Genomic DNA, 115,343 nt, shown 5'->3' on the forward strand with positions numbered 1-115,343 from the left:
TGATGGACATGCCAGCAAACGTTTTGTTGATAATCTCATTAATGGTTTCAAAGATCCAGATGATCAAAACAATCAGCAAACCCCTGACGATGTTACACCAGACGGAAAGACAATTCCTCAATGGGGTAAATTGAAATAACTGCTTTAAATAGCTAAAAAGAACGACGAGATACCTGCTAGGAAATTATCTAGTAAGTTGTCTCGTCACTTTTTTTGTTATCTAAAAACGACGCTCCATGATGACTGGAGTTGTCATCATGAAGCGTCGTTTATATCCTATGGTTATTCATTTGATCCATAACTATGTTTAGTCGGGAACAACGAGAACCGCTCTGCTCGATAAACATAGCCACCACTGCCAAGGTTCGTTAATTTGACATTAAAGATCTGTTTATTCGTCTTACTGTCGTACTCAATGACATTGGCCGCATCGCCGTTATCCAACCACCCAAAATCGATTAAACGATTCGTCGCATTTAAGTAGCGATTAGATCCGATGATATTGGCAAAATTCTTGCTGCCAAGTGATTTCCCGAAACTATCAACTTGCTTGATGGTCATCGTCTTTTCATTAATCTTGTACTCAACCCCTTCAGAGTACTTTCCAGATGAACTCTTAAGTGATTTTTTTGTATCACCTACAGCCACATTATTATTAAATATCAAGACATTCAGAGAATTTTTATTTCCAAGTGTACTTGGATTTACAATCGCCGCATGTTGTCCACCGGGCCAAGAAATCTTACCAGAAGCTTTCAACAAGTACTTACGATAACTCTTCGGCCAGGCTGAACGTTTCTTCCCAGAGAGAATCCATTTAATTTTCTGGGTCTTGTAATCAATTTTCATGACCAGATTTTGATTTCGACTAGAAATTATCAGACTGTCATCCGTTTTATCGTAATACACCGAGTTTTCGTGGAACCAATCGCGTTTACCCATATACTTATTCGATTTTGTTGCGGTATATTTCTGATAAAATTTACTTGGCAAAATATTCTTCATATTGATAACTTTCGTAATTTTACCTGTCTTATGCGAAATCACGATCATGGTATCTTCCACGTAAGTCCGCCCACCATCAGAAACGGTTGCAATCAAATCTTGATTAGGCAACTCTGTGACATCATGGTGAATCTGGTTATTATTTTGCTTTTTAGAGCCTTTAGCTTTGCCTAACGCTTTATGATTAAGACGGTAGGTTCGCGTAATTTTTCCTTCATAATTCATCTCAACCAACTCATTGAAATAGGAATTTGAAGCTTTTGATTTGGTCCAAATCAACAAATTGCCGTTACTAAGTTGTTTGAAAATATGTGACGTTGGCCGGGTGGTATACCAACGAATCGCGCCATCGGCATCAATTCCAAAGGAGAAGTTTTTTGCTTCCTTACTACCTGAAATCGTTGTCCGGACCATGAAGGTCAATTTAGCATTTCCCTTACCGGTTTCCATTTTCTTCTTATTCGCTTTGGTTACCTTAATCTTAATTGAAGATAAGGAGCTTGGAACTTTTGCCGTTTTTATATGAATTGTCTTTGTAACCGACTGGCCATTTTTATAAGTAACTTTGATTTTCACGGTATTATTGTAATCGGCATATAACCCTAGTATTTGTAGCGAGTGTGACTTACTATATTTTGAAACTGAGTTGGTGATCGACGTTTTGGCTGTCTTCCCCACCACTGTATAACTAACCTTGGCCGCTTTATCTGTTTTAAAAATGGCCATTGCAGTTAACGGTGAAACTCCGTAAGGATTCAGTTTAGTGTAGATATTGTTAATTGTGTATTTACCACTGCTAGCCTTGTTTTTCAGACTCTTCGTCGTACTTTTTTGAGCGTTAATTTCGCCATATACTAAACGAGAATTGATATCTTTTTTTACAGCACTAGCTGAACGAACCTTACTGGTAGTGACTTTACTAGTAGAACTCGTTTTCGAAGTTTCATAAAAATAAGCTGATCCGGCTACCAAAGCAACCACAATAATTGCGATGAGCCTTTTTATTTTTTTGTGCATTTTTTATCATTCCTCCACTACAATTTGATAAGTAAAAATTCCGAACAAATCTCCTTAAAAATGTTCGGAAACTCCACTACTTATTAAGTTCACTAATTGGTTTACCAACAAGGGTTTGATACGTTGCTTGAATCAACGCTTCGATTTCTTCTAAGCTATCAACGTATGTGCCACTCGCCAATGGATGGCCACCACCGTTAAACTGACGGGCAATGCCATCAATCGGAATTTTTTTAGATCGAATGTGAACCCGATAATTACCCTCCGGACTTTCGATAAACATCAACCACATTTCAACCTCTTCAAGCTTGCCCGGTAAAGAAACAACTGCATCCTCTTCACCCCAGGCTATCGCATAACTTTTCAAAACCCCTTGGGGAATGATTATACATGCCAGTCCATTTTGATCTACTTCAAGATTGTTCAGCACAAACCCAAACAAGCGGCTCGTCCGCAAATTAATAGCCGTCACTTGATGACTAATAGTAGCTACATCTACGCCCAACCGCCGTAAAGCAGCCGCCGTCGTGAATGTTTCACTCGTTGTGTCAGCCGTAGAAAAATCTACTGTATCACCAACAATTCCTGCATATAAATCATTAGCGACTTGTAAATCAAAAACAAGTTCGGAGCTATCCGTTTGATATAACTTATAAATCAGTTCCGCACAACTAGAAACATCGTCTTCGACCCAGTTAACTTCTTTGCCATAAGGATCCAGGTTCGGGTGATGATCAATCTTAATAGTTGGTGCAACTGGCAATGGCCCATTAATCCGCGCCTGATTCGCACAATCCACCACGATTACTAAATCGTTCACCGTAGGCAAGTTGGTTACGCTCATTTCTTCGCTTATCCATGCCAGAGATGAACTGGGCGAACCAACCGAAAAAATTTGCTTTTCTGGAAACGAAAGCCGCAACATTCTCACCAATCCAGCTTGCGTTCCAATCGCATCGGGATCTGGATTGACATGACGATATATATAAATTCGCTGATGCGCCTTAATTAATGCCATAATTTTCGAAAGCATTTGCCTAATTCATCTCCTTAATTTTTAACCAGCAGTGCAGATGTAGCCATGACTGGTTAGATAATCAATAATTTGTTGAACAGAAGCCTCCAGTGACTGTGTGGAGGTATCAATAGTTATTTCAGGGTTGTTTGGCGTCTCATAGGGAGCGTCAATTCCCGTAAAGCCCTTAATTTCGCCACGACGCGCCTTTTCATAAAGATGTTTCACATCACGATCCTCACAAACCTCAATGGGTGTATCAACAAAAACTTCAATAAACTCCTCATCCCCTAAAATCTCTCGAACATGATCACGGTCTGCCCGATACGGAGAAATAAATGCCGTCAATGTAATTGTGCCTGCGTCAACAAAGAGTTTGGAAACCTCACCGATTCGCCGAATATTTTCAGTGCGATCTTCGGCAGAAAAGCCGAGATTACGATTAAGCCCAAAACGAACGTTATCACCATCTAAAACATAGCTATTAATATTGCGTTCGAAAAGCTGTTTTTCAAGTTCAACTGCAATGGTTGATTTTCCAGAACCAGACAAGCCTGTAAACCAAAGCACAGCACTTTTATGTCCAAACCGCGTTTGTCGTTGTTGCTTATCAACTTTTGTTGCTTGCCAAGTAATATTTTCTGATTTTTCCATCCAGACCCCCTACTTTCTCATACCTTCAATCAAGACTCGCGCCACTTCCGGACGAGAAACTTCCTTTGGCGGAACAATGCCATCCCTTAACATGCCACGGACTTTCGTTCCACTTAAAGAAATATGATCCTCTTCACCATGAGGACAAGTTTTGGCCGTGGCCATTGACCCACATTTTTTACAATAGAAAGAATTTTCAAACTTGAAGAACTGCATGCCCATTTCACTTTCAACTGAAGAAATTAATTCTTGTGCTTCATAGGTGCCATAGTAATCACCAACACCGGCATGGTCACGACCCACAATGAAATGAGTACAGCCATAATTTTTACGGACAATGGCATGTAAGATTGCCTCACGTGGTCCGGCATAGCGCATTGCAGCTGGATAAATTACTAACCGAACCCGATCCTTTGGATAATAGTAACGCAGAATTTCTTGATAACTCTTCATTCGCACATCCGCAGGAATATCATCTGCTTTGGTTTCACCAACCAGTGGATTTAATAATAAACCATCGACACTTTCAAGCGCCGTTTTTTGAATATATTCATGCGCCCGATGAATGGGATTTCGGGTTTGAAAACCAACAATTGTTTTCCAACCCAAATCATGAAACATTTTACGAGTATCGATTGGTTCCATATAGAAATCATTGAACTCACCATGATCTGGCATTTTCAATAATTTAACAGGTCCGCCTAGGTACACAGCCCCCGTGTCATACATTTTTTTGACCCCCGGATGAGCTGCTTCAGTAGTCCCATAAACTTTGGCCGCTTCTAATAATTTATCTGGTTTGAATTTATCAGTCACGGTCATCGTGCCATAGACAGTCCCGTCAGCATCAACCAAAGCAATTTTTTCGCCAACATCGATCAGCAAAGCTCTTTCTTCAGAAACTGGCAACGTAATCGGAATGCTCCAGACCACACCACTAGGCAAATGCATCGTTTTAACAACTGATTTATATTCAGCCTCGGACATAAAGCCAGTTAAGGGACTAAACCCGCCAATTGCCAGCAATTCTAAATCAGAAATGTTCCAATTGTTGATTGTTAGTTTAGGAAGCTTTTCTGCTGTAACAGCAGTTTTTTCTGACAAATCCTTCAAGTTAACTAGTTTCCCACCATGTGGGGTGATTCCATATATTTTATCCATATTATTCTCCATTTCTCTTTTTACTAAACTGATCGTTTATACTGTGCCAATTTTGCGCAATTCAGTCACTTCTTCAGTAGTTTCATGCTGATAACCAGCAAGTTGTTCAGATTCATTATCAGCATCAACAAAATCAATAATCTGCTGGGCTATTTCTGGTTTAGTTAAAGATGATGCTAAAACTACTAAATGGGGATGGTCACTGATTCGATTTAAAACACGGTTATATCTTTTCAGCAGATCTGCTTTGTTTGTACTATCTTTGACCATCGCTTGATCGTCAACTATCAAAATGTTGCGCGTGTCCAACGCCATTTCTTCATTAATGGTCATCAACATTTCAACGATTTCACTGGTTAACGCATCCCCAATTCCCCAAACAGGCTTATATTTGGCAGATTTACGAATATAATTATTTAAGTCTTCTTTAGCCTCAAGATACGCCATACTTTTGTCATAAGTCGCAATAGCTTCCGGTTGCGCAGCTACTCGATCACTAACCGCTTTTTGTAATTTATGAATGCGTCCCGAATTCTTATCATCCATCTGAACGCCATGCTTACTCAACAGCGTATTCACTTGTTTAATTTGATCGGCATTAGATCCATAAACATACGTTGTTTTGCTGTCAATTTTTACATTAAAATCACGATATAAAGACCCATACTTTTCGACGTAACGATCTATTAACTCATTAATCTGCTTATCAAATTTATCCGATGCTAGAAACTCATCATCATTGGCCGCCTGAACGCCTAATAAATACAGTTCTTTTACATCATCTTCCAAATTTTTTTCAGCTTTAAAATCTTCCATACTTTCGCCACTGTCACTTTTTTGCAGATTGGGATCAATAAATCCATCAATTTTATCTTGTAAAACCTGTTCATCTTTTGGCCACGGCAATGTCAGCTGATCTGCAAGGCGATGTAAAGTGGGTAACGTCTTGTGAAAGAGATCTTCGTAACTAACTACAATCCGGGGATATCCTTTTGTATCGCGCAATGAAAGTAAAGTTCGAACTTGCCACTGACGTAAGGCTAAAATCTTATCTCGGTGCCAAGCCCTTGAATTGGAAGCTACCACATCAAGCGGATTACGAATCAAAATAATCTCGGCCGACTCAACAGAAATATCATCTAAAACATGTTGCCACAACTCGATATAATCGTTCATCCGAGGGTCTTTAATGACCAAATATTCTTCTTTTTGAAACTTATCGGAAAGGTACTTAGTCAGATCGGTGCGATCCTTTTTTATTTTGGAACTGTCATAGTACCCTTTAAAGGCTGGACGGTAGCGAATCTTGCTGCCCAACAATTTATGAATTTTAATAACATCTTTATTTTCAAAATAACCTTTGGGATTAATTCGTTTGCTTGGTGCCAACAGATTATCAGTTCCAAGCGAGATACCCATGAAATTAATGCATTTTGTCAAAACTGACGTTCCTGAGCGCCCACTTCCTAAAACTAAAACAGCGCGTTTGGTTCGTAATCCCGGGAATAATTTCTGTAAAATTCGAATAGCCATTTGCATCTTCCTATCTATTTTTATTTTTTTAGGTCATCAATTCTCTAAAAAATAACGTACACATAATATGTGACAAAAACACAAATCACCATACAAATCAGATTTAGTGGCACCCCTACTTTAAAGTAATCCGTAAACTTGTAATGCCCCGGTCCGTATACAATTAGGTTTGTCTGATACCCAATTGGCGTGGAAAAATCCGCCGTTGCAGCAATGGTAATTAACATAGCTAACATCATCACCGGTAGATTCATGTACTTAGCTGCTGAAACAATAATCGGAAACATGATTGATAAGGATGCCGCGTTGGATAAAATGGCTGTTAAAAAATTAGTTATAAAATATAATAAAAACATATAAATAATTGGATTAGCCGAGCCAGTAATATTTGTGAGAGATTTAGCAATAAACTTATCGGCTCCCACATTCGACATTGCCAGTCCCAATCCATAACTGCTGGCCACCAACAACAGCACATTCATATCAACTGCCCGGGTAACATCCTTAATATTGATACATTTTGTAAAAAATAAGATCACACAGACAACCGATAAGGCAACGAAGAGGTCTACAATGCCCATTGTTGACACTGCAATGGCAGCAACAAGCAGCAATACGGGCAAGAAATCTTTATAGCCCTTCTTGTTAACTTTTGTTAATTGCTCATTAAAAACGTGTAAATCTTTCATCGTGTCCAATTGTTCCGGTTCGTTGGTCGTAATTGCGACTAAGTCATCACCAGCTTTTAAATTAATTTTGCCAATTTGGCCGCTTAATTTTGCAGAATCTCGATGGATCGCCATAATGACGCCACCATAAACATCACGAAAATTAGCTGATTTAACCGTTTGATTAATCAAGGCCGAGCTATCTGGAATGGACAGCTCCACAATGTGGGCATGTTCATTTGTGACGTCTTCCATATCGATATGTCCGGTACTTGGAAGCAATCCCGGAATCTGTAGTAAGTCGTTCACCTCGTTCACTGACCCAGTAAAATAAAGTTTGTCAGCCCGTTTAAGCGTCATATCCTCATTAACTGGCACAAGGGGCTGCCCTTCACGATTAATTGCGGCTAGAAAGACGTGGTCCAAGTTACGAAGCCCGGCAGCGCTAATTGTTTGGTTTATATAAGGAAAGTCATCACTAACCGACATTTCAATTAAGTACTCATTTGGTGATTCTATGACACTGTCCACATTGTTATTTTTGTAATTTGGTAACATACGATAACCAAAAGTTACTAAATATAAAATACCAACGATGGTAATCGGAATCCCAATCACCGCAAAGTCAAAAAATCCAAATTGTTGTAAATGATATTTTGAAAGGAGCCCTTGAGCAACCAGGTTAGTGGATGTTCCGATCACTGTGATAAGACCGCTGAGAATCGTCACATAAGACAAAGGAATTAAAAATTTGGAGATCGATAAGTTCTTTTTTTTACACCATTTTTGAACCATGGGCGTTAAAGTCGATACAATTGGCGTATTATTCATAAAGGGTGAAAATAGACTCACCGTAGTCAGTAACCGTAATAAGGAACGTTTTTCAGATTTGCCATTTCCCAACACCCGATCAAAAAATCTTGTAATTACGTTACTTTTCGCAATTGAGTAGGCGATAATATACATTAAGGCAATTGTGGCCAGTCCATCATTAGCAAAACCTTCTAAAGCGTCCGCCGGAGACAAAATACCAATCAACATGAGAAAAGCAAGTGCACACAAGATGACGGCATTCGGAGTGGTCACTTCCATGGCCATTAGCACAAAAGTAACGACTAGCGTTACCAGAACAATCGCAATTTGCAAAGTCGTTTTAAATCACTCCAATTTCAGGATTTCGTAATGGTAAGTAAAATAAGAACTAGTCAAGTCATGCTTTTAAGTGGTTCTTAGGATGCTAACAGTTAAATGCTCAGTCTTGCTAACTGAAAATTGTTATATTGATACGCATCACTTACTAATAACGTTGTAAAGAATTGTAATCCACGCATATGAACTAACGGGGTAGAATAATTGAGGATTGCTTGAGGATTTAGCGTATTTTTGAATCAAATTCGAATACTTTGCGAACCTCTAATCTTATTCATTAGTTCAATTCTATTAAAAAAGCCCGCCAATCCACTGCTTCCAGCTTGAATTCAAAAAAACATCATATGTTAATTTTCTCTAAACTAAAAAAGCAGTAGTTAGTTTAACCGCAATCTCGCGATCAAACTAACTACTGCTTATTATTTTTTATTAACTATTATTAATCCGTTTTAACTTTACCAAAACCATAATAAGACAACGCGCCAAACGGTGGTAATACAAATACCAACGCACTCCAGATCAATTTATTTCCTCGTTTGAATTCATGGCTTTTTAGAATATCTATGAATGCAAATAATTGAATAAATCCTCCTAATACAACAATTGGCCAGTACTCTTTTTTAAATTCATGCTTCTTTCCCATTACGACCACACTCCTTTTATAATAAATACTAGTAACTTAACGCTAGTATGAACTAATAGGGAACCGTTTGCAATCCTGATACTCTAGTCTAAATACTTTTGTTGAAACGCTGCAATCTTAGCGTATTCTGGTTCAACCAAGCGACTCGTTTCCGACCAAATTTTCATAAATTCTTGATACCGTTTGGCGCGCGTTTGATCTGGGAGCCATTGTTTCGCACTTGATAATAACTGATGCACTTCCGTCAAATCAGATACTAATCCCAGACTATGCATCCCCATTACGGCGGCACCCAGGGCTGAGCCTTCATGATTATCTAAAACCGTTACCGGCTGGTCAAAACAGTCCGTTAAGATTTGAAGCCACAGATCGGCTTGCGAAAAGCCACCGGTTGCTTGAATACTCGTAATCGGCCCGGCAACTTGCTTGATTCTTTGAGCCACTTCATACAAATTCAAGACGATCCCTTCGAGGACGGCCCGAATCATATCTGCTTGCGTGTGCTGACGCGTCAATCCAAAAAACGTCCCACGAGCATTCGCGTCCCAAATTGGGGCCCGTTCACCGCCCAAGTATGGCAAGAAAATCAGCCCATGTGCCGCTGGGACTGATTGAGCTGCCAACTGCATTAACTCTGGATAGGTAGGTTTCTCAGCTTTAGAAAACCATTGGTCTCGAACCCAACGTAAAATAATGCCACCATTGTTTACCGGTCCGCCAACTAACCAACGCCCTTTTCCTAACACATAACAAAATAATTTTCCTTGTGGATCAAACACTGGATGATCAACTACCATCCGGACCGCACCGCTGGTTCCAATACTTACGGCTAATTTACCCGAAGAAATCGCATCAACCCCTAAATTAGCTAAAGCCCCATCACTGCTCCCGATGATGAATGGTACATCTGCTTTTAGCCCCATCCGTTGGGCGTTCAATTCGCTTAAACCTGTGAGCTGTGTTTCAGTATCCACCAGCCTAGGCAATTGTTCTTTAGAAATTCCGGCAGTTTCTAACGCCTGTGGATCCCAATCTAGCGTATGTAAATTAAGTAATCCCGTCGCCGAAGCCAGTCCATAGTCCATCACGTAACGACCAAATAACTTGAACAACACGTAATCTTTAATACCAATAAACTTTGCTGCTTTCGCAAATAAATTTGGTTGTTCCTGACGAAACCACATAATTTTAGTTAAGGGGGTCATCGGATGATTTGGCGTTCCTGTTTTCATATACAATGATTGCGCCACACCATTCTCTTGCAATGCCGCACTGGCTTTTTCTGACCGATTATCTGCCCAGGTCATCACCCGCGTTAAAGGCCGGTTGTTCTGATCCATTAAAATCAGACTGTGCATAGCAGCCGATAAGGAAACACCAACTAGCACAAATTTTTCTGTTTTGGTTGATTTCAAGACATCGTGAATTCCTTGAATAACAGCCGAAAAAATCTGTTCAGGGTCTTCTTCTGCCATTCCTGGTTGATCCTGATGTAACGGATAACCAATATTTTGACTAGCCAAGACATTGCCCTGCAGATCAAATAAAATTGTTTTTGTGCTTGTTGTCCCAATATCAACGCCAATGATTGCTTTCATTAACTTTCTCCTATGTATTTCAATCTAAATCCGATCAAATTTTTATAAACTATTTACTAACATTCGGTTATGATTTGCTTTATAATTTTAATTATAGATGTTCAACAAAATTTTACCAACTATTGAAGGGACGTTTTTAATATGAAAATTGGAATTATTGGTGCCACAGGAAAAGCCGGGTCAAAGATTACACAGGAAGCCTTAAATCGAGGCCATCAAGTTACTGTGCTTGTACGAAATGCTGACAAAGCTAAAAAAATGTTTGCCGATACCGTCACAGTTATTGAAAAAAACGCCTTCGATCTTACCAAACAAGATTTCGCCGGACTAGATGTGATCGTTAACGCTTTTAGTGTGCCAGTAGGAAAGCACCTTGCTTATCGGCATATTGATTTGGCCGCCCAGCTCATTCAACTCTTTCGCGAAACTGATTCCCCACGCTTAGTCTTTATTCTTGGTGGTGGCAGTCTCCAAACAAAGGACGGTTTATTGGTCGATCAATTACAAAAGATGCCTAACTCTGAAGGCTGGATTGATACTCCCCAATCTCAATTACATGAGCTCAACTTTTTACGCACCGTTACCAATGTCAACTGGGTAGGTGTTTCCCCTTCTGCAAATTTTGTAGATGGACCCAAGACTGCTTATGTACGCGGATCTGATGAACTATTGTTTGATGAAAATAATAAATCAGAAGTTTCCTCTGGCACAATGGCAGCCGCAATTTTAGATGAGCTCGAAAAACCAAGTATCCACCAAGCACGTTTCACTGTTCGCAATAAATAAACAAACTAAAGGAGAACTTCAATGCAACCCAAATCCGTATACCTAGCTGGACCATTTTTTAGTGAAGGCCAAAATTACCGTGTAAATACAGTTAAAAGCCTGCTTGAAAACAATCAAACAATCAACTCAGAAGCAATATTTCTTCCTGGTAAGGATGAATATACTGCCGCAGAGGTAGGTTCCTTTGAATGGCAAATTGCCACTTTCAACGCCGATATTCGCCAAATTGATCAAGCTGATCTCGTGGTCGCTATTTTAGATTATGAATTAGAGGAAGATAAACATGTTCCCGATTCTGGCACCATTTGGGAATGTGGCTATGCTCATGGGCAACACAAACCGGTCATCTTGGTTCGTTTCGATAAAAATGAGAAACAAGCCATCAATTTAATGCTTGCCGGCAGTTATACGGCGATGTTTAATGGTGAAACGGATATTGCTAATTTAGCAACCTACGATTTTTACAATCTCCAGAATAAATATGTGCCTTTAGATGTAGTTTAAATATAAGTTTTTAACAAAAAAAGGAATTCCAAGTTGGAATTCCTTTTTTCTAATTAGAATTTTTAAAGAAATCAGTCACTGCCTGTAAGGCTTGCTTACGAGCTTTATACTCAAATCGATGTGAGCCACCTTCAACAATATGCAGTTCACTATTTTGATAAACCTGGTGATACCGCTCCGAAGCTTTTTTATTCACCACAGTATCTGCGTCCCCATGAATTAAACAAACCGGTCCAGTATACTGCTTTGCAACTTCATAAATTGGTAACGTTTGGGCCGTTCTCAGATAACATCCGCCCACCATTAAGCCCTTTTTAATTGGTAATGTATCTGGAATTTGGTTTGGATTATACGCTGTTCCTTGTAAATCACCTTTTTGAGCATCTTCTTTTAGAGTCGCTGCAGGTGCCAGTAGCGCAAGTTTAGAAATATATTCCGGATAATAACCTGCCAGCATGCTGGCAACCACGCCACCCTGTGAATGACCAATTAAATAGATCTTTCGAACGTGCGGTAAATTCCTGGTAAAAGTTAAAATGGCACTTCCATCAGCAATTTCATTTAAAACTGTCATATCTTGAAATTGACCATCGCTCTTGCCGTGCCCATTAAAATCAAAACGAATGGTGGTAATTCCTTGCTCATGCAATTTTTTTGCGACTTGTTCCAACAAATCGGTCTTTTGATAACCTAAGTTACCAGTAAAACCATGCATCAGAATTGCGATATCGTATTCATCAGTATCTGGTGTTTCTAATAACCCCCGTAAGATTAACCCATCTCGTTTAACTTCAACGTTCATTCTAAAGACTTCCCTTTCTAATGACATCAAATATTCATACAAGCACATCTTAGCAGGATTTTCATTCTTTTTCAGTTTCTAGCTCTTAGAAAACTATTAAATTAGTCAGCGTATAATGCTTCGACCTGTTTTTGAATATCCTTATGGTCCATAAATTCTTCATAACTTGTCTCAGAACGATCGACAGCCCCTTTATCGGAAATTTCGATAATGTGGTCAGCAATTGTTTGAATAACCTGACGATCATGAGAAGTTAAAATGATGGAACCTGTAAAATTAATCAACCCGTCATTTAACGAGGTAATTGATTCCAAATCTAGATGATTAGTTGGATCATCCATTAAGAGAACGTTAGATTTACTTAACATCATCTTGGACAACATACAACGAACTTTTTCACCACCAGAGAGCTTTGTAATCGATTTGTTGACATCTTCACCGGAGAACAACATCTTGCCTAAGAAGCCACGTAAGAATGTGTTATCACTCTCTTCTTTAGAGGCAAACTGACGTAACCACTCGATGATATCTAAACTTTCGTCTTCAAAATAGGCATTAATGTCTCGGGGTAAATAACTTCTAGAAGCTGTCTGTCCCCAAGTTACCGTTCCAGTATCTGGTTCCATTTCACCTGCAATAATTTGTAGCAAAGTGGTTGTCGCAACATCATTACGACTTAACAAAGCAGCTTTTTCGCCAGGTTTTACAGTGAAAGTAATATTATCTAAAATCTTCACACCATCAATTGACTTTGAAAGCTTGTCCACACGAAGCAAGTCATTTCCCAATTCACGTTCTGGCGTGAAACTGATAAATGGATATTTACGCGTAGATGGCTGGATGTCGTCCAACGTGATTTTCTCCAATTGCTTCTTTCGTGAAGTAGCTTGTTTTGATTTCGAGGCATTGGCACTGAAACGCGCCACGAATTCTTGTAACTCCTTCATTTTTTCTTCTTTTTTGGCATTTGCATTTTCTGTTAACTTAGCTGCCAATTGGCTGGATTCCATCCAAAAGTCATAATTTCCTACATATAATTTGATCTTACCGAAATCCACATCACACATCATGGTACAAACTTCATTTAAGAAATGACGGTCATGAGACACGACAATAACAGTATTTTGGAAATCACCCAAGAAGTTTTCCAACCAAGTAATCGATTGGGCGTCCAAACCATTGGTAGGTTCATCCAAAACCAAAATATCAGGTTCACCGAATAATGCCTGGCCCAAAAGGACTTTCACTTTTTCACTTTCGGTTAACTCGCTCATTTTCTGGTTCTGCATGGTTTCGTCAATGCCGAGTTGTTGCAGTAATTGAGCTGCATCAGATTCGGCATTCCAGCCATCCATTTCAGCAAATTCACCTTCAAGTTCACCGGCCCGGATTCCGTCCGCATCAGTGAAATCAGCTTTTGCGTACAAAGCATCTTTTTCCTGCATAATTTTGTAGAGCTTTTTATGGCCCATAATGACAGTATCCAGCACTTTTTCTGTCTCGAATGCATAATGATCCTGTTCCAAACTGGACATCCGTTCGTTGTCAGAAATAGAAATATGACCTGACGTTGGCTGTAATTTACCTTCTAATATTTTTAAGAAGGTTGATTTTCCGGCCCCGTTAGCACCAATAATGCCGTAGCAATTTCCAGGTGTAAACTTCAAATTAACATTTTCATAGAGCTTGCGATCTGAAAATTGCATACTCATATCGGTAACTGTTATCATTTATTTTCCTCACTTTATTTCTTTTTCAAGTTAATTCACAATTCCTAAAATGTATCACAAAACAGCCTATGAAAGCAAGCCATTCGGGCTATTCGGGCAATTTTAACTCAAGTAAACGTTTCATTTCACTAGTCTGCACTTTCATGCTATTCTTTAGGTACTTAAATCTATGAACGAGGTCACATCATGCAAAAATCTGAACACGATTGTATCAAATTAGTTCCCCTCTTTGATCACTTACCAGATGAAGATGTCGCAAAAATCGAAGCAATCATCAATCATAAACATTACGCAGCCGGCGAATCCCTCTTTCTTGACGGCGATGATTTAGATACCTTAATGATCGTCGCGAACGGTCAAGTTAAGGTTTCTAAAGTTGCTGCCAACGGACGTGAACAACTTCTCTACCTATTACAAACTGGTGATTTTGATGGTGAAGGAGCCCTTTTCCAAGACAAAACCCGCACTTCATCTGCAGTTGCTTTAATTCCAACCGCAGTTTGCCAAATCAGTCGGAAAAACTTTCAAAAATTACTATCCCAATCACCAAGCATCAGTATGAATTTGATTAACGAATTCGGCCAGCGCATCTCATCGCTCGAAAAAAGGACTACCGAGGCCACAACAGAAAGTGTTGAAGCGCGCATTGGCAGTTACCTAGTTGAAACAGGAGCTAGCTTAGAACAAGATACGTTTAAATTACCTATCAAAAAAAAGGACCTTGCCATTTATCTCGGCACTACTCCCGAAACAGTTAGTCGAAAACTAACCGATTTCGAGAATAGAGGCTGGATTGCACAAGGTCCTCAAAAACAAATTAAATTGTTGGATAAGGATTCACTAGTTTTGTTAGACTAATTAACCTTTTCTAATCTTCGTCGTCATCATCGTCTTCTTCTAGTCCATCGCCAGCAGCATTGCCGACCATGGCTTGAAGCAACCGAATTGACCGATTATCGTCCCCACGTAATTGTTCCATATAATTACGTAATGCGGGACGATTTTCATTTTCTGCTAGTTTAATAGCGCGATCAACAAACAAATTTTGCGTGACAAAGTCTTGAACGTTTTCGCTTACCATTTCTTCAGCAGAAAAATATTTATTTTTGCCATTTTCACCAATCATAGAATATTCACTATATTCTGCGGTTGTTGAAGATGGTTTTTCATTTTCATCTAGTAATAGTTCACCAACCTCATCATAATGACGTCGGTTTTCTGCAATCAATGTTTGATAGGCTTGTCGAATGGCTGGGGTGCTTAAGCCCTTCACATACCATGCTGTTTGATGTAGCTTAGCGTCTAGTACCGTAAAGTTTGAAACAATATGATTCACCATGGCACCTGCGGTTGGGACGTGATGATCAATATCTGACTGTTTTTGTTCTGCTGCAAATAATTCTTCTGGGGTTTCTGACATTTTTTGTTCCTCCTAATTTCTTAATATGTTTATATTGTATCGACCTACTCACCTAATTAAATTGACTGAGATCAAGTTTTTAAAATAAACGTCTCCCGGATGCTCGGTTTTTTGTTACGCGCTTATGCTATAATCATCTTGTTAGCGATTACAAAAAACAAATAATAATGATTTACATAGGAGGAGAATTTTTATGAAATTAGGTGCAATTGAAGCTGGTGGAACTAAGTTTGTATGTGCAGTAAGTGATGGTGATTTTAATGTAGAGGATCGGACCCAATTTCCGACCACAACTCCAGATGAAACTATGGCGCAGGTCTTCGCTTATTTTGACCAACATCCAGTTGATGCGATTGGTATTGGCTCATTTGGCCCCGTTTCTTTAAATGAAGATGCTGCCGATTTTGGTTTTATCACCAACACCCCAAAGCTGGCTTGGAAAAATTATGATTTTCTTGGTGCAATGAAGACGCATTTTGATATTCCATTTTACTTTACAACTGATGTCAATGTCGCAGCCTATGGTGAATACCAAGCTGGCGCAGGTCGCGGGAAACAAAATATTTTATATTGGACAGTTGGAACTGGCGTTGGTGCGAGCTACATTCAAGACGGCAAATTTCTTCAAGGATTTAGCCATCCAGAAATGGGTCATATTTTGTTAAGACACGATCCTCGTGATCACGATTTTGAAGGTGTCTGCCCATATCACGGTGACTGTTTTGAAGGCTTGGCCGCGGGACCCGCAATCGAAAAACGTTTTGGTAAAAAGGGCTTTGAACTAGATCCTAGTGATGAGTTCTGGGAAATCGAAGCTAATTACATTGCGCAAGCTTGTGTCAACGCCACTTTGATTTTACGTCCAGACGTGATTATCTTTGGCGGTGGCGTGATGAAACAAGAACAATTATTCCCCCAGATTCAAGCATCGTTTGTGAAACAATTAGCAGATTATGTTGACACTCCAGAAATTTCTAATTACATTGTCCACGTTGAACTTGGTGACGATGCCGGAATTACTGGCGCGCTAATGTTAGCAAAAAAAGCTCTTAAATAGGTTCACATAAAAAGTTCTGACTGGTTCAGAACTTTTTAATTTGAGGTTCAACTGCTTCCTCTTCTTTCTTAAGTAAGCTAAAATACAATTAACGACAAAATATGAGGAGTGATTCATTTGGCAAAATATGAAACTTTGTTACCTAGATTTTTAAAATATGTAAAAACTAACACGCGCTCCAACCCAGAATCCGAAACAATTCCGACCGATCCTAAAGAGGTAGCCTTTTTAAAGACTTTGGCACAAGAATTAACCGATCTTGGTTTAAAAGATGTGCACACCCAGCCTCAAAGTGGTTACGTCGTGGCAACATTACCACCTAACGATGCCGGTCAAACGCCAATCTTAGGCTACATTGCCCACATTGATACAGCCGACTTCAATGCCGAAAATATTGATCCTCAGATCCATGAGAACTATGATGGAGAATCGGATATTCCTTTAAGCAAAGACGGCAAATGGGTTTTAAAGACTTCGGCCTTCCCTGCCTTACACGACTATAAAGGCCAAACTCTAATTACCACCGATGGTACAACCTTATTGGGTGCTGATGATAAATCCGGTGCCGCTGAAATCATGACGGCTATGGAATACTACATGGCTCATCCTGAAGTTAAGCATGGTGAAATCCGGGTTGGCTTTGCTCCCGATGAAGAGACCGGAACCGGTGCCGATCACTTTGACGCCAAAGATTTCAACACGAAGTATGCCTATACTGTTGATGGCGGTCCACTTGGTGAATTGGAATACGAAACTTTTAATGCGGCCCAAACAACCGTTGAAATTCAAGGAAACGAAGTACACACAGCGACAGCTAAAGGCGTGATGGTCAATGCACTTCAAGTAGGAATTGACTACCATAATCTCATCCCAGCTGGTGACCGTCCTGAATTAACTGATGGTCGCCAAGGCTTCTTCCATCTCTTCAAGATGAGTGGCACGCCAGATCACGCCAAACTCGTTTACATCATTCGTGATCATGACAAAAAAGTGTTTGAACAGCGTAAACAAGATCTTCAAAATATTGCTGATAAACTCAACGCTGATTTTGGTGAAGAACGGATTAAAATTGAAACGCATGATCAATATTACAATATGCGTGAAATTCTTGAAAAAGATATGACACCTGTAGAGCTCGCGCAGGAAGCCATGGAAAACTTAGATATCAAGCCTAATATTTATCCAGTTCGTGGTGGCACTGACGGTTCAAAGATTTCCTTTATGGGCATTCCAACCCCTAACCTCTTTGCCGGTGGCGAAAATATGCATAGTCGTTACGAATTTGTTTCCGCTCAAACGATGGAAAAAGCAGTTGATTTAATTCTTGAAATAAACAAATTGAATAGTGAACAAAGTTAATACCTTTCTATACTAAAAGCGTTAGTACTGAATCTGTTTGGTTACAGATTCAGAAACTAACGCCTTTTTTGGTTAGATAATTTATTTTTTATGACCAGTCTGATTCACTCACCGCTGACTCATCGTTGGCACGCACACGTTTGACCGTATAAATAGCAATTCCAATGATAAAACCGATAATTGCTGGCGTGATCCAGGCAAAACCTTGAGCAAAGAATGGCATATATTTGCTTTCAAATCCGGTTAAGCTTTGGACAAAGGCTGATTTAGCAATCACTACAGGTGCAGCATTCAGACCATCAACCACAGCAGGGACGAAAGTGAAGACCGTTGTCCAAATGTAGACAATCCGTGCGCGATGGAACAATGGAGACGCAAGAGACAGGAGAATCAATGTAATGCAAAGTGGATAAATAAACATTAGGAATGGCACAGCCGCATTGATAATCGTTTCAAAACCAAAGTTAGACACCCCAAATGAAAGAACTGCAACGACTACCACATATGTTCTATAACTGAAACGAGGAAACATGGTGCTAAAGGCTGTGGCAAATGAGGTTGTTACCCCAACCGCCGTTGTCATACAAGTGATTGTTGCCATGATTGCCAGAATATAAACACCAGCGTTACCAAAGAAATACTGGGTAATTTGGCCTAATGCAATGCCACCATCACCAGCGATTTTAAAATGCCCTAAACTAGTTGCACCCACATAGGCTAATCCGGCATAAATAATGGCCATTGCACTAGCGGCAATAATTCCAGCCTTCACAGTTAATTTGGCAACTGTCCCTTCTTTTTTAACCCCAAACGCTTTTATGGCAGTAATAACCACAATTCCAAATTCAACGGAAGCTAAAGCGTCCATTGTTTGATAACCTTGAATAATTCCATTGCCAACAGAACCATTGCGCCAAACGCCTGTCACTGCGCGCCCAGCTGTGGTTCCCATGGGCCTAAAAACAGCAATTACAATCAAAATGACAACCATGGTGATAAAAGCTGGGTTCAAATAACGACCGACATAATCAACGACCTTGTTACGGTTGAGCGAAAGAAGAATAACGGCAGCAAAGAAACAAGCCGAATAAATGAATAACCACATTGGCGCACTCGCTGCACTGACGTGAGTGGCAATTCCAAATTCAAAAGGAACCGTGGCAGTCCGTGGTGTTGCAAATGCTGGACCGATGAAAATATACAACATGACAGTAAAGATCATTGCATAGGTTTTGCCAATCGGCTGTGCTAATTCATAAACACCATGAGTCCGTGTTACCGCAATTGCCGCGACTCCTAACAAGGGCAAAATGGTTCCAGTAATAATGAATCCAATAATAGAACTAAAAAAGGCTGATCCTGACTGTTGCCCAATTTGGACAGGAAATGTTAAGTTGCTGGCACCAAAGTACATCCCAAACAACATTGAAGCTACAACGATTAATTCTTTCCAGGTAAATTTATGTGTTTCTTCCATTTATAGAACTTCCTCTCTTTTTTGCATCCCAAAGCTAAATATACAAAAAAACGCCCTTCGGATATAGATATATCCAAAGGACGTTTTCACGTGTTACCACCTCAATTTACGAGTCTTTCACAAAACTCGCCTCACCATGTACGCCCTATTGTCGACAAAATAGTTAATACACTGGCACGATATTGGGTGCACCCATAATCATCTGAACAATGATTCCGCTCATCACCGTCTTTTTAAACTAGGAACTGTGTTTTTTCAGCCCCAAACACTTTCTAGAAATTCGCTAGTTTATCTTCCACGGAAATATCAACACGTGTTTCTCATTCGTATTTAATGTTTTTCATTATAGAACCGCAAAAAATAGATGTCAACCTTTAATTTTCCACCCCAACATTGTACCTTGGAGTTTCTTGACAGTTCTATTTTTGCGCGCTAAACTGTATCTAAATTAGATAACAATTAAAAAAGCAGTGAAGAGATGAGTAAGATTCCACCCTTTCCTAGTGAGCCTCGGATAGTGAAAACGAGGCATTGGAGTGACTCCGAACATGGTCTTGGAGAATAATCTACATTAAGTCGTTTGGCAAAATATAGATGGGAACGCCCATTACAGCGTCGAAACATCGTTAGTTCAAGGTGTTTTTTAAGGAAACAAATTTTTTTGTTTCAAACCAAGGTGGTACCGTGATCATTTCTTATTGAATGCTCGCCCTTGACGTTAAATCGTTGAGGACGAGCTTTTTTGTGTCTAAATAAAATAAAAGGAAGTATAGCCACATGACAACAAATTTAAAAGCACCCTATCGTTTTGATCAAGTTGGTAGTTTACTTAGAAGCCCTGAATTAAAGGCAGCACATAAAGAATTTGCTGAAGAAAAAATCTCAGCTGACCAATTAGAAACTGTCCAACAACAAGAAATCAAAAAAATTGTCGACAAACAGGTTTCTCTTGGCCTACACGCCGTAACTGATGGTGAATTCAGCCGTTCTTGGTGGCATTTAGACTTTTTATGGGGCTTAAATGGTGTTGGCAAATACGACTACCAAAAAAGTTATAAGTTTCATGGCAAAAAGACACGGACAGATAATGCCTATTTAACCGGCAAAATCAGCTACAATCCTGACCATCCCTTCTTTAAAGCTTTTACTTATTTACAATCAATCGTGCCTGACGGAGTTCAACCTAAACAAACGATCCCATCACCAAGTTTATTATTCCGTGATAATCGCAGTGACAAGGCGTCAGAATTCTACGAAACCCACACAGCTTACTTAGATGATCTCGCTAAAGCTTATCATGAAACAATTCAACACTTTTATGATTTAGGGTGCCGTTACATTCAATTGGATGATACCACTTGGGCATTTTTGATTAACCAACTAGATGAAACCAAAAATAATCCAGAAGCTCAAAAACCATTCCGAAAACTTGCTGAAGACTCTGTTTATGTCATCAACAAGCTCCTAGAAAACTTGCCAGATGATTTGACGGTCACCACCCATATTTGTCGCGGAAACTTCCGTTCTACTTTCCTATTTTCGGGTGGTTACGATGTTGTGGCCGACTACCTTGGCCAATTAAATTACGATGGATTCTTCCTTGAATATGATAACGACCGTGCCGGAGACTTCAAACCGCTCGCTAAAATCTGGAATCACGATGCAAATAAACGGATTGTCTTAGGTTTGGTTACTTCCAAGTTCCCAGAATTAGAAGATCAAACCCAATTAATCACACGCATTCATGAAGCAACCCAAGAAGTGCCACTTGAAAATTTAGCCCTTTCCACCCAATGTGGCTTTGCCTCAACCGAAGAAGGTAATAATCTAACAGCTGAGCAACAATGGGCAAAACTTAGCTTAGTTATTGATACTGCCAAAAAAGTTTGGCAAGATGCTGAATAATTTTTTGACTCTGATTACAGAAAAAAGCTTCAAGAGAGCATATGTGCTTTCTTGAAGCTTTTTCAAATCAGTAAAATCATGCCCGATATTTACATTCATACAGGGAATAAATATAAATATTAATCGTTAGCTTCTAGAAACTAACTTGATAGATAACTCCTTGTTTAATGCGCGGCGTATAAATATCTTTGCTGGTCTTGCGATTGCTTAATTTAGCGTTCAAACGTAAATGAGCAGTTTTATTCTTTAAATTTTTAATTTGGACTGTTTGTGTTTTCCCATTACTTTTAACGGAAACCACTTTTTTTGAACCGTTATAAACGTGAACAAGGCTGTTCTTTTGCGCCCGAAAACTTAGCGCAACGTTACCATTTTTAGCACCATGATTTAATTTGAGCACAACCGGTGTTTGGGATGCATATTTACCAGAACTTAATCTATAGGCCTTTGTCACTCTTTTATTGCGTTTATTGGTACCGTACAACATAAATGTTTGATAGCCTTGGAACTTCTTTGAAACTTTAAAAGTTCCCTTACGAACATTTGCATACGTCTTTTTGCCGTTATTGTAGGTGAGTGTCACCTGATTAATAGCTGTTTTAGATGAAACTTTGCCACTAAAAGTAGCAACCTTACTTGCTGCATTGTAACTGGTCCGAACGCTATTTAATGAATAGACCGTTTTGGCACTGGATTGGCCTGTAAAAAAGCCTAAACATAATAATGCGGTTAAACTAACTAATGCTAATAATTTATTTAATTTGTTCAAAATAATACCCCCCAAAAAAATTAGCCACCCTGTATAGCATCTTCATTGTAGTGTCCCCATTGCCATAAAACAAGCTAATTTAATTGGGTTTGTTAACGACTGCCGCTATGTCAGATTATAAATTCTAGTGTTTAATTTCTACTACAATGTTTTGAATTAAATAAATCAAAAGAATTACAGGACCAACTAATATGTACCCAATGCGAATAAAGATATTAACCATAAAATCAAAATTACTGTCCTGCAATGCATATCTTTGAACCGTCATACTGTTCCTCTGATTTGCATAACTACTATCTCCCCACTTATCATTTTTATGTTTTTTTAAATGCTCGTTTTGCGCAGTTTTAGCTCCTTTCTGCAAAAACGAGATATTTTTTAACGACCACAATTTTTTTCGACAAAGATAAAATTGACACAACCAAGACAGCACCAACCACACATTCAAGAAATTCAATGTAATTTTAATATGACTTTCCTTATCAAGATTAAAAAAATCAATAAAATAGCAAAAAAGAATGTTTGCCCAACAATCCCCAAAAAGTAATGTTCAGTTTTCATCGTGATCCTCCTTTCGCGTTAAAACGCGTCATCCTAATGATTAGAAAAAGATTAGTTATTTAACCTTTATTTAATCATTATAATTTAAAAATAAATTTAAATAAAGGGGAATAACTATTTAAAGAGAAATCTTTCAAAAAAGACGTTAGCAGCCAAAAATGATACTATTAAGGAGAATAAAATTTCAGACTAATTTGGGGGAATTGACAGATGGGTAAAATCCGAATTAATAATATGAGCTTTCACACTTTTAATGGCGTGTTTGCTGAAGAAAAAAAGCTGGGTCAACGTTTGCAAATTGATGCCGAACTCACATATCCGATCGAGGAAAAAGTTAAACATGATGACTTGAAAGAAACAGTCAGTTACGCCGACGTCTATCAAACCATTGAAGACTTTGTGCTTAATAATAACTATAATTTGATTGAAAGTGTCGCGAATCATCTGTTGAAAAAAATCTTAGCAGACTATCCCACAATTCAAGCCGTTAAACTGAAAGTCCGCAAATATAGCGTCCCAATTGCCGGCATTTTCGACAATATTGAAATCGAAGTTTCTGGAGACCGTCATCATGAGTAACCAAGTTTATTTAAGTGTCGGTTCCAACATGGGTGATCGGCAGGCTAATTTGTCCGAGGCAGTTAAGCTCCTCAATCAAAAGGAGCAAATCACCGTGGAAAAAGTTTCGCCTGTATATCAAACCCAACCAGTTGGCGGAGTTGTCCAAGATGATTTCTTAAACATTGCCATTCGCCTCACCACAACCTTGAATGCCTACACGCTTTTAGATGTTTTCCATGAAATTGAGCAAGATTTGCGCCGGAAACGTCTTATTCATTGGGGACCACGCACAATTGATTTGGATATTTTATATTTTAATCACGAAACCTATCACGATAAAAAACTTGTCATCCCGCATCCAGAAATTAGTAATCGGCGGTTTGTCCTCATCCCCTTATTAGACGTCCTAAACGACGACACACTGATTGCCCAAACCAAACAACAACTAAAAACCACCTCAGATAAAAACTGGGTGGAAATTTTAAATTAACATGAGGTAACTAAACATGAATGAAAAAAATAAAACTAAAATTGAAAATGCCGTCACTGATATCATTGAAGCCATTGGTGATGACCCCAAACGAGCAAGTATCCAGGAAACCCCAGCCCGTGTAGCTACTGCTTATTCAGAAATATTTTCAGAAACAGGCAACGCCCATTTTACAGATTACAAAATTTTCGATGTGGATGAAAATGCTGATATGGTCGTGGTTCAAGATATTCCTTTCTACTCGATGTGTGAACACCATCTTCTCCCATTTTTTGGAACTGTTAATGTTGCCTATGTACCCCAAGATGGTAAGATTATCGGCTTAAGTAAGATTCCTCGGTTGGTAAACTTTGTTGCGCGCCGTCCTAGTGTCCAGGAAAACATTACCGTAATGATTAATGATGAACTGCAACGAATTTTGAAACCTAAAGGGGTGGCAGTCTCTATTTCTGCACGCCATTTATGCATGGAAATGCGGGGCATCAACAAATCAGGCTTGTCCACATACACCACTAAATTCTCGGGCGTTTTTAAAGAAGATCACGAACTGAAAAATGAATTTCTCCAACAAACTCGCCAAAAGTAGGCCTTAAATATGAGTACTAATCAACAAGACTACCAAAAGTTAATCGCCAAAATGAATCAACAAATGTTGGTAACCGATGATGATCGGGTTCCCCTTCTTCAGCAAATTTTAGCCAAACTAGGTCACCCAGATCACGCCTACAAAATTATCCAAATTGCTGGGACAAACGGCAAAGGATCTACCGGGGCCATGCTGGCGGCTGTTCTGCAAAAGAATGGTTATCACATTGGCCATTTTTCTAGTCCCGCCATGTTAGATGACCGCGAACAAATAAAAATTGATGGTCAAATGATTGGGTATACGGACTTTCTTCAGGCTTATCAATTAATTAACGACCAATTACCTGCCAATTTCGCAACCAATTCACTTTCCATCTTTGAGTGGTTTACGTTAATTGCCCTGGTGGCTTTTCAACAGGCTAAAGTTGATTTTGTGATTTTAGAAGTTGGCTTAGGTGGGACAAATGATGCGACCAACGCGATTTCTGCCCCACTTTTGGCTTTGATCACCCACATTGATTATGATCACACCCGCATTTTGGGCCATACCATTCGTAAAATAGCGACTCAAAAATCAGGAATTATCAAAACGGGTTCTACTGTTATCGTCGCCCCTCATCAAAAACGAATCACCCGAACCGTTTTACGTAATGTGGCTGGCCAACAACAGGTTCCCATTCATTTTGTGAATAATATTCGCTTAAAAGTACTGGCGCATAATTTTACCGGTACAACCGTCCAAATTAGCGGACCCTTGATTCCCAATCAAACCATTCAGTTAGGCTTAATTGGCGGCTTTCAATTGGATAACCTTGCCACAGTCTTGAGTGCCACAACTTGGCTACAAAAAAATAACGTTCAGCTGGATCAACGCTTGATACACGAAGCATTGGCACAACTAAAAATTGCCGGCAGAATGCAAGTGGTTCAACACCATCCCACCGTCATTTTAGATGGCGCGCATAACCCCGATGGTGCAAAGCAACTCGTTCTTTCCTTAAAGAAACTGGCTCCCAACCACAAAATTACGTTTTTATTGGGATTTTTGGCAGATAAAAACTATCTTGAAATGCTACAAAATTATTTACCATTAGCTAAGGAAATTTATGTAAACACCCCAAGTCAACACCAGCGTGCTCTTGATAAGGACCAATTAAGTAAAACCATTCAAACTCACTTTAGTTTTCCAAAAGAACAGCTCTTTAATGAACCTGACGCACATGCTAGCTTAAGTACAGCCCTGAAACACGCCGCTACTGACGATGTGATTGTGATTACCGGATCGTTTTATTTCATTAAACAGTTTGAAGGTGACCAAAATGTTTAACCAACCAGTGATTATTGCATCCAATAATCTTGATAAAACAGCAGAACTAATTGCTTGCTTACAACAGTTTCAAGTGGCAGCTAAATTCTATCAGGACTTGATTCCACGTGTGTCATTTCCTAGCGAAGGAACAACGGATTACGTGGTTAATGCGCGAACAAAAGCCCAATTTATTTCTCAAAAGTTACCTCAAGAATTTATTCTAGGTGACGATTCGGGGATGATTTTGTCCGCCTTTCCTAATAGATTTGGCGTTCAAACTTCTCGCCAGCTAACAGCCTACCCCACGGACGCTGATAAGAACCACTATTTAATTCAACTGATAGCGGGAAAAAATCGTAACGTTCAATTACGCACCGATTTGATTCTACAAACTCCGCAACACAGCTATCATGGCTTCGGCGTGTTTAAGGGGACTTTTAGTCAAGAGGAGCGGGGGCAAAACGGTTACGGATTTGATAAAATTTTAATTCCTGACGGTGAATCTCGAGCGCTCGCCGAATTAACGGATGCAGAAAAGTTTCCTTATCTACACCGCACCAAAGCAGTGAAAAATCTTCTCGAAAAGGTGGCAAATAATGACTATGAAAATTATTGATATGACCGCTGAGTTTGGTCGTTCCGAGACATTTGCAGATCAAATTGTCCATAACATGTTGGTCACACAACGGAAAGTGGCCTTACAATTCGAAGGCTTAAATCAACCTGATTTAGCCACGATTCAACAACTATTGGCAGCCTTTGACACCCCTGCTCAAACTACAGAAAATAGTTTACAAACGGTATTACCACTGGCGGCCCTACAATTTTTCATCACGAAATTTAAGCAACAATTTTCAGCAGATGAGGCTAGTCGCCAACTTGAGCAGATCTATCAGCAACATGCGATTTATTGGCATTATGGCAGTGTTCATCGTGATCTAACTCAATCACCATTAATTTATGGGATCTTAAACATTACCCCGGATTCCTTTTATGATGGTGGTGCTTATGTCGAACCGCAAGCCATCAAGGATCACATTGCCGAGATGGTAACGGCTGGTGTGGACGTCATTGAGCTTGGCGGCCAGACCACCCGCCCTGGTTTTACGGAAATCTCTGCTCAAGAAGAGCTTAACCGAATTTTGCCTTATATCGATTGGATTCACCAAAACTACCCCGAAGTTTCTTTAGCGGTGGATACATATAAATATGTAGTCATGCAGGCTTTGGTGAAAAATAGCCACGTTGACATTATTAACGATGTTCGCGCCTTTACAGATGATCCCCGAAAACTAGCATTGCTGGCACCAACCAAAATTGGACTTTTGACCATGCACAGCAGTCGCGACACCGAATATGATAATCTAACAAAAGAAATGCAAAACTTTTTCAAACAAAATCTATCCCAATTAGTTAATGCGGGAATTGCTCAAGAACGAATCGCTTTGGATCCCGGTATTGGCTACGCAAAGGTTGCCGATGGTTATCAAGACTACGCCATGATGCGCAACATTGATCAGTTTAATCAATTTAATCGACCAACGATGATTGCCATTTCTCGCAAGGGTTTTGGTGCTAAACTATTTAATCTAAAAAAAGAGGACCGATTATCGGTCACTCTCATTGCGGAAACTTATATGTATTTACATGGCGGCAACGTTTTGCGCGTCCATGATATTACGGAAACAAACCAACTCGTTAAAATGATTAACACGATCAATACAGGTTATTGGTTTAAAAAATAAAAAACCCAGACAATTTAATTGTCTGGGTTTCTTTATTTTGGCCTAAATTAACTTTGCAAAAGAGCCATCCCAAATACTTTCATGATGTTTCACAATTGTCGCTGCGTCTAAAAGATCAGAATCAAACGTTGTAACCAAATCGCGTCTAACTTCTACTTGATAATCCAAGTGACGTGCTACTCGAATGGTGGTGTCAACACAATACTCCGCCTGTCCCCCACAAATTTCTAAGCTTTCTGTATTATAGGTTTTCAAATAGGCTTCTAAATTAGTGTGGTAAAAAGAATCCGGGGTCGTTTTTACAATAAATTCATCTTTTTGCTTGTCAAAATCCAAATTTGGAGCTAACTGAAACTCTTCTGTATCACTTGGAATTTCATTATCAGTTGTTTGCACAAAAAAGATCGCCTTTTTTTCCTGTCGATAAAGCGCAATTCGTTCGTTAATACCGGCAACTACGTCATTAAAGTTGGCCATTTTATTTAATGCATTCTGCATATCTATTACAATCAATACATCTGCCATCGCTTTTCCTCTTTCATAAATCATGATTATTTATCAGTACCCTCTTATACCAAAAAGGATCCTATTTCTTAACGCTTCATGCTAATCGCGATTTGCTCCCCTAAAACTTACATCTTATATAATCATCATACAACTCCTAAAAAACGTGGTAAGGACAGCAAGTTTTATTTAAGAGATTCTTAAAACAGCGAACCTAGCCTTATTTTACCAACTTCAAGTTAACACTATTCACCCTTTTTGGCACTTTTATTCACTGCTGCCATTGCCAATTCATTTACATAATTTAGAGGATTATCAAAATTCGGTTGGAAAAACATATCCACCATCGAGAGTTCATCAACAGTCATTTTTTTCTGAATGGCAAGTGAAATTACATTGGCCGACTGTGCACAATCATATGTGCTGTAAAACGCCCCACCCAAAACAACTCGACTTTCTGGATTCCAGACTAATCGCATTAAAATGGGCGTCGTACTCGACATAAATTCAGGACGATAATTCTCTTCGAGCGTAACTGTTTCCACCTTAAGGCCACGCGCCTTAGCCCCACTTTCTGTTAACCCCGAAGAAGCGAGTGTTTTGCCAAATAACGCTACAGCTGATGATGCTTGAGTACCCATATATTTCATCGTTGGCTCTTCAATGTTATGCCCGATTAAAATTCCCTGTCGAATCGCGTTCGTCGCCAAAGGAATATAATCAACTTTACCAGTCGGATTATAATGAACCACGGCCGCATCACCAGCAGCAAAAATATTAGGATCAGATGAACTCATATATTCATCCGTGATGATGGCCCCATTTTTGAGCATATCGACTTTATTTTTCAACAAATCTGTTGCTGGACGAAAGCCCGCACACAAAACGGCAAGATCTGCGGTATAGCTGTTCTTACTGGTTGTAACAGTAATCTGTTCGTTACCAGTAAAAGACTCGACCATCTCGTTCATGGCAAGTTTGACACCGTGCTGTTCATAATCCTTTTCAACGCAATCACTAATTTCAGAATCAAAATTTTTGGCCAACACGTTTGGCAACCCATCAATTAACGTAACCTTTTTACCCGTGACTGCCAACTGTTCGGCAAGTTCGGCGCCAATATAACCCGCACCAATAATCACAGCTGATTTTGCATTTGGCGTGGCTTCACGGAGAATTTTCGCATCATTCCAGTCCTTACAAAGTTTAACTTTCGAATTTTCTACGCCTTTAATCGGAGGAATAACCGGCGCTGACCCAGTCGTCATCACTAACTTATCATAGTGATCTTGACTTAACTCACCAGAAACTAAGTTCTTCACCTGAACAATTTTTTCCTCAGGATCCACATTAAGGACATCATGCCGCATTTTCATTGTGGCCCCTAACTTGGTCAATTCTTCTGGTGAGGAATAAAACATTTTGTTAGGATCTGAAACATGATCGCCCACCCACAACGCAATTCCACAAGATAAAAAGGACAGGTTATCATTTCGTTCGTACACTGTGACTTGGTAATCAGGATGCTCTGTTAAAATTTGTTTGGCCGCAAAGGTACCTGCATGGGTCGCGCCAATCACGATTATTTTCATCATATTCCCTCCAAGATTTTTTAGGCTACAATAACTTCACTAAAAAACTGTTAACCCAAAATTCAAAGTGGGTTAACAGTTCACTTCTGTGCAATCTTATTCCACTTCAAATTCATTCAGATAAACACTAAATGGTTGTAAACTTTCGGCTTCATAGCGTTGCTTAAATGCTGCAATTTCTTCAGACGAATTAGTAGCTGGATCTAACTGCAATTTTTCTGCGGGTAGTGGTCGATTATTATGAATTTTTACATCAATCACAACGGGTCCTTCTACTTCGGTTGCAGTATCAAAGGCCTCAACAAGCTCTTTATAAGAATGGACAGTAATCCCCAATGCCCCCATTCCTTGGGCAATCATCGCGAAATCAGCTCCTTGTAAATCCACTCCAAAGTATTTCTGCTTTTCGTCTTCTTGCTCATCTTTGATAAAATCAAAACTCTCATTTGAGAAAACAACATTGATAATATGCAGTTTTTCTTTAACCTGGGTCAACAAATCCTGCATCACCATCGCAAATGCACCATCGCCAGCTAAATTAAAGACTTGCCGATCTGGGTACGTAAGTTTACCCGCAATAGCCGCGCCAATTCCATATCCCATGGTGGCAAATAACGCCGAGGTGGTGAATTTTTGTTTTTCATTCATATTTAAAAATCGGACACTGTTCATCGTGACATCACCCACATCAATGGCAAACACGTCATTTCCAGTAGCGATGCGGTTAATCTGCTTGAAAACTGCGCCTACTTCTAAAGGATCAGAAGTTTTATCAGCTAATTGCTGCAGATAAGCGCGCCAATTCTTCATATTGGCCACACAAGCATCGTAAAAACGTCGGTGAGCCACTTCATCACTAAGTGTGACTAATTGCTTCATGGCTTTCTTGGAGTCGCTTAGAATTGGCACATCAACGTTATGCCGCTTGCCAATTTTAGAAGAATCAATATCGATTTGAATAAACTTGGCATCTTGATTAAACATCCCTTTAGTACGAGCAAATGGGAAATCTGCGCCAATCATCATAATTAAGTCGGCTTGTTCCAACGTTTCATTACCTGGCTTCGTCGAAACCCGATAGGCCGAACCCATATTACCTTCAAAACTATCGGGAATAATTCCCTTAGAAATCGCCGACATCACAACTGGTAATTTAAGATGTTTCGCTAACGCCACAAGTTCTGGTGTCGCACCCTTAACGCCAATTCCAGCAAAAATAACTGGCCGATTGGCCTCACTAATCAGCTTTAAAGCTTCTTTTAATTTTTCGTCATCCGGTTCTGGCAACAAAGGTTTAACGTAACTATGACCTGATGACCAAAAATCATCTGGAATCTCCTTTGTACCGAGATCATTTGGAATGGTTACCACGGCTACCCCATTTTCCTTGTAGGCACGGCGGATTGCCTCATCAATTACATGAGGTAAACTGGCAGCGGTCATAACGGTCCGGTTGTATACTGAAACATCCGCAAACATGGGATTCTCATTCAATTCTTGGAAAGAGTCCCAATTCATATCAGATGTTCCCACCTGACCAATAATTGCCAATACGGGAACGTGATCCATTTGAGCATCATACAAACCATTAAATAAATGCGTTGCCCCAGGGCCAGCTGACCCAAAACAAACCCCAAGTTTACCAGTCAATTTTGCATGTGCCGTTGCAGCAAAAGCCCCAATTTCTTCATGGCGCACTTGAAGGTAATCAATCTTGTCTTGTTCTAGTCGCAAGGCCTCCATTGTACTGTTAATTGATCCACCAGGAATCCCATATACCTGCTCAACATCCCAGTCTTCCAAAACCTTCATCATCGCAACACTAGCATTAATTGTTTTACTCATTGTTATCCCTCTTTCCAAGAAATCATCATTTTTGTGTTCTTACTGCGATAGTATCTCATGAATGGGTCTGAAGTAAAAGAAAACGCTCTCATTAATGCTAAATAAAAAATCTGCATTCCTTCACCATCTTGTGAAAGAACCCAGATTTTATAACTTTTTTGTTTTAAAGCGCAGAAACTGTGGTCATAATTAACCAAATGTTCAGTATAACCAGCACGACTGCGGCAACCCAAGCACAAACCTTAACCCAAGGGCGGTTTGCAAACTCACCCATGATTTTCTTACTACTGGTAAAGATAATCAGTGGAATCATGGCAAATGGTAACGCGACACTCAAGAATACCTGTGAAAATGTCAGTAAGTTTTCAATTTTGGCTTCATTACCGTGATAATAAATGGCAAATGCTAAAACTGGCAAAACAGAAACAAGTCGGGTAAGTAAACGTTGTGCCCACATTGGCATTCTTAAACGAATGAACCCTTCCATGATAATTTGTCCAGAAAGTGTTCCTGTAATTGTTGAACTTTGACCTGATGATAACAGAGCCACGGCAAACAATGTACTTAGAACTGGGCTCGCAATTGCACCAACAATCTTTGAATCATCCAAAGCGTTGTATAAATCAACGAAACGACCCAAATCTGAATTAGTTCCAAAGAATAATGCAGCACCTAAAATCAAAAGTAAACAGTTGACAACAAATGCGACAGTTAGCTGCATATTAGAATCAGCTACTGTGTATCGAATGGCGCTCTTGAGACTCTTAGAATCATCACGATCAAAGTCTCGCGTTTGAGAAATTGATGAGCCAAGGTACAAGTTATGAGGCATAACCGTGGCACCAACAATTCCTAATCCGATGTATAACATTGATTTATTTTGAATCAAATCTCTACCGGGAGCAAAACCCTTTAATACTTCTGGCATGTTTGGTTGTGCCAAAATAACTTCATACAAGAAAACAATTAAAATGACGGCTACCAAGGTTGCCACAATTGCTTCAATTTTTCGAAATCCTAGTTTCATTAACAACATTAACAGTAAAACATCAAACGTTGTAATGATAATACCGACAATCAGTGGGAATCCAAAGAGTAATTCCAACGCAATCGCTGATCCAATAATTTCCGCAACATCGGTGGCCATAATGGCTAGTTCGGTAATAATAAATAACACGATACCACCAAATTTGGAAGTCTTTTCACGCGTAAGTTGCGCCAAATCACGACCAGTTACAATTCCTAATCGAGCGGCCATTGCTTGTAATAACATCGCAATTAAACTCGAAATTAAAATAACACTGAGTAATCGATACTTAAACTGAGCTCCACCAGAAATTGAAGTAATCCAATTACCAGGATCCATATACCCTACGGAAACTAGTACGCCTGGTCCGAGGTAAGCTAAAAATGTTCTTAAAATTCCTGCATTTTGAGGAACTGACACACTACCATTAATTTCATCTAGAGATTTATTTGCGCCACCTGTTGATGAAATAATGTGATGCTTTTCTTTTGTTGCTGAGGGCACTTCCTTAATCTTGTCTTGGTCATTATTCTTTGCCATGCTATTTCCTCTTTTCTATCATTCTCAAAATTCAATCTCTGAATTATCGAACTACGATTACGGAAACCTGTGCCCGTTTTGCAATTCTTAATCCTACTGCTCCTGGAACTTTATGTTTTGAATCTTCTGTATCTGATCCACACACAATTAGATCTGGTTTAAATCTAGGAATTACTTTTTCTAAGATGACATCATCGACATCGCTTGCGCCAACTGTCAACCCAGTAAGATGTTCAACTCCAAGTTCTTCAGCAATTTCCATATAATCTGAAACGGCCTGACGAACTTCATCTTCTTTTTTGTCAACTTTACCAGGGGTCATGACATCAAAAATGCTGACATCATCATCTTCTAGTACTGACACAATACATAACTCGACTTGATAATCATGAGCCATTGTTGCCGCATATCGGAAAGCCCTTGTGGAAGAATTGGGATCATCAGCATCCACCGTCAACAATATTCTCTGAAATGCAAATGGTTCTTTTAACTTATCGACTTGCATAGCAAACCTCCTTTAAGCTTTCTTAAACTCTGTCGCCTTATTGATAGTAACACTTACTATTTAAAAATTCTACAAAAAGATGGCTATTAATCAAAAAAAAGTAAATATAAGTTTGATTTAAATTTAGGTACACCTTAATTTAATAATTATAGGCTTATTCCAATATCATATCTAATAAAAAGCACACGATCTAAAAAGATCGTGTGCTTTATGGATATTATTCTTTAGTTTGTGTTGCATGACGCCGAGTACTTTTGTTAATAATCACGGTAATTAAAGCCACGATTGCTAAAACACTCAAAATAATGTAATCAATCTTTGAACCTTGCCGAACTTGTGAAAAAGTGGAGCCACCATGTAGCTCTAATGCACTAATGACGGAAGCCAAAATCACAGTTCCCATCGCACCAGCATATTGCTGCATCATATTAAACAATGAGTTAATATCGCCCCGTTTTTCCGGAATAACTTGCTGACTAGCAGCTCCCATTACGTTTCCAAAACTGAAGGCAACCCCAATTCTAAGGACGACAAACAACGCTAATAAGATCATGGAAGTCATGACATTATTCAAGAAGAAGAACAAGACAGCGGATGCTAAGAGACAGATGTTACCAATCATTAATGGTAGAAAAGCACCCTTTTTATCCATAATCGCCCCGGTACTTGGTGAAATAATTGCCCCAATCAATGCTCCTGGTAGCACTAATAATCCAGCTACCATGGACGTTTGATGCAAGTTAACTTCTGCAACCATCGGCAATAACCATGAAATACCAATATTAACAAAGGCTAACACAAAGTAATTTATTAAATGGAGAAAAACTGATTTCTTTTTAAGTAAACTAAAATCAATAACTTCTTTTGCACTCTTGGAGTTATACCATGCGTAACTTGCCAAAAGTAGAACTGAAACCACTAATGAAATCCAGAAGGCTGCAGATGTCCAACCGGCTAATCCGGCTTCATTAAAGGTCCAGACAAACCCGATTAGCACCAAACTTAGCCAAACCATGCCAATGCTATCAAAGGACAATTTTTCACCTGGTTTATGTTGGACCGGAATGTCGATATTTATCATTCCCATAACCAGCACAATCACACTTAGAGGTAAAACCACCCAGAAAATCCAACGCCAATTCATCAGTGTGTTCAAGATCCCACCATACGTCGGTCCTAAAGCTGGTGATAAAGAAGTTAACATACTTGCAACGCCATTATAGGTGCCGACGTGCTGACTAGGAATCTTAACGTTAATAATTTGAAACATTAATGGTGTGGCTAATCCTGTCGCAATCGCTTGAATCATCCGACCAATTAGTAAAATCCAAAAAGTATCTGCAATCGCACACACGATTGATCCCACAATAAAGGCTGCGGCTGAGAAAATAAAAATCGATCGAAACTTGAAACGACGCATAATAAACGCCATTGCTGCCATCATAATGGTAACTAACAGCAGATAGGCAGTTGTAATCCATTGGACCGTCCCCACACTCACGCTAAATTGGTTACTTAAAGTATTCATGGTCACGTTAAGCGAAGCTTCAACTAAAATTCACATAAAGGAAATCATCCCGGCCGATACGATCGCTAGTTTTGTTTTAAGTGAAATCTTTTCTTCATCCATGCTTGTAACTCATCTCCTTGACTCATTTTTATTCATTTATAAATAATTTCAAAACACAAGGACACTTACAGTCAGGAACTTTTCAGCTGACTGCGTGTCCTTGAATAGGTTAATTTAATTTGTAAATTTTTTTAAAATACTTTTTTCCGCTGAGCTTTAGGACCGCTCGTGGAGGCAGTGAGTCAAATATAACTATGACTCCCGCGGGATTGCGATCCCACACTACGTCACTAATTGGAATGATTTTCGGTTCGAAAATCTTTTATATTCCGTACGTTGTCGATTCTTGTGGCACAATTCAGCCGCAAGAACTCGCATCCAGAACGCCTTCGCCTGTTATTTTCCGCTGAGCTTTAGGAACGCTCGTGGAGGCAGCTAGTTAAATATAACCACGCTTCCCGCGGGATTGCGATCCCGCATCCAGCACGGTTATATTTAACTAGCTTAACGCCTCCACTCGCGCACTATTCCTTCCATCTTTCATCCACATCATTCGGAATCCCAAACGCATCCAACACCTTCATCGTCTGATGCTTCACGATATCTTCAATTGTCTTGGGATGATTATAAAACTCTGGCATCGGGGGGATAATTTGCGCCCCAATTTTTGCTAGCTTCGTCAAATTTTCCAAATGAATCACACTCAATGGCGTTTCTCTTGGCACAATAACTAGCTTTCGTTGCTCCTTAATCGTGACATCCGCCGCGCGCGTAATCAAATTATCGCCGATTCCATACGCAATCGTCGCCACCGTTTTCATACTAGCCGGCACAATCACCATGCCATCATTTAAAAATGAGCCACTTGAAATTGTTGCCCCTTGATCATTAATGTTATAGGTCTCATCAGCTAATGCGTTAATTTGCTTCAAAGAATAGTCCGTTTCTAACTCCAGATTCTTTTTAGCCCACTGACTCATTACCAAATGAACTTCTACATCATCCATTTGATGCAACTTCTCCAACAAATCAATCGCATAAACAGTGCCCGACGCACCAGTGATTCCGACGATAATTTTTTTCATGTCCACGCCTTTCCTATTCAATTATTCTAGATATTTCTTCCAATCTTTAACTTCTTTAAATTGGGCTCTTTCAAATTGATCCTTCATATCAAACGGTACCGTGCCATCAATGATTAATTTCGATGACATTCCTCGTGTCCGAATGGATTTTGGATCATATTCAGGACGTTCTGATGGATCCAATGGATGGTTCCGCATTCCTGGCAAGACCACAATATCTTGATCAGCTTGGAAACGTGTATTAATGGTCCAAACCACATCATTCATATCAAAAATGTCCACATCTTCATCAACTAAGAAAACAGTTTTTAATTCTTTAAATGATGAGAATGCGAGTAAGGCAGCCTGACGTTGAATACCCTCATCAGCCTCATTTTCCTTCCGAATTTGCATGATGGTCATTAATTTACCACCACCTGCGGGAGGATTGTACACATTCAAAACTTTGCCAGGGATTGCCCGGTTCGTTAAGGATAAGATACTTGCTTCCGTTGGGATTCCGGCCATGCTGACATGTTCCTCAGAAGGTCCGATTACACTTTGCATAATAGGATCATTTCGATGCGTTACCGCAGTAACTTTGATAACTTGTAATGCAGGATTTGCATCACCATCGTATCCAGGAAATTCAGGCATTGCTTTGCCAGTATGTGTATTGATATCTTCTTGAATCCGTTCGTTAGGCATAATGTAGCCTTCCAAAGTGTATTCAGAACGAGCAATAGCTTTTTCATCAACCGTCAATCCATCAACTAATTGGACAGCTTCTTGACGAATGGCACCTGCAACACCTAATTCGTTGTAGCCTAATGGCGTTGTCGGTGGCTCAAAAGTAGCCCCAATGGTTATGGCAGGATCCAAACCAATATTAATGGTGATTGGCATTGGTTTGTTCATTTCTTCATATTCTTTAGCGAATGCGCCGATATGACGTCCACCAGGCATGATGTAAATTCCTAATTTATCCTTATCTTCTAAAACCATTCGGTGAATAGTTACGTCGCTCATTGTCTTGTCAGGATTGGAACCATAAACAACACCAACTGTGATGTATGGACCAGCATCTTTAGGTGTGTTTGTTGGGGCAGCCACTAATTTACGAATATCAAAATCTGGATCGGTTGCTTTATACACAACGTCATGAGCTGGCGCATCTTCTTCTTTAACCATCACTGGATCAACCGGTTTTTCAACCGCGTCGTTCAAAAATTGACCTAAAGTATGATAGTCATGATGAAACATTTTTCCAACCCGTTTGCGACTTGCCATTAAGCCCATTAACACCCGTGTATCCGGAAAACCCTTGACGTTGTTAAACATCATCGCTGGACCTTCTTGGGTTGGACGTTGTACAGTCCCACCTGCACCAATGTAACGATAAACACCTGATAATTCAGCATCGGGATCAACTTCAACATCCGTTTCATGATATTGGCCAGGTTCTTTTTTTAACTCATCAAGAACTTTACGCAAATCATAAACATCTTTTTTTGCCATATTAATGACCTCCTAATTTTCAAATAATTATGCATAAATCTTCCGATCACGCACCGTAATTTCATTATATGAGTGCAAATCCTTGCGAACAAATCGCGTTTCGACTAGCATTATTCCCAACAGGAATATTAGAAATGAGGCTTTGTTATGACCATTGATGATTTGCAAGACTTTGTCGTTTTATATCAAACCCGGAATGTATCAGATGCGGCGGTAGAACTCATGATGACCCAATCTGCGCTATCTAAACGCATTCAGGCCATGGAAAATGGACTGTCTGCCAAACTAATTTCAACCAAAAATAAACGCCACCTGGTCATTACTGAAAGTGGCGAAACCTTTTTTCGATATGCGGAAACCATTTTGACACAATATCAATTGCTCACTAATGAACTGGCGGAATATCGCGAACTAAAAAAAGGAACGCTGCACATTGGCAGTGTTCCCGTGATGTCACAATATGGGCTAATGGAAAAAACAAGTCGGTTTATGGCTGATTATCCACAAATTAACATTCGCCTCGAAGAACTTGAAGGCGATGAACTTTTGGATATGCTGCAAACAAAACAGTTAGACCTTGGAGTTCTCCGGAATATGCAGTCCCAATTATTGAATAAATCGCAATTTCAATTTATCGATATCGACAAGGATGAACTCAAAGTGATTCTCCCAGTTACGCATCCCCTGGCCAAACAAAAAAGGATTTCGATGAGTGACTTGCACGATGTTGATGTGGTGTCGCTGAATCCGGGCTCTGGCATTTATGAACAGGTTGGTAAACTCTATCAGCAGGCGGGTTTTACACCTAACATTCGGTTCACGACGACTCATATTGAAACCCTATTGGGAATTATTGAAAAGTCGGAACGAGTAACATTCTTGTTTGAAAAATCGGCGGAACCGTTTATGACGGCGCAATTTGTGAGTCGTTCGTTCGAAACGCCAATTTATAATAAATTGCAGTTGGTGTATCCGCAGGGAGAATTGACCCAGGCGGGAAGAAGATTTGTGAAGTATATAGTGAGCGGAACAAAACGTTAAGGCCCACTAAAATAAGGGAATCGGAAGCGGGATCGCATCCCGCTGGGAGGTTCACTTATTTTTGGGGGCTTGTTTTGAGGAGCTGTCCTAAAGCAGTGAGCGGATCAAAACGTTAAAGCCCACTAAAATAAGAGGACCGGAGGCGGGATCGCATCCCGTTGGGAGGTTCACTTATTTTTGGGGGCTTGTTTTGAGGAGCTGTCCTAAAAAGAGTGAGTGGATCAAAACGTTAAAGCCCACTAAAATAAGAGGACCGGAGGCGGGATCGCATCCCGCTGGGAGGTTCACTTATTTTGGGGGCTTGTTTTGTGTAGCTGTCCTAAAGCAGTGAGCGGAACAAAGCGATTAAACCTTAAAATCTAAGGGTGACGGCGGTAGGATCGCAATCCTGCCAGAGGCGCACTTAGATTTTAAGGTTTGCTTTGTGAAGCTGTCCTAAAAAAGTGAGTGGATCAAAACGTTAAAGCCCACTAAAATAAGAGGACCGGAGGCGGGATCGCATCCCGCTGGGAGGTTCACTTATTTTGGTGGGCTTGTTTTGAGGAGCTGTCCTAAAGCAGTGAGCGGATCAAAGCGATTAAACCTTAAAATCTAAGGGTGACGGCGGTAGGATCGCAATCCTGCCAGAGGCGCACTTAGATTTTAAGGTTTGCTTTGAGGAGCTGTCCTAAAATAGTGAGTGGGTCAAAACGTTAAAGCCTGAATAAATAGGAGTGCTGTAAACAGGAGGATTCCTCCTGTAGGCATTCCTATTTATTCAGGCTTGTGTTGAGGAACTGTCCTAAAAGCAAGCAGAACCACCACTAAGCCCACCAAAATAACAGAACCTAAAATTACCAAGCGAAAAATCTTAACAATTTTATCCGCAACATTCCCTAAAACTTGTGGTATGCTCTTAACAATTCAATGTCACTTAGCAGCGTTCAAATTTTAGGAGGATTTAAAAATGGCAACCACAGTTTCACGGGAGTTCATTGATAATTTACCAAAAGCAGAATTGCATGTTCACTTGGAAGGAACGCTGGAACCTGAGCTAAGACTCAAATTAGCTCAAAAGAACCACATTGACATTGGAACAACTTCCCTTGAGAACTTGAAAGCAACGTATCAATACGACACATTGGCCTCATTTCTCGCAGTTTACTATTCGGCAATGGCCGTGCTTCAAACGGAAGACGACTTTTATGATTTGGCATTTACCTATCTAAAAAAGGCCCGCCAAAACAACGTTCGCCACGTCGAAATGTTTTTTGATCCCCAGGCCCATACAAGCCGTGGCATCAGTTTTGAAACAGTCATCAATGGGTTATCGAAGGCCACCAAAGATGCTAAAGAAATTGGCGTGGACGCGCAACTGGTCATGTGTTTTCTGCGTGATTTTTCCAAAGAATCTGCGCGGAAAACATTGCTAGCTGCTGAACCGTATCATGAAAAAATATTAGGGATTGGGCTCGATTCGGATGAGCACAACAATCCGCCTCTAAAATTTTCAACGCCATTCGAAAAGGCCGTTTCCTCAGGTTATCACATTACAATGCACGCTGATGTGGATCAAATCGATTCCATTGACCATATCAAACAAGCTTTAGAAGTCATTGGTGTTGAGCGTTTAGATCATGGTACCAACATCGTTGAAAATCCAGATTTAATCAAGTTTGCTTGTGCACATAAGATTGGGTTAACCTCTTGTCCAAACTCAAATAAATTTTTAAGCCAAGATATGAAAAATCATGAGGTTAAAACTTTACTTGATTACAACGTAAAAATTAGCATTAATTCAGACGACCCCGCTTATTTTGGCGGCTTTATCAATGATAATTATTGGGCCATCGCCCAGACCGCAAATCTAACGCAAGCCCAAGTTGTCAAACTAGCAAAAAACTCATTTGACACAGCTTGGATTAGTGAAAAACAAAAAGCTAGTTACCAAAACGAAATTGATTCCTACGTGGCTAGCACTAATTAAAACAAACTAAAAAAGCCAAGCTGCTGGAAAATTTCTAGCTTGCTTGGCTTTTTACTAATTAAGATTTATATCGACGGCGCCGACTGCGTGTCTCCGGTTCAGAATTTTTCTCCGGATCATCCTCAGGCGTTTGAGGGTGCATACTAGTCCGAGTTGGCGCTGGTTGTTCGGTTTCTTTAAACTCGTCTGCTTCATCCGTTCGTTTTGGTGCAGATTTAGAATGTTGTGCCAAATAGAACACCGCTCCTAAAACTAAAACGGCGGGAACCAAAATTGCCGCATCTCCTAACCAAGGAACAAAGATTCCTGACAGGAAAGCGCCAGCCGCAAAGCTGCCAATCACAATACCCGTGTCCGCAGCTTTTTGCTGAGCTGTGACATCATGATGCACAAAACCGGTATATAAATTTTCAGAAGCGGTCCGAATGTTGCCAGTCATCATCAAAGAAGTAAATGGACCATCCTGTAACTTTCGAAACTCCTGCAATTGCGCTGCAGCAGTGATTGCCAACAACATCACGGTAATCACATCAGGCGCGTTTTGGCTAATCATTGCTACCAATACCATCAAAACGAATTCATAAATCAATACAAAATACGCCCGTTTTAAATAGTTTTGTTTAAAGAAGTGCTGCATGTGGCGAATAAAAATAGTTCCTAGTCCAAACGCAATAATCGCAATCAGATAGTAACCAACCTTCGCAAATTGGCCTTTGCTCAGACTAACACCAAGCAAGATCAAGTTTCCGGTTTGCAACCCCGCAAAAACTCCACCATGTTCCAAATATGTGTAAGCATCCAAACCGCCCGCAATAGCCGCCAAAAAAGCGCCAAAATATAATTGCTGATAGGCAGGATAAACATGTCTTCTCAAAAAAATGGCTCCCTTCTCATCTCATGCTTGAATCTTTTTTTAAACTCGTCCATTTAATCAACCTGTTTAGGTTATCATGAACCGCATTCAGACAAAAACTATTCTTTGAGACGTTAATTAAACTTAAAAAATGATCCCATTCTAATCCAGTAGATCACTAATCTGTTGAAAGGCGAATTGGCAGCATGCCTCGCGAAATGCATTGCGTTCTAGCTCTGGTTTTCGCAGCTTGTACGCTTCAGTTTGGCCGTGATAAGTTACGCCAATCCATGCTGTTCCAGCATCTTCGCCTTCCAAACCAGTAGGGCCCGCTGCTCCGGTAAATGAAATTGCGAAATCTGTTTGCATATTTTTTTGCGCTCCTTGGGCCATGGCCACCGCAACTTCATAGCTAACCACGCCATAACGCTGAATCAGCTCCTGAGGCACGTTTAGTAACTGCGTTTTAACTTCATCAGAATAGGTTACAAATCCACCTTCAAAAACTGCTGAACTTCCGGGAACGGTGGTGATTTCTGATTGAAATAATCCTCCAGTTAGGCTTTCTGCGGCCGTAATTGATAAATTCTCTTCAATTAACGTATTGATGACATAATTGACTAATTTTCCATTCATAATTAAGTCCCCCGTTTACTAAATAATTTTACACTTGTGCGATAAAAAAGCACACAAAAAAAAGCTGGAATCAGCGATGGATCACCATCGTTTTCATTCCAACTTTATTTAATCCGGATATTTTCTTCTTTAATTGCCGTTACCACAGGATGTTTGACAAAATAGTCACTAATCAGCTCCGTCATATCGATCTGAACTTCTCGCACGATTTTTCCGGCACCAAACATTGGATAACTACCACCACCGATAGCGCGATACTGATTCAAGACAATTTCTAAATTTTGATCGTCCGCAACTAATTTTCCATGATAACTTAGCGCAATTAAGCGTTCTCCCACTAGTTTATCTAAATCAAACGCATAATTAATTCCACTGTACACATCATAATTGTAGTACTGAATTTTTGGCTCGCGAAAAATGGCCGACACTGATACATTGCCTTTTTCATCACGAGTAAAAAAGCTCCCGCACCGTTCTAAAGCTGCTTTGAGATCTGCACCCGTAATTTTTAAAACCGCCAGTGTATTTGGATAAACATAACTGTTCACAATATTACGCATCGTTACCGTTGGATTATAACCACCAACATCATTATTAAACAGCGCTGTCGCAGAAAGGTCCGCCCCAGTAGCCGCCATCTGAACTTGGTTTATAAAGCTAAGATAAGGATGGCCATTTAAGCGAGCCGCCATCGGATCTGTAACTCGCATTTTGCCTTCAACTTGGCCCATTGGTTGATCTAACCAATCCTCAACCTCGTTTTGCAGCTTAGTCGTTAACTCAACAAGTTCTGAATCTGGCTTTACATCTGCCACAGAAAGTAACTCGGTCTGCCGCTTCTGAATTTTATGATGCGCATCCAACTGTAACTCAATCTCACCCACAAATTTTCCTTTTTCTCCAGGTTGGGTCGTTGGGACACCCTGACAGATGGTCGCAATTTCTCGGTGCTGATGGCCTGTTACTAAAGCATCAATTCCGGAAACCTCCTTTAATAGTTGGTAGCCTTCATTTTCACCAGTAAGTTGTTCATTTGGCTCACCTGTTGCTAAGTCACACTCAAAGCCGCCGTGATAGGCCGCAATTACAACATCCGCCTGTTTACGCATGATTGGAATCCATTTTTTTGCAGCCTTGACTGCTGATTCAAATTGCCAGTTTTTAATATGCTCAGCTAATTCCCAATGCGGAATGAATTGGGTCGTTAACCCGATGATACCAACTTTAAGGCCGTTGCGTTCTATAATTTTGTAAGGTGCATCAACGATTCCATCTTGTTCATGCAAATTGGCGCCCAAAATGGGATATGAACGTTTGGCCTCGCATTGCTTTAAATAAGCCATCCCATAATTGAACTCATGATTTCCTAAAACTCCCGCATCATAACCAATCGCGTTGGTCATCTGCATATAAATCGACCGCCATTTTTCATTTTTCTTCGCCGTATAGTAAGTTAACGGTGATCCCTGAATAAAATCACCATTTTCAATCGTAATAACCCACTCATCAGGGTCGGCCTGCGCTTTAATTTGTTTGATTTTGGTTGCACACTTTAACAAACCATAATCTTGGTGATCCTTGCGATCACTGTAATTAGTCGGGTAAAGATAACCGTGAACATCACTAGTTGACAGAATTTTTATTTTCATTGCCTTACACCAACCGTTTCCGAATAGAACCTGAAATATAATCAATAAGGGTAACTGTGACAATGATCCCGACAAGGATAATGCCAACCCGCGACCAATGTCTAGTTTGGATGGCAAATAACAACGGCGTCCCAATTCCGCCAGCACCGACCATTCCTAAAATGGAAGCGGAACGGACAGCAATTTCAAACCGATATAATGTATATGACAAAAATTCTGGTAACACCGTTGGCAGCGTCGCAAATGTCAACGTTTGAAGCCGATTTCCGCCACTACTCATTAACGCTTCACTTGGCCCAAAATCCATGTTCTCAATAGATTCACTAAACAGCTTGCCTAACATCCCAATCGAGTGAATGCTTACCGCCAAAACTCCTGCAAAAGAACCCGGCCCAACAGCTTTTATGAACATAATTGCGAGCACAATTTCGGGAAATGTCCGAATCAAAGTCAAAACTAATTTTCCAGTCGTTGAACGCACATGAAATTTAGAACTACCTGTCCGAGCAGCCCAAAAAGCAAATGGCACACTTAAGATGGCAGAGATAAAAGTTCCTAAAAAAGCCATCGCGATTGTCTGGAGCATTAAACTAACTAAATCTTCACCACTACCATCATACGTATATGCCCAGTCCGGGTGAAAAATGCCTCCAATAATCGATTTCGTAACTTCGCCAGCAGAATCTTGAATACCACTAAACGAAATACCAGCAAAACTCCAAATATAAAGGATGGCCACCAAAATTAGGACAAAAATAAGTTTATAGCGATTCCGATGAACTGTTGCCTTATTTATCGCCGTCAAATTCTTCATAGTAATCGCTCCCTCAATGTATTACTGATGCCATCAATAATGAGGACCACAACCAAAATTGCTAAAATGATTACGGCCGTTTCATCATACGCGAACTGATTTAATGAGCGCTGCAAGAATTCACCAATCCCGCCGGCACCAAGATACCCTAGCACTGTAGAAGCCCGCACATTAATTTCAAACGTGTAAAGAAAGTAACTCACGAAATAGTTAAAAACTTGAGGGATAACCGCGAAGATAACCATCTGAGTTTTGTTAGCTCCGGCGGCTTGTAATGCTTCCAACGGGCCATCGTCAATCGTTTCAATAGCTTCATAAAAAAGTTTGGAAATCATTCCAAATGAAAATACCGATAATGTAAAAATACCAGCAACCGGGCCAATCCCAACAATTGCCACAAACAAGGCCGCTAACATTAAGTCCGGTAATGTCCGCACAAGATTTAGAATAAATCTGATAATTCCCCGAAGAAACTTATTTTTAACGATATTTCGGGCTGCTAAAACGGAAAACGGAATAGCGATCAGTGTTCCAATCGTTGTCCCAATTAAGGCCATTTGAATAGTTTCCAAAATTGGTTGAATCACAATGTTTGTGTATGACCAAGCGGGTGCCGCCATCTTTTCCAGGATTACCATAAACTGGCCAAAATTAGCGAAAAACATCACAAAATCAACGCCTGTTTCTTGGGCGGTCCAAATAATTAACAGCACAAACAACGTGAGCCAGGCAACCGTTTTTAAATGATGTTTCTGGGCGAAAGTTCGCGTTGGGACAACATTCATGAAATCACCTCTGAAGGAGTTCCTTCAGCCGATTTTACCGTTTTTGTTTCTACTGCTGGCTCATAAATTGCATCCAGATCAGCCTCAGTAACTTTTTCAATTGGTTCATCGTATATAAGCTCACCGCCTCGTAAACCAATAATTCGATCCGCATACTTTCGCGCAAGGGGAACAGAATGCAGGTTCACAATCACGGTAATGTGAAATTCTTCGTTGAGCCGCTTCAAATCATTCATTACAGAATCGGTCGTTAAAGGGTCTAGCGATGCAATTGGCTCATCGGCCAACACAATTTTAGGATCCTGCATGAAGGCCCGTGCGATTGCTACTCGTTGTTGTTGCCCACCAGAAAGCTGATCTGCTCTTGTATAAAGCTTTTCACCTAAACCGACCCGCTGCAAGGCTTCCACCGCTTTTTGTTTGTCAGCTTTTGAAAACAGACCCAGCATACTTCTCCAGGTAGAATAGTAGCCTACACGCCCAGAAAGCACGTTGCGCTGCACGCTTGAACGATTCACTAGGTTAAAATTTTGAAAAATCATGCCAATTTTTCTCCGTAATTGACGTAATCCTTTGCCTTTGAGATTCACAATTGATTCTCCATCAATTAAGATGTCACCGGAGGAAATATCATGCATTCGATTAATTGTTCGCATCAGAGTACTCTTTCCAGCACCGGAAAGACCCACAATCACTAGGAATTCGCCTTGGGGTATCTTCAAATTAATATTCTTCAATCCAACGGTCCCGTTTGGATACTTTTTAGAAACCTGTTTAAATTCAATCACTGGTTTTTCTGTCATAGCACTGATTCCTTTCATAACCGATTGCAAGAAAAGGGAGTACGCCCTCAGCGTCCCCCTCTTCCTAAACATTTATTCATGATTAAACGTACTATTTATCTAACTTTTTAGCCGTTTTGTCATAAGTACGGATCGCATTATAATCGCTATCTTTAGCTGTTACATAACCTTCATGAGAATATACGGACGAAATAATTTCGTGACCTTTTTTGGTCTTGGCAATGGTCTTGAAGGCTTTTGAAATCTTCTTTTGCCATTTTTTGCTCATATCACCACGGGTGGTAATTGTATCGTTTGGAATTCCCTTAGTTGTGTAAATTGGCACAACTTTGCTCATGACATCTTTTGCATCATTTTGGACTAATGTTCGTGCACCTTGGAAGACAAAGGCTGCATCTGCGGTACCATTGTAAACGGCCATAACACCTTGATCATGGCCTTTGACCACAACAGTTTTAATCCCATCTTTTTCTACATTAATCCCATGTTTATAGAGTTCAACAGCAGGATAAATCCAGCCGGCCGAAGAAGTTGTATCTTGAACAGCAATCTTCTTACCTTTCAAATCTTTAATTGATTTGATGCCACTGCCTTTTTTAACAAGAATTTGTGCTTTGTAGTATTTCACGAGTTTATTGGTGACTTTGTCGTCCGGTTCTGTGTAGCTGTAACGTTCGGCTTGGAGTAAAACCTTTGCGTTATATTCTTTGTGTGCCAATACGTAAGCATCGGGTGGTAAGAAACCCACATCAACTTTCTTGGATCCCATCGCTTCGACAATTGTATTGTAATCAGTTGAAACTGAAACTTTAACCGGAATACCAAGTTGTTTCTTTAACAATTTCTCCAATGGTTTAGCTTTAGCTTCCATTGTGCTTGCATTAGATGACGGTACAAACTGAACCGTCAACTTTTTAGGCGTATAGGATTTGCTTGCTGCATTCTTTGAACTATTCCCACATGCTCCTAATAAAAAAATCAATGATAACGTCCCTACAATCGTACCCAACCGCTTAAAAACTCGCATTAACCTGTCTCCCCTTTGTTTGTATTTGACAAACATAGTGTACCTCATAATCCGAACTATTACAATGACTATTTATTCTATTGTTAAGATTCTACTGAAATGATTGAATGATAAAAGACAAAATACCATTTATTTTGGCAAATAAAGAACAAAGCTTGTAAGTATCACGTTTCTACATAGAAATGCACTTATTTTACTCGAGAAACCGTTTAATAAAGTCATACACTTTAATCCTATTTGTTTATCAATCGCTTACAGGCGTTGCTTTCATTTTGGAGATCCCTACATTTTTACAAATTATGCCTGCGTGGCTGCGGACAAAATTGGCAATTTTAATGTAAACCTCTACTATTTTCCCAGCAAAAAAGCACCTCAGCTCGAGCTCAGATGCTTTGTGATAACTGTATATTATTAAATTACAAATCAAGAACCATATCTAAATGTGGTATCCCCGTGTCTAGATAAACCTCACTCACCGGCTTAAAACCAAATGATTGATAGAACGTTTGCAGATAAGCCTGCGCCTGAATTTTCACAGTCGTCACCTGCGGCATATCTCTTTGAATAGTTTGTAGGCCACTCACAATTAATTGCCGACCGTATCCGTGTTTACGGAAACGCGGATCAACAACTACACGACCAATATGAACAATAGTTTTGTCCGTTTCCGGAATTATTCGTAAATAGCTCACTAATTGCTGATCTTCATTTAAAACTTGTAAATGTTGCGCAATCAAGTCTGCGTCGTCAACTTCTTGATACGCACATAATTGTTCGACTACAAAAACTTGGGTACGGAGTTTGTAGATTTGAAACAATTCTAGGTTGGATAGCTGGGAAAATTCTTTTACTGTGACTTCCATGTTTTAGGCTCCTTGATTATTTTTTATACTTTAGTGCAGTTCAATTCAAATGCTATCCATTTCCCATGTGGTCCGCTCATTAACTATATTGATTCGACACTCTTCTAAAACTAGACAACGACACCATCAGGAATAAACTTAGATCTTAACTATATTGATTCGACACTCTTCTAAAACTATCAAAAAACCGTTCTGCATTGCCAGTATGATCTTAACTATATTGATTCGACACTCTTCTAAAACCTATTGATGTGACTATCATTGGCAGATACCGATCTTAACTATATTGATTCGACACTCTTCTAAAACTACTATATATATAGATAAGGAAAGGGAGTAGATCTTAACTATATTGATTCGACACTCTTCTAAAACGGTTTAAGTGTTTTAGCACAACTCCAATTTGATCTTAACTATATTGATTCGACACTCTTCTAAAACCGTTATCGCACCATTTGGGTCTACTACGAAGATCTTAACTATATTGATTCGACACTCTTCTAAAACTGTTCCTGGGATGTTGGCGTTCGGTATCTGGATCTTAACTATATTGATTCGACACTCTTCTAAAACGGTGTTAAGACTGATGAAATTGATAAGGCAGATCTTAACTATATTGATTCGACACTCTTCTAAAACAAAGGGTGACGTTGTCAATCAGTTTAATCTGATCTTAACTATATTGATTCGACACTCTTCTAAAACACTAAGGCTAGCACGTTATTGCAGACACTAGATCTTAACTATATTGATTCGACACTCTTCTAAAACAAAGGGTGACGTTGTCAATCAGTTTAATCTGATCTTAACTATATTGATTCGACACTCTTCTAAAACGGCAACGGTAACTTGACCAGTCGTTGGGTCGATCTTAACTATATTGATTCGACACTCTTCTAAAACATATGAGTGTAGAGAAAAACAAAAGACAAGGATCTTAACTATATTGATTCGACACTCTTCTAAAACATCTGACTTAGTCACATGCCACCAAGTAGCGATCTTAACTATATTGATTCGACACTCTTCTAAAACGGCAGAACAGAAGCGGTTTAGCACTGCTACGATCTTAACTATATTGATTCGACACTCTTCTAAAACCGTCTATACAGTATTGGGCTATTTAGTGCCGATCTTAACTATATTGATTCGACACTCTTCTAAAACAAGGTTAATGATTTAACTAATCAATTAAACGATCTTAACTATATTGATTCGACACTCTTCTAAAACAAGCTTTACTATCTGAAGCTAGGGTTATGGGATCTTAACTATATTGATTCGACACTCTTCTAAAACGAAAATCAAACTGCTATGAATGCATTGGTTGATCTTAACTATATTGATTCGACACTCTTCTAAAACATCTGCTTTAGTCACATGCCACCAGGTTGCGATCTTAACTATATTGATTCGACACTCTTCTAAAACTATCTTTAGTATAGGCATACGTAATTGCCAGATCTTAACTATATTGATTCGACACTCTTCTAAAACTAATCCAACCACTAATGCGATTGGAATCACGATCTTAACTATATTGATTCGACACTCTTCTAAAACGTAGACCTAGACCAGCTAGAAAGCCACGAGGATCTTAACTATATTGATTCGACACTCTTCTAAAACAGATTTGAATAAGGCTGACGAATATATTAAGATCTTAACTATATTGATTCGACACTCTTCTAAAACGCCAGATTGTCGCAAAAAATTGTTTAAAAAGATCTTAACTATATTGATTCGACACTCTTCTAAAACCTGTCATCATCAATATCAATTTCTTCTGGCGATCTTAACTATATTGATTCGACACTCTTCTAAAACTCAACCTCGGCAAGTAAGTACAAACTAGCTGATCTTAACTATATTGATTCGACACTCTTCTAAAACGCAAAGGTTGCTTTGACAATGTTATGTTTTGATCTTAACTATATTGATTCGACACTCTTCTAAAACGGTCATTTCATCATCGTTAATAATCAACGCGATCTTAACTATATTGATTCGACACTCTTCTAAAACAAAACACTAGGTAAATCATTCCTATCATTGGATCTTAACTATATTGATTCGACACTCTTCTAAAACAACATCATCAATTACATCTACAATGACGGTGATCTTAACTATATTGATTCGACACTCTTCTAAAACCTCAATTCTGGTGGTTGAGTTATCGCTATTGATCTTAACTATATTGATTCGACACTCTTCTAAAACATATACTGCGTCAACTAATTCACAAAAGAAGATCTTAACTATATTGATTCGACACTCTTCTAAAACGGGAAGGACGCATAATAAAGTTGAAACTAAGATCTTAACTATATTGATTCGACACTCTTCTAAAACTCAGTCACTTGTTCAGCCATAGCTGGTGCAGATCTTAACTATATTGATTCGACACTCTTCTAAAACGCTCAATACGTATTACTACAGCCCAGTTAAGATCTTAACTATATTGATTCGACACTCTTCTAAAACTTTCACTGGCTTCACTGGTCGCGCATACATGATCTTAACTATATTGATTCGACACTCTTCTAAAACAAGTTTACTGGTGACTGGTCATCCATTGTTGATCTTAACTATATTGATTCGACACTCTTCTAAAACATACACGGATAGCGACAAAGTTAGACAAGTGATCTTAACTATATTGATTCGACACTCTTCTAAAACACAGACTTGGAAAAGATTGAAGATATGTATGATCTTAACTATATTGATTCGACACTCTTCTAAAACTTTGTCGGTTCATGTCAAACCCATAGTTGGGATCTTAACTATATTGATTCGACACTCTTCTAAAACCCCATCGACCGTCAGTGTTCCGATTCGTTTGATCTTAACTATATTGATTCGACACTCTTCTAAAACGAACTTAGATAAGCCTTACTTTGGTACTGAGATCTTAACTATATTGATTCGACACTCTTCTAAAACCTTAACCGAGCCATTCCAGTTATTACTGAGGATCTTAACTATATTGATTCGACACTCTTCTAAAACTCCCTTTAGACTAGACCATATAAAAAGACCGATCTTAACTATATTGATTCGACACTCTTCTAAAACTTTGCAAAGGTACAATATACCTTTTCTCTGGATCTTAACTATATTGATTCGACACTCTTCTAAAACATCCGCGTGGATCGTCTAGCTCACCCCGCAGATCTTAACTATATTGATTCGACACTCTTCTAAAACCATTGCCTTTAGCCAATTCTCCTGCGTAAGGATCTTAACTATATTGATTCGACACTCTTCTAAAACAAAAATGAAGATGAAAAGTTATTACTAACTGATCTTAACTATATTGATTCGACACTCTTCTAAAACCTACTGAAAGATGACATCGATCCGACATGTGATCTTAACTATATTGATTCGACACTCTTCTAAAACGTGATTGCGTTCTTACCAGATCGTTATGATGATCTTAACTATATTGATTCGACACTCTTCTAAAACACTTCGCTCTGCGTTCACTAAAGTAAACTCGATCTTAACTATATTGATTCGACACTCTTCTAAAACACTGATTGGAGTGAGAGTCCAAGAGTCTGCGATCTTAACTATATTGATTCGACACTCTTCTAAAACGCCTTTTGATAGTAATACTAACATGTGGCAGATCTTAACTATATTGATTCGACACTCTTCTAAAACCCGGAACTTTTCTACATCGATTGCATTAAGGATCTTAACTATATTGATTCGACACTCTTCTAAAACTACTTTGCTAGCAATTAAGTCAGCAGTCTGGATCTTAACTATATTGATTCGACACTCTTCTAAAACAGTTTTGGAGCGCACCTAATTAATGGAACGGATCTTAACTATATTGATTCGACACTCTTCTAAAACCGTGAAATATAGATATAATTATAAAATACTGATCTTAACTATATTGATTCGACACTCTTCTAAAACTCAGGTGCTTATGGCTTGCCACAATCATTGGATCTTAACTATATTGATTCGACACTCTTCTAAAACTTCCCAATCCGTTTTTATCGTGAGTAACCAGATCTTAACTATATTGATTCGACACTCTTCTAAAACTAGTGTCTGTTCTTGACGGAATCAGCATCAGATCTTAACTATATTGATTCGACACTCTTCTAAAACTCACTTGCTTGTACATCTAAAATATTACTCGATCTTAACTATATTGATTCGACACTCTTCTAAAACTATGAAACATGCGAGTGACGAAGTCCATGAGATCTTAACTATATTGATTCGACACTCTTCTAAAACTACGAATATTCAAGATTAACTCACGTGTTCGATCTTAACTATATTGATTCGACACTCTTCTAAAACACATAAAGGCAAAAAACTCGTTATCAGTTTGATCTTAACTATATTGATTCGACACTCTTCTAAAACATAACCTTGTTAGAACAACAATGTTTAGCGGATCTTAACTATATTGATTCGACACTCTTCTAAAACGACATGATTCTAGCAGACTTACCTTATGGCGATCTTAACTATATTGATTCGACACTCTTCTAAAACGTTCAATTCGGCTATCATTAGATTGCATGGGATCTTAACTATATTGATTCGACACTCTTCTAAAACCGTTTTTTTGCAATGCTACTCTCATAAGTATTAGTAACGCCAATCAACAAAATCCTGATCAACGTAGTAATAGCGGCATTCATCAAATTCTTCATGATTATCTATTTCTGAGAATTCAATAAACAAAGTGTTCAAATCAAGGGTACTAATTAACCTCACCAATTCATTAAATTGGCTGACACTGAGATAATTTCGTACACCAGTTAAGACTAATATTTTAGACTCTTTTAATTCTGAAGCAGTTTTTAATACAGTTTCTATTATACCATATGGATCCCTATTTAAAGCACTTACAAAGCCAACATCACAGTATTTAACTAACTTAGCTGGATCAAATTCACTATCCACTTTTAACGGAAGATCCAAGGAAAACGTTGCATCAAAGATCAGTGATTTCAATTGGTTATTAATCTCAGTCAATTTCATTCGGGTCTCATCATCTAATTTTGTGGCTATCTGTTTTTGCAACTGGCTTTGAAACATTTTATTTAAGTCAGCTTCAACAAATGCATCCCCTATCCATTTCACAGCCTTCTCATTTTCAACTAACTTAAATTCATCATCACTTATTTTTATGGAATCAGTATACCCTTTTAGGCCCGAAACTAAGTCAGTGTATACTTCCTGATTACACGTCTCCAGTAGGGTTGGCTTGGTTGTATTGATAATAATCGGTTTAAATGGATAATACGTTAGGTTCATATAATAATTGTCCTTTCTGCGGAATTTCGAACATCTTTTTTAAATTCACCAGTAATAAAATTCATGCTATTGTATTGTTTTTCAGTTACCATTAAGGTCTGAATCAGCCCATCAGGTGGTGAAAAAGTGGCAATCCGCTTTTCCATTAAGTTGGCGCTTTTCTTGTCTACACAAACGCGGACGTAAATTGAATACTGAATCATCAAAAATCCTTCGTTCAACAATGCCTTTCTAAATTTCCGATAATTGCGACGATCTTTACTCGTTTCAACCGGTAAATCAAACATGACCATTAATCGCATTATTCGATACCTCACTTATTTCCACCTCAATCTTGATATTGTCTGTCTCACCACTCAAATACTTTAAACAATTAGTTACATGCTTTGAGATCGCATTTCTTAATATTGTATTCTCGCCGTTGTATTTCATTTCAATATCCAATAATCCTACTAAACCAAATTTAATATCAGGGGTAAATTCATTAAATTGCTTTTGTTTTACCCACCAATCAATAATTGGTCGAAAGGGTTCCATTAAATCTGATCCCAAATTAAAATTATTTTCTTGACTATGGTGATGAATTCCCAATTGCGTTAAATAACCATTAGTTACTATTTCACGATTAACAGCAGACAGAATAATGGCATAACCATAATTTAAAGCCGCATTTACGGGACTAAAATCTCGACGCGAAGACTCGGATTCAAACAACAGCGAAAAATACTTGCGCGCCACTACTGCCTCACGATTTGTAACGTCATCCACTTCCAACTTAGCAAGTTCATCTTTTAAATCTTGGGTCTCAATTTTTAAAGATTCAGCTACATATATCTGATTAGTTATTTTCTGTATAACTATTTTTGTCCATAACGATATTTTTCGTTCCTTATCCCAATTAAACTGTATCTGTAGTAATTGTGGATCGCGATTATTTGGATAATAATCCATAGTTTCTGTTACAGGTTCACCGCTGTTATCCGTAAAAATCACTTTGCTTTGATGTTTAGCTAGTTCACTAATTACGGCACTTGTTATTACCGCTCTTGTCGTGCTGATTAACAATATTTGAATATCACTAACTGGAATTTGATTAGTCCCGTCTTGTGTTTGAACAACCACACAATGACCGGAATAAGAAATCTTAGCATGTTGAGTCACAACCACTGTTCGCCATCCCATAAAATTCTCTCCCTTGTTTTGTAAACGCTAATATGATATTATTCTTTTGTTGAGTTCGACACACTCAATATTTTAACTATATTGATTTGACGCTCTGAGTTAAAATCAAACAAAGCTTCGGCTGAGTTTTATCTTTTGAGGCCGCTATCGGCCCATACATATTTTATTCAAGAAAAGCTATTGACGGTTATCAAACCACCAATAGCTTTTTGTATGCTTACTTAATTTTGTTTAGTTGAACCCGATGTTCAAATAATCCGGTTGCCGACTGATGGATAAGCTGGGCCTCTCCACTAAGAGAAAGACCAGCTCCTTTTTGTAGAAATCCAAATGGAGATTTAATTCCCAAATTTGACAAATCTGTAACTGAAGCATTGGCATGTAGTCCCTGTAAGATTCTATTAATAACTTCTCTTTTCCCAACATTTATTAATTTGCCATTTTTATAAATGTTTTTGATTGGCAATTTTAAAAACTTGTTTTTCCCATTTGTTATACTATTTCTGAACCCTCTATTGTCATATAACGGAAAATATTTATTCATACATAAAACAATCTCATCGTATACATTATCCAATTTTTTATTTTCTGATTCTTCATCACTACCTTCATCTTTGATACCTGGATTATTGATAGTTTGTACTGATTCTTTTGATAAGACAAGTTGTTCAGCGTTATAGGGAAGTGTATCACTTCCAATCATAAATAATTGTCCATTATCATTAACCAGCTGTTGATACTTAACTTTTGGCACAATAATATCAAATTTATCCACTGTCTCAGTAATTTCACCGGTTTTCTTATTTTCCTTTTGATGCGTAAATTGTGGCTTCAAAACACCATACAATTTGTCTTGTTCTTCTTGTGAGCCTTGCCTTACGCCAGCCATCTTGGCCAAAACAGCGGTCGGAACCCCCACAACTTTATAACTAATTTTTTTACCTTTTGTAACTTTCACTATAGTCATATAAGCTAACGTTCTCCCCGTGTACCCACCATATATTTCAGTAGGTTTATCAGATTTTATAGGGATTAATTTCTTGCTTCCTTGTCCGCTGGCTTTATCGTCACTAGCTTTATAAACTGTCTGATTATATAAAGCCCCGCGACGTTCACTAACCTCATGAGAAATAAGAATCTTTTTATACGCAAATAAATGACGAATATATGCAATATCTTCGTTTTTATTCCATAATATTTCTCCAGTTTCTTTATCGATTACTTGGTCTTCATGTTTCAAGTCATAGATAAAGTTAAAGCGTCTTAGCTTTATTTCCTTTTGTGTAAACTTCTTAAAATCACCGTAAACAAAGTATGACCTCAATTTTGGATAACGTTTCAGAAGATAATTCCCCATAAACGCTGCCAAATAGGCATCAAAAGCATGATGATAATCATTTACATCACGATTCTTTAACAATTCAAAATCTTCACGCATTTGATGAGACAAATCGGCCTTGACAGAAATGATTTGCGTATTTTCTTTATACTCATCAGCCAAAATATTCACGGCTAATTTTATAACCTGACGTGTCTCCACCAATTGACGATTAATAAAGCCATTTTCGGTATACTTGTTAATATTTTCGGGATTCATAGTCAAATTTCGATATTTGCCTTTTGATATTAATCCTTGTTCCTTCATTCTTTCCCAAGTTACACGCATCTTCGCACCAAAAAGCTCATTAGGAACAGCATCTGACTTACGTCGATTCTTTTCTGCATCCGTCAAAACACGATTATTTAACGAATCATCCTTAACAAAAGCTTGAGGAAGAATATGATCAATGTCGTAGCGTGAAAGATTATCAATGTTGATTGGTTCTCCACTATACATATCTACTCCGCCCTGCATGAAGTAAAGGAATAAACGATCTTTGAAATCACGTTTATTAGTAATCGCATCTTTCAGTTCTTCTCTAACATTAGCGCCTACTAACTCATTTGACGCTTTCTCATAAGCCGCTTCAACTTGTCTTTGACGCTGTACAGATCTACGTGGATTGCGCTCTTCTCCTTTCGCAAATTCCACATGAATCTTAGTAGGTGCCTGGCCATGCATAGCGTTCTGAATATCATGAACGACTAACAAGATTTGGCGAATAGCCTTTTTATTCTGTGGAGATGTGTAAAGATCATTAATGACATCCTGTGAATCATTATTTTGGAGTGCGTTTTGATTAGCATCCTTAATTAACTTAGCAAAATCTGAATCAGCCTGAATTTGCATGAAGTTTTCATTACCAATCCAGAGAAGATCCATAATGTTGCGATGCTCAGAATTTTGTAAGCCTATTAATAGCTTGCTTGATAGTCTGCCCCATCCTTGATAACGCTTAGTTGCTAATTTATCTTTTTGCTCGTCTGTCAACCAGGCCAGATCATTTAATTTAGCACGGTAAATTTTCTTATCTTCAAAAATTGTTGACCATTCAATAATTTTTTCTAAGTCTGCTTGTCGATCATTTTCATCAACTAATTTCGCACCAAAAATGCCACAGAAATCATTATAGGTACTTAACCCGCTATTGAATCGTTTTTCGTCTGCTAAGCCTTCAATAAGCGGTCGTTTAGAATACTGTCCTTGTGCAACAAGATAATCTTGAAGATGCTTGATTGTCACGTTCTTAAACTTTTTAAACAAATCATTGAAAATTTGTTGTTTCAATTCAACAGAAATTGGTTTGCGATCAATTCGAATTTTGTTCAATTCATTCAAGACTTCAAATCTTTGATATAACAAACTTTGTGATGGCAATACATCTTCACCCAACAAATAAGTATCCGTCGTAGTCATCCGTTTAATAAATTGATTGGCCGTTGCCATACGGTCGACTTTTTGATCAAAGTTCCATGGCGTAATATTGCCACTCTCTTTACGAATCATCCAGGCAAATTCAGCACCTGATTGTTTCTTTTGAGCCTCTGCAGTAATCATGGGACCAACATAATATGGCACTCTAAATGTAACTAACTCATCTAGTTTATATTTGGCAAGCTGTTGCCGTTTCTTATCAGGATTAGGATTCAATTCTGCTAACCAAGGATAATACTCTTTTTGATTTTCGATAATCTGATCTAACTCTTGTTGTTGTAACTGATGCGGGATCGAGCCATTTGCCTTGGTTCGTTGCTTTGGCATAAAAATATCTTGATCAATATAAGTTTGAATTTCACTAGCTTCCACAGACTCATCCAAATTAGATTGAATTTGTTTATAAAACTCATCCTGGGTTAAAACTTTACCTTTCACACCATCAACATACCCATCGTATGCTGCACGAAGATTCTTGGCTTTCTTGGTATCTGTCATACTATTAATTAATTTTTTTAGCAGTGTCAAATGTTTCTTATGCAGGTCATATTTTGCAACCATTGCTTGTGATAATGTATGATTTTCAGGAACAATTGCAGATAATGTGATTCCAGAGTATAAACTACGCAGAATCTCAACAATTGCGCGCCCGTCATCCGTCATTTGTCCATCAATCTTAGCTAAATCATCATCTATGCTTTCAGAATCAAACGTGATCGTCCATTCTTTTGCAGCTTCTTTGTCCACTTCTACATTAGCAATTATATTTAGCTTTGCCTTATTTCCAAGAATGGCTTTTAATACTTCAGTTGCAACAGCCTTATTTTGCTTCTCAACTTCTTTGTCTTCAGACGTTTGATAAACATCGTCAACTAAGGATCGTTGTCGATCAGATCGGCTTCGTTTGCTGTCCAACAAAACTGCTTTAATTTGCTCTAAATTATCTATTCGAAATTCAATTGAATCGTCAGGGAAAACACGTTGATATATATCATTTAAATCTTCGAATTTTTGGTCCAAATCAAGCTTACCCACTTGAAAATTATTAGCAGGCGTGGCATTTAAAAAGTGGCCTCGAAACTTGACAATATGGTGAATTGCCAAATAAATTTCACGAATGTCAAATCTTTGATGTTCGGTCATCAATGCATTACGCAAATGATAGATTGTTGGGTATTTTGTATAAAAATCCTTATCCGAACGATCATTAAATAAGATATCCCCTGAATATTGTTTTTTACTATCTTTAGGAGATAAATTAGATTCTTTTAACCGAATAAAGAATGCTTCATCCACGGGAGTTATGTACGAATCAAAGATTTCACGTAATAACTTTAAGCGCCAGCGACGGCGACTCAGGCGACGCCGTGTAGTTCGAAAAGCACGTCGATCGGCAGCCGGCTTTCCCTCATCAAATAGACGCACCCCAATCGCATTTTTACCTTTTACGCGCATGACATGGTTATTTTCATCGACCACCGCAAAGCCAATTGAACTCGTTCCAATATCTAATCCGATACTATAGTCCTTATTTTTCATAATTCATCCTCCGTTACCTCTATGATAGTTATATGATACCGCTCTCTTTGCTGCTTTCATACTTTTTTATATATTTTCTTCATAAAACACACCTTGAATTTAAGCTTGCTTTTAATGTGTCCTTTCTCCTCATTCTAATTCTTTCATGACTCCTGTATAATAAAGTGCAAACGGATACAATAACGACAAGGAGGCGCAGTAATGCTAGAAGTACAAAATTTAAACAAGAGCTTTGGTCAAATGCAGGCCGTTGAAAACGATAATTTCACCATTAATGATGGAGAAATTCTCGGTCTGATCGGTCAAAACGGGGCCGGAAAAACCACTACATTTCGCATGATCTTGGGGTTGTTAAAGCCCGATTCTGGTTCCGTACTCTGGAATGGACAACCTTTTACACGCAAAGATCAAGATATCGTTGGTTTTTTACCGGAAGAACGCGGTTTATACCTCAAAATGAGTGTCGAAGAACAGGTTGTTTACTTTGCTGAACTTCGTGGACAAAAACCGGCTGTTACCAAACAAAAACTGGATGATTGGATGCAGCGGTTTGCAGTCAAAGGGAAGCGGACCGATAAAATTAAGGATTTGTCCAAAGGCAATCAGCAAAAGGTACAATTGATTGCGACACTTATTCACGATCCAAAGCTAGTGATCTTAGATGAACCTTTCAGCGGCCTTGATCCGGTTAATGCTAGTCTTTTAGAAGATGGAATTGAACGGCTTAAGAACCAGGGAGCTACCATTATTTATTCCTCTCATGATATGGGCAATGTTGAAAAAATTAGCGATAAGTTGCTGATGTTGCGCCAAGGAAAAACAGTTTTAAATGGTGCTACCAACGCTATTCGGGAAAGTTTTGGCGATACCCGCATTTTTCTTCAATCCCCTCTCACCAAAAGTGAGCTGCTCTCCATCGAGGGTGTGCTAGAGGTTAAAAAACATCAAACTGGATTTGAAATTACTTTAGCTAATGCTGACGTCGGCAAAGAAGTTTTTGCGGCCGCCACAACGAACGGCTACATAAAAGAATTTTCTCAACAACCACCCACATTAGATGAAATTTTCCGTATGAAAGCAGGTGTGTCGCATGAATAAATTTTGGGTCGTCTGTAAACAAGTTATCCACAAAAATATCAAAAGTCCCACCTACATCGCTCTCCTGCTCATGCCAGTCATTCTGTTAGCCTTTCTTGCTGGCCTTGCAGTCATTAAAACGCACACAAGTGAAACGCCAAAAATAGCTATCATCGCCAATAATGCTGAGTTTCGGACAGCTTTGGTTAACAGTAAAAGTAATGGCGATTATACAGTTAGCCGTTCTCTCACCACTGCCAAGTCCGCAGAACATGCGCTCGCTCACGAAAAACTTGATGGCTATCTGACCGTGACAATCCAAAATAAAACAATTTCTGCTGTCTATAAATCGCGCATTAACGGCAATACTTTGGATACAACTAATTTAAAAAATGCTTTAAACACTTTAAAAATGCAGCAAACTGCTGCTCAGCTCGGCTTATCAACGAAACAACTTGCACAATTATTCGCCCCAGCCACCTTCACTACCAAATCCGTTTCATATACAAACGGTAAGGCACAGGCCCAGAAAAATAATCAGCAAGATATTAACACGGTCATTGCAATGGTGGTGACGATCCTGATCTACGTCTTTATGGTTAGCTATGCCAGCCTCATTGCCCAAGAAGTGGCCACCGAAAAGGGTTCACGCATTATGGAAATCTTGGTCAGCAGTGTGGCACCTCAAGTGCAATTCTTCGGAAAAATTGCTGGCATGTTTGCCTTAATCCTCCTCCAAGTTATCGTCACTGCTATTTGCGGAGTATTTGGTTTCAAATATCTTAGCACTAACGTCAGTTTTCTTGATAAACTCGATTTAGGCCAAATTCAACCGACGATCATTGTTATTTTAAGTCTATTCTTCATTTTAGGAATTATGCTGTACACAATTTTAGCCGCTGGCCTTGGGGCACTTGTCTCGCGCGCAGATCAAGTCAGTCAGGCCGTTTCTCCATTGACCATGATTGGTTTAATTTCTTATGCCGCATCATTTATGGCCATGAATTCAAACACAGTCTTGATCAAAATTGGCTCATATGTGCCATTCTTTTCTCAAAGCATCATGCCAGTTCGGTACGCCGTTGGTAATGCAACCACGTTTGATGCAATAATCAGTTTGATTGTCCTTGCTGTAGCCATTGCGCTGACGACCTGGTTTACCACCAATTTGTATGCAAAACACGTCCTTGATTACTCCGATCGTAAAATTTGGAAACGGCTTTTAAGACGTAGTTAAAGATTGAGTGTCTTGATTTAAATAACCCTTACTTTGTTGTAGAGTGAGGATAACGAATAGTATGAGGAGGTTTTATTAATGAAGATTTCAGTTCCGACATCTAACGGATTATTACTCGATAAATACGGAAAACATGCGGATTCAAGCGATATGTATAACGGAAACCCAGCAGTTTCGTTTCCGATTGAGATTCAAAATGTGCCTGAAAATGCCAAAACAATTGCATTCACCTTGTTAGATTTTGATGCCGTTCCAGTTAGCGGGTTTCCATGGATTCATTGGATTGGCGCTAATATTCCTGCCAACACCACGGTGACCATCCCGGAAAACGCTAGTCGGCAAAACTCTGGCAATCTGGTTCAAGGCAATAATAGTACAGCGGGTCCTTTAGTTGGTGAAACAGATCCACTGACTACGCGACATTATGTCGGCCCGACCCCACCAGACAAAAATCACGATTACACATTGAGTATTTATGCATTAGATACGACATTAGATTTGAAGGATGGCTTTTGGCTGAATGAATTTTATCATGCTGCTAAAGGTCACGTGATCGACAAACAAAAGCTTAGTATCATTAGCCGCGCCTAATCAAAAAGTAATAGGCTTAAACTGCGTTTTATCACAGTTTAAGCCTATTTTTTAGTTGCATTTATTTTTCGTTTAAAGATACTTATCTTTTTGTTAAGCCCTTAATTATTTCTTACTTCAAACACCACAGAATGATCACGGATTTTTAAATTCGATTTAATCTAGCGGCCCCATACTTAGTATATTAATTCAAAAAGGAGCGATGATTATGTTATTAAATAATAAAAGCTTGTCGGTCTTAGAAGTTCAGATCTTGGGTATTTACCAATCAAAAATTGAAGTAAAAACAATCTCTGGAGAATGCCTCTTCGTTTATCCAACCAAAACGCAAAACGATGACCCCTTATTCTGGCAATCTCTCAAAGATATTATCAAGGCAAAATTATGGTTACCTATCAATAAAACCATGCACCAATTAATTGATTCAGATTGGTTGCTCCCCTTAAACGCTTAAAAATTGTTAATCACCTGACTAATAACGATCCCCAAAATTCTTTCGGACGTCTGCTAATTCAGTTAAAAAACGAGTCACCACTGTCAGCTCTTGGTCAGAAAAATCTGATAAGGCATTCACTGTATCATCATGCAAATGCTTATGCAGCGCAATGTGGGCCTGACCTAACTTTTTTCCATCAGAAGTGAGTTTTAGATACACAGTTTTTTTATTGGTAGGTTGATGAAACCTCTCTAAAAATCCCAGTTTCTCCAAGTGATTGATTCGACGTGACGTCCCACCCTGAGTGATTTGAATTGCTTTAACAACCTCACTAACCGTCTTTTCTCCGTGCACCAGCACATCCAAAATATCCAAATCATTATGGGTAAGGTGACTTTTTTTAGGATCGCCGGTCAAAGAAGCATGCTTGGCAATCCAGGCTTCATGCTGGTTATGATTTTCTCTTGAATTAAGATTGTTTAGTAATTCACTAATTGTCTGATATTGTTTTTCATTCATGAAATGACCTCCTTTTATATATTACCAGTAATTAATAGTTGACAGCAAGCTAAATATGTTTTATATTAAAAATGAATTACCGGTAATATAAAAACAGAAGGATGATTAACTATGAAAGCTTTAACAATTAAAAATTTCAAAACTGCACCAACACTCGATTTAAACGCACCTAATCCCATCCCTGACAGCCAATTTGATACGTTAATTAATGTATTAGCTGCCCCAATTGAAAATTTCGATAAGGCTAATGCCTCTGGTCGCCATTATTCGAGCAGTTACTGGCATCCCGCGTTTCCAAGCATTCCTGGCGCAAGTGGCATCGGCCGACGAATAGATAATGGCAAACTGGTGGCTTTTCCAGCTCGGACTTTAAAACCTCAATTTGGTTCTTTTGCGGAACAGACAGTTGCCAACTCTAACTTACTCTTAGAAATTCCTGAAGATACTGATATTTATGCAAGTACGGCTGCTGCGTCATCGCTTCTAACAAGTGTCGCTCCTCTCCAATTTAGTTTGGAAATGAAACCAGGTAATACTGTTTTAATCAATGGAGCAACCGGTTTTGCGGGCCAACTGGCTATTCAGGCAGCAAAATCTCTTGGCGCCGCAGAAATCATTGGCACTGGACGCAATCCTGAACGTTTAGCCATGTTAAAAGACCTCGGTGCTACTCAAACAATTTCATTGGCCAACGATGATAAAACCATTTCAAAGAACTTGAATAATATGCACATTCAAGGTGACTTGATTATTCTAGATTATTTATGGGGCCATCCAATCGAACTCATTTTGAAGGCCATTGTCCCTAAGAGTTTAGATATGAAACGGGCAACTTCACTGGTTTCAATCGGCGCCATTGCTGAGCAAGAAATTAGTTTGCCTTCAGCAGCATTGCGGACATCGGGCTTGCAAATTATCGGTATGCAGACCCCAAAAGTTATGCAAAACCAGCGAGCGGTTTATCAAGCAGTGTGGCAATTGCTGGGTACTGGAAAAATCAAGGCCGATGTCAAAACTATCTCGTTGGAGGAGGCTGCCGCCAATATTGATTGGCAAATCCCGGTCCCAAGTGGTGTGAGAACGGTTATAAAGATAAAGTGAGCGGAACAAAACGCTTAAAGCACAGAATATAAGAGCTCTGGATGCGGGATCGCAATCCCGCGGGAAGAGATTTTATATTCTGTGCTTTGTTTTGTGCAGCTGTCCTAGAATAGTGAGCGGATTAAGGCGGTTAACTTCATAAAAATAACGGCACTGTAGGCGGAATCGCATTCTGCTGGAGGTGTCGTTATTTTTATGAAGTTGTCTTAAGGAGCTGTCCTACAAAACACTAGCCCTTCACTCCACAACATAGTAGAATAAAGGCAACTAAATCAGTAAAAGAGGAAACTATGTCAGAACCCTATTTCAATAAAATTACCGCAGCTGGTTACCATGAAATCGAAAATGAAATTGAAGCTTTAAAGGCTAAGCGTCCTGCATTAACAAAACGATTGGCCGCTGCTGCAGCGTTAGGTGATCGTTCTGAAAATGCTGAATACACTTTTTCAAAACGGGATCTGCGACAACTTGAAAGCCGCCTCCATTTTTTGAACAAACAACTTCAATATTCTAAAATTACCCATCCAACCGATAATCAAATTGTCGAAATTGGCAAAAAAATCACGATTGAGTTTGTCGAAGATCATGACCAAATGACCTATCAACTTGTAGGCAAGCAGGAGGCCGACATTAAAACCAACAAGATTTCTCTCGTCTCTCTCCTTGGATCAGCTTTGTTAAATAAAACCGTCGATGATGTGGTTACCGTTAATGCTCCCGATGAAACTTATCAAGTGAAAATCATATCAGTTAATCTATAATTTCAACAATCCACGTAAACTAGAAAATAAGTTTGCGTGGATTTTAAATTTAATAGGCCGTAAATGTTCCTTTTTCGACATCATTTAAGTAAGTTTTTAGATTCTGAAAAAAAGCTGCCGGATTATCTCTACTATGTGAATGACCACTGTTGGGAGTCAGGACAAAACGCGCATTAGTCAAGGTTTGTTGCATCCGTCGTCCTGTGTCCAATGGCATGGTGTCATGATCACCAAACGTCAAAAGTGTGGGCGTTTTAATTTCGTGAAGACGATCGCGGACATCCCAGCCATTTAACTTTCCAACCATCACAAACTCATTATTACCTTGAAAATAATTATAAACTGCCGTTGCCAAATGACCGCCAGTCCGTTTCTGGGCAGCTTCTTTATTGCGCATTGAAAAATGACTATCCAAAATATGCACTAAATATTGATATTCCGGATCATCAAATGCTTCCGCAGCCTCAATTCCTTCCATGTAGGAAACTTGTGCTTGTGATAAAGTTTCTCGTCTAAGCTGATTAACGTGAACTGTATATTCAGCAATGTTGTCAATCATACTCATAATAATGAGCCCTTTGAGATGTTGGCCGTATTTCAGGGCATACTCTTGGGCAATCAAGCCACCCCAAGAATGACCTAACAAATAAAACTGATCCAAACCAAGTTTTTGACGAACCTCTTCAATTTCATCTATGTAATAATCAAACGTTAAATATTTATCACGCACTTTAGGATCACTAAAATCTGGCTGATCCGAGAAATACGAGCCTAGTTGATCATACATGGAAACTCGCACGCCCAGCTCCTTTAAATGTTTATCAAACTGTTCGAACTCTTCATGGGTACCGCCTGGCCCACCATGCAAACATAAGAGGTTAATCTTTCCTTCACCAACTGTTCTCGTAAACAAATGATAGCCATTATCAAGCGTTAAAATGTGGGTGCCATTTTTCATAATCAATTCCTTCTTTCAAAAATAAAAAGGCCACCAGCTAGGAAATTTCCTAACCGATGGCCCCAAAACTGTCTAACTCAATTTGAATCAGCAAGAAAAGGAAGTCGACACATCGGTATTCATCTTAATCACGCTAATCACTGTAATAATAACAATTAATTTTGAATTCTGCATTTGTGCCATCTCCTCTTCTTTGAATATCGCTATTATGCGGTTCGAAAATGAGAATGTCAACAGTTTTTTAATTTATTTTTAATTTTATCCTTGCGTTGAATTATGCGAATGTTCAGGGGCCGTATCTGGCATCTGATTCAAAGTCTTCATATCTTCTTCGCTAATCTCAAAGTCTAATTTAGCGTTGTCTTCAATATGTGATTGGCCCACTGCCTTTGGTAAGGGTAAAATACCATTTTGTAGACAGAAGCGTAAAGCTAACTGAGCTACTTCAACATCGTATTTCTTAGCTAAAGTCAGCATTTGATCGTTTTTCAACAACCCACCTGTTGCTAATGGTGAATATGCCTCAACTAAGATCCCGTTTTCTTTTGCGAAACTCGTGATCTTGGGTTCCGTATAACCAACGTAATACTGAATCTGGTTAACCATTGGCTTTACTTTTGCATCAGCCAGCACATTTTTAAGATCATGAACGTTAAAATTGGAAACTCCAATTGCTTTCACACGGCCACTTGCATAAATATCTTGCATTGCACGCCAAACTTCCACGTTTTCTTTATCACAGTCTTTACCAACCTGACTCCAAGGCCATGGGGCATGGACCAAATAAAGATCAACATAATCAATGTCTAGTTTGTTAAAAGTGCTTTCGAAGTCTGCCATTGCACCATCATAAGTTTTTGTTTGTGCAGGTAATTTAGAGGTTACAAAAATTTGATCTCGGGCAATTCCCGAATCACGAACAGCACGACCAACATCGGCCTCGTTTCCATATGCTTTTGCTGTATCAATATGACGGTATCCAACTTTGAGGGCATTCAAAACCGCTTGATAAGCCACATCTCCAGCCGGTGTCTGCCAAGTACCAAACCCAACTTTAGGAATCTTGACGCTGTTTGCTAATTCAAATGTATCTGTTAAAACTGACATTATGTTACCTCATTTCTTTATTTTTATTACCACTAGTTTAAATTGTATACGTTTTCTAGAGGAAGGTCGATTAATAAGGTTCAACCTGTTAAAATATAAGTAACAGAAAGAAGTGTGTCTAAATGTCTAGTAAAATGTACCAACGTCAAATTGCGGCGGCCATTTTAGTTATTGTCATCGGCATCATCCGGCCATTTCCAATGCAGTGGGTAAACATACTATGTCTGGTTTTGGGAGCAGTTCTGATTGTGTTAACAATCGTGATCGGGCAACGAACGAAAAAATAAGCGATTGCCTTTTAATATACTCGTTAACGCTAGGAAAAGTGTTTAACATAGCGTATGCTTGAAAGGTAAAAGGGAGTGATAATGATGGCCCACATCGTAAAAATGACGACCCAACATGCCGCTACATATTTAGATTGGCGATATCCAGAACCGTATACATTTTATAATTTTCCGGTTTCCGTTAGCCGAACCGAACTTCTAAATGAACTTTCAACAAGTACCAATGATTACTACGCAATTTTAGATGATCATGAAAATTTGTTTGGCATTTACGAATACCAATTTCATAATGGAATCCTGGAAATTGGCTTTGGAATTCGACCCGAAGACACTGGAAAAGGCTATGGTAAACAATTTGTCCAACAATGTATTGCTTTTGGGCAACAACGTTATCACTACTTTGGAAAAATCACCTTAAAGGTTGCTAATTTTAATGACCGGGCCATTTATCTCCTCCAACAACTCGGTTTCAAAAAAACTGGTGAACGTGAGGCTCGATCCTTTGGAACTCCGGTCACTTTTATCCAAATGGCATTAATTCAATAAATAAAAAACTAGAATGAACTCTGATTTGCTCCTCAGATTCATTCTAGTTTTTCTTATTATTTAAACTTTTTCCGTAACATTCTTGTCAGAATCATAAAACTAATCCAAATTAACAAACCGATCCAACTCGATTTTTTCTGAGGCACTTCTACTTTAATATACTTAGTATCTATTAATTTCATCTTCTGCCTACTTTCTTAAAAAACTGGGAAGCGGTTCACGAAATAATTAAATAGTTAGTTTTTGACAACTGCTTCATAAGTCGGAATTGAGTCCATTGCACCCTCTTTTTGGACCGTTAACGAAGAAGCCAGATTGGCAAACTCAATGGCTTCTGCAATGTTACTCAAATCTGGCACCATCTGGGCAGCCAATGCGCCAATAAACGTGTCACCAGCAGCGGTTGTATCGACCGGTTTTACCTTATGTGCTGGGATCAGATCTGATTTATTGTTTACATGATAGTAAACGCCACGCGAACCAAGTGTAATTACCGTATTAGCAATGCCCATTTGGCGAAACTTTTCAGCGGCTTTTTCACAATCCTCTGCCGTTTCAACCTTCAAATTGGTCAAAGTCGCTGCCTCGGTTTCATTGGGGGTAATCATATCTGTTAATTGGATTAATTCTGCTGGTAATTCTGGCAATGCAGGAGCAGGATTCAAAATGGTTAAAACGCCAGCTTTTTTAGCCGCCGAAAACGCCGCAATAATCGGCTCTAAATTGGTTTCCAATTGAGCCACTAAAATTTGTGAACGCTGAATATTCACTAAATCATTATTAACATTTTCAACCGTGCCTAATTTATTGGCACCGCCTTCCACCATAATCGAGTTATGACCATCGGGTTCCAAAATGATAAAGGCCTGCCCAGTATTGGCTTCTGACAAAACACGGATACCACTAACATCGATACCCTCGTTTTTACATTTATTCAACAAAAATTGCCCGGCATCATCTTTACCAACTGCCCCGATGAAATGGACGGAAGCACCTAATCGTTGTGCTGCAACGGCCTGATTAGCACCTTTTCCGCCTGCAGCTTGACTACTTGGCTTTAATAAACTCAATGTTTCTCCCTGCAAAGGGATATGCGCAACTGGAATGTGAATATCCATATTCAAGCTTCCAACAACCGTCACATTATTTGTCATAGTTACTCCTCTTTTAACGTCTTTCACTTGTTTCTTCTCTATCTAAGAGTATACAGACGCCAAGAATAGTGTCAACAAAGTTTACCCAAATTATTCTTTAGGTTCTGTTGTATAAATCAAATGCTCATTCACAAACGTCATCAATCCTTGTTTGCTCAATTCACGACCATAGCCGGAGTTGCGAACACCACCAAACGGCAATTCTGGTAAACTTGTCCAACCATGATTCACAAATGTCATGCCGGCTTTGATTTGACTAGCCACCTCTTCAGCATGTTTCAAATCAGATGACATCACAACACTTCCCAAACCATATTGAGAATTATTGGCGAGCTGAATTGCTTCTTCTTCTGAATGAACTCGGAAAACTTGGGCAACCGGGCCAAACAATTCTTCATCAAAAATCGGGTTTTCTGGTGTCACATCGGTCAAGATTGTTGGCATGAAAAATTGACCTTCTGCTTGAACTGGTTCATCCCCGTAAGCAACTTTAGCACCGTTTGCGATCGCCTCATCAACTTGTTTTTGAAGCTTTTCTCGGCCATGTTCCGACGACATCGGTGCTAATGAAGTTGTTCGATCCATTGGGTCGCCCATTTTCATTTCAGAAAAACTCACAATCAATGCATCCACAAAGTCATCGTAAAGCGCATCTGGCACAATAAACCGTTTGGAAGCCGTGCAAGTTTGCCCAGAGTTAGCAAGCCTTGCCGCTGGCGCGATTTTGTTTAATAGACTGATATCTACATCTTCTAACACCACAAAAGCATCATTACCACCTAACTCTAATGTAGACTTTTTCAGATTTTCACCAGCTGCTTTTGCGACCGACTTACCGCCCCGTTCGGATCCCGTCAATGCAACCCCAGTGATTCTCGAATCAGCAATAATATCAGCGATTTGATCGTAATCTAAGAATAAATTGATCAAACTGCCTTCTGGTGCACCTGCATCTTCGACAATTTGCGCTATTTTACGTGCTGATCCAGGTACAATCGACGCGTGTTTCAAAATGACCGGATTTCCAACCATAAAATTAGGCGCAAAAATCCGCATCACTTGATATAACGGAAAGTTCCAAGGCTCACACGCCAAAATTGGTCCGAAAGCCTGTTTTAAAACCGTTGCTTTAGCATCTTTAGTTTCAATTTCTATCGGCTGCATAAATTCTTCTGCGTGATCAGCAAAATAATCCGCAATTGTCGCGCACAAATCAACTTCTTCCTCTGATTCACCAATAAGTTTTCCCATTTCGCTGGTCATCACTTCAGCCATTGCCTGTTTCTCATTACGTAATTGGCTAGCTACTGCATGGAGCACGCTTGCTCGTTCGCTGATTGAAACATTTTCCCAAGCCTGTGCCAAATCCGTTGCTGTTTGCAGTGCAGATTCGATTTCATTGTCTGTCGCATTCTCGTATTCGTTTAACGTCTCGTTCGTGTAGGGATTAACTGATTTGTACGCCATAAATAGTCTCCTTATGTTGAGTTGAGTTAAATTCATCGTAACCCAATTATAACGAGCTTAAATTAATGAATGCGAACGATTTGCCCAACATTATTTTACTCAAGAAATAATCAGTCAGTCCAGCTATCAATGATTTTTTTAAAGATTTCAATTTGTCTGACAATTGATAGACCAATTAAACGTACTTAAATAAGAAAAAAGCCTTCACACTTTTATGAAACGTTTGAAAGAATGTAAATAAACCACTTGCAAACTGAAAATCAATAGATTAGAATGAACTTGTTTAGTAAATGTTGGCGCTACCATTGTTAGGAGGCGATATATTTGAAAACATAAGCAAAAATCGATTAGAGCGCGGTGATAAGCCCCATTTTAAAGGATTTTTCATTTTATATATTCATTAAAACTTTTGTTATTATTATAATTCTTAAAAATGGTTCTCACTTTCAACTTTTTCATGTATCAAGCAATTAATCTTTACAGATATTTCAGAAAGTTTCGCTAATTAGGTCGTTCGGCTAATGCTTTTCATAGTAATTAAGCAACTTTGAAATAGACCAATTTAGATGAGATTTTACAATATCACCAATCAATTTAAAAGGATGAGAAATATCAGTCTGACATGAATGTTAGTTTTCCAGTACTCTTGTTTCTCATCCTTATCAATTTTGGAGGGATAAATATGGCTGAACAAACTACGTCATTTAAAGATAAATTCGGTAATGCTGTCGGTAAGTTTTCTGGTTCACGGTTTGTACGTGCTATCATGGCAGCCGGATATAGTGTTATTACATTTTCTATTATTGGGGCTATTTTCTTGATTTTAACTGTTTTGCCTCAAGCTTTTCCAATTCCTGGTTTTGCGGCCTGGTATGCAGGAACAATTGGCCGCTTTTCCAATATGTTTCAAGTAATCTATAATTCCACAATGGGAATTTTGGCATTAGTCTTTTCTGGGACTTTCACCTACACATATACGAAAATCTATCGTGATGAAGAAAAAATTGATGTTGACCCTGTAAACGGACTGATGATGTTCTTAATGGCAATGTTCATCACAGTTCCACAATTAGTTTGGAAAGATGGCAGTATTCAATTTGTCCAATCATTAAACAAACTAAATATCATTGGTGGTGGTTACGCCGTTTCCGCCGGTGGTATCACTCGAATTGCATCTGTAGGTATCTTTACTGGTTTGGTTGTTGGCTGGTTAACAGTTCAAATTTACCGGTTTACAATTAAACATAACTGGCGAATTAAAATGCCAGACTCAGTACCTGCTGGAGTTGCAAACTCATTCAGTGCTTTAATTCCAGGCTTTTGTGTCGCTTTTATCGTGGGTGGCATTAACTTAATCTTAGTTATGCTTGGCACTGATTTGTTCAAGGTACTTTACATTCCATTTTCATTTATCAGCAACATTGCCGATACATTCTGGGGCTTCTTGGTCATTATCTTCTTGATCCATTTGCTCTGGTGGTTCGGTATTCATGGTGCCACAATCATGAGTTCATTCTACACACCAATTGTTTTGGCTAACATGGCTGCCAACGTTAATGGTGCTAACCATTTCTTTGCCGGCGATCCCATGAATGCCTTTGTTATTATTGGTGGTTCTGGTGCAACACTAGGCATGGCAATTTGGTTAGCGTTTAGAGCTAGATCCGCTCAACTTAGCAGTATTGGTAAAGTTGAAATTGTGCCAGCAATCTTTAATATCAACGAACCAATCTTGTTTGGTTTACCAATCGTTTACAATGTTCAGTTGGCAATTCCATTCATCTTTGCACCATTAGTCTCTGGTACCGTTGGTTACTTTGCAGTCACGTCTGGACTTGTTAAAAAGATCATTTTACAACAACCATGGCCAACACCAGTTGGATTGAGTGGCTTTCTCGCTACTGCTAGCTGGGAAGGTGCAGTATTGTCTATCTTCTGTGCCTTTGTTGCATTCCTTGTTTGGTACCCATTCATTCGTCATTACGACCGGGTATTACTTAAGAAAGAACAAGCTACTGAAGCTGCAGAAAAATAACTTAATTAAAATCTAAATAAACGACTTTAAGCGCATGCTTAAGGTCGTTTTTATGTTGAATAGTTTTCAAAAAAATGTTTCTCTTTCATTATTTCAATGCTACAATTTAGCTATGAAAGCGTCATCTTTCATAAAAATTAATAATCATGAAAGCGTGAATTTAGATGATTCAACACATTTTTTTAGATATGGATAATACTTTACTCAGTCCCGACGGATCCATTAGTGAAAAGAACATTTCCGTCATTAAAAACCTTTCTATTCCCGTTTCACTGGTTTCTGCACGAGCGCCATTTGAAATGCAGTTTGCTATTCGCGATCTTGATCTCCATACCACCCAAGTTGCGTTTAACGGTGGCCTTATTTACAAACCCACTTCAACAACCTATCAGCGAGTCTATTCTCAAGCGGTCAATCCGCAAACAGCTCAAGAAATTATCAAAGTCGTGCATCAAAAATTCCCAGCCGCATCATTGAATTGGTACTCAGACACAGTTTGGTATACCGATAAAAGCTGCAAGGAAACTGACTTTGAAACTTCCATTATGCACGAAACACCAGTGATTAGCTCCTTACCAAATGAAACCCAAACTATTTATAAATTTATGCTCATTAGTTTTGATCCAGTATTATTTAATCAATTGGTCAGTTATCTAAAACAGCTGAACCTGCCAAATGTAAATATCATGACTTCTGGAGATTCATATATTGAAGTCACAGACACTAGCGCCACAAAAGCAAATGCCATCACCCAAATTCAAACTGAAGAAAATTTGCAAAACGACCAATTGGCGGCTTTTGGCGATGGTGAAAATGATATTCCAATGTTTAAAAAAGTGGGGCTGCCCATCGCGGTGGCAAATGCTGCGCAAGACGTAAAACAATATGCCAAATTTGTTTCTACGAGTAACAGCGAAGACGGCGTGGCTAACGGAATTCAGCAATTTATTTTCAAATAAGGTAACTTGGATCACTAAATTTTATGGATCGCATATACTATTATTTTTATCAGAAATATCATTCATTATAAAAAAACTTCTTAACTACTTGGAATGAAAAAACGCCGAAGTTATTACTCGCTTAAACTTCATTCGCATTTTTCACTCAAATAACCTACAATTAAGTAAATAATTAAGTGAGATGATATTTTTATGACAAAACGTATTAAAGGTTCATGTACAACAATTTTAGTCGGTAAAAAAGCTTCGATTGACGGTTCCACAATGATCGCCCGTAATGAAGACGGTGCGGGTCCCCTCAATCCCCAGAAGTTTGTTGTGATCAAACCAGCCGATCAACCAAAACATTACAAAGCAGTTTTAAGTCCCGTTGAAATTGATCTGCCTGATAATCCCCTCCGCTACACCTCAACTCCTGATGCCACTGATGGTCATGGAATTTGGGCAGGTGCTGGAATCAACAGTGAAAATGTCGCAATGACAGCTACTGAAACCATCACTTCCAACTCGCGTATTTTGGGCGTTGATCCACTTGTAGACAACGGAATTGGTGAAGAAGATATTACCACGATTACACTTCCTTACATTCATTCTGCACGTGAAGGTGTTAAACGACTTGGCGCTTTATTAGAAAAATATGGTACTTACGAAATGAATGCCATGGCCTTTTCTGATAAAGATGAAGTTTGGTATTTCGAATCAATCGGTGGGCACCACTGGGCAGCAATTCGCATCCCTGATGACGCTTATGTCATTGCCCCTAACCGGTTTAACATTGATCAATATAACTTTGATTCTGCAGACACTTTGTTTGCAGCAGACTTACCAGATTTAATTGAAAAGAATCACTTGAATCCGGACCGAGATCAAGTAAACTTACGTCATATCTTCGGCAGTGCTACTATCAAGGACACCCGGTACAATAACCCCCGTGCTTGGTATGGTCAAAAGTACTTCAATCCGGAGCGTGAAGAGAGTCCTATTGATCAAGATTTACCATTCATTTGTCGGACCCAAAAGAAAATCAGTGTTGAAGACATGAAGTTTGTTTTGAGTTCTCATTACCAAAACACACCTTATGATCCTTATGGAACCGGTACTGAAGATGAGAAAAAACAATTCCGTCCAATTGGAATCAACCGGAATCAGGAATTGCACATTCTGCAAATCCGTAATGATGTCCCAGCTGAAATTGCCGGTGTTCATTGGCTCGCATTTGGTCCTAACACGTTTAACGCGCCTGTTCCTTTCTACACTAACGTTAACGACACGCCTACTGCTTATCAAAGCACAACCGGCGAATGTGACCCTACAAATATGTACTGGTTAACAAATGTGCTTGCTTTAATGGGTGACCATAACTTTGGTTTGTATGAGGATCAAGAAAACTTATTCGAAGAAAACACGGTTGCTGATTGTCGTAATTTACAACTCAAGACCGATGCTGCTTACAACCAGCAAACTGATGTATCAGCTTATCTTGAATCAGTAAATAACCAAATGTCTGCCATTGCAATGGCGCGTGCTAATAAGCTGCTTGGCCAAATGTTGGCATTGGGCGAACCTCAAATGAAATTACAATTTACTTTAAATGATTAAAATAACAACCAATTTAGCTGTCGGAAACGTAATTTGTTTCTGGCAGTTTTTTTGTACAAATTATTATTTAAAATTTTTGCGTAATTATTAAAACGAAGGTGTGTAATAACTCAATAAATTTTAAAACTATTGTTTAGCCACCTCGGTTCTTGTTTTTTATGCACGTACGTGTATTATAATGAAGTATAAGGAGGATATAAGGTGTCGCAAATTAAAGTAAAAGATGTTTTGAAGCTGCTTAAAACCCACAATTTTCATGAACTAGGGGAACGACAAATCGGTGATCATCATCGCTATATTGATGATCATGGTCATAAAGTTACTGTTAAATATTCAACTAAGAAGGCCACGATTCCCCCGAAAACATATAGTTCAATACTAAGACAGGCAGGTCTCAAATGACAAACAAATTAATCCCATCCCACCTTATTCAATTAACTATGACAAAACCTAATTATGTAGTTTATCCAGCCGTATTTGATAATGAAAATAACGATGGCTATTATACCGTTACTTTTCCGGATATTCCCGATACTGCCACTGATGGTAAAACCTTGGTGGAAGCCATTAAAAATGCTCCTGACGCTTTAGCCATTGCGCTTCCAGATTACTCGAAGTATCCAAAGCCTACGCCTGTAGAACAAGTTCAATTATCCAATCCAGGTAAACTTGTTAACCTAATCGGTGTGGATATGAAAGCTGCCCGTCGTAAAGCTAAAAATGTCACTGTACGAAAAAATGTCACAATTCCAATGTCCTTAGCTACTGCGGCCAAAGAAAAAGGAATTAATTTCAGCGAAACACTGACTGAAGCTTTAGAAGAAAAACTAGAACTCTAAAAAACAGACAACTTAATTGAGTTGGCCAGAAACAAATTACGAAAAATAATTAAACAAAAAAATCTTCCTTAACGGGAAGATTTTTGTTTGCATCAGGCAATTACTAGTTCAATCAACATTGCAGCTAAGTTCGCATTTCCTAAACTATTCAAATAACTAACTTTTTGCGCTACGTTAGTATCTTTACCGAGTTGTTTCCAAATTTCACTCTTTAAATCAAAACTAACTTTAGAATGTTGTATTTTCTCAAAAACCAATGATTTAACCAATTCATTATCTGTTTGAAATTCTAGTTTGACAGACTGTGAATTAGTATTTTCATTCCAAACAATTTGCTGAGTATGGGTATGTTCGTTTGCTACATTGCCACACGCAAGAATATTAAACTTTCGATTTTCTGGAATAATATGATTTGCATCTTGCACGTTAATATTCAGCCGAGCTTCACCATCGAAATCAAATATTGTTTTGGCAACAGAACTCCCTTGATGCTCTACTAAGATATATTGATTAGCCTGACCGGGATAAACACGAATATCTAGTTTTTCTGGCAAGTTTTCAACATTCTCCATATAATTTGAATTCAATGGCACAATCCCACCAGCCTTAACAAAGACTGGATAATTATCTTGTGATCGGTGGACGTTGACATAAGTATCGCCTTCGTATTTAACTCCGGTAAAGAAATCATACCAGTTACCTTTTGGCAGCCATGCTTTGGTTTCTGCTTCTTCTGTAACAGCATCAGCTGGACTCGTAATTGGTGCAACTATCAACTCACTACCAAAATAATATTGATTACGAACAGCATAAGCTTCTTTATCATCTGGATTTTGATAATACATAGGCTCAACTAAAGGTTTCCCATCTTGATGAGTTAAATAATTAGCAGTATCTAAATACGGTACTAATGAACTACGCAAACGCAAAAATTTCATCATCGGTTGACGCACATTTTCATCAAAGTTCCAAGGCTCTTTACCCATAAACGGGTTCTCAGAACTATGCAAGCGATTGATGGGACTGAAAACACCAAACTGCATCCATCTCAATGTTAGTTCACTATCATATGCACCTTTCATATGACCACCAATATCATGGCTCCACCAAGTGTACCCAATATTTGAAGCAGTCGCAGTAAAGTATGGCTGAAATGCCAAAGACTTCCAACTCGCAACAGTGTCTCCAGAAAAGCCAAGTGGATATCGATGACTTCCAGGCCCTCCATAACGGGAAAGAGTCAGCCCATTACCAGGATGTTGTTTATCATTATCATGATAAACATAATGATTAAGCAACCATAATGGATCTACTTGTTTCGAGCTTCGATTCTGCCCCTGCTGCCAATCAATCCACCAAAAATCAATTCCGTCTTTCTCCAATGGGCGATGCACATCTTCAAAATAGGCATCTCGATACTTTGGATTCTGAAAATCAAACAAAGCTGGTTCCTCAGCATCCACGTTTAACCCTAATCGTTTAGCAACCTGTGGATATGCTTTTTCAAAGGCTCGAATTCCAGCCGCCGGATGATCATTTACAGTCACATGTTTGCCTTGAGCGTGTAACCATTGAATCAGTTTTCGATGGTCAGGAAACAACTTTTTGTTCCAAGTGTAACCTGTCCACCCACTACCAAAGCGGGCGGGAACGTCATGAACTAAATGCCAATCCATATCCATCACAGCAACAGAAATCGGAATTTTTTCTTTATTAAAACGCTCAAACAGTGACTTGTACGTGTCTTGTGTGTATGGCCAATACCGACTCCACCAGTTTCCAAGCGCATAGCGTGGTATTAGTGGTGTTGCACCAGTTAATTTATAATAATCCTTTAAAGTACCTTCAAAATCATGTCCGTACGCAAAATAGTAATAATCCATCTCGGGAAAATCTCTAACTTCAAATTTATTGTCAGCAAGAATAAAAGACTGCGAATCATCTAAATAAGAAAAGCCGTCTTTAGTCATTAGCCCGTCCTCTAGTGGAATCTCACCATCTGCCTTATCCAGCGTCCGGGCAGTCCCCTTCAAATTCTTCTTAATTTTTTCACCAAAATACCAACGGCTCATGTATGTTCCATAATTATAAGCTGCATCAATATACAAAGTTGCTGGCGAAAATTCACCACCATCATAATAGAGATGAACAAACTTTGTCACAATTTCAATTTGATGGTTATTTCGATTTTTAAAAACTTGAAAATCAGGTTTATCAAATTGACGATTTTGAACCATTTGTGTGGTTCGATCTTCGAAATGACCGCTAACAGAATATTCTAATCGGACCAAACGCTCTGTTAGTACAGTAAATCGATAACTATTGCCTTGAATAATATTTTCAGAATTCATCTTTAACCTCCGACTTGGATAATTTTAGTTAGCTGTCTTTATTAGGTATACTCTTGCTGCATACGGCTCTAAATTAATGTTTCCTGCCACATTCCAGTCATCTTTTTTACCATTACTAATTAATAACTCATGCTGCATATGACGTAATTCTAATGGTACTAGATAATCAACTTTTTTCTTAGCAAAATTACAAATAACTAAAAGTGTTGTGTTATCTCCAACACGTGCGTAACTAAATATATCTGAATTTTCTTTATCTAATAATTGATAACTACCTGTTGTCACAATTTGATATTCATGTCTTAATTTGATTAACTTTTGATAGTAATAAAAAATAGAATTAGAATCACTTTTTGACTGTTTAACATTAATCTTTTTAAAGTTAGAATTTACTTTTAACCATGTACTATTAGAAGTAGAAAATCCGGCATTGTTGCTATCATCCCACTGCATGGGTGTTCTCGCATTGTCACGTGATTTCATGTGGATAGCTTTCATTGTATCTTCTTCGGACAAATGATAATCATTGCGGAATCGATGATAAACGTCCAACGTTTCTAAATCATTATAATCAGCAATCTGTGTATTATGAAGATTGGTCATTCCAATTTCCTCACCTTCATAAACATAGGGCGTACCTTGCATCATATGCAATAATGTTCCCAACATTTTGGCTGAAGCAACCCGATGCTCACCATCATCACCAAACCTAGAAACAGCCCGAGCTTGATCATGGTTACTCCAATATAAGCTATTCCAACCATGGTGATTTGAGATTTCTATCTGCCATTTACTCAAAACTGCTTTTAAATCTGCTAATTTGAAGCGTTTAGTTGAAAACTTTCCATATTTCCCGTAGTCAAGATGCATATGATCAAAATGAAATACCATATCTAATTCATGACGCCTGTTATCAACGTATTTTACTGCTTCTTCTACATTAGTATGGGGAGTCTCTCCAACTGTCACAATATCATACTTGCTGAGCACATCTTGGTTCATTTCTTTTAAATACTCGTGAACTTTAGGACCATTTGCTGCACCGTAATAATAATCACCAAACTTTTTGTTTTGAACAATCGGTCCATCTGGAAATCCTGGTTTCTTTGAAATTAAGTTAATGACATCCATTCGAAAGCCATCAATTCCCTTATCCAGCCAAAAACGCATAATATCATGCACTTCTTTTCGAACGTTGGAATTTTCCCAATTTAAATCTGGTTGCTGTTTTGCAAACAAATGTAAATAATACTGGTCAACCGCCTCAACATATTCCCATGTAGATCCACCAAAACTAGAGCCCCAGTTATTCGGCTCGTGGCCATCAACTGGGTCTTTCCAAATATAGTAATCATGGTAGGAATTCTCTTTTGACTCTTCACTTTTTTTAAACCACGGATGCTGATCAGAAGTATGATTAACCACTAAATCTAGCATTATTTTCAATCCTTTTTTATGCGCTAAATGTAAAAGCCGATCAAAATCAGACATGTTTCCTAAACTAGAGTCAATTTTTCTATAGTTTGCAATATCATAACCATTATCAACATGTGGTGAATCATAGATAGGGTTAAGCCAAATAATATCTGCGCCTAATTCTTTAATATAATCAAGTTTTTCTGTAATACCATTTAAATCACCAATTCCATCACCATCGGAATCATTAAAACTTTTTGGATATACTTGGTAAACGACACTTTTTTTCCACCAATTAATTGGCTCATTCATCGTCATCATCCGCCTCAATATTAATATCATTAACGTAAACAAGCTGTTGCCGTGCCTGATCAATTAGTTCTCGCATTTTTTGAGAAGTTAAATAATCATCTGTCGATTCCATTGTTACTGCTAATACAACAGGTAAATTCATTCCCGTGACAATTTGTGTATGTGGTCTTGAACGATATGGGAAAAATTTTTGATTAACACTTCCAGCTAACATATCGGTAAAAATAACCACTTCTTCATCTGGTTTAAATTCTGACATTATTTTTTTAACCTGTTCTTCAATAGGTTGATTGTCAGTATATGCCGTCATAACGGTTAGTTGGGTTTGCTGACCAGCAATAAATTCAAGTGTTTTTTTCATGCCTTCTGCTAACTTACCATGCGATGCGATAACTAATTGTCTTTTCATTATAAAAATCCTCTTTCTCATAATTTAGCGAACCTTAAAATTAAAAAAGTAGAACAAAGAATGGTCAAGTAATCAACCACTTTAGCTTCTGTGAGTCCAATAACATTGGCCTTACAGGCATCTACTAAGTCTTTGTCCCACTTTTTTGTTTACTTCAAAATATTAAAGAACGAACAAACCATTGCAAATACAATTAATAGTAAAATGATTCTGTTCATGGTCCATTTTTTATTGCCGATAAGCTTATACACAACCCATGGATCTGAGTCAAGAATCCGGACACGTTTATGTATAATTTAAGCGACTAATTCTTCCTTTTCATTCGGGGTTAAATAATCAATGGCACTATGAATCCGATCATTGTTGTAAAAGCTCTCAATGTAGCTAAATAAAGCCACATTTGCTTCATCAAAATTTTGGTAATGGGTCTGATAAACTTCCTCTTTTTTTAAGCTGGCATGGAATGACTCCAGAACTGAATTGTCATATGGACAACCGCGCTTGCTATAAGAGTGCTGGATATGGCGTTGTCGTAGAAGTTCTTCAAAGGTGGTGCTGCGGTATTGACTGCCTAAATCGGTATGAATGATCAACTGGTCTGTTACTTTTCTGGTTTCAAAAGCTTGTTTTAAAGTGTCGAGCACTAGATCGGCAGTCATGTGACGACTCAACTTGTGGGCAATGATTTTACGTGAATACAGATCCTGGATGCTTGATAAATAACACCAGCCATCAGCTTTGGTGTGAACGTAAGTGATATCGGCACACCATTTTTGATTTGGTGCTGTCGTGCTAAAATCCTGAGCGAGCAGGTTCGGATAATTCGCTTCGTCGATATTATTTGCTTGTTGGTAATGCCACTTCTTTAGGGTGATCGATTTAAGTTCCATTTGGCGCATTAAACGCTGAACTAACTTGATGCTTGCGGCTAGTCCCTCTTTTTTCAATTCCTTTAAAATCTTAGGAGCGCCATAGACCCGACGGTGATTATAATAAATGCGCTTGATCGCTTGGCAGAGCGTCTTTCGATGTTCTGCTTGTGGTGAGATATAATGATTCTGTTGATCATAATACGTGGAACGAGGGACTTGTAGTACCTGACAGATCTCCTTAATGCGATGTTGCTTTAGATTTGGTTTGATTGCGGCTTGCCAATCTTCCGAGCTTACTTTTTGGCGAATATGGTTAAGGCTTTTTTTAAGATATCATTCTCACTTTCAAGCCGATTAAGACGCTTCTGTAGCGCTAAAATATCAGCTTTCGAGGCACCAGTTTCTTTGTCCTCTTTGTATAAATTGATCCATTTGTAAATAGTGACATTTGCAATACCATATTCATTTGTAAGCTCAACTACCGAGGTGCCATCCTGGTAGAGTTTAACGATCATTTTTTTGAAATCAACTGAGTATTTCTGTTTAGACATCAGAACACGATCCTTCCTATAATGGCATTATACTAAATCGTGTCCATAGATTCATACTACATCCACCATGTAAGCAATACTGGAAGTAGTGCTGGCATAATTTTATCTAAAATGTCAGCTTGTAATCCCATTTTAACTGCTCCAAATTTGAATGTAATTGGCGTTGTAACAGTAACAACACTAGCTATTAAAGCACCAACAACTGTAAGTCCCATAATCGATGCAGACTCGGTAAAGATAGAAATTCTGTCTCCAAGAGAAGTAATGAGTTTTGTTCCTGAGAAATAACCTAATCTAGTAAACCAAACTTTTACAAAGAAAAACGCGATATTGCACAAGAACCAGATAATAGCTCCTAGTGGATTTCCCTTTATAGCCATATATCCAGATATTGAACCAATAATCGTTGGCCACAATACCCAAATTAACGTATCAGCAATTCCGGCTAAAGGTCCCATTAAGGAAGTTTTTAGACCTTGTACAGCATCAAGAGACTTTACACTCTCTTTTTCTTCCATAGCTGTCGTTGCACCCATTAAAATATTCGCCATAGCCGTAGTTGTATTGAAATATTTCAAATGGTTAGCAATTGCTTTTTCATAATCATCATCATTTGGATAAATTTTACGTAATGCTGGTGCTACAGCATATGTGTATCCCGGACCTTCTTGTGTTTCATAATTAAAGGCATTTACACCCATAAAACACCAACGAACACCCATACGATTTAGATCATGCTTAGTAATTACAGATTTTTTATTTTCTTCTTTTATCTCTTTTTCACTCATCATAATCATCTCCTTGGTCATTTACAGTTCCAACCGTTTTGACTTCCTGCTTTTCATCTGCTCGTTTCATCTCTGAATTGAAGTAGTAATAAGCACAACCAAATCCGATTAAAGCAATACCTAGGATTGGTACTTTCAAATACGCGGTCAATACAAACCCAATGATAATGAATGTAAAGAATTTTTGAGTAGGCATATAATGTAACAACATCGCAACACCGACAACTGGCAACAATCCACCAGCAATCGTTAGTCCATTTGTAAACCACTCAGGTAACCATTTGAGAATCACATTAACAGCAGTTGGTCCAAGGAAGACTAGAATAGCTGTTGGAATTCCTGTTTCTAGTCCAAACAAACCAACACCATATAAAGGCTGACGCAACATAGCTTTCCAGTTATGTTCATGATTAAGACGTTCCATTCTTCTTTGAATAAATTGGTTAATAATCTTAATAAATACATCCAATTGAATAGCTAACATACCAACTGGCAATCCAACTGCAATCCCAGTTTTTACACCAGTTCCTGTTCGAATAGCCAGAAGTGCACCAATAATTGTCGCAAGCCCATAATTAGGCATCGATGAACCACCAAGGTTCGCAACACCTAATTGCATAAGTTCAAAAGTTCCAGCAATATACATTGCTGTTGTAATATCTCCCATGATTAAACCAGTAATAAAACCAACAATAACTGGGAAATAGGAAACAATAACAAGACCATTTTGATCAATACACATCCAAGCTGCTAACAAAATAATAAGTAAATCTTGAATTAATTGCATAATAACTACACCCCTTTATTTGAGATACTTATTTATATCTTCCTCAGGATCGGCCGGTACATACTGAATTGTGACCGGTACACCTTTATCTTGAATCTTTTTAATATCCGCTTTTTCCTGATCATTTAATGCAACAAATTTAGTCAATGGCGTTCTACCATCTTCCGCAAACATGATACCTAAATTCACCTTAGGAATTTTAATTCCCGCATCTATTAATTCCAATAATTTACTTGGTTCTTTTACTAAAACAAAAACCCGTTGCGCATCATAATTGCCGTTATTAAAATTAGTAATTGCTTTTTCCGTATTAATAATTGACATTCCGGTTCCTGCAGGCTTAGACATACGCATGCTTGCTTTTAAATCCTCATTTTGACTAACAACATCATCTACAACCATAAATCGTTTAGCATTTAATGACTGTGCCCATTGATTTACGATTAACCCATGAATCAGGCGTTGATCTACTCGAGCTAATACTACTGGCATTTTATCCTCTCCTCGTATTATATAATTTGAAACTTTGTTATTTACTATTCCCTACTTAGATGTTGCGTGATATTCTCTAATTGTTCATTGGATTTAGGTCCAACTGGTATAGGCTTTCATCTCCTGTAGATTATCTACGTTATAAGCGCGCCGCCCAGACAATTCGAAACACCGCAAACCACAAGCTGTAGCGATTAATTTAATTCGTGTTCACTCGCGTGACACGCAGCTGAATCTTTTAATCTAGTCTTCTTATATTGCGAGGATGCCCGTTAGAGTTGGAATTAGGGAACATCACGCAGCACCTAAGCTTATCCAATTAATTCAAAGTGAAAGGAGGTCCTATCCTATGAATTTATATTTAGGTATTGATGTTGGTAAAAATAAATTAGACTTTTGTGCTTTAGATTCTGATCAACATTGCCGTTTTCAAGATGAAACTACTAATGATCTTAATGGTGCCGTTAAAATTAAACAGGTAATCTTAACTGAGACTAAAACCCACCATTATGAAAAGATAACTGTTGGTATGGAAGCCACCTCGGTCTATAATTTTCATCCGATGACTTTTTTCGCCGAAGATAGCGAGTTACAAGCCTTAGGCTTATCGGTTATCACCATTAACCCCTATACGTCACATCATTTTAGCCAGTTATTTGATGATGGTAAGACGGATGCGATTGATGCCAAACAATTAGCTGATTTGTTACGGATCAAACCACTGGGAACTTCAGTTGCTCGCCAAGAAAACTATGTGGCTTTGCAACGTCTAACACGGGAACGTTATCACTTGGTTAAACAAATGACTGATTCTAAAAATCATTTTTTGAATAATCTTTATTATCGTTGTAATACGTTAGAACGGGAGCTGCCAACATCCGTTTTTGGTTCAACTATGATGACCCTAATTACTGATGAAGAGTTAACCTTGGACGAGGCAGCGGCGCTACCTCTTGATGAATTAGTCACCCATCTTCAACAGTTAGCTCACGGTAAGTTTGGTGATGCCGAAGCCGTTGCTAAAGCTATTAAGAAAGCAACCCGTTCTTCTTATCGCCTATCAAAAGTCGTAACAGATTCTGTTGATGAAATTTTGGCGGTCTATGCGAATGAAATTCGGATGTTAAAAAAACAAATCCAAGTTTTGGATAAAACAATTACACAGATATCTACTCAAATCACAGATATCAATTGTTTAACTAGTGTTCCCGGTATTGGCCCAGTTTATGCGGCTGGTATTGTGGCAGAAATTGGTCAAATTGAACGTTTTCCCGATGAAAGTCATATTGCCAAGTATGCTGGCCTGGCTTGGTTACCACATGAATCAGGCACAAGCGTTCGTCAAGCTACACCACGAACTCGTAAGGGTAATCAATATCTTCGTTATTATCTAGTTGAAGCTGCCAACTCGATAAGACGTTATGATGTTACTTACCAACGCTATTACCACAAAAAATATGAAGAGGTACCCAAGTATCGTCATCGTCGAGCTATTGTCTTGACGGCACGAAAGCTTGTAAGATTGGTGGAAGTCTTGCTTAGAAACCATCAATTTTATATACCACCCAAAGTGGTATAGCTTTCGAGTTTACGATACTGAGTCCCTTCTTAACCCGCTAAATTAACTGTTTTAGTGGGCTGGGGAAGCTATACTCTCAAGAACTGATTAATAATAAAAACAAAGCTTTTTACATACTTGACTTATTACCACAAGGCTTTTAAAAACTATCAGGTACGGAAATCTTTTTTGAATATGGTGTTTCTTGGATAGCTACTGATACTCCGGTTCCTTTAATAGCTTTGACATCATCTAAATCCTCTTGATCCATATAAACTACACCGTTAACTTTTTGTTTACCTGGCTGATTAAACATATTCCATAATGTTACCGAATCAGCTTTTACCCCTCCTTCAATCAGTTTTCTCGCAACTGCTGGTGTTCGACAAACAACAAATATGGAATCCTTTGCCTGTCTGTCCAACAAAAAACTAGGATGAACAACTGAGAGTTGTTTTATAGTGTCAGGTGCTTCATCAACACTCACAAAGTAACCCTTTAAGTTAGCTGCTGTAATGGCCATTTTCATTATCGCTTGATTCAATCGGTCATGTGCTAATTCATTATCCGGAACAATAATTGCACTAAATTGATAGGCTTGCTTCCAGTTAACAGCAATCTGTCCATGTACCAAACGATTATCCACTCGAAAAATAACTTTTCTTTGTTGTTCATTCATTTTTTGTCCTCACCTTTATATAAGCAAAAAGCGTGCCAATTAGTGTAAGCCTTTTCTTAAAAGACGCACAAATCCCACGCTCTCAGCTATTCTATATTTGATAGATCTACTCTATTTTTTAAAATATCGAAAATAAAACCAATCTCTGAAACCGGTATCTTAACACTATAGTAGTGTTGCATATCACTAAGCGCATCTTTTGTAATTTCAATGAAGTGTCCATAACACTGTGAAAATTTATCTACATCATGATAATCTAAGTTAGGTTCTCCTTGAACAACCCGCTCAAACATAAAACAGAGATGCATGTATAGACTAATTTTCAGATAAACATCCATCTTAGTTCCTAAGCTTCGTTCCAGCTTTGTCACACAGCCTTCTACCTGTGCAACTGTCACAGTTGGATCCAAAGCGGCCATATTATTCGCAATATTATCAACAGTGAATGCACGCACAATACTGCTGTTCATTCGTGCCAAACTTTCTGTTGTAAACACATTTGGAAATGCTGTCAAAAACACTGGATCACCCACATCTCGATTTATTAAACCTTCTACAGATAAATATGGGATTTCCGAAATACATGGATCATCTGTGCCAACAATGATTTTTACATGATACTTTTCAAACAACGGATCTGCTGTCCCGTTTTTTTTGAGTTCATAAAAATCTTTTGAAATAACAGTAATTTCTCCGTGTGTATTATTCTGGATCAATTTCTGTAAGTAAGTTGCCGCTCCGATTCCTGTAATGCATGTTGTCAAAATTACGTTTTCACGCTTAATTGGCTCAACAACTGTAACTTTAGGGATTGCGCCCACAGCACTTTTTTCAAGTGTCTCCTTATCAATATTGTTTTGAAGGACTTTATGCCCAATATCCAAAGCAATTTCAGTAGACACTCCTGAAATAATAGCAATGGCGCCCGAATAAATCTCTTTCAAGCGTTGATCTAAGGCTTTTAAAGAACCCATATCCACCAAAATGACAAGCGGTTTTTCAATATCAACAGTTTTAAAATACGCTTTTATTTCACGTACAATATCATCAACACTAGCATCCAAAGGCATATCAAAACTTTCATAAACATAACTTCCTAGCAAGCGGTTAACGGTTGAAGCCAAACTCTCAGCCGTTGAATACCCATGGGTAATAATTACCGCATTGGTTTCTCGATCAACCATTTTTTGGTTCTGAGAATAAATAAACGTGAAAACTAAAATTTGATATAACGCCTTATTGTGAACATCAAATTGCTTTTCGCTGGCACTCACAATTCGGTCAGTTAATTTCATTTCATCAGCAAACTTTTGTCTAAGAATCAGGACAGTTTGATCAAGGCTTTTAATTTCTTGATCATCCTCATAATCATTAATGTAAATGATCAGCTTAGTTAGTAAATTTGCACTGCTATTAAATTGACTAATTCCGATATTTACATATAAATTAGCTAAGATACTTTTTAACGTTTGTTCTACATATTCAGAAAAAGCATTGGTTTTTATTATTCGCAATTCAAACGAAATATAATCAATTAACCCATTCTCTACATTACCAATCTGATTATAAAACTCGTGCTTCGTTATTTTGTTTGATCCATACTGCAAGACGGTTTGAATAAGTTTCTCCGTAAATTGGTAAAGATGATCCCGTTCGATTGTATTGCGGCTTTTAATTTTTTCGGATTTAAACTGAATCTGGATTTTGTAATCTTTGGTTGTTGAAATGTCCTGTACCGTGGTTGTGCGCAAAAAGTCATTTGGTAAACTATCCAATTTTATGTGAATATCTGTTTCTCCAGATCCCGCGCGCAATAAAGCCTCAGCACATGATAGTTTAACGATACTGGCTAATTTTCCAACGTTACCCTTATCGACGTTTTGAATAAGAACTTGCACCACCTCAGAAGCAATGTATAAGTTCCGCTGAATTGTTGTAGCTTCCTTAAAAAACAGCATCGTAATTAAATCAATTCGTTCTTTCCGTGTTCGTTCTTGAAAATCTGGTATTTGAATCACAAGAGGAATGCGCCGTAAAAACGTTTGTAAAAAATCTGCGTTTTGCTTTTCAGTAGTGGCAAAGATTAATCTGGCATTTGATGTATGCACTTGGTCAGTTTCGCCAACTCGTCGATAAGTGCCACTATCCATATATTGGAATAGTTTTTCCTGATTCTCAGGAGTTAACCTGTGGACCTCATCCAAAAAAAGATATCCGTCCTCCGCGGCTTTCAACAAGCCACTTTTATCTGTTTCTGCTCCCGTAAAAGCACCTTTTACGTTACCAAATAAAATACTCGACAACAATTCGGGATTGTCAGCATATTCTGCACAATTAAGGACCACCCATTTTCCTTTGACCAGTCCTTTTTGCTGGGCAAATTTATAAGCTAATTGCGCAATAAAACTCTTACCAACCCCTGAGTCTCCCACTAAGAGTGTGGATAGTCCCCTTGGTGGATAAATGACAGCCGATTTTAATTGATCAACCACATCCTTCAAACTACCTTCGCTACCCACCAAGTCATCAAAAGGATCACGATTAATTTTTTCACTTTCTTTATCCTGAATATATTCTGTAACTCTTGATAGCTTATCTTTATTTTTTTGATAGAAATTTGCATCCAAAAAGTAAACAGGACGGGTATTAATCTTGATCGCTTCGTTATTTCTAACAAGTTCATTCAAATATAGGCTGACTGTACTACGCTGAATATCTATTTTTTTTGCAATTGTATTAGCCGAAACTCCTAACGCTTTCGAGTCCAATAGCGCTAGGCTTAATTCTTTTAAACTTTCAATTACTTTTTCTCGATTTGTCTTTAGTCGCTTATTATCCAAAATAGCGCCACTTCCTTTTTTGAAAACGTTTCATAATACTTTCAATGTTATCATAACTTGCTCTAAAAAGATTAAGTAAAATTGGAATGTATAACTAAAATGATTATTTTAGTTTTTAAAAAATACATATAATGTCGACCTTATGGATTTAAATATTGCACTTTTAGAAATATATTTATTCTAATCTTTTACTCCCAAAATCATTATAAATGTTGCTATCACTAAACTAATTCGCATTTACCATTAAATAAACCATTTAATTCGTTCTTTATATAAACAAACGTTTATGATAACGATAATCAAATATGTTGCTAGTGTGTGTATACTTTGATATTCTTCTGATATGGATTAGTTAAACCTTATGTAAAGGAGAAACAAATATGGTTGAAATCAACTTAGAACACATTTATAAAAAATACTCAGGTAATGACAATTACTCAGTTTCTGATTTTAATTTAACCATTCACGATCACGAATTTATCGTCTTTGTTGGCCCTTCTGGTTGTGGTAAGTCAACGACAATTCGCATGATTGCAGGTCTTGAAGACATCACAAATGGTGAGTTAAAAATGGACGGCACAGTTATCAACAATTTGGCACCCAAAGATCGGGACATCGCAATGGTATTTCAAAATTATGCGCTCTATCCCAACATGACCGTCTACGACAATATGGCCTTTGGACTGAAAATTCAACACATTAAAAAAGATGAGATAAGAAAACGCGTTGCAAACGCTGCTGAAATTCTAGGCCTTGAGGGTTTCCTACAGCGCAAACCGGCAGCTTTATCTGGAGGACAACGTCAGCGAGTGGCATTGGGACGTGCAATTGTTCGAGAAGCAAAACTATTCTTACTTGATGAACCCTTATCAAACTTAGATGCCAAACTTCGCGTTTCAATGCGCGCACAAATTGCTCAACTTCATCAACGTTTAAAAACAAATATGATTTATGTCACCCATGATCAGGTTGAAGCGATGACCATGGCAGACCGAATCGTCATCACTAATCACGGCACAATTCAGCAAGTGGGAACACCGGCAGAATTATATAACCAACCTGTCAATCAATTTGTAGCCGGTTTCATGGGTTCCCCTTCGATGAATTTCTTTGAGGCAACTTTACATGAGGGCAAAATTACAACGGCTGACAACGCAATTACGCTCAGCCTTCCAACAAATAAATTAACGAAATTACAAGATAAAGGTTATGCCGACAAACTTTTGACAGTAGGAATCCGATCTGAAGATATTCACACTAATGAAGAAATTGTGGCCACTTTGCCAAATGCAACTGTCCAAGCCAAGGTAGAAGTTTCCGAGTTGCTTGGGGTGGAATCCATGCTCTACTCAAGGGTCGGGGATACCGAATTCGTGGCTAGAGTTAACGCTCAAGACCACCACCGTCCCGGAGAAAATGTCCAAATGGCTTTCGAAATGAGTCGTGCCCATTTCTTTGACCAGGATACTCAAGAAACCATCGCATAATCGTTAGAAAGGAGCAAAATATGCAAAATACTGCCGTTCCTCAACTCACACAAAAAAAGCCACCTAAACCAAAATTAATTACACGAATTAAAAGTAATGGTCCGCTACTTTTGTTTGCCATTCCAGGTGCCATCTGGATGATTTTCTTCTTCTACATCCCGATCATGGCAAATGTCGTAGCTTTCAAAAACTTTCATTTTTCACCCGAAGGTTTTATTGCAAGTTTACAAAGTAGCCCCTGGGTTGGATTTAAAAACTTTGAATTTTTATTTTCTTCAAACGCAGCGTGGATTATCACACGAAATACAGTGCTTTATAACTTAGGCTTCATCGTTTTAAACCTAATCATTTCTGTATTTTTTGCGGTTGTCATGAGTCAGTTACGAAACAAAAAACTGATCAAAGTCTATCAAACTTCTATGCTACTTCCTTACTTTCTATCTTGGGTTGTCATCAGCTACTTCGTCTATGCGTTTATCAGTCCCAATCAAGGTTTGATTAATTCATTAATCACGGGCAGTGGCGGTGAAGCAATTAGTTGGTACAACGCCCCCAAATATTGGCCGTTTATCTTACTGTTTATTGGAACATGGAAAAGCATTGGTTATAACAGTATTTTGTATTTTGCCAGTGCTATGGGCGTTGATCCCACCCTTTATGAAGCTGCTGAAATTGACGGCGCAAATAAATGGCAGCAGATCAAACACGTTACCATTCCCGCCCTGATTCCTTTGATGACTTTGATGACCATTTTGGCTATTGGGAATATCTTCCGTGCTGATTTTGGTCTCTTCTATCAAGTTCCTCAAAACTCCGGCAGCCTCTACAATGTCACTTCAGTTTTAGATACATACATCTATAACGGATTGACCTCAACTGGTGACATCGGCATGTCGAGCGCCGCGGCACTTTATCAATCTTTAGTCGGTTTTGTCCTTCTAATGATTAGTAACGCGATTGTGCGAAAAGTTGATTCAGACTCAGCCTTATTCTAAATAGGAGGTGTTGTCATTGGCGCAACGCAAAAAACACATTTCTACTGTGGAGGTCCGTAACTTTGGCCCAAAAACAAATTTATTTTTCAACATTGTGATCGGACTTTTCGCACTGACATGTTTACTACCTTTAATCTTTATTGTGATCATCTCACTGTCTAGCGAAAATTCCTTAGTGTCTAACGGTTATCAATTTTGGCCTGAACATTGGAGTTTGGCCGGCTATGAATATCTAGCCACCATGAGTGGACAACTGCTAAACGCGCTTGGCATCTCCATACTAGTAACGGTATTCGGTACGCTAGTTAATGCTACTTTCACCTCTACTTATGCCTACTCGATTTCACGGACAAGCTTTAAATACAAAAAGTTTTTTACCATTTTTTGCTTAATTACGATGCTGTTTACGCCCGGAATGGTCGCTAACTATATCGTCATGACCAATCTGCTTCAGTTAAAAGATACTATCTGGGCGTTAATCCTACCCATGGCGGTCAGTCCGTTTAACATCATCGTCATGCGAACCTTCTTCAAACGTCAGGTAAACGAGTCGATTATCGAAGCCGCCCGGATTGACGGAGCTGGTGAACTACGGATCTTTGCTCGCATCGTTTTACCATTGGCAGTTCCAGGAATTGCTACTATCAGTCTATTCGCGGCGCTAGGCTACTGGAACGATTGGTTTAACGCGTTACTGTATATCCAGGATTCGCACCTGGTACCTTTACAGTATTTACTAATGAAGATTCAATCTAACATTCAAATGCTGTCACAAAACGCATCCCAAAGCGCTCAATACGCTGGTGGGGCTGCCAGGATTCCGCAAGAGGCAACGCGAATGGCCATGGTTGTCATTTCCATTTTGCCAATTGCGCTCAGCTATCCATTTTTCCAGAAATACTTTGTCAAAGGGCTAACTATTGGCGGTGTAAAAGAATAATTTAATAAAGGGGAACTAAACATATGAAGAAAATTACAAAGCTTTTACTTACAGGAGTGGCACTGATGGGCGTTGCATTGAGTGTTGCTGGTTGTTCATCCAAACAAGCAGACGACAATTCAGGTGGCACTAAAACGTTAACGATGTATCAAATTGGAGAAAAGCCTAAAAATTATGACACCTTAATAAAAAAGGCCAACAAAACCATCGAAAAGAAATATAACGCTAAACTCAAAATTAATTACATTGGTTATGGGGATTATGCACAGAAAATGGCCGTCATTGTTTCTTCAGGTGAAGCCTATGATATTGCAAAGGCGGATAACTACACACTAAATGCTCAAAAAGGGGCTTACGCTGACTTAACTGAATTGCTTCCAAAATATGCATCCAAAGCTTATAAAAATTTAGATTCAGCGTATATCAAGGGAAACAAAGTTAATGGCAAACTGTACGCTTTACCGGTCAATGCAAATGTCTCAACAACCGAAACTATTGCATTCAACAAATATTACCTTGATAAATATGACATCGATATCAGCAAAGTTTCTTCATACAGTGATTTAGAATCTGCTTTGAAGAAGTTCCATGCTAACGAACCTAACGTTGTCGGATTTGCTGCTGTGAAAGGTTTCAAATCAGCTGCTGACTTTGATTATCCGCTCTCAAGTCGACTTCCTTTTGCGGTAGATACTTCTTCTAACGGAGATCCCACAAAAATTGTCAATCAATATAATTCAGCTCAGATGTTAGAAAATTTGGAAGCTTTGCATAGTTACTATAAAAAAGGATATATCGCCCAAGATGCTGCAACAAGTACTAAAGAATATCTATTGGATAGCAAGACATGGTTTGCGCGTCAAGAAGCCCAAGGGCCATATGATTACGGCGATCAAGCTTTAAACACAGCCGCAGGAAGTAAAGATGCCATTGTTACTAAAGAAATTACCACTCCTTTAAAGGCAACCGGAAATGCGCAAATGTTTAACTGGGTCGTTGGAAATGCTTCAAAGAACAAAACCCTATCTGTTAAAGTCCTTGGTCTGTTAAATAGCGATCCCGACTTATTGAATGGCCTAGTTTGGGGTGAAGAAGGCAAGGCTTGGGAAAAGACCGGTGATGCTGATAAAATCAAACTTTTACCCGGTTATAAAGCAGACGAAAGTATGGGCGCTTGGATGACTGGTAATAACCAGATTTTATACACAACAACCGATGTTACCGACAAAGAAATTGCAACCCGTGATAACACGATTAAAACGGCTAAAGAATCACCAATTTTAGGTTTTAACCCTGACATATCAAAAATCAAAACTCAAATTACTAATATTCAAAATGTGATGGATCAGTATGGGGATATCCTTAATACGGGGACTGCAGAACCTAAAGCAACGATCAAGCAAATGAACAAAGCCTTGAAATCAGCAGGCTATGCCGAAGTTCAAAAAGAATTACAAACCCAATATGACAAGTTCTTAAAGGCTCAAAAATAAATATAAGTATCATTCGAGCTGGTCAGTTTAACGGCTGATCAGCTCCATACATAGGCCAGCATGAAATTCTGCAAATGCCAAATAGTCTTAATCTACGAGGAGGGCCAGTCCGACTTAATGCTTTAGCATTTAGCGAGGATGGACATCCGTACCGAAAATAAGATTTTGCGAACGCCAAATAGTCTTAATCTACGAGGAGGGCCAGTCCAACTTAGCGCTTTAGCGGTTAGCGAGGATGGACATCCGTACCGAGAATAAAATTTTGCGAACGCAAAATAGTCCTTAAAAACGAGGAGGAAATTCACATTGATCAGTCTTGGAGTACAAAAAATATTAGTCCGCGCATACGTTTTAATAAAACTTAGTTTATTATTTTGGGCATACGCCTTCTCCGGATTATTAATTTTCGGAATTGGTCCTGCTTTACTAACCATTGCTGAACTCTACCAACAGCATCAATGGTCCTATGAAAAGATTAAATTTAAAGCAGGCTGGCAACTGTTCAAACGTAATTTCAAATTTGGTAATCTGTACTTTTACCTGCTAGCGACTGTTTTAACCGGATTGGGTATAAATCTTTTCTTATCCGTACAAACTCCGGGGTTAGCCTTCCTAGTTACTGATTTCGTGATTATGTTTGTGATTTGTCTAGTCCTCAGTATGTTCCATTATGGATTACTGTTGAATGCCAATTACGAGGTTAATCTACGAACTACTCTCAAGCTTTCCTTTATTCAGTTTTTTAACAACTTCTTAGATGTGATTAAGTTACTGGCAGGCTTCATCGCCATTCTCATCATCACCTACAAGTTTCCAGGCCTCATCCTATTTGCCACCGTCCCGGCTTTCATTGTCTGGACAACAATTGTAAGCAAGAAGTGGTATCAAAAACTGGCCTTTGTCATCTAAAACAAAAAATAGACTTAACTAAAATTTGAATTTAGTTAAGTCTATTTTTATATTAGAGTACTTTCTGCATCAAAAAATCTGTTTGTTCGTCATCACCCATGAAAAATGAGTGTTGGCCGATGCGCTTAAACCCGAGTTTTTCATAAAACTGCTTGGCCGGATCATTATGTTCCCAAACGCCAAGCCAAATTTTTGCTTTATGATTCTCTGCCGCTAATTTCTCAGCCACTTGAATTAGATACGTGCCTAATCCTTGATGTTTGAAGGCTGGCCGAATGTAAATTCGTTCCACTTCCAAACTATCTGGGCCCATCTTTTCAGACTGCGCGTCATTTACATTAAGTTTTAAATAGCCTGCGACTTCATCGTTAAGTTCAATAAAATAAAACCTAGAATCCGGGTTGGCTAATTCCCGCTGTAACTTTTTGGATTCATATGCCGTTGTTAAGAAGTCATCCATGATCTCTGGTGGATTGTATGGTCCAAACGTATCCGTATAAGTCTCAATACTAATTTGTTGTAATTGTTGCCAGTCTTTAACACCGATTCTTTTAAGTTTGCCTTTTTCTGTCATTTAAAACATCTCCGATTAGTTTCTATCATTCGATTTTACACTAAACAATTCGTCCTGCCAATTGTTTAATCACTAACCACAAAAAAACAATCCCATCAGGATTGCTTTTTAATCCCTATTCTGGCCAAACATATTTGGCTGTATCAATCACTAGTTGCAATTTATTCCATTGATCGTCTTCTGTTAAATGATTGCCTTCCTCTGTAGAAGCAAAACCACATTGAGCTGACAAACAGAGATCTTCCAATGGCACATATTGGCTCGCGTCTTTAATTCTGGCCTTTAAATCTGCCTGTGATTCCAATTCTGGTTTCTTAGAGGTCACTAAGCCAAGCACGATACGTTGGTGACGGCCATTGTCTGCAATTTTTTTAAGAGGTTCAAAACCGCCAGAACGTTCGTCATCATACTCCAAGAAGTATCCATCAATATGCAATTGGGCTAAATAATCGGCCACTGGATCGTAAGCGCCGGCACCAGCCCATGTTGAAGCGTAGTTTCCACGACAAACGTGCATCGTCAAAGTTAAGTCATCCGGTTTATTATCAGCGATTGCATTAATGGCTCTAACCGCGGCTTCAGCGAGCGGTTTCAGAGCTGGATTAAGGGTGCCTTTTGAAAAACTAGCCCACATTCCCCATGATGTGTCATCAATTTGCAGATAGCGACAGCCCAAATCATAGAAGTGTTGCACTGTCTTTTGATAAGCAACAATGATATCTTCAGTGAAGGCATCAACATCATAATTGTAGTATTCATCATAAATTGAAGCGTCCTTATTTGGAAATAAAACTGAAGGACTAGGAATTGTTTGTTTAGCAGTTACGCCATCAGGGACAATGCTATTCAAATATTTAAAGCCTTCAAAGAAAGGATGATCAGGATTATAAGTCACTTTATCTGTGTATTTAATCCCGCCTTTACGAGTTTCCAAACCGTTAAACGTGTACCCTTTTTCAGGAACGAAAAACTGGGCTCCCTTTAAGCCATCAATGAAATCGAGATGCCACCAGCTACGGTTAAATTCGCCGTCGGTCACAGCTTTCAAACCAAGGTCAACTTGCTTTTTAACAATTCGACTAACTTCTTGGTCCTCTACTTGTTTGAGTTCCTCTGCACTAATTTTTTTGTCATTAAAATTTGCCCTTGCCTGCTTTAAAGCTGCTGGCCGTAATAAACTCCCTACTTCATCATACCGATATGGAAACTTGCTTTGTACACTAACTGTCATCTTACGCACTCTCCTTTAATTTTTTTCAAATTTAAGCAATAAAAAAAGTCCCTGGAATAAATATATTCCAAGGACGAATCATCTCGCGGTACCACCTTAATTTTCGTTTGATTCACACCAAACGACTTAAAAGTACAGCAGAATCTGCTATACTTGTACGCGTTAATGGGCGCACCCAACGTTATCTAATCAATTGATTCGACACCGTTTATCTCCAAGACCATCTTCATCGCTAAATTGTGGCTCCTTTTCACCAACCGGAACCTCTCTGAAAGTCAATCGCACGACTACTCATCTTTTCATTGCTCTTTTATTAATTTGATTTTAATGCAATTCTAATCGTGATAAAATGAATTGTCAAGTCTCAAAATAAAACGGATGATAAGTTTTTACATCTGGTTATTTTTTCCTGCCAAAAAAGAAACTGGCCCCTGCAAAAAGCATCAATATGACGCCAATGATTCTAATTACATTACTCTGTTTTTCGGATGTTTGTGGCAAAACAGTTAATTTTTCAGAATTATATTCACTCAATTTTTCCTTGTTTGAAACAACAGGTTTGGCACTATCCTTACTTTCAACTGTTGTGTTTGCCTTTGATTGTGGTGCCGTTTTGCTGTAAATTACAGTATGAGTCTTTTTATCGTCATTTTTAATGTTGTCATTTGGATTATGCATGGAACCTTGTTGTCTAGTAGAAATTGAATTTGTTCTGGGTGCTGCAGGGGTCCGACTGTAGGTTATGGTATGAGTTTTCTCATCACGACTGATAATATAAAATTCCGGGTCATGCATGGAACCCTGCATAAACGACGAACTAGAGCTGGAATTTGCATTAGCGCTTGAAGATACTGACTGATCACTAGTGATCGTGCTACTACTTGTCTCATTGGCTCTTGAATCAGCCCTAGTTTTTTGGCTAGCTGCTCCGCTGACTAGGGTGCCTAAAGCCGATAAACTAATCAGTAACACTTTAATTTTTTTCATTACAACCATTCCCCTGTATTTACATGTATTAACCTATTCGTCCGATAATAAAGATTTTATTGTTAACCATGAAAAGGCTAACACACTTTTAATGGTGCGTAAAATTTCCCCACAAAAATAATGACTTAGGAGATAAACATGATTAAACCAATCAATCGCGACACCACTTTTCTTTCTCAAAAAGCAATTAAAGCCAACAAATCAGATCAACAAGTGGTCACCAATTTGCTGGACACGCTCAAGTTTCACAAGGATCATTGTGTTGGCATGGCTGCAAATATGATCGGTGTCAACAAACGGATTATTGTTGTTCAAATGGGACCTCTGGCTGTGCCCATGATTAATCCAATTATTACCAAAAAAGTCGCCGCATTCACCACTAAAGAAGGTTGTTTGTCTCTATTGGGTGAGCGTCCAACTACTAGGTATAAACAAATTGAAGTCACTTATCTGGATCAAAAATTCATTCCTCATAAACAGCAATTTTCAGATTGGATTGCCCAAATTATCCAACATGAAGTTGACCATTGCGAAGGAATTTTAATTTGAAAAATCAAAGGAACCCACTAAGTTATAATCTAACTTTAAATATTCCCCATATTCTGTTCTAGCGTGGAAGGTACCGTACAGCTCCTGAAATTTCTACTCGTATGCAAGTTCATCTGCACTTATTGGGATCCTTGATCATGCGTGTTGGCTTTATTTTTATAGATGCTATTGCTCTGTGCAAGTGTTTAGCAATGTCAGTCTATTCAAAAATAAAAAACCATCCAATCATTGATTGGGCCATTATTTTAGCGGTTGACTACTTGCTTTTCCATACACTTTTATGGGAAACTGAAAGTTGGTACAGTCAGGCTATCCTGCCTCTACTGTTCTTAACTGTCACTTTTCCAACCCCATTTTTGAAAGAATCAACCAGCTTCCAAAGCTTCAATTATCATTCCAAAGGGATCCAAGCTCAATGGCTTCGTAGTTTTTTTAAAAACTAATCAACGCTATATTTTAAAAAAGCACAACTTATCTTATTGCTCACGGTAAAATGACGAAAGTAACATACCGGATTGTCTTAACAAATCCGCGTAAAACAGTCCAAAGGATTCAAATTGTACAAACGTTGAAGTACAAATTGGCACCTAATCCACTTAAAACTAATGGAGTTTCACAAACTTACAGCTCCTTAATTTATACATTCAGTACTAAAGCGTAATCAAAAAAATTGTGAGGCCAAAACTTGCTCAAACTAAAAAAGCTTTTTATCCGTTATTACAGCGTAATTAGTTACTTATTTTTTGGTGGTTTAACCACCCTAATTAATATTGTTATATTTAAAGTTTTGAATAATGCCACTACTTGGAACTATCAATTTTCAAACGTTGCGGCCTGGTGTTTATCGGTTTTATTTGCCTATGTAACTAACAAACAATGGGTATTCAATTCAAAAACCTCCAACTCAAAATCACTGATACAAGAAGTGGGATCATTCTTCTTTTTCCGAATCATATCTCTACTTTTCGATATGCTGATCATGTGGACAGGAATCTCGCTTTTAGGCGGAAATGCGCTATTGGTAAAAATCATTGATAACGTGTTAATTGTCATTATTAACTATGTGTTCAGTAAACTATTCATTTTTACTTCTGCACCAGATCATTCGGTAACCAAATGATCCAGTAAAAAATAGAAAAAATGGTCTGAAACAGGATTCACTTCCGCTTCAGGCCATTTTTATTTTAGTAATTTTTACACATTTCGTTTCTTGAAAATCAAGTACCCAAAGAACAGGAATACAACGATATAACCAAGGTTTCCCCACACCAACTGTTCAACCGAGAGTTTTGTGAGTACTTTGTAACTCGAATCTACCACCTGACTCGATAAATTCAGCATATTGATGGGATTCCATTTCAACCACTCCCACTTAGCAATGAGCATAAACATTAGACTGGCAACAATGCTGCTGGCAAAGTAGCCAATAATACCCACAGATACCGCCACGGTCGCATTTTTGAACAAGGTTGCTAAGAGTAAAACTAAGGTCAAAATGAGCCATAATCCAATAAAGTTTCCGCCCATTGTAATTCCTAAATTTTCAAGCAACGTATGCCCATTTCGGCCCACCTTGGCGAGATCAAACGTATTACTAAACAAGGCGACTTTCAAAATAAGCGTCCAAACAAATGAAAGTACATATAAGTAAACAGAATAGAAAAATATTGTAATCCACTTACTCATGATCACCTGACCACGATTATATTTGCGGTACAAGAGCTCTTTGACAGTTCCATACTGAAATTCCATCGAGACAATTGCGCCACAGCCTGCGATCATTAAAAATACAATCCACTCTATTCCCGTAAAATTTGAACTGAATAAACTTTTCGCATCAAAATACTTTGGATAAGCTTTGGCCAATCCAGCAAAAAGCGACATTAAGCCAATTAACAAGATCGTGGCAAAATAGGTACTTTTTTTATGCATTAATTTAAATAATTCCTGATTTATTAAAGTTACCATTTAGTTTCTCCCCCTATTCCGTCAATTGATCATCAGCTAATAAAGCCAGCAATGACGTTTCTAAATCACTTTGTTGATGCTGAATATCTAAAATTTCAATATCGTTATCTACAAATAATTTCAAAATTGGCATTAACTTTTGATTATCTTCTGCAAGGATTCGCACATCCGAGCCCTCACCCAATGTATATCCAGCCTCACTCAATAATTGTTTGGCATGTTCATCATCGGCCGATTTAATCACCAGATATTTTTTGCCTTTATCCGTTAGGGCCTGCATTGAAGATTGTGACACAATCCGTCCTTTATCGATCACCAACACATCATCAACTAACTTTTCGAGTTCACTCAAAATATGACTAGAAATCAAAATGGTTGCCCCATTTTGCGCTAATTTAGTAATAATATTCCGTAAATCTTTATTTGATTCAGGATCCAACCCATTCATTGGTTCATCCAACACAATAAAATGCGGATGATTAATTAAAGCTAACGCGATACCCAGCTTTTGCTTCATCCCTAATGAATAAGATTTTGCCTTCCGCTTGATGTATTTGGTCATCCTCAATTCAGTGACCACTTCATCGATGCGGTGCTGTTGATCATCACCAGTTGCAAACAATTTCAAATGATCCAAGCCGCTTAAAAATGGATAAATTCCAGGATACTCAATCAAGGCACCAACATGTTCTAAACTCGCATGTTTCGTTGCCGTCACATTTTGACCTTCAACGAGAATTTCACCTTTAGAAAAACCGGTCAATCCCAATACAGTTTTCATGATCGTCGATTTTCCGGCCCCATTCGGTCCAACAAGTCCCACAATTCTGCCCTTTTGGACCGTAAAATTAATGTCATGCAAAACCTTTTTACGTCCAAAACTCTTATCTAGATGTTTAACTTCCAGAATATTTGCCATATTTCCCTCCATAAAGTAAATTAGTTAGTTACTCATGTGATTAACTATACATGCCAGATCTTTTTCTGTCAAGGTACAAAAAGGAGGGCTGTTGATCAGCTCTCCTTTTTTCTATTTAGTAAATATTTTTTTGTAGGCTGTTTATTGCAATATTTTTTGAGCTCGATAAGCGTAATGTTTATACAAACCACCATAGCGATTGTGATAATCTTTTTTCCACGGTTTATCCCGTCCACAAAAATGTAAGAAGACAGTATTTTCAATCACCCAGTCCAAAGTCCACCGCCCATTACTAAGCGCGTAATACATGGGACTCCGCCGGGCATCAAAGTTATAAAGTTCATCCGGTATTTTTTTAATTTGATGTCCGTACAAACCATTTAAAACATCTTGATCCGGCAAAAAAAGAGCCATTTTGTTGTCATATATATATTTAAAAATATCGTCACTTTTCACCTGGTCTCGAATCGCTTTTAGATTCAACATCATGATCCCTGAATTAAAATAACTTTCTGCCTCATAATTGCCAAGGCGTAATTTATTTAGCGGTTCCGTCACATTATTCGATAACGCCGAATGGCTGGCCGCTGCGTATAAGGACTCATCCAAATCTAATTGATACAATGCCGATAAATCATTAATTGCTAAAATATCCACATCTAAATAAAGAACTCGGTCTAAGTCAGCCGGTAGATACTCCTGAGCTAATAGTCGATAATAAATTGTTTCTGGATATCGATTAGTGACTGGTGCATTTTCTAAAAAAGTTTCGCCTAAAATAATTGGATGGTAATTCAATCCCAGCCTTTCGCAAAAATTTAGTATTTTTGGTGTTTTCTTTAACTCGTTTTTTTGAATCACATATACATCAAACGTCTGATTTGGCGTATTAATCGTAATTGAATAAAGGGTCGTTAATAATTGATCGACTACATGATTATCAATGGCAAATAGTAAATTCATATCCGTAACATCTCCTAGTCTCCATTATAATATAGCCGCCAGGTAGATAGGAAAAAATTCCAAAATAAAAACTTGCTAGATTTTTAACCTAACAAGTTTTATTTAATTAATTATGCTAAAGCCATTGGTGCGTCAAGTTGGGGACCTTCTCCGCGATGAGCAAGAATCCAGTCATAGTTGTGACAATCACTGCCACCGCTTTGTCGCCATTTAACCAGACAAGCGTTTCATGTAATTTATGGGCTGGTAAAGAGTCAGTTTGAGCATCAGGACTCGTTTGGGAAGCTTCCAAAAAGCCCTTAATGTCACCTTTATACCAAGAAATTTCAAATGTCACCATGAAACTTCCTTTCAAATTTTTATAAACTTAGTCTGCACGTAACGCAATGGCGGCATCTTTCTTGGCTGCCATTCGTGCTGGTATATGGCCACCTAACATGGTCAAAACTGTCGAAACAATCACTAAGATAATTGCTTGCGTTGGATTCAATACGGCAACTCCCGCTAGGCCAGTTACGTTTTCCAAAATCGCATTGATTGGGAAGGTTAACGCCCACGCCACGAAAATTCCAAATACACCGGCCCCAAAGCCGAGGATAAATGTTTCCGCATCAAACACACGAGTAATATCTTTTTTACGAGCACCTAAGGCTTTGAGAACTCCAATTTCTTTGGTTCGTTCCAAGACACTGGTATACGTAATAATCGCAATCATAATCATGGAAGTTACTAACGAAATGCCGGCAAAGGCAACTAAGACGTAAGTAATCGCGTCCATGATCCCACCCGTCATACTAGAAATCGTGCTGGCAAGATCTGTGTAAACCACTTTATCGGCTTTGCTCTTCCCTTTGTTGTACTTGTCTAAATATGAAAGAACTTTATCTTTTTGTTTAAACTTAGTTGGATAAATTTGAATATTAGTTGGTTCTGATTCGTCGCCAAGGGTTGTTAACATTGCCGAGCGCGTAGCCTTATCCATTTTTTGACCAGTCATCACGTTGTTATCGCTCTTCTTTTGAGCAGCAACAATTTTTGAATCTTGGTTAGCGTCTAAAACATCTTTAGTCAAATTAGCACTGTAGGCAATCCCATTTGCTAAAATACCGTCTGAATTTCCAGATACCTTCACCCGAATGATTCCTTTAACCGTCAAAGTTTTGGTACTTGAATTAGCAGCCATTTTTGAATAATTAGTTCCTGATACATAGTTACCAGTTGGCAATTTTGTATAGTAATTATCATTCGCAACCACTTTAATCTTTGTACCCACTAGATCTTTGTAATTAAAGTTCTGACCATCCTTAACAGTGAAACCGAGGTTCTTTAAAGCGTTGATATTGACGGTATTATCCTTATCCACAACCAACACGATATCTGTGGATTTTGTCGGATAACTCCCGGCAAGCACTTTATAGTAGGTTTTTAAGAAACTTTGTTTACCATTACGATCTACCGGATAAACACTACCGTTCAAGCCAGTTGAAGCACTCATCATGGCACTTGCACTGGTTGCAGAACTATCGGGATCACTTGTTGAAAACGTCACGGGTTTGTATTTACCGTCAACTTCGCGTAATAAATTCATCCCTGTGCCGTAGCTTACCGCAATATTTTTGGCATCTTTTTTAGGCATTTTATTCAAATAATCTAAATAATTAGTCGTAATTTTGTTTGTATGTTGAGCTTTATCCTCAGCACTCTTTTCAGCCTTCACCTGATTATTTTTAGCAGCTTTATTATTAGAGCTTCCACTATCACTTGAACTCAGTGCATTAGGATCTGTACTAGTCGGCGAAACGGTCACTGGCATCGTTGATAACGCATCACTTTGGGTCTGGTCCACTTGCTTTTGAAAGCCATTTGAAAGTGCCAAAACGACGGCAATACTGATAATACCAATACTTGAGGCAAATACCGTCAGGAACGTGCGTCCTTTTTTGGTTCGAATGTTTGTATAGGAAAGCTTAAGTGCTGTCCAATAACTCATCTTAGTGTTGTTTAGTGAAAAATCAGATTGTTTTTGTTCTTCTTCAAACGGATTGGAATCGTTTTGGATCTGGCCATCGGCAAACTCAATAATTCGATCTGCGTATTTATGCGCAAGATCAGGATTATGCGTCACCATAATAACGAGACGATCTTTACTCAAATCACGAATCAATTGCATAATCTCGTCACTAGTTTCAGAATCCAACGCTCCCGTGGGTTCATCCGCAAGAAGAATTTCCGGATCATTGGCAATTGCCCGCGCAATCGCAACCCGTTGCATTTGCCCACCAGAAAGTTGATTTGGTTGTTTGTGCATTTGATCTTTGAGCCCAACGCGAATCAAAGCATCCGTTGCTTGTTTCTTTTTTTGAGAAGCTGAAACGCCACTAAGCGTCATCCCCATTTCCACATTTTCCATAATTGAAAGATGTGAAATTAAATTATAGGATTGGAAAATAAAACCAACCGAGTTATTTCGGTAAGCATCCCATTCAGAATCTTTAAAGTTCTTAGTAGATTTTCCTTTAATAAGTAGATCTCCGGAATCATATCGATCTAATCCGCCAATGATATTCAGCATGGTTGTCTTTCCAGATCCACTAGGGCCAAGAATTGCAACAAATTCTTGTTTGCGGAACTCAACTGAAACATCATCTTGTGCCTTTGTAACGGTGTCGCCAACGTGGTAGTACTTGTTGATATGACTTAATTTTAACAACGGCGTGTCCTCTTTTATAATTTATTTTTTGGTTGTTTTCATTTGACAATGGTTAACTATAGGCATATACTTCACAATTGTCAACTATTAAGAATACTTAAATTTTACTTAAAAATCAGGAGACTTAAAAATGGAACCAGAACAGAGCAGTAACGACATTTTTGGACAATTATTCCTAACCCTCATCCAAGCAATTTCGCAAAATCGTTTTCCGGATAAATTCGGTCTGACACGTTTACAAGCCATCACACTCAGAAACGTGTATCGGCAGTCCGGGATCACCATGACACAGCTTGCACAAAAGATCGGCATTACCAGACCACAGCTTACACGGATTATCGATACCCTTGAGGAACGTGGCTTAGTTAGTCGTCACCATAACGATGATAACCACCGCGTCATTAATGTTCTCCGTACTGAAAAAGGAAAAAAAGTTGTAAAAAAACACATGGATCTTATCCAGTCCCGAATTCAAAGGCTGGTTGATACCTTGGATGACGAAGACCAGAAAGCCCTAGTTACTCACTTGCAAGGAACTATCCGTTTAATGGAAAAAGCGGGCATTGTTGAATTAGACTTCGAAAAAAATTAGTTTTGTTAAAAATGGACAGTCTCCCCTTCAGGAGACTGTCCATTTTTATTTTACCAATTTGCAATTGTTTCTTTCATACCGGTTATTAAATCATCAGTCATTCTTTTTTTATCTTTGTACAAACCAAGATCCGTAAACTCAATGAACCCAAAAATAAGACTCATCAAGATTTGAACATGCTGCCTTAATTTGTTTGAATCACCATCACTGCGCTGTAAAATTTTCGTAGGAACTTCTCTTAGTTCCATTAATTTGGCCGCGATTTGATCATGATTTTTAATTTTGCTTACTAGCGTTAACATGCTGTTTAACGCATGATTCTGTTGTGAAAAATCAAAGGTTGCCCTCGCAAAGGACAAAATGGCCTCTTCACCACATGTTTCAAATACGAATGATGCTGGCCTAACAAGTGAACTAGCAACTGAGGTTAATGAATACGGTGCTGAACAAAGTAAAGCTTACCCAGATAAAATTGGGTTCGCAGCCACTTTGCCCTTACCTTATGTTGACGAAAGTATTGCTGAAATCGACCGTGCTCGAACAAACCAGGCAAGTGGATTTACCTTACCAACTAATGCAAATGGTACTTACCTCGGTGATCCAAGTTTAGATCCCATTATGGAAAAATTAAATGAACAAAAAACACTTGTTATGTTACATCCTAACGAGCCTAAACCACTCGCAAAGGATGTAAACAGTGATATTCCTGCCCCAATCATGGAATTTTTCTTTGATACAACGCGGGCTGTGACCAACATGGTGATGCATAATGTTTTCAATCGCTATCCAAACATTAAGTTTATTATCCCCCATGCTGGTTCATTATTACCAGTCATTTCGGATCGACTCGCTTTAGCTCAAAAGCTTAATCCTAATTTGAAAGACGAGCAAGTAGACTTGGCCACCGTTTTGGCAACCCAATATTTCGATGTTGCCGGCATGGTTTTACCACATCAACTACCAGTATTACAACAAGTTTCAGATCCTACTCACTTATTGTACGCTACCGATGCGCCATATACACCTGCAGCACAGGTTGTTCAACTGACCAAAGAACTAGAAAATACCGGTCTCTTGTCTGAAGCAACAAAACAAATGATTTTCTATAAAAATGGTAAACAATTATTAGATGAACTTAAATAAATTCAAAGGGGATTTTTAATATGAGTGAATTAAAATTAGATGGTGCAACATTACATTATGAAACAGTTGGCGAAGGTCCTGTTTTAATCTTCGTTCCTGGTGCCAACGGAACAGGTGATATTTTCAGTCATGCTGCTGAATATTTGAAGGACAGTTATAAAGTTGTGATGTACGATCGCCGTAACTATGGTAAAAGTGAACTAACCAAGCCTTTACCTGATGGTATTAGTGATCCTCATGACACTTACCGGATCAAGACCGACGCGAGTGACTTAGCAGCCTTGGCAAAAGAGGTTAGTGACGGACCCGTTTCAATTCTTGGAAGTAGCTCTGGTTCGATCGTGGTGATGGAAACTTTACAGGATTATCCTGAAATTTTCAAAAAAGCTTTGATCCACGAATCACCAATTAATGTCTTCTTATCAGATTCTGAGCAACAGCAAGCTAACAACCAAACTGTTGTCGATATTGCTCAAAAAGATGGCATGATGGCAGCTATGAAGGAATTTGGTAAGTTCATGCGCATTGGTGCCATTGATGCAAAAATGATGTCCAAACCAGCAACAAACATTGGTGATATTAAAAATGCTGCTAAGAATGCTGATGATCCCAAAACTCGTAGCCAAGCATTTTGGTTTGAAAACGAAATCCGTCAGTATACCAGTCGTAAAATTGATTTTTCAATCTTCGAAAAGAATCGCGATAAACTTGTTTTCTTTGCTGGAACTGGCTCAAATAACTCCTTCCCCGTAGAAATTACCACAGACATTGCAACTAAGGTAAATGTTCCCGTTACCCAAATCCCTGGTGGTCACTTGGGTTATGCCCAATTACCAGAAGGATTTGCTGAAGTTTTGAAAAAAGTTTTAGCTTAACAAATAGGTTTCAAAAGACCTCCACTGAAAATTCAGTGAAGGCCTTTTTTTATCTTCTAATAACTAACTTTCGTATTTCCATAGCGCTTAATTAAACGCATCCCATGTCTTGCATTGTATTTAACTTTGACACTCTTAATCGAGTGACCTTTTCGTGCGTACAATTGAATTGCAGATCGACTGACATGATAACCCGTAAACGAATTACTCTGAATTGCAACAGAGGTCGTATGGGGCATATGCCCATATTGATTCGAGATGATAATATTATTTTCTGGACGCGCACGTTTTAATGTCGTGTTGAAGGTGTTATGGGTAATCGTTAACGATTTGGACGATTCAAAATGCACCGGCGCCCCGAAATAAGTGACATCGGACCCCATTCCACTTAAACGCACAGCATTCTTAACAGTATTGTAGGAGAAAGTCACGTGAGCGATCATGCGACGGTTACTACTAATTGTATCGTGTTGCCCAATTGCAACCTGCGCCAACGAAACTAACTTTTTTCCGCTATATTCTGGTGCCCAGGTATTATGGGTAACCGTAATGTAGGTTGATGGCGTCCCGCTAAAATGGCCTTTCCCATACTTATTAAAACCCGGACCGCCGCTATTATAATTCGCATAATCAGTCTGAATTGACTCGCCATACTCGCCATGATTCCCGTTTTCCCGCATCACTTTAGTACTCAATGTGTGCCCGTATCCATAAAAATGACTTTTAGTAATTGTGATATGCGAACAACCCATTAAGTCAAATATATGCCCGCCGATTCCACATGCTTGGTGAAAGGTTAGTCCGTTAAAGGTGGCTTTGGTAATCCGTAGTAAACGGAATTCATGCCCGCCCCTGTAAAATGTGCCGCCTTTCCAATTCAAGCCACTCGTAAGGACGCCATAAAAGAAGCCGGCTTTTCCGGTGAAAGTAGCTTTAGTGGCGTTGATATGTACATTAGCTTTTGTAGGTAATTTAACATTGCCACTCATTTTAAAATTGCCAACCAATGTAATTGTCTTACCTTTGCCAGCTTTTTTAAATAACGAGTTCAAGGTTGCGTTAGTTTGTTGAGAAACTTTTACTGTAATTTTCTTTGTGACTCCCTGACAAGTAACGGCAATTGTCGTTGTCCCAGCTTTTTCCCCCTTAATAAGACCCTTTTGCGTAATTGTAGCAACACTAGTGCGACTGGAACGCCACGTAAATCGTGCATTTTTCACATTGGTAATCTTACTTTTTAACTGTTTTGTGGCCCCGACATTAACCGTCGAGCCCCCGGTAATACTCAGTTTTGTTTTAGGAACTGTGATCACAATTTGTTTTGTTTGGCCTTGATAAGAAAGTGTGACAGTTGTCTTCCCGGCCTTTTTACCCACAACAAGTCCTTTTTGCGTAACCGTGGCCACATCAGAGCGACTTGAAGTCCAGACCAGTTTGGCATTCTTGACGTTTGTCACAGTACCTTTCAATTAGTCACTAGCCCCAATGATAACCGTGGTATTACCGGTAAGATTCAAATTAGGCGTCACTGATTCAGACGAAGATTCACTTGATGACGCAGATGAACTGCTTGCTTCCGGTGCGGATGAAGATTCACTTGAAACTGAAGAACTTGAGGCGTCCGTTGTTGAAGCACGCACGCTAACTACTTGATATGTATAAACCAACCCAAATAACACTAAGATAGTGCTAAAATAAACTGCTAATTTTTTCATAATAATATTATATCTCCCCTATGATATAGGGTATCACTTTTTAAAGTATAAATTCTAGGTGTAATTATCTTTTTTGTAGTTCATGGACACACTTAACTGTTAACCAGCCGTGATATTTTACTACTTTGCATTTTATTTTATGTTTTTTGATAAAGATGGTATTCTGTCAGAAACAATTCAGATTTTTCCATGTGAGGGACACTTACCATGAAAATTATTAAATTAAATGCTACCAATATAGATCTCAGACCTGCGATCAGCGAAATTTTCGTAGAAGGTTTCTACCAATGGCTAAAGTTTTTTTCCAAAGATAAAACTAAATTAGCAAAAGCCTTTGCTCACGCTTTTAATCCAGAGGTGTTCTATGCAGCAGTTGAAAACGAAAATATCTTGGGGTTTGCAGCTTGTACTGACGGAATTATTCATTCAATCCAATTAGATCAACATGAACTCCGCGTTCATTTGGGCATTTTTATGGGAACACTTGCATACAAAATATTAAAAAAGGAATTTGAAGTAAAACCATATCCGTTTGAAATTACGTCAAACATGGGAACTATCGAATTTGTTGCAACTTCTAAAAATCACCGTGGTCAGGGAGTCGCTACCCAAATCATCAAATATATTCATGAAAACACGCCCTTTAAAAAATACGTACTTGAAGTCGCTGATACGAATGTTAATGCCGTTCGATTATACGAGACCCTTAATTACCAAGTGTTTAAGCGTGTCCCTGAAACCCATACTAAACGGAGTGGCATCAATTTTTATTTATATATGCAGTACATTAAAAGCACTTAAACAGTTAGTAACAGTACTCAGAAAACAAATAACTGCTAAAATCCAGCGGAAATAAAAAAATAGACATTCTCTGTAAAAAGAGAATGTCTATTGATTTGTTCAGAATTAGTCTAATTTAGTCTTGCCTTGAACTTCAAGTTTGTCGTTGAAGTCATAAACAACTGGTTCACCAGTTGCCATTTCAAGATTCATGATATCTTCGTCTGAAATGTTTTCGATATACTTGCTTAAAGCACGTAATGAGTTACCGTGGGCAGCAATGATAACATTCTTGCCGTCTAATAACTTAGGAGCGATTTCGTCTTCCCAGAAAGGAATAACACGTTCCAAAGTAACTTTAAGGTTTTCACCACCAGGAATCATGCGTGGGTCTAAGTTAGCGTAACGACGATCATTTGCTGCTGAACCTTCAGCATCTTTGTCCAACAATGGAGGCAAAGTATCGTATGAACGACGCCAGATATGAACCTGTTCGTCGCCCCATTTTTTAGCTGCTTCAGCCTTGTTTTGGCCTTGTAAAGCACCGTAATGACGTTCGTTTAAGCGCCAGCTCTTAACTTCTGGAATCCAAAGTTGGTCGGATTCTTCCAAAGCATAATGCAAAGTCTTGATTGCACGAGTTAATACTGAAGTGAAAGCATAGTCGAATTCAATGCCTTGTGCCTTGATTAACTTACCAGCATTCTTTGCTTGTTCAACGCCTTTTTCGCTCAAGTCAACGTCTACCCAACCAGTAAATTGGTTAGATAAGTTCCATTCACTTTGACCATGACGGATTAATACTAATTTTGCCATAATGTATGAAAACCTCTTTCTTTTTTAAGTTTACATTTGCTATTTTACACTAAAACGAAACTTTTTGCAGTCCCTATATCAAACGTTTAACTTAATTTAATTACCTATCTTACTGGTTATTAGCCGCTTCACTCACAGAAATGCCCTTTTGATTAGCTTCTTTAATCAAATTTCGAATGTCTTGGTCACTAAACTGGCCCGCTCTATTGCCTAGATCCTGGCGTGCCTGCGTTATTTGCGCCTGACTAATTACTTGGCCGTTCAGTTCAGTGTCTTTCTTCGTCACCGTATATTCATTACTACCTGAATAATTATCGGCCGCTTGTTGTTCAGAAGAACTTAAATTAGGCTTAGGCAAACTCGAAACGGTTCCGTTACCACTCTTCGAATCTGTCCCAGATGTACTACTCTCACTTGTTGCACTGCTCTGCGGATTGCCGTTTGTTGACCCGGGCATCACAGCTTGTGCTAAACCAGTTTTATTGCTCTTTTGCAAAGCCTTAGCTGATTTCCAAATTGAACTATAGTATCCCTTTTTGAACTCCTTGGTATTAAATAAAGTATCCAATTGTTCATTTGAGAGTTCAAACGATTGCGCCTGATTTAATTCCCGCGCATAGTCCAAAGTTTTATTATATTTAGTGACATTTTTTTGAACAACTTCAATCTCTTTAATCTTCTTGTGGGCCCGCTCATTTAAAACTTCTGAACCTTTGTGAATTTTATAAACCCGTGCAAAAGTTCTCTTTGAAGCTGAAAAATGATGGTTCTCAAGCTGATCCATTCCATTTACAAATGTTTTGGTTTGTTTCAACCGATTGGTTGCGGTTGGATCACTATTTCTCCGCGTCAAAGCGGACTGAAAGTAGTTTTCTGCAGCCGTGTAGTTGTTATCTTTAATAGCCGCTGCCGCATTCTCCATCTCTAAATGATATTGGTTCTCAATAGATTGATGTCGTGAAAATGCATAGCCTCCAACTATCAAAATCACCACAAATGTCACAATTACCCATGTCCATTTTTTCAAACGTGCCACCCCCAATTACATTAACTCTAAATTCAATCAACAGTACGATTAATTATATCATGTTCTCAAATAAAAAATCCGTTTTCAAGATTCCTAATAAAACTTAACATTCGAAAAATTAAATCCGAGAGCGTATAATAGTCTTGTTTATGATTGCATTCAATAAGAAAGGACCCGAATTGATGTTAGAAAAGAAATTTTACAAGACGTTTTTTAAGCACTCTTTCAATATCCCAATCAAAGTTAATTATTGGGATGGTAGTTCTGAAGTATATGGAGATGCTACTCCAGAGGTTACCATTACCATCAATGAAGCAGTCCCAATCAAGCAAGTTATTAACAACGCTTCTATTGCCCTTGGCGAAGCCTTTATGGATGGCCGAATTGAAATTGACGGAAGTATCCAGGCCTTATTAACTTCGGCTTACGAAACAGCAGGCAGCTTTTTCCATGATAAGAAGTTTATTCACTTTCTTCCCAAACAGAAACATGATGAAAAAGAAAGTAAAGAAGATGTTCAGAATCACTATGACATCGGAAATAACTTCTATAATTTATGGCTAGATCCAACGATGACTTATTCATGTGCGTATTTCGAAAAAGATACAGATGACCTCGAAACGGCACAAATTAATAAAGTTCACCATATTTTAAATAAATTGAACCCGCAACCTCGGCGAACTCTTTTGGATATTGGCTGTGGTTGGGGAACTTTAATGCTAACCGCCGCTAAGGAATACGACTTACGTGTGGTTGGTGTGACCCTTTCTCAAGAACAATTCAACTTGGTCAACCAAAAGATCAAAGATGAAGGTTTAGAGAATGTGGCTGAAGTTCGTTTACAAGATTATCGCGAAATCAAAGACGAACAATTCGACTACATAACTAGTGTTGGTATGTTTGAACATGTAGGTAAAGAGAATCTCCAAACTTACTTCAAATGTGTCGCTGACTACCTTAAAACTGACGGTGTGGCTTTGATTCACGGTATCACTCGTCAACAAGGTGGCGCTAATAATGGTTGGTTAAACAAATGGATTTTCCCAGGTGGCTATGTGCCAGGCTTGGAAGAAAACATTCACCATATTATCGAAAATGGTTTGCAGATTGACGATCTGGAACCTTTACGTCGTCATTATCAAAAAACCACGGAAATCTGGGATAAGAATTTCAATGAACATCGCGAAGAGGTCAAAGAAATGTTTGACGAACGCTTCGTGCGCATGTGGGATCTTTATCTGCAAGCATGTTCCGCATCATTTGAATCCGGCAATATCGATGTCATCCAGTACTTATTAACAAAAGGGACTGGCGCAAGCAGCAATGTATTGCCAATGACTAGAGAATACATGTACAAATAATGAAATAGTTTAACCAGAAACGTATCGAATCTTGAGAGATAATCTCACTACGGATATGCTTCTTTTTTTGAATTTTTTTAAAAATAACTACTAAAAAAGCAGACCTAGAAGTCGCTCAACTTCTAGGTCTGCTTTAACCTTATTTATCCAATTTTACTCTTCATCATCATGTTTCCGACGTTTCAATCCAAACAATGCTAGGAAACCACTTAAGATTATCATCCCAATTACTGACGCACCATTTTCATGTTGTTCATCAGTTTGTGGTAACACACCAGCTTTAACAACTGGGATGTCTTTGTCCGCCTTACCTTTAGCGTTTGAATACTTAACATTATCGATACTTACACCCGAAGTATCTTTTCCAGATCCAGAACCCGTTCCAGGAGTTGTTGGCACATTAGGCGTTGTCCCACCATTACCTGGCTTATGGTTTCCACCAGGATTATCAGGTTTGTTGCCACCTTCACCAGGGTTAGAAGGATTTCCAGGGTTTGTTCCATCGCCACCAGAAATCTTCTTGTACTGAACAACTACTAAACTATCTTCTGGTTTATTCATTGTGGCTGTCGGAATGGACTCAGCTACATCACCACTGTTCGTGTATCCAGACAAGTCTGGCGTTGCAACAGCCTCATAAACTCCTTGAGGTGTATAGGAAACTTCCCCAGTTGTCTTGTTAGTGACTACCTTGTAAACAACGTTTTCAATCACATCATGAGGTGTCTGCTTACCAGCCCCTTCATAGTGAACGGTTCGAGTAACCGTAATTTCACTATACTCGAGGTTATTGGTTGGTTTGTAGGTAACCGTCACAGTTGAATCGGTCGGCTTATTAGTCGTTGTTGCCGGTGTATACCCAGCCACATCACCACTGTTGGTAAACCCGTTAATGTCAGGCGTTTTAACTGCAGCATAGCCAGATTCTGGTGTGTAAACTGATTCACCAGTGGCCTTGCTTGTTGCGACATCGTAAACGATTGACTGAGTTTTATCAGCAGGTGTCCTTACTCCAGCGCCGGTATAGTGAACGGTCTGGTTTACAGTAATTTTACTGTGGGTAATGACATCTTTAATCGTGTAAGTGCCACTGATAAAGTCGCCATCGGTAAGATCATAGTTTGGATTAGCAGCTGATACTTTAGCTTTACCACTATCGTTCAAACTAACTTGATAATCACCAACGTTTATTGGGACCCCGTCAACCTCTTTACCTGTGGCTTTATCTACAAAGACAAAATCAGAGTTTGTTAAGTTGCCTGGATTCTTAAGATCCGACCCGATCGTGATAGTAAAGTCTGGTGAACTTTCGCCATAATTTGATGAAGCGTCATTCACCTTAACTTGTGTGGTCGTTTCACCTGGTGTGGTGCCAGCCTTTACAATTGTCATCGAACCACCACTCACGGTAATGTCATAGTTACTGTTAACTTCATTATCATCAGCTTTCACAGTCACATCATAATGGCCAACATTCGTGTGACTATTATTACCAGTTGTATAGGTGATGGTTTCGCCTTCAACGGCACCTTCAGTCACAACGTCTAAACTATGAGCTTGACCATTGTACGTAATGTCATCATTACTTGTGACGGTTAAAGTTGCTTGGGCTTTACTAATTGTGGCTTTGCTGACAAGCGTGGTTAGATCGCCTAAATCATAGTTACTATTAGCCGATTTAACTTTATCAATCCCACTTGCTGTTAGCTTAATTTGATAGTCGTCCGCATTAACTGGGTCAGTGACTTCTTTACCATTTTTATCATAATAAGCATAGTCGCCAACTGCTAACGTCACATTATTTTCAGGACCTTGCACAACTGGACTATCAGCAAACGTCTTGCCATCATACGTCTTACTCAAATTGTCACCTTGAGCATCCCCAATACTAATTTTGCCGTCTGACGTTGTGGCTTTCACAATTGTCATCGAACCACCAATAACTGTAATGTCGTAGTTGCTGTTGACATCATTTTTATCAGCGGTTACCGTCACATCATACTGACCGACCGTCGTATGCTCATTGTTGCCGGTGGTATAAGTGATGGTTTCACCATTCACTGCACCTTCTGTCACAACGTCTAAGCTATGCGCCTCCCCATCATACGTAATCTCATCATTACTTGTGACGGTTAAAGTTGCTTTGGCTTTACTAATTGTGGCTTTGTTGACAAGCGTGGTTAGATCGCCTAAATCATAGTTACTATTGGCATCCGCGACCGCTTTAATTCCAGCTGCAGTTAGTTTAACGGTGTAATCGCCTGCGTTTGTAGGATCTTTAACCACATTACCGTTGGCATCGAAATATTCGTAGTCGCCATCTCTTAAAGTAACATCGGCTTCAGGTCCTTGAACCACTGGACTTTCACCAAACGACTTTCCATCATAGGTCTTTTTAAGATTTTCTCCTTTGGCATTGCCAATACTAATCTCACCCTCTGGGGTCGTTGCTTTGATAATCGTCATTGAGCCTTTCACGACTGTAATGTCATAGTTATCGTTGACATCATTTTTATCAGCGGTTACCGTCACATCATATTGACCAACATTGGTATTGCTGTTGTGATCAGTTGTATAGGTGATGGTTTCCCCATTAACGGCACCTTCAGTCGCAACGTCTAAGCTATGTGCCTTCCCAT

General features: G+C 38.7%; 105 protein-coding genes, 1 CRISPR repeat array and 1 other annotated feature (2 of these 107 only partly in view). Of the genes, 42 read left to right on the forward strand and 63 right to left on the reverse strand.

The window, feature by feature from the left end; genetic code table 11:
- On the forward strand, positions 1-139 hold the 3' portion of the coding sequence (locus tag PI20285_RS08435) for a CDP-glycerol glycerophosphotransferase family protein (RefSeq protein WP_082623239.1). The gene continues 1,730 nt to the left of window position 1, outside the view; only the last 139 of its 1,869 coding nucleotides appear in the window; its start codon lies beyond the left edge, outside the window; it ends in the stop codon at positions 137-139.
- A 143-nt stretch (positions 140-282) separates the two neighbouring features.
- On the opposite strand, the gene PI20285_RS08440 is transcribed toward PI20285_RS08435, so the two are convergent.
- The 8 genes from PI20285_RS08440 to PI20285_RS08475 all read right to left on the reverse strand — a co-directional run bounded on the left by PI20285_RS08440 (position 283) and on the right by PI20285_RS08475 (position 10,443).
- Positions 283-2,022: an aryl-sulfate sulfotransferase gene (locus PI20285_RS08440; protein ID WP_057772690.1), complete on the reverse strand. Its 1,740-nt coding sequence runs from the start codon at positions 2,020-2,022 to the stop codon at positions 283-285.
- A gap of 76 nt (positions 2,023-2,098) precedes the next feature.
- Complete coding sequence (locus PI20285_RS08445; protein WP_158694990.1) at positions 2,099-3,040, reverse strand: DHH family phosphoesterase; 942 nt, start codon at positions 3,038-3,040, stop codon at positions 2,099-2,101.
- Positions 3,041-3,079: 39 nt separating this feature from the next.
- On the reverse strand, positions 3,080-3,691 hold the full coding sequence (cysC, locus tag PI20285_RS08450; protein WP_057772687.1) for an adenylyl-sulfate kinase: 612 nt from the start codon (positions 3,689-3,691) through the stop codon (positions 3,080-3,082).
- A 9-nt stretch (positions 3,692-3,700) separates the two neighbouring features.
- Complete coding sequence (gene sat / locus PI20285_RS08455) at positions 3,701-4,852, reverse strand: sulfate adenylyltransferase (protein ID WP_057772747.1); 1,152 nt, start codon at positions 4,850-4,852, stop codon at positions 3,701-3,703.
- A gap of 36 nt (positions 4,853-4,888) precedes the next feature.
- Positions 4,889-6,385 carry a sulfotransferase family protein gene (locus PI20285_RS08460; RefSeq protein ID WP_063698497.1) on the reverse strand — a complete coding sequence of 499 codons (1,497 nt, stop codon included), beginning with the start codon at positions 6,383-6,385 and terminating at the stop codon, positions 4,889-4,891.
- Between the two features lie 44 nt (positions 6,386-6,429).
- Complete coding sequence (locus tag PI20285_RS08465) at positions 6,430-8,199, reverse strand: SLC13 family permease (protein WP_236698820.1); 1,770 nt, start codon at positions 8,197-8,199, stop codon at positions 6,430-6,432.
- Between the two features lie 442 nt (positions 8,200-8,641).
- Positions 8,642-8,845 (reverse strand): PLD nuclease N-terminal domain-containing protein, encoded by a 204-nt coding sequence (locus PI20285_RS08470; protein ID WP_057772685.1) that lies wholly within the window; start codon positions 8,843-8,845, stop codon positions 8,642-8,644.
- Between the two features lie 83 nt (positions 8,846-8,928).
- Positions 8,929-10,443 (reverse strand): gluconokinase, encoded by a 1,515-nt coding sequence (locus tag PI20285_RS08475; RefSeq protein ID WP_057772684.1) that lies wholly within the window; start codon positions 10,441-10,443, stop codon positions 8,929-8,931.
- A 141-nt stretch (positions 10,444-10,584) separates the two neighbouring features.
- On the opposite strand from PI20285_RS08475, the gene PI20285_RS08480 reads away from it, so the two are divergent.
- Positions 10,585-11,229, forward strand: coding sequence for an NAD(P)-dependent oxidoreductase (locus PI20285_RS08480; protein ID WP_057772682.1), 645 nt, complete (start codon positions 10,585-10,587; stop codon positions 11,227-11,229).
- A gap of 21 nt (positions 11,230-11,250) precedes the next feature.
- Entirely contained in the window at positions 11,251-11,733 is a 483-nt protein-coding gene (locus PI20285_RS08485; RefSeq protein WP_057772680.1) for a nucleoside 2-deoxyribosyltransferase, read from the forward strand.
- A gap of 49 nt (positions 11,734-11,782) precedes the next feature.
- Here PI20285_RS08485 and PI20285_RS08490 read toward each other — a convergent pair whose 3' ends face one another.
- Positions 11,783-12,535 (reverse strand): alpha/beta hydrolase, encoded by a 753-nt coding sequence (locus tag PI20285_RS08490; RefSeq protein WP_057772678.1) that lies wholly within the window; start codon positions 12,533-12,535, stop codon positions 11,783-11,785.
- A 101-nt stretch (positions 12,536-12,636) separates the two neighbouring features.
- Positions 12,637-14,265: an ABC-F family ATP-binding cassette domain-containing protein gene (locus PI20285_RS08495; protein ID WP_057772677.1), complete on the reverse strand. Its 1,629-nt coding sequence runs from the start codon at positions 14,263-14,265 to the stop codon at positions 12,637-12,639.
- A 186-nt stretch (positions 14,266-14,451) separates the two neighbouring features.
- On the opposite strand from PI20285_RS08495, the gene PI20285_RS08500 reads away from it, so the two are divergent.
- Positions 14,452-15,123 carry a Crp/Fnr family transcriptional regulator gene (locus tag PI20285_RS08500; protein WP_057772675.1) on the forward strand — a complete coding sequence of 224 codons (672 nt, stop codon included), beginning with the start codon at positions 14,452-14,454 and terminating at the stop codon, positions 15,121-15,123.
- A 10-nt stretch (positions 15,124-15,133) separates the two neighbouring features.
- On the opposite strand, the gene PI20285_RS08505 is transcribed toward PI20285_RS08500, so the two are convergent.
- Positions 15,134-15,685, reverse strand: coding sequence for a ferritin-like domain-containing protein (locus PI20285_RS08505; RefSeq protein WP_057772673.1), 552 nt, complete (start codon positions 15,683-15,685; stop codon positions 15,134-15,136).
- Between the two features lie 193 nt (positions 15,686-15,878).
- Between PI20285_RS08505 and PI20285_RS08510 the strand changes: the two genes are divergently transcribed.
- Complete coding sequence (locus PI20285_RS08510; RefSeq protein WP_057772671.1) at positions 15,879-16,742, forward strand: ROK family protein; 864 nt, start codon at positions 15,879-15,881, stop codon at positions 16,740-16,742.
- 117 nt (positions 16,743-16,859) lie between these two features.
- A complete protein-coding gene (gene pepT / locus PI20285_RS08515) occupies positions 16,860-18,101 on the forward strand; it encodes a peptidase T (protein WP_057772669.1) in 1,242 nt (413 codons plus the stop codon).
- Positions 18,102-18,189: 88 nt separating this feature from the next.
- On the opposite strand, the gene brnQ is transcribed toward pepT, so the two are convergent.
- The gene (gene brnQ / locus PI20285_RS08520) at positions 18,190-19,578 is read right to left on the reverse strand and encodes a branched-chain amino acid transport system II carrier protein (protein WP_057772667.1); all 1,389 of its coding nucleotides are present in this window, start codon (positions 19,576-19,578) and stop codon (positions 18,190-18,192) included.
- 777 nt (positions 19,579-20,355) lie between these two features.
- Between brnQ and PI20285_RS08525 the strand changes: the two genes are divergently transcribed.
- Positions 20,356-21,483 (forward strand): vitamin B12 independent methionine synthase, encoded by a 1,128-nt coding sequence (locus PI20285_RS08525; protein WP_057772665.1) that lies wholly within the window; start codon positions 20,356-20,358, stop codon positions 21,481-21,483.
- A gap of 133 nt (positions 21,484-21,616) precedes the next feature.
- Here the strand turns inward: PI20285_RS08525 and PI20285_RS08530 are convergent, their stop codons facing one another.
- Together PI20285_RS08530 and PI20285_RS11635 are read right to left on the reverse strand one after the other, a co-directional pair.
- Complete coding sequence (locus PI20285_RS08530) at positions 21,617-22,252, reverse strand: hypothetical protein (protein WP_105782226.1); 636 nt, start codon at positions 22,250-22,252, stop codon at positions 21,617-21,619.
- A 124-nt stretch (positions 22,253-22,376) separates the two neighbouring features.
- Complete coding sequence (locus PI20285_RS11635; RefSeq protein ID WP_156406506.1) at positions 22,377-22,520, reverse strand: hypothetical protein; 144 nt, start codon at positions 22,518-22,520, stop codon at positions 22,377-22,379.
- 503 nt (positions 22,521-23,023) lie between these two features.
- Here PI20285_RS11635 and folB point away from each other — a divergent pair.
- Genes folB through folP form a run of 6 tightly spaced genes read left to right on the forward strand, consistent with a single transcriptional unit; the run spans position 23,024 to position 27,503 of the window.
- Positions 23,024-23,392 carry a dihydroneopterin aldolase gene (folB, locus tag PI20285_RS08540; protein WP_082623238.1) on the forward strand — a complete coding sequence of 123 codons (369 nt, stop codon included), beginning with the start codon at positions 23,024-23,026 and terminating at the stop codon, positions 23,390-23,392.
- The gene (gene folK / locus PI20285_RS08545) at positions 23,385-23,864 is read left to right on the forward strand and encodes a 2-amino-4-hydroxy-6-hydroxymethyldihydropteridine diphosphokinase (RefSeq protein WP_057772659.1); all 480 of its coding nucleotides are present in this window, start codon (positions 23,385-23,387) and stop codon (positions 23,862-23,864) included. The genes folB and folK overlap by 8 nt, the downstream gene beginning before the upstream one ends.
- 16 nt (positions 23,865-23,880) lie before the next feature.
- Positions 23,881-24,450, forward strand: coding sequence for a GTP cyclohydrolase I FolE (gene folE, locus PI20285_RS08550; RefSeq protein ID WP_057772657.1), 570 nt, complete (start codon positions 23,881-23,883; stop codon positions 24,448-24,450).
- Between the two features lie 9 nt (positions 24,451-24,459).
- A complete protein-coding gene (locus tag PI20285_RS08555; protein WP_057772655.1) occupies positions 24,460-25,776 on the forward strand; it encodes a bifunctional folylpolyglutamate synthase/dihydrofolate synthase in 1,317 nt (438 codons plus the stop codon).
- Positions 25,769-26,374 carry a non-canonical purine NTP pyrophosphatase gene (locus tag PI20285_RS08560; RefSeq protein WP_057772653.1) on the forward strand — a complete coding sequence of 202 codons (606 nt, stop codon included), beginning with the start codon at positions 25,769-25,771 and terminating at the stop codon, positions 26,372-26,374. Before PI20285_RS08555 ends, PI20285_RS08560 begins: the two co-directional genes overlap by 8 nt.
- Positions 26,361-27,503 (forward strand): dihydropteroate synthase, encoded by a 1,143-nt coding sequence (folP, locus tag PI20285_RS08565; RefSeq protein ID WP_057772741.1) that lies wholly within the window; start codon positions 26,361-26,363, stop codon positions 27,501-27,503. The genes PI20285_RS08560 and folP overlap by 14 nt, the downstream gene beginning before the upstream one ends.
- A 42-nt stretch (positions 27,504-27,545) precedes the next feature.
- Here the strand turns inward: folP and PI20285_RS08570 are convergent, their stop codons facing one another.
- From PI20285_RS08570 to PI20285_RS08605, 8 genes are all read right to left on the reverse strand, one after another.
- A complete protein-coding gene (locus tag PI20285_RS08570) occupies positions 27,546-28,028 on the reverse strand; it encodes an isochorismatase family protein (RefSeq protein WP_057772651.1) in 483 nt (160 codons plus the stop codon).
- 224 nt (positions 28,029-28,252) lie between these two features.
- Complete coding sequence (locus tag PI20285_RS08575; RefSeq protein ID WP_057772649.1) at positions 28,253-29,599, reverse strand: FAD-dependent oxidoreductase; 1,347 nt, start codon at positions 29,597-29,599, stop codon at positions 28,253-28,255.
- A gap of 96 nt (positions 29,600-29,695) precedes the next feature.
- Entirely contained in the window at positions 29,696-31,444 is a 1,749-nt protein-coding gene (spxB, locus tag PI20285_RS08580) for a pyruvate oxidase (protein ID WP_057772647.1), read from the reverse strand.
- A 163-nt stretch (positions 31,445-31,607) separates the two neighbouring features.
- A complete protein-coding gene (locus PI20285_RS08585) occupies positions 31,608-33,011 on the reverse strand; it encodes an Nramp family divalent metal transporter (protein WP_057772646.1) in 1,404 nt (467 codons plus the stop codon).
- A gap of 43 nt (positions 33,012-33,054) precedes the next feature.
- Entirely contained in the window at positions 33,055-33,516 is a 462-nt protein-coding gene (locus PI20285_RS08590) for a universal stress protein (protein WP_057772644.1), read from the reverse strand.
- Positions 33,517-33,733: 217 nt separating this feature from the next.
- Positions 33,734-35,074 carry an MFS transporter gene (locus PI20285_RS08595; protein WP_323709144.1) on the reverse strand — a complete coding sequence of 447 codons (1,341 nt, stop codon included), beginning with the start codon at positions 35,072-35,074 and terminating at the stop codon, positions 33,734-33,736.
- 536 nt (positions 35,075-35,610) lie between these two features.
- Positions 35,611-36,171: a UbiX family flavin prenyltransferase gene (locus PI20285_RS08600; protein WP_057772639.1), complete on the reverse strand. Its 561-nt coding sequence runs from the start codon at positions 36,169-36,171 to the stop codon at positions 35,611-35,613.
- A 21-nt stretch (positions 36,172-36,192) separates the two neighbouring features.
- Positions 36,193-37,668: a UbiD family decarboxylase gene (locus PI20285_RS08605; protein WP_057772638.1), complete on the reverse strand. Its 1,476-nt coding sequence runs from the start codon at positions 37,666-37,668 to the stop codon at positions 36,193-36,195.
- 147 nt (positions 37,669-37,815) lie between these two features.
- Between PI20285_RS08605 and PI20285_RS08610 the strand changes: the two genes are divergently transcribed.
- Together PI20285_RS08610 and add are read left to right on the forward strand one after the other, a co-directional pair.
- Positions 37,816-38,709, forward strand: a complete 894-nt coding sequence (locus PI20285_RS08610) for a LysR family transcriptional regulator (protein ID WP_057772636.1) — start codon at positions 37,816-37,818, stop codon at positions 38,707-38,709.
- A gap of 946 nt (positions 38,710-39,655) precedes the next feature.
- Positions 39,656-40,675: an adenosine deaminase gene (add, locus tag PI20285_RS08615; RefSeq protein ID WP_057772634.1), complete on the forward strand. Its 1,020-nt coding sequence runs from the start codon at positions 39,656-39,658 to the stop codon at positions 40,673-40,675.
- A gap of 58 nt (positions 40,676-40,733) precedes the next feature.
- On the opposite strand, the gene PI20285_RS08620 is transcribed toward add, so the two are convergent.
- The 12 genes from PI20285_RS08620 to cas9 form a co-directional block, all read right to left on the reverse strand.
- Positions 40,734-41,549, reverse strand: a complete 816-nt coding sequence (locus PI20285_RS08620) for a YoaK family protein (protein ID WP_082623236.1) — start codon at positions 41,547-41,549, stop codon at positions 40,734-40,736.
- A 141-nt stretch (positions 41,550-41,690) separates the two neighbouring features.
- A complete protein-coding gene (locus PI20285_RS08625; protein ID WP_057772631.1) occupies positions 41,691-42,164 on the reverse strand; it encodes a CinA family protein in 474 nt (157 codons plus the stop codon).
- A gap of 104 nt (positions 42,165-42,268) precedes the next feature.
- Complete coding sequence (locus tag PI20285_RS08630; protein ID WP_057772629.1) at positions 42,269-43,813, reverse strand: bifunctional metallophosphatase/5'-nucleotidase; 1,545 nt, start codon at positions 43,811-43,813, stop codon at positions 42,269-42,271.
- Between the two features lie 4 nt (positions 43,814-43,817).
- Positions 43,818-44,627, reverse strand: a complete 810-nt coding sequence (phnE, locus tag PI20285_RS08635; RefSeq protein ID WP_057772627.1) for a phosphonate ABC transporter, permease protein PhnE — start codon at positions 44,625-44,627, stop codon at positions 43,818-43,820.
- Entirely contained in the window at positions 44,624-45,412 is a 789-nt protein-coding gene (gene phnE / locus PI20285_RS08640; RefSeq protein WP_057772625.1) for a phosphonate ABC transporter, permease protein PhnE, read from the reverse strand. Before phnE (PI20285_RS08640) ends, phnE (PI20285_RS08635) begins: the two co-directional genes overlap by 4 nt.
- Positions 45,409-46,215, reverse strand: coding sequence for a phosphonate ABC transporter ATP-binding protein (gene phnC / locus PI20285_RS08645; RefSeq protein ID WP_057772739.1), 807 nt, complete (start codon positions 46,213-46,215; stop codon positions 45,409-45,411). Before phnC ends, phnE (PI20285_RS08640) begins: the two co-directional genes overlap by 4 nt.
- 91 nt (positions 46,216-46,306) lie before the next feature.
- Positions 46,307-47,242, reverse strand: a complete 936-nt coding sequence (locus tag PI20285_RS08650) for a phosphate/phosphite/phosphonate ABC transporter substrate-binding protein (protein ID WP_057772623.1) — start codon at positions 47,240-47,242, stop codon at positions 46,307-46,309.
- 416 nt (positions 47,243-47,658) lie between these two features.
- A complete protein-coding gene (locus PI20285_RS08655) occupies positions 47,659-48,105 on the reverse strand; it encodes a GNAT family N-acetyltransferase (protein ID WP_057772622.1) in 447 nt (148 codons plus the stop codon).
- Between the two features lie 75 nt (positions 48,106-48,180).
- Positions 48,181-52,704: direct repeats of the CRISPR family, unit length 36 nt; unit sequence GATCTTAACTATATTGATTCGACACTCTTCTAAAAC.
- Between the two features lie 30 nt (positions 52,705-52,734).
- On the reverse strand, positions 52,735-53,406 hold the full coding sequence (csn2, locus tag PI20285_RS08660; RefSeq protein ID WP_057773989.1) for a type II-A CRISPR-associated protein Csn2: 672 nt from the start codon (positions 53,404-53,406) through the stop codon (positions 52,735-52,737).
- Positions 53,403-53,708 (reverse strand): CRISPR-associated endonuclease Cas2, encoded by a 306-nt coding sequence (gene cas2 / locus PI20285_RS08665; RefSeq protein ID WP_057773987.1) that lies wholly within the window; start codon positions 53,706-53,708, stop codon positions 53,403-53,405. The genes csn2 and cas2 overlap by 4 nt, the downstream gene beginning before the upstream one ends.
- Positions 53,686-54,588 (reverse strand): type II CRISPR-associated endonuclease Cas1, encoded by a 903-nt coding sequence (cas1, locus tag PI20285_RS08670; protein WP_057773985.1) that lies wholly within the window; start codon positions 54,586-54,588, stop codon positions 53,686-53,688. Before cas1 ends, cas2 begins: the two co-directional genes overlap by 23 nt.
- 217 nt (positions 54,589-54,805) lie before the next feature.
- Positions 54,806-58,942: a type II CRISPR RNA-guided endonuclease Cas9 gene (gene cas9, locus PI20285_RS08675; RefSeq protein ID WP_057773983.1), complete on the reverse strand. Its 4,137-nt coding sequence runs from the start codon at positions 58,940-58,942 to the stop codon at positions 54,806-54,808.
- 201 nt (positions 58,943-59,143) lie between these two features.
- Here cas9 and PI20285_RS08680 point away from each other — a divergent pair, with 201 nt between their 5' ends.
- From PI20285_RS08680 to PI20285_RS08695, 4 genes are all read left to right on the forward strand, one after another.
- A complete protein-coding gene (locus PI20285_RS08680; RefSeq protein WP_057773980.1) occupies positions 59,144-60,040 on the forward strand; it encodes an ABC transporter ATP-binding protein in 897 nt (298 codons plus the stop codon).
- A complete protein-coding gene (locus tag PI20285_RS08685) occupies positions 60,033-61,256 on the forward strand; it encodes an ABC transporter permease (RefSeq protein ID WP_057773978.1) in 1,224 nt (407 codons plus the stop codon). Before PI20285_RS08680 ends, PI20285_RS08685 begins: the two co-directional genes overlap by 8 nt.
- Before the next feature lie 78 nt (positions 61,257-61,334).
- Positions 61,335-61,847, forward strand: a complete 513-nt coding sequence (locus tag PI20285_RS08690; protein ID WP_057773975.1) for a YbhB/YbcL family Raf kinase inhibitor-like protein — start codon at positions 61,335-61,337, stop codon at positions 61,845-61,847.
- Between the two features lie 208 nt (positions 61,848-62,055).
- Positions 62,056-62,301, forward strand: a complete 246-nt coding sequence (locus PI20285_RS08695) for a hypothetical protein (RefSeq protein ID WP_057773973.1) — start codon at positions 62,056-62,058, stop codon at positions 62,299-62,301.
- 18 nt (positions 62,302-62,319) lie between these two features.
- Here the strand turns inward: PI20285_RS08695 and PI20285_RS08700 are convergent, their stop codons facing one another.
- Positions 62,320-62,802, reverse strand: coding sequence for a MarR family winged helix-turn-helix transcriptional regulator (locus tag PI20285_RS08700; RefSeq protein ID WP_057773971.1), 483 nt, complete (start codon positions 62,800-62,802; stop codon positions 62,320-62,322).
- 111 nt (positions 62,803-62,913) lie between these two features.
- On the opposite strand from PI20285_RS08700, the gene PI20285_RS08705 reads away from it, so the two are divergent.
- Together PI20285_RS08705 and greA are read left to right on the forward strand one after the other, a co-directional pair.
- Entirely contained in the window at positions 62,914-63,903 is a 990-nt protein-coding gene (locus tag PI20285_RS08705; RefSeq protein ID WP_057773970.1) for a quinone oxidoreductase family protein, read from the forward strand.
- 290 nt (positions 63,904-64,193) lie between these two features.
- On the forward strand, positions 64,194-64,664 hold the full coding sequence (gene greA / locus PI20285_RS08710) for a transcription elongation factor GreA (protein WP_057773967.1): 471 nt from the start codon (positions 64,194-64,196) through the stop codon (positions 64,662-64,664).
- A 49-nt stretch (positions 64,665-64,713) separates the two neighbouring features.
- Here the strand turns inward: greA and PI20285_RS08715 are convergent, their stop codons facing one another.
- A complete protein-coding gene (locus tag PI20285_RS08715) occupies positions 64,714-65,622 on the reverse strand; it encodes a proline iminopeptidase-family hydrolase (protein WP_057773966.1) in 909 nt (302 codons plus the stop codon).
- 258 nt (positions 65,623-65,880) lie between these two features.
- Positions 65,881-66,729 (reverse strand): aldo/keto reductase, encoded by an 849-nt coding sequence (locus PI20285_RS08720; RefSeq protein WP_057773964.1) that lies wholly within the window; start codon positions 66,727-66,729, stop codon positions 65,881-65,883.
- 122 nt (positions 66,730-66,851) lie between these two features.
- On the opposite strand from PI20285_RS08720, the gene PI20285_RS11640 reads away from it, so the two are divergent.
- Positions 66,852-67,016 carry a hypothetical protein gene (locus tag PI20285_RS11640; RefSeq protein WP_156406523.1) on the forward strand — a complete coding sequence of 55 codons (165 nt, stop codon included), beginning with the start codon at positions 66,852-66,854 and terminating at the stop codon, positions 67,014-67,016.
- Between the two features lie 81 nt (positions 67,017-67,097).
- Entirely contained in the window at positions 67,098-67,562 is a 465-nt protein-coding gene (locus tag PI20285_RS08725; protein ID WP_082623288.1) for a GNAT family N-acetyltransferase, read from the forward strand.
- 236 nt (positions 67,563-67,798) lie between these two features.
- Here the strand turns inward: PI20285_RS08725 and rbsK are convergent, their stop codons facing one another.
- Positions 67,799-68,716, reverse strand: coding sequence for a ribokinase (gene rbsK, locus PI20285_RS08730; RefSeq protein ID WP_057773960.1), 918 nt, complete (start codon positions 68,714-68,716; stop codon positions 67,799-67,801).
- A 90-nt stretch (positions 68,717-68,806) separates the two neighbouring features.
- Positions 68,807-70,183 carry an NAD-dependent succinate-semialdehyde dehydrogenase gene (locus PI20285_RS08735; protein WP_057773957.1) on the reverse strand — a complete coding sequence of 459 codons (1,377 nt, stop codon included), beginning with the start codon at positions 70,181-70,183 and terminating at the stop codon, positions 68,807-68,809.
- 682 nt (positions 70,184-70,865) lie between these two features.
- Between PI20285_RS08735 and celB the strand changes: the two genes are divergently transcribed.
- The 5 genes from celB to PI20285_RS08760 all read left to right on the forward strand — a co-directional run bounded on the left by celB (position 70,866) and on the right by PI20285_RS08760 (position 75,615).
- A complete protein-coding gene (gene celB / locus PI20285_RS08740; RefSeq protein ID WP_057773955.1) occupies positions 70,866-72,218 on the forward strand; it encodes a PTS cellobiose transporter subunit IIC in 1,353 nt (450 codons plus the stop codon).
- Positions 72,219-72,382: 164 nt separating this feature from the next.
- Positions 72,383-73,177, forward strand: coding sequence for an HAD family hydrolase (locus PI20285_RS08745; RefSeq protein ID WP_057773952.1), 795 nt, complete (start codon positions 72,383-72,385; stop codon positions 73,175-73,177).
- Between the two features lie 192 nt (positions 73,178-73,369).
- A complete protein-coding gene (locus PI20285_RS08750; RefSeq protein WP_057773950.1) occupies positions 73,370-74,776 on the forward strand; it encodes a C69 family dipeptidase in 1,407 nt (468 codons plus the stop codon).
- Between the two features lie 201 nt (positions 74,777-74,977).
- The gene (locus tag PI20285_RS08755; RefSeq protein ID WP_057773948.1) at positions 74,978-75,178 is read left to right on the forward strand and encodes a type II toxin-antitoxin system HicA family toxin; all 201 of its coding nucleotides are present in this window, start codon (positions 74,978-74,980) and stop codon (positions 75,176-75,178) included.
- Positions 75,175-75,615 (forward strand): type II toxin-antitoxin system HicB family antitoxin, encoded by a 441-nt coding sequence (locus tag PI20285_RS08760; protein WP_231908624.1) that lies wholly within the window; start codon positions 75,175-75,177, stop codon positions 75,613-75,615. Before PI20285_RS08755 ends, PI20285_RS08760 begins: the two co-directional genes overlap by 4 nt.
- A 92-nt stretch (positions 75,616-75,707) precedes the next feature.
- On the opposite strand, the gene PI20285_RS08765 is transcribed toward PI20285_RS08760, so the two are convergent.
- The 8 genes from PI20285_RS08765 to PI20285_RS08805 form a co-directional block, all read right to left on the reverse strand.
- On the reverse strand, positions 75,708-77,966 hold the full coding sequence (locus PI20285_RS08765; RefSeq protein WP_057773946.1) for a glycoside hydrolase family 31 protein: 2,259 nt from the start codon (positions 77,964-77,966) through the stop codon (positions 75,708-75,710).
- Between the two features lie 24 nt (positions 77,967-77,990).
- The gene (locus PI20285_RS08770; RefSeq protein WP_057773944.1) at positions 77,991-79,694 is read right to left on the reverse strand and encodes a glycoside hydrolase family 13 protein; all 1,704 of its coding nucleotides are present in this window, start codon (positions 79,692-79,694) and stop codon (positions 77,991-77,993) included.
- Positions 79,687-80,103, reverse strand: a complete 417-nt coding sequence (locus PI20285_RS08775; protein WP_057773942.1) for a PTS sugar transporter subunit IIA — start codon at positions 80,101-80,103, stop codon at positions 79,687-79,689. The genes PI20285_RS08770 and PI20285_RS08775 overlap by 8 nt, the downstream gene beginning before the upstream one ends.
- Before the next feature lie 296 nt (positions 80,104-80,399).
- Positions 80,400-81,284 carry an IS3 family transposase gene (locus PI20285_RS08785; protein WP_105782154.1) on the reverse strand — a complete coding sequence of 295 codons (885 nt, stop codon included), beginning with the start codon at positions 81,282-81,284 and terminating at the stop codon, positions 80,400-80,402.
- Positions 81,269-81,526 carry a transposase gene (locus tag PI20285_RS08790; RefSeq protein WP_063698079.1) on the reverse strand — a complete coding sequence of 86 codons (258 nt, stop codon included), beginning with the start codon at positions 81,524-81,526 and terminating at the stop codon, positions 81,269-81,271. Before PI20285_RS08790 ends, PI20285_RS08785 begins: the two co-directional genes overlap by 16 nt.
- Before the next feature lie 56 nt (positions 81,527-81,582).
- Complete coding sequence (locus PI20285_RS08795) at positions 81,583-82,317, reverse strand: PTS system mannose/fructose/sorbose family transporter subunit IID (RefSeq protein WP_236698853.1); 735 nt, start codon at positions 82,315-82,317, stop codon at positions 81,583-81,585.
- A complete protein-coding gene (locus PI20285_RS08800; protein WP_420892119.1) occupies positions 82,307-83,104 on the reverse strand; it encodes a PTS mannose/fructose/sorbose/N-acetylgalactosamine transporter subunit IIC in 798 nt (265 codons plus the stop codon). The genes PI20285_RS08795 and PI20285_RS08800 overlap by 11 nt, the downstream gene beginning before the upstream one ends.
- A gap of 12 nt (positions 83,105-83,116) precedes the next feature.
- Positions 83,117-83,593 (reverse strand): PTS sugar transporter subunit IIB, encoded by a 477-nt coding sequence (locus PI20285_RS08805; protein ID WP_057775593.1) that lies wholly within the window; start codon positions 83,591-83,593, stop codon positions 83,117-83,119.
- A 349-nt stretch (positions 83,594-83,942) separates the two neighbouring features.
- Between PI20285_RS08805 and PI20285_RS08810 the strand changes: the two genes are divergently transcribed.
- Complete coding sequence (locus PI20285_RS08810; protein WP_057775612.1) at positions 83,943-85,172, forward strand: IS110 family RNA-guided transposase; 1,230 nt, start codon at positions 83,943-83,945, stop codon at positions 85,170-85,172.
- A 139-nt stretch (positions 85,173-85,311) separates the two neighbouring features.
- On the opposite strand, the gene PI20285_RS08815 is transcribed toward PI20285_RS08810, so the two are convergent.
- Both PI20285_RS08815 and PI20285_RS08820 read right to left on the reverse strand, forming a co-directional pair.
- Entirely contained in the window at positions 85,312-85,830 is a 519-nt protein-coding gene (locus PI20285_RS08815; RefSeq protein WP_057774098.1) for a PTS sugar transporter subunit IIB, read from the reverse strand.
- Positions 85,831-85,916: 86 nt separating this feature from the next.
- Positions 85,917-88,670, reverse strand: coding sequence for a sigma 54-interacting transcriptional regulator (locus tag PI20285_RS08820; protein WP_057774097.1), 2,754 nt, complete (start codon positions 88,668-88,670; stop codon positions 85,917-85,919).
- Positions 88,671-89,050: 380 nt separating this feature from the next.
- Here PI20285_RS08820 and PI20285_RS08825 point away from each other — a divergent pair, with 380 nt between their 5' ends.
- From PI20285_RS08825 to PI20285_RS08845, 5 genes are all read left to right on the forward strand, one after another.
- Positions 89,051-90,157 (forward strand): ABC transporter ATP-binding protein, encoded by a 1,107-nt coding sequence (locus tag PI20285_RS08825; RefSeq protein ID WP_057774094.1) that lies wholly within the window; start codon positions 89,051-89,053, stop codon positions 90,155-90,157.
- Between the two features lie 20 nt (positions 90,158-90,177).
- Entirely contained in the window at positions 90,178-91,152 is a 975-nt protein-coding gene (locus PI20285_RS08830) for an ABC transporter permease (RefSeq protein ID WP_082623293.1), read from the forward strand.
- A gap of 16 nt (positions 91,153-91,168) precedes the next feature.
- The gene (locus PI20285_RS08835; protein WP_057774092.1) at positions 91,169-92,092 is read left to right on the forward strand and encodes a carbohydrate ABC transporter permease; all 924 of its coding nucleotides are present in this window, start codon (positions 91,169-91,171) and stop codon (positions 92,090-92,092) included.
- A gap of 23 nt (positions 92,093-92,115) precedes the next feature.
- Positions 92,116-93,585 (forward strand): ABC transporter substrate-binding protein, encoded by a 1,470-nt coding sequence (locus tag PI20285_RS08840; protein WP_057774089.1) that lies wholly within the window; start codon positions 92,116-92,118, stop codon positions 93,583-93,585.
- Between the two features lie 306 nt (positions 93,586-93,891).
- Positions 93,892-94,494: a YesL family protein gene (locus tag PI20285_RS08845; protein WP_057774087.1), complete on the forward strand. Its 603-nt coding sequence runs from the start codon at positions 93,892-93,894 to the stop codon at positions 94,492-94,494.
- A 52-nt stretch (positions 94,495-94,546) separates the two neighbouring features.
- Here PI20285_RS08845 and PI20285_RS08850 read toward each other — a convergent pair whose 3' ends face one another.
- From PI20285_RS08850 to PI20285_RS08860, 3 genes are all read right to left on the reverse strand, one after another.
- Complete coding sequence (locus PI20285_RS08850) at positions 94,547-95,068, reverse strand: GNAT family N-acetyltransferase (protein ID WP_057774085.1); 522 nt, start codon at positions 95,066-95,068, stop codon at positions 94,547-94,549.
- Positions 95,069-95,183: 115 nt separating this feature from the next.
- Positions 95,184-96,299, reverse strand: a complete 1,116-nt coding sequence (locus tag PI20285_RS08855) for a 5-methyltetrahydropteroyltriglutamate--homocysteine S-methyltransferase (protein WP_057774083.1) — start codon at positions 96,297-96,299, stop codon at positions 95,184-95,186.
- Positions 96,300-96,365: 66 nt separating this feature from the next.
- Positions 96,366-96,611, reverse strand: a binding site (T-box leader).
- Between the two features lie 87 nt (positions 96,612-96,698).
- Positions 96,699-97,286, reverse strand: coding sequence for an LPXTG cell wall anchor domain-containing protein (locus PI20285_RS08860; RefSeq protein ID WP_057774081.1), 588 nt, complete (start codon positions 97,284-97,286; stop codon positions 96,699-96,701).
- A 138-nt stretch (positions 97,287-97,424) separates the two neighbouring features.
- On the opposite strand from PI20285_RS08860, the gene PI20285_RS08865 reads away from it, so the two are divergent.
- From PI20285_RS08865 to PI20285_RS08875, 3 genes are all read left to right on the forward strand, one after another.
- Positions 97,425-97,835, forward strand: coding sequence for a peptide deformylase (locus tag PI20285_RS08865; protein WP_057774079.1), 411 nt, complete (start codon positions 97,425-97,427; stop codon positions 97,833-97,835).
- 137 nt (positions 97,836-97,972) lie between these two features.
- Positions 97,973-98,278, forward strand: coding sequence for a hypothetical protein (locus PI20285_RS08870; protein ID WP_156406525.1), 306 nt, complete (start codon positions 97,973-97,975; stop codon positions 98,276-98,278).
- Positions 98,279-98,520: 242 nt separating this feature from the next.
- On the forward strand, positions 98,521-98,955 hold the full coding sequence (locus tag PI20285_RS08875; RefSeq protein WP_057774075.1) for a GtrA family protein: 435 nt from the start codon (positions 98,521-98,523) through the stop codon (positions 98,953-98,955).
- Between the two features lie 74 nt (positions 98,956-99,029).
- Here PI20285_RS08875 and PI20285_RS08880 read toward each other — a convergent pair whose 3' ends face one another.
- From PI20285_RS08880 to PI20285_RS08900, 5 genes are all read right to left on the reverse strand, one after another.
- Complete coding sequence (locus PI20285_RS08880) at positions 99,030-99,803, reverse strand: ABC transporter permease (protein ID WP_057774073.1); 774 nt, start codon at positions 99,801-99,803, stop codon at positions 99,030-99,032.
- A gap of 13 nt (positions 99,804-99,816) precedes the next feature.
- Positions 99,817-100,722: an ABC transporter ATP-binding protein gene (locus PI20285_RS08885; protein WP_057774071.1), complete on the reverse strand. Its 906-nt coding sequence runs from the start codon at positions 100,720-100,722 to the stop codon at positions 99,817-99,819.
- A 141-nt stretch (positions 100,723-100,863) separates the two neighbouring features.
- Positions 100,864-101,685, reverse strand: coding sequence for a glycosyltransferase family 8 protein (locus tag PI20285_RS08890; RefSeq protein WP_057774069.1), 822 nt, complete (start codon positions 101,683-101,685; stop codon positions 100,864-100,866).
- A gap of 115 nt (positions 101,686-101,800) precedes the next feature.
- Positions 101,801-102,025 (reverse strand): hypothetical protein, encoded by a 225-nt coding sequence (locus PI20285_RS08895; RefSeq protein ID WP_057774067.1) that lies wholly within the window; start codon positions 102,023-102,025, stop codon positions 101,801-101,803.
- Between the two features lie 27 nt (positions 102,026-102,052).
- Positions 102,053-104,395 carry an ABC transporter ATP-binding protein/permease gene (locus tag PI20285_RS08900; protein WP_057774066.1) on the reverse strand — a complete coding sequence of 781 codons (2,343 nt, stop codon included), beginning with the start codon at positions 104,393-104,395 and terminating at the stop codon, positions 102,053-102,055.
- Between the two features lie 130 nt (positions 104,396-104,525).
- Between PI20285_RS08900 and PI20285_RS08905 the strand changes: the two genes are divergently transcribed.
- A complete protein-coding gene (locus PI20285_RS08905) occupies positions 104,526-104,987 on the forward strand; it encodes a MarR family winged helix-turn-helix transcriptional regulator (RefSeq protein WP_057774064.1) in 462 nt (153 codons plus the stop codon).
- A 50-nt stretch (positions 104,988-105,037) separates the two neighbouring features.
- On the opposite strand, the gene PI20285_RS08910 is transcribed toward PI20285_RS08905, so the two are convergent.
- Entirely contained in the window at positions 105,038-105,289 is a 252-nt protein-coding gene (locus PI20285_RS08910) for a hypothetical protein (RefSeq protein ID WP_158694991.1), read from the reverse strand.
- 58 nt (positions 105,290-105,347) lie between these two features.
- Here PI20285_RS08910 and PI20285_RS08915 point away from each other — a divergent pair, with 58 nt between their 5' ends.
- Together PI20285_RS08915 and PI20285_RS08920 are read left to right on the forward strand one after the other, a co-directional pair.
- A complete protein-coding gene (locus PI20285_RS08915) occupies positions 105,348-106,130 on the forward strand; it encodes an amidohydrolase family protein (protein ID WP_057774059.1) in 783 nt (260 codons plus the stop codon).
- A gap of 20 nt (positions 106,131-106,150) precedes the next feature.
- Entirely contained in the window at positions 106,151-107,005 is an 855-nt protein-coding gene (locus PI20285_RS08920) for an alpha/beta fold hydrolase (RefSeq protein ID WP_057774057.1), read from the forward strand.
- A 56-nt stretch (positions 107,006-107,061) separates the two neighbouring features.
- On the opposite strand, the gene PI20285_RS08925 is transcribed toward PI20285_RS08920, so the two are convergent.
- Together PI20285_RS08925 and PI20285_RS08930 are read right to left on the reverse strand one after the other, a co-directional pair.
- Positions 107,062-108,474 (reverse strand): Ig-like domain-containing protein, encoded by a 1,413-nt coding sequence (locus PI20285_RS08925; protein WP_057774056.1) that lies wholly within the window; start codon positions 108,472-108,474, stop codon positions 107,062-107,064.
- Positions 108,475-108,720 carry a hypothetical protein gene (locus PI20285_RS08930; protein ID WP_057774054.1) on the reverse strand — a complete coding sequence of 82 codons (246 nt, stop codon included), beginning with the start codon at positions 108,718-108,720 and terminating at the stop codon, positions 108,475-108,477.
- A 207-nt stretch (positions 108,721-108,927) separates the two neighbouring features.
- Between PI20285_RS08930 and PI20285_RS08935 the strand changes: the two genes are divergently transcribed.
- Complete coding sequence (locus PI20285_RS08935) at positions 108,928-109,521, forward strand: GNAT family N-acetyltransferase (protein WP_057774052.1); 594 nt, start codon at positions 108,928-108,930, stop codon at positions 109,519-109,521.
- A gap of 105 nt (positions 109,522-109,626) precedes the next feature.
- On the opposite strand, the gene PI20285_RS08940 is transcribed toward PI20285_RS08935, so the two are convergent.
- The gene (locus tag PI20285_RS08940; protein WP_057774050.1) at positions 109,627-110,316 is read right to left on the reverse strand and encodes a 2,3-diphosphoglycerate-dependent phosphoglycerate mutase; all 690 of its coding nucleotides are present in this window, start codon (positions 110,314-110,316) and stop codon (positions 109,627-109,629) included.
- A gap of 109 nt (positions 110,317-110,425) precedes the next feature.
- Entirely contained in the window at positions 110,426-111,343 is a 918-nt protein-coding gene (locus tag PI20285_RS08945) for a hypothetical protein (protein ID WP_057774047.1), read from the reverse strand.
- 182 nt (positions 111,344-111,525) lie between these two features.
- Between PI20285_RS08945 and PI20285_RS08950 the strand changes: the two genes are divergently transcribed.
- Positions 111,526-112,704 carry an SAM-dependent methyltransferase gene (locus tag PI20285_RS08950; protein ID WP_057774046.1) on the forward strand — a complete coding sequence of 393 codons (1,179 nt, stop codon included), beginning with the start codon at positions 111,526-111,528 and terminating at the stop codon, positions 112,702-112,704.
- Between the two features lie 153 nt (positions 112,705-112,857).
- Here the strand turns inward: PI20285_RS08950 and PI20285_RS08955 are convergent, their stop codons facing one another.
- Positions 112,858-115,343: the 3' portion of an MBG domain-containing protein gene (locus PI20285_RS08955; protein ID WP_105782227.1), read on the reverse strand. Its footprint extends 4,606 nt past the window's final position; only the last 2,486 of its 7,092 coding nucleotides appear in the window; its start codon lies off the right edge, out of view; its stop codon occupies positions 112,858-112,860.

The organism is Pediococcus inopinatus (assembly GCF_002982135.1).
Lineage (GTDB): Bacteria > Bacillota > Bacilli > Lactobacillales > Lactobacillaceae > Pediococcus > Pediococcus inopinatus.

Excerpts from the sequence above, each read along its gene's own strand:
- PI20285_RS08440 (WP_057772690.1), bottom strand. The coding sequence starts at position 2,022 with ATGCACAAAAAAATAAAAAGGCTCATCGCAATTATTGTGGTTGCTTTG.
- PI20285_RS08445 (WP_158694990.1), bottom strand. The coding sequence starts at position 3,040 with ATGGCATTAATTAAGGCGCATCAGCGAATTTATATATATCGTCATGTC.
- cysC (WP_057772687.1), bottom strand. The coding sequence starts at position 3,691 with ATGGAAAAATCAGAAAATATTACTTGGCAAGCAACAAAAGTTGATAAG.
- sat (WP_057772747.1), bottom strand. The coding sequence starts at position 4,852 with ATGGATAAAATATATGGAATCACCCCACATGGTGGGAAACTAGTTAAC.
- PI20285_RS08460 (WP_063698497.1), bottom strand. The coding sequence starts at position 6,385 with ATGGCTATTCGAATTTTACAGAAATTATTCCCGGGATTACGAACCAAA.
- PI20285_RS08470 (WP_057772685.1), bottom strand. The coding sequence starts at position 8,845 with ATGGGAAAGAAGCATGAATTTAAAAAAGAGTACTGGCCAATTGTTGTA.
- PI20285_RS08475 (WP_057772684.1), bottom strand. The coding sequence starts at position 10,443 with ATGAAAGCAATCATTGGCGTTGATATTGGGACAACAAGCACAAAAACA.
- PI20285_RS08480 (WP_057772682.1), top strand. The coding sequence starts at position 10,585 with ATGAAAATTGGAATTATTGGTGCCACAGGAAAAGCCGGGTCAAAGATT.
- PI20285_RS08485 (WP_057772680.1), top strand. The coding sequence starts at position 11,251 with ATGCAACCCAAATCCGTATACCTAGCTGGACCATTTTTTAGTGAAGGC.
- PI20285_RS08490 (WP_057772678.1), bottom strand. The coding sequence starts at position 12,535 with ATGAACGTTGAAGTTAAACGAGATGGGTTAATCTTACGGGGGTTATTA.
- PI20285_RS08495 (WP_057772677.1), bottom strand. The coding sequence starts at position 14,265 with ATGATAACAGTTACCGATATGAGTATGCAATTTTCAGATCGCAAGCTC.
- PI20285_RS08500 (WP_057772675.1), top strand. The coding sequence starts at position 14,452 with ATGCAAAAATCTGAACACGATTGTATCAAATTAGTTCCCCTCTTTGAT.
- PI20285_RS08505 (WP_057772673.1), bottom strand. The coding sequence starts at position 15,685 with ATGTCAGAAACCCCAGAAGAATTATTTGCAGCAGAACAAAAACAGTCA.
- PI20285_RS08510 (WP_057772671.1), top strand. The coding sequence starts at position 15,879 with ATGAAATTAGGTGCAATTGAAGCTGGTGGAACTAAGTTTGTATGTGCA.
- brnQ (WP_057772667.1), bottom strand. The coding sequence starts at position 19,578 with ATGGAAGAAACACATAAATTTACCTGGAAAGAATTAATCGTTGTAGCT.
- PI20285_RS08525 (WP_057772665.1), top strand. The coding sequence starts at position 20,356 with ATGACAACAAATTTAAAAGCACCCTATCGTTTTGATCAAGTTGGTAGT.
- PI20285_RS11635 (WP_156406506.1), bottom strand. The coding sequence starts at position 22,520 with ATGACGGTTCAAAGATATGCATTGCAGGACAGTAATTTTGATTTTATG.
- folB (WP_082623238.1), top strand. The coding sequence starts at position 23,024 with ATGGGTAAAATCCGAATTAATAATATGAGCTTTCACACTTTTAATGGC.
- folK (WP_057772659.1), top strand. The coding sequence starts at position 23,385 with ATGAGTAACCAAGTTTATTTAAGTGTCGGTTCCAACATGGGTGATCGG.
- folE (WP_057772657.1), top strand. The coding sequence starts at position 23,881 with ATGAATGAAAAAAATAAAACTAAAATTGAAAATGCCGTCACTGATATC.
- PI20285_RS08555 (WP_057772655.1), top strand. The coding sequence starts at position 24,460 with ATGAGTACTAATCAACAAGACTACCAAAAGTTAATCGCCAAAATGAAT.
- PI20285_RS08560 (WP_057772653.1), top strand. The coding sequence starts at position 25,769 with ATGTTTAACCAACCAGTGATTATTGCATCCAATAATCTTGATAAAACA.
- folP (WP_057772741.1), top strand. The coding sequence starts at position 26,361 with ATGAAAATTATTGATATGACCGCTGAGTTTGGTCGTTCCGAGACATTT.
- PI20285_RS08570 (WP_057772651.1), bottom strand. The coding sequence starts at position 28,028 with ATGGCAGATGTATTGATTGTAATAGATATGCAGAATGCATTAAATAAA.
- PI20285_RS08575 (WP_057772649.1), bottom strand. The coding sequence starts at position 29,599 with ATGAAAATAATCGTGATTGGCGCGACCCATGCAGGTACCTTTGCGGCC.
- spxB (WP_057772647.1), bottom strand. The coding sequence starts at position 31,444 with ATGAGTAAAACAATTAATGCTAGTGTTGCGATGATGAAGGTTTTGGAA.
- PI20285_RS08585 (WP_057772646.1), bottom strand. The coding sequence starts at position 33,011 with ATGGCAAAGAATAATGACCAAGACAAGATTAAGGAAGTGCCCTCAGCA.
- PI20285_RS08590 (WP_057772644.1), bottom strand. The coding sequence starts at position 33,516 with ATGCAAGTCGATAAGTTAAAAGAACCATTTGCATTTCAGAGAATATTG.
- PI20285_RS08600 (WP_057772639.1), bottom strand. The coding sequence starts at position 36,171 with ATGAAAAAAATTATCGTCGGAATCACTGGTGCGTCGGGCACTGTTTAT.
- PI20285_RS08605 (WP_057772638.1), bottom strand. The coding sequence starts at position 37,668 with ATGGCAAAAAAAGATGTTTATGATTTGCGTAAAGTTCTTGATGAGTTA.
- PI20285_RS08610 (WP_057772636.1), top strand. The coding sequence starts at position 37,816 with ATGACCATTGATGATTTGCAAGACTTTGTCGTTTTATATCAAACCCGG.
- add (WP_057772634.1), top strand. The coding sequence starts at position 39,656 with ATGGCAACCACAGTTTCACGGGAGTTCATTGATAATTTACCAAAAGCA.
- PI20285_RS08625 (WP_057772631.1), bottom strand. The coding sequence starts at position 42,164 with ATGAATGGAAAATTAGTCAATTATGTCATCAATACGTTAATTGAAGAG.
- PI20285_RS08630 (WP_057772629.1), bottom strand. The coding sequence starts at position 43,813 with ATGAAAATAAAAATTCTGTCAACTAGTGATGTTCACGGTTATCTTTAC.
- phnE (WP_057772627.1), bottom strand. The coding sequence starts at position 44,627 with ATGAAGAATTTGACGGCGATAAATAAGGCAACAGTTCATCGGAATCGC.
- phnE (WP_057772625.1), bottom strand. The coding sequence starts at position 45,412 with ATGAATGTTGTCCCAACGCGAACTTTCGCCCAGAAACATCATTTAAAA.
- phnC (WP_057772739.1), bottom strand. The coding sequence starts at position 46,215 with ATGACAGAAAAACCAGTGATTGAATTTAAACAGGTTTCTAAAAAGTAT.
- PI20285_RS08650 (WP_057772623.1), bottom strand. The coding sequence starts at position 47,242 with ATGCGAGTTTTTAAGCGGTTGGGTACGATTGTAGGGACGTTATCATTG.
- PI20285_RS08655 (WP_057772622.1), bottom strand. The coding sequence starts at position 48,105 with ATGGAAGTCACAGTAAAAGAATTTTCCCAGCTATCCAACCTAGAATTG.
- csn2 (WP_057773989.1), bottom strand. The coding sequence starts at position 53,406 with ATGAACCTAACGTATTATCCATTTAAACCGATTATTATCAATACAACC.
- cas2 (WP_057773987.1), bottom strand. The coding sequence starts at position 53,708 with ATGCGATTAATGGTCATGTTTGATTTACCGGTTGAAACGAGTAAAGAT.
- cas1 (WP_057773985.1), bottom strand. The coding sequence starts at position 54,588 with ATGGGATGGCGAACAGTGGTTGTGACTCAACATGCTAAGATTTCTTAT.
- cas9 (WP_057773983.1), bottom strand. The coding sequence starts at position 58,942 with ATGAAAAATAAGGACTATAGTATCGGATTAGATATTGGAACGAGTTCA.
- PI20285_RS08680 (WP_057773980.1), top strand. The coding sequence starts at position 59,144 with ATGCTAGAAGTACAAAATTTAAACAAGAGCTTTGGTCAAATGCAGGCC.
- PI20285_RS08685 (WP_057773978.1), top strand. The coding sequence starts at position 60,033 with ATGAATAAATTTTGGGTCGTCTGTAAACAAGTTATCCACAAAAATATC.
- PI20285_RS08690 (WP_057773975.1), top strand. The coding sequence starts at position 61,335 with ATGAAGATTTCAGTTCCGACATCTAACGGATTATTACTCGATAAATAC.
- PI20285_RS08695 (WP_057773973.1), top strand. The coding sequence starts at position 62,056 with ATGTTATTAAATAATAAAAGCTTGTCGGTCTTAGAAGTTCAGATCTTG.
- PI20285_RS08700 (WP_057773971.1), bottom strand. The coding sequence starts at position 62,802 with ATGAATGAAAAACAATATCAGACAATTAGTGAATTACTAAACAATCTT.
- PI20285_RS08705 (WP_057773970.1), top strand. The coding sequence starts at position 62,914 with ATGAAAGCTTTAACAATTAAAAATTTCAAAACTGCACCAACACTCGAT.
- greA (WP_057773967.1), top strand. The coding sequence starts at position 64,194 with ATGTCAGAACCCTATTTCAATAAAATTACCGCAGCTGGTTACCATGAA.
- PI20285_RS08715 (WP_057773966.1), bottom strand. The coding sequence starts at position 65,622 with ATGAAAAATGGCACCCACATTTTAACGCTTGATAATGGCTATCATTTG.
- PI20285_RS08720 (WP_057773964.1), bottom strand. The coding sequence starts at position 66,729 with ATGTCAGTTTTAACAGATACATTTGAATTAGCAAACAGCGTCAAGATT.
- PI20285_RS11640 (WP_156406523.1), top strand. The coding sequence starts at position 66,852 with ATGTCTAGTAAAATGTACCAACGTCAAATTGCGGCGGCCATTTTAGTT.
- PI20285_RS08725 (WP_082623288.1), top strand. The coding sequence starts at position 67,098 with ATGATGGCCCACATCGTAAAAATGACGACCCAACATGCCGCTACATAT.
- rbsK (WP_057773960.1), bottom strand. The coding sequence starts at position 68,716 with ATGACAAATAATGTGACGGTTGTTGGAAGCTTGAATATGGATATTCAC.
- PI20285_RS08735 (WP_057773957.1), bottom strand. The coding sequence starts at position 70,183 with ATGGCGTACAAATCAGTTAATCCCTACACGAACGAGACGTTAAACGAA.
- celB (WP_057773955.1), top strand. The coding sequence starts at position 70,866 with ATGGCTGAACAAACTACGTCATTTAAAGATAAATTCGGTAATGCTGTC.
- PI20285_RS08745 (WP_057773952.1), top strand. The coding sequence starts at position 72,383 with ATGATTCAACACATTTTTTTAGATATGGATAATACTTTACTCAGTCCC.
- PI20285_RS08750 (WP_057773950.1), top strand. The coding sequence starts at position 73,370 with ATGACAAAACGTATTAAAGGTTCATGTACAACAATTTTAGTCGGTAAA.
- PI20285_RS08760 (WP_231908624.1), top strand. The coding sequence starts at position 75,175 with ATGACAAACAAATTAATCCCATCCCACCTTATTCAATTAACTATGACA.
- PI20285_RS08765 (WP_057773946.1), bottom strand. The coding sequence starts at position 77,966 with ATGAATTCTGAAAATATTATTCAAGGCAATAGTTATCGATTTACTGTA.
- PI20285_RS08770 (WP_057773944.1), bottom strand. The coding sequence starts at position 79,694 with ATGAATGAGCCAATTAATTGGTGGAAAAAAAGTGTCGTTTACCAAGTA.
- PI20285_RS08775 (WP_057773942.1), bottom strand. The coding sequence starts at position 80,103 with ATGAAAAGACAATTAGTTATCGCATCGCATGGTAAGTTAGCAGAAGGC.
- PI20285_RS08790 (WP_063698079.1), bottom strand. The coding sequence starts at position 81,526 with ATGTCTAAACAGAAATACTCAGTTGATTTCAAAAAAATGATCGTTAAA.
- PI20285_RS08795 (WP_236698853.1), bottom strand. The coding sequence starts at position 82,317 with ATGATGAGTGAAAAAGAGATAAAAGAAGAAAATAAAAAATCTGTAATT.
- PI20285_RS08805 (WP_057775593.1), bottom strand. The coding sequence starts at position 83,593 with ATGCCAGTAGTATTAGCTCGAGTAGATCAACGCCTGATTCATGGGTTA.
- PI20285_RS08810 (WP_057775612.1), top strand. The coding sequence starts at position 83,943 with ATGAATTTATATTTAGGTATTGATGTTGGTAAAAATAAATTAGACTTT.
- PI20285_RS08815 (WP_057774098.1), bottom strand. The coding sequence starts at position 85,830 with ATGAATGAACAACAAAGAAAAGTTATTTTTCGAGTGGATAATCGTTTG.
- PI20285_RS08825 (WP_057774094.1), top strand. The coding sequence starts at position 89,051 with ATGGTTGAAATCAACTTAGAACACATTTATAAAAAATACTCAGGTAAT.
- PI20285_RS08830 (WP_082623293.1), top strand. The coding sequence starts at position 90,178 with ATGCAAAATACTGCCGTTCCTCAACTCACACAAAAAAAGCCACCTAAA.
- PI20285_RS08840 (WP_057774089.1), top strand. The coding sequence starts at position 92,116 with ATGAAGAAAATTACAAAGCTTTTACTTACAGGAGTGGCACTGATGGGC.
- PI20285_RS08850 (WP_057774085.1), bottom strand. The coding sequence starts at position 95,068 with ATGACAGAAAAAGGCAAACTTAAAAGAATCGGTGTTAAAGACTGGCAA.
- PI20285_RS08855 (WP_057774083.1), bottom strand. The coding sequence starts at position 96,299 with ATGACAGTTAGTGTACAAAGCAAGTTTCCATATCGGTATGATGAAGTA.
- PI20285_RS08860 (WP_057774081.1), bottom strand. The coding sequence starts at position 97,286 with ATGAAAAAAATTAAAGTGTTACTGATTAGTTTATCGGCTTTAGGCACC.
- PI20285_RS08865 (WP_057774079.1), top strand. The coding sequence starts at position 97,425 with ATGATTAAACCAATCAATCGCGACACCACTTTTCTTTCTCAAAAAGCA.
- PI20285_RS08870 (WP_156406525.1), top strand. The coding sequence starts at position 97,973 with ATGCGTGTTGGCTTTATTTTTATAGATGCTATTGCTCTGTGCAAGTGT.
- PI20285_RS08880 (WP_057774073.1), bottom strand. The coding sequence starts at position 99,803 with ATGGTAACTTTAATAAATCAGGAATTATTTAAATTAATGCATAAAAAA.
- PI20285_RS08885 (WP_057774071.1), bottom strand. The coding sequence starts at position 100,722 with ATGGCAAATATTCTGGAAGTTAAACATCTAGATAAGAGTTTTGGACGT.
- PI20285_RS08890 (WP_057774069.1), bottom strand. The coding sequence starts at position 101,685 with ATGAATTTACTATTTGCCATTGATAATCATGTAGTCGATCAATTATTA.
- PI20285_RS08895 (WP_057774067.1), bottom strand. The coding sequence starts at position 102,025 with ATGGTGACATTTGAAATTTCTTGGTATAAAGGTGACATTAAGGGCTTT.
- PI20285_RS08905 (WP_057774064.1), top strand. The coding sequence starts at position 104,526 with ATGGAACCAGAACAGAGCAGTAACGACATTTTTGGACAATTATTCCTA.
- PI20285_RS08910 (WP_158694991.1), bottom strand. The coding sequence starts at position 105,289 with ATGTTAACGCTAGTAAGCAAAATTAAAAATCATGATCAAATCGCGGCC.
- PI20285_RS08915 (WP_057774059.1), top strand. The coding sequence starts at position 105,348 with ATGGCCTCTTCACCACATGTTTCAAATACGAATGATGCTGGCCTAACA.
- PI20285_RS08920 (WP_057774057.1), top strand. The coding sequence starts at position 106,151 with ATGAGTGAATTAAAATTAGATGGTGCAACATTACATTATGAAACAGTT.
- PI20285_RS08930 (WP_057774054.1), bottom strand. The coding sequence starts at position 108,720 with ATGAAAAAATTAGCAGTTTATTTTAGCACTATCTTAGTGTTATTTGGG.
- PI20285_RS08935 (WP_057774052.1), top strand. The coding sequence starts at position 108,928 with ATGAAAATTATTAAATTAAATGCTACCAATATAGATCTCAGACCTGCG.
- PI20285_RS08940 (WP_057774050.1), bottom strand. The coding sequence starts at position 110,316 with ATGGCAAAATTAGTATTAATCCGTCATGGTCAAAGTGAATGGAACTTA.
- PI20285_RS08950 (WP_057774046.1), top strand. The coding sequence starts at position 111,526 with ATGTTAGAAAAGAAATTTTACAAGACGTTTTTTAAGCACTCTTTCAAT.